Consider the following 115,343-nt stretch of genomic DNA (forward strand, 5'->3'; position numbering starts at 1 on the left):
TCGCACCGTTGATCACCTCAAAGCGCCGGACTTCGCCCTCCGGCTCAAGTCTATGGTCAAGCCTAGACACAAAACGACCCTCCAAATCTGGATCGTCACACTGACCGCTCAGACCCCGTCGAAGAAGGTGAGATCGGGACACCGCTTACAGAGGTAGCGGCCGCCCTCAATGTCCACGACTGCACCAAGCCGCGATCTCCATGCCCCGGCTTCGTCGGCAGCATAAGGAAGCGCATCTATCTCCTCGCGGAACCATCGACGCAGGTCGAAAGCCTCAGGCCGCGGTACCGAGATCGCGATCTGGACGATCTTCTCAATGTAGGCGTGCCCATTTTCCACCTGGGCGGCTGCCTGTATCGAGTGGGCAACAATGCTAGGATCGTAGCAAAGCATATAGACCACATTCGGGAAGTCGGCGACTGAACGGACGAGCCGCAGAATCTCGACAACCTCACTTGGTTCCAACCGATCAACGTCGTCGACGGTGACAACGATGCGGCGCGGTAAGGAGCCGAGGCGTTGGCGCAAGTCCGCCTTCTCGGCGGCAATCGAGCGTTTGCCGTCCAGACCGTTCGCCGCCTTAGCGATCGCCTCGATGGCCTCACCGGCAAGCGCCGCCCCGGGAACGACGGAGCCGGCGACCTTTGCCAATGTGCCTAGGCCGCCGAGTTGTGCGGCGAAGCCAACGACCTTCTTGCCAGCCTCTCCCAGTTCACGGCGTTGCCGTCCGACCGGATCGCCCGAGCCCTCTTCAATTGTATCAACAGCTATGGCGAGCTCGCTGAACAGCGCCAGCAGCAAGCTGTTTCTGTCACCAATGAGCCAAGGCTTGAATTCGATGACCTCCGGCGCGGAGCTGGATGCCCGCAACGCGGCCACGGTCATGTTCACGAGACTGGACTTGCCCGATCCCCAGCGGCCCTCAACTCCGATGACCAAGCCGTCGACGACGGGCTGCCGAAGAACCGCGGCCGCGATCGCTTCCGCAGTCGCTGCGAAGCCCAGGCGATCTTCAGCGGAACTCTGAAGCGCCTTGTCGCCACTCAGATCCAAAGTTGCATTCCTTCGGCGTGGAACGATTACCCAGGTAGGTGTTGGGGGGCCGTTGTGTCGCGGCCTGAACATTTCTCCAGTGATCGCGCGGCAATCTCTGGAAATCGAAAGCCCGGCCGAAGCCGGGCGTTCTCAGGCTTGATGACCCCGTTCCAGAGAGCCCGCCGCAGGGGTGCGGCGGACTTCCGCTCTCATCGAGGCGCACTTTGGGTGGAATCAGACCAAACTTCCGGAGCGCCTACACAGGCTTCACAATTGAGGAGGCAGGCATAATGTTTCCGCAGGCAATGACATAAGATCTTGAAATCATTCAACGGCGACGAGGGACTTCTGCAGGCTAAGTTCCGCAAATTGAGGGATAGTACTTCCGCATAATTGTGCGTACGGACCGCGTCAGAGCAAAAAAAAGAGCCCGGCCAAAGGAGCCAGGCTCTTCTCAGCCGAAAGGGGCGGGAACCTAGAGATCCGGAGGAATTTCAGACCGCCGATAGAACGAAGCCATGACCTGTTTATGCGTCAAAGCCGGTTCGATGCCCCTCGACGCCAATTCTCGTTTCAGGATCGGCATGTGCTTGGAGCGGCCGCGCGCGAGTTCATGGAGTGATGCGAACTGAGCCTTGAACGCTTCGGCGGCTTTTCGAGGGACGGCGACGTAGGGACAGCGGTTTTTGGGACTTATGCGCCTCTCGCTCGATAGCGCCTTACTCTCGACGAGTGCGCTCAGAACCCGATCTGTTGTGCCGAGCATGTCTGCCGCTTGGCCCATCGTAAGATGATCGCTGTCTTCACTGCGTATGAGTCTTTTCACCTCGGTGACATCGACCAACAGAGACGGGAAACCGGTCGTAGCGGTCCATGAACCGACCCAACGGAGCCGGCGGTCCAGGATTAGTCTTACAATCTCCATTGCTGAGCAGCAGGTACGTTTCGCGGCAGCGGCGATCGTCATCTGGGGCCACTCTGGTTCTTTGACCCAAACGACGTTGGTGAATAGCCGCATCTTAAATTCGTCGAGCTCGCGACGGTCGTAGCACTGATCGCCAAGCTCGAGCCGTTCATGGCCTTCCATTGGCTGAATGAAGCCATGATCAACCAGCAGTTTCGTGTGTACGCGACCAGAGTTCAGGTTGGTCTCGACCTGCTTCTGAGTAAGTGCGTTCTGAAGTTTGTCGAGGACCGGCACGGCAGCCTCAGACGAGAACGTTGCCACGTTATCCGTGAGGTGATCGGACCTGGCGGTTAGGATGCCGGATGCGCGAAGCACGCGCCGGAGACGCTTACGGTGAAGCCCGGTTGCGCTGCTTGCCGTGGAGACCGAATGGAGGCGCCGCTCCGTCACGATCTGCTTGCCGAAAAGAAGATCCTCAGGACTTACGGGGGCCGTATCCGCAACGAAGTCAATGATGAGGTTGCGGATGCAGTCGTAATTCGGGTCTTCCCGAAGCGAATACAGCCATTTGAAGAGCCGACCGAACCATGCTTGCGGCCCTGCACTGTGCCCATGCGAACCGACATGCGCCGTCCAGAGATCATGCAGAAGCTCCCTGACGCGCTTGGGCCCGCCAATGGCCAGGTCGAATCCAGCTTCTCCTGCGCTGCGCCAGTCTTCATCGCTCAGTTCTTTCAGCGTGACGTGTCGGCCCCTCTGGATGACCGCGCCGACGACTTCACAGGTCTTAATCGCAACGTAGCAGGGCAGAGAGTCCAGCCAGGGGCTCCCGGCGCGCCCGTCCAGCCTATGCTGCACATAGTGCTCAAAGCGCGTCGGGGTGCGGCTAACGGCTTCGGCGGCCAGTTGCACCATACGGGGGATCGCAGCAGCCGCGCTTCGCGCGAAGTCGTGCACCAGCGAGGGATCGTCGGTATGAGCAACGCACACGAGTTCGACGTGGTGAACCATGCAGATGCGTGAGTGCTGAAAAAGCCAGTCGGCGCGTGCGCTCACGTTCCAGGAGGGGCCGGTCTCGAGATCTTCCGTCAGGCAGCGTGGGCAGGCCATTTGGCGCGCCCGCCGAAGGGATGATCTGGAGAAGGTCTGGCCGCGATACTCGTAGTGCCCCTCATGGCGGATGATCGCCCATCGTGAGATCACGGCAGGAGTTTCATCAACGAGATGGGCTAGGCGCGCCAGTGCTCCTGGGTCGCCGTCGACTATTTCCTGCTGCTGGAAGCCCATATCGAGGGAGAAGACGCGGACGCTCTGCGACCGATGGAGCAGCGCGAGACGCGAAACAAGGCTCGCCGGAGACTCGCCCGTTCGCGGCTTCAACGTCGGATACAGAGATGTCATGACCGGCCGCCCTTCTTGCTGCCGCGTCCGCGGCGGGCTTTGGACAAGGGCTGCCACTCCGGGTCGACCGGAGGCTCATTGGCAAGCACGAGCGTGCAATCGAGTTCTGCCCAACCCGACGCGATGAAAGGGTTCATCGGGGAGGCGCATCCAGTTCGATCGGTGAAGGCGGTCGCGAACTGCTCTGTCCCCAGAGGCTTTTTCTCCGCAAGGGCATGTTCGATCGCCTCGTGGATGAGTTCGATGGCGACGCCTAGGCGGTAAAGCGCGGCATGGATGAGGCGAGGGGCGATCTCTGTCGGCTGTGCGTTGCTAATTTCGACGTTCGCAACTTCTGCCAAGCCAAGGATGAGGCCTTCAATCATGTCCAAATCGCGGGGCAATTGCAGCAGAGGGACCGAGACGAATTGGCCACGCCTGCGGATCTCGTCGACGCGTCGCATCTCAGGGACGAGACCGGGCAAACCCGAGATGATTAGTCCAACCGGCCAGTCAGGTGAGACCATGAGCCCCTTGAGGGCCTTGCGGATATTGTCCAGCTGCAGCGAGTTCGCGCCGTCTGTCAGATTATGCATCTCGTCGAGATGGATGAGCAGGACGCCGGCGGCAGGCAGCAACTCATGGATACGAGCCCAGATGATGTGGTCCGCCAGTTCCCGGGACAGCGGATAGCCAAGTGCTCTCAACAGCTCCCGCCCGAGCGTCTTTAACGTACAGGGAGCCGGCACGGTCACGCGAATGAGGGGGGAGCGTTGCTCTCCCCGGGGTTGGAGAACCGGATGCGTCCGAAAAAGCCGGTCGAGAGACTCCGTCTTGCCAGTTCCCGCCTCGCCGGTCACGACGAGGCATCTTGCTTCAAGCCGTGTTTCGGGAAGAGGCCATCCCGCCACGATTCTGCGCGAGAGAACAGATCTGAGAAGCGTGTCGAACTTGGCACGGAGATCATCGTCCCAATCCGTCTGGATGTACCGGCCTTTCAGGCGCTCCCGCACGTCAAGCAGACGGCGCTGTGGCTCGGAGAGAGACGACCGGAGCAGGTCGATAACGTGGAAATCGGATTCGATAGACATGGCATCAGTCCGTGATGGTGAAGCGGCGCGGAGGGGGCGTCGGCTGATCCGGGGTAGGGCTGTTCGCGACCGCATGGTTCGCAGCCGGAATTGCACCGCTCGTGAGATCCTGATTGATCGGTTTCGTGTCGGGCGGCAGTTGCACAGCACGCTTGAACCCGAAGCCGATCTCTTTCTCGGTGTGTGCCAACTGTTCCGGAGTCGGGCGTGTCGAAAGAATGGAAGCCCTCTCGCCGGCAGCCCTAGCCAAATCCCAGGCGTCCTTGACCGCTTGCGCGACAATCTGGTCGTCGAGCTCGGTTTGAGCCTTGAAGCGACGACGCAAGTCGGCCTCGGCCGCGAGCCAGATGTCGAGCGAGACGCCGTCGAAGCAGGGCCGGCTATTAGGTACCACCAACCACCCGCCATCGTGGAGTCGGACAGAGACATGCGACAGGTCCATATGATCGAGGCGGACCGGAAGCCTGATACCTCCGTGTTTCCGATGGAGCTCCTGCAGCTCGAGCGAGTTGAAATGCAGCCCAAGAACCCTGACGCCACGAGGCGTCAGGCAGCATTGGGATTCAGCGCCAAACACGACGCGGCGGGTATGACGGTCCGGAGGAGGGGTGATCCCGTAGGTCTTGACCAGTCGCTTCCAACAATTGGCTGGCGTCTCACCGCCAAGCCCGGAGTGCGGGCTGTTGTGATAGATATCGAGGACCCAGCGGGTGATGACATCGCAGAGTTCCGGCAGCGTTAGGCTGATGCGAGCGATCGGATCATAGTCACCCTTTGCTGCTATCGATTCGAATGTCCTTCCGGTGAACGGACTCAGGGCCTGCGTCCCAGCCGTCTTGAAGAAGCGTTCGACGCGGCCTCTCAGCGCCGGGATTCCGGCGGGCGGTGCCTCCGCGTCTGCGCCAAGATCGATGACGGCGCGGCGGAAGCGAAGCGACATGAAGGCAGCCCCCTGATCGGTCACGATAGTTTCGGGGCTCCCGTAGAAATCTTCCCGCGATAGGGCTCCCGCTGCTAAGGCGTAAGGGGCCTTTGGTGAGACGACCATTTCGAGCGTATCGATCGCCAAGTCGGTGGTCGGGGTCAGCCCGATCTTGAAGCCGAGGACCACTCGCGTTGCGCAGTCGAGGGCGGCGCAGAGCCACGGTCGTACAGATGCGATCTCTGAACGAAGCCTGTCGGAGAGCTTGTCGAGGATCCCAAGATCGGCGCACAGCGCCTGAAGGTTGATCCGCCATTCATCGAGTTCCACACGCTGCAGCGGCCGCTCGACATCGACGCCATTGAGGACTGCGGGAAAACGCCTTTTCGCGGCGTCCAAGCCGTGTCGACAAGCGTACGTGTCGAACTCGGGAAACGAGCGGATCTCCTGCGCGAGGCGTTGGTAGCTCGGGACACGTAGAGCGAGTTCTCCGGCCGCGAGCCGCTTTACGTTCTCAAGATCGATATGGGCCTTCATCAGGCGATGAACGTCCCGGATCGTCGGCCTGGTCTCGCTCATATACCGATGGGCGAACTCAAGGAGGAGCTTGCGCTCTTCGAGCCTGAGCCGTTCCGTCACCCGATTGCCGCTATTGATCCGGCGATGGCGGAGCGCAATCGCCCGCTGACCTCCTTCGATGTACCACGATCGCCACTTGCGCGCTGTTCGGGGGCTTGGTGGCTTTGGCATGCCCGGAAGTTGATCGCCCGCCTGGAGGCGAATTGCGACGCCCTCGGCGTTTCGTTTTGCGGATCGCTTCAGCTGCGTCTCATGCAGCTTCTGCACGATTTCCGGTGCGATGCGCTTAAGCGCAGAATCGGACAACGTTGTCTTGCGTTCGACCCGCAACTTCTCGAGCTCGCGGCAAAACTCTGCTCGCCACAGGATTTTTTCCTGCTCCCTGTGAGGAAGCGAGCCGATGAATTCATCGAACGATTGGCTCGTAGCAAAGGCCTTGCTTTGGGAGAACGCTCCTCGATCGAAACGAAAGCCCTCCTTCAGAGAGGCTTCAAACAGCTCGCGATCGGTGAACTTCTGGACGACGTCCGGATCTTCGACGCGTTCAAGGACATAGCCGTGTGCAAGCCGAGACCTGCGCTTGTACGCGATGTTGTCGATGACCAGGCGATCCTGGAATGCGAGGTTGAAGCGGGGTGTGAATTCGGTCGACATCACGCAAGCTCCTCGTCATTCGAGGCGGTGACCAGACCGATCCGAGCGGCGTAGCTAATCCGCTCGTCGTTGAGGAGGCGAGCCTTGCCGCTAGCAATCAGGCGGATGACCGCTTGGAAGCCTTCACCCTCGAGTTTGCTGGCTTGGACGATTTGCCCAACGGTGGATTGAGGGGTCTTGGCGAGAAGAGTTGAAACCGCCGCATCATGGACCGGATTGGAGGTTCGACGAGACAGGCGGATCAACTTGGCGTTGTGTACCAGGTCTAGCGAGATGTCCCGGTCGGTGATCAGCTTAACGTAGTCGGCGAACCCGCCTGGAAGCTGCAGGGCCATGGACCTCAGCTTATGATCGAGACCTTCGCGCTGCGCCTTTTCCCACGGCTTCACGGCTACAGCTATCTTGCAGCCGGACAGGAGGGTTAGCAGGAAGTCGAACGTGTATCGCCGCCTCGTTCCTGCGGCGTCGGTCCAGTCTATCGCGGGCGGCTGCTCGACGATGTCCGCAATATCTGGACAGGTCGAGAGGACGAGGGCGACGTCGCGCTCCAAGCCGCTCTCACACATCAGCTCGTAGGGGACGCTGCCTGCAATGATGCTGGGCCGGCAGGCGCCACGGCTTTTCGAGTGAACGTTGCGCGAGGATCGAGATTCGCCTGGCAAATAGACGATCGGCGCCGGCGAGGGGGCAATTTCAACAATTGGGTTCATGAGATCTATTCGTTCGGTAGGCGCGCCACCGCGATCTCAGTATTCGTGCGAAACTGCTTGCACGCGCTCGCGCTCGCAGGTACACACGAATGACCAAGTCGGCAGTCGCCGGGTATGGGAATCGCTCCGAGGTTCTGAAGGCCGCTAGGAGCGAAGGATTTCTACGGGAAAGCACTTCGATTGCCGTCGAAGTGCTTTCTTCGTTCTGGGCGCGGTTTTACATTGCGATGCCCTCCGCTTCAGAACCGGGCACGGCAACGGCCAATCGCTCGGCCTCCGTTCGGGCGGCTCCTTGGAAAATTCGGGCGATGCCCAGAACGCGGCAGATCGCGGCTATTCTGGGATCGGTCGTCACAAGGTCCGGCTTCAGAACGATAAGCCCCGAAAGTGAGCCGGCTGGCGCATTGCCCAACTTAGGAGGAAGCTCGGCAATCAACGCGACGTAGTCTTGGACAGAGGGTGGAGTAGGGGCGGATACCGCAGCGATCGAACGCTCTGATGCTAAATCGATCGCGACGAGCGATCGCAACTCGCAGAACTTGATCTGGACGGCCCAGGGCTCGTCAGCATCTAGCTGACTTGTTCGAAACTCCAAGTTTGACACGCGACCTCCTTTTGGCCGCAAGCGCCGAAACCGCTTGACCTGTTACCTAGGTCGCAAGAGAGTTCGGAGCTCATCGGCGCCAGCCTTTGAGATGGTGAAGTTCGGGGGCTCGATACTTTCCTAGGGTCTCTCGCCAACGAACTTCATTGCAAAAGCGTCGGCTTTCGCCGGCGCTTTTTTGTTGTTTGCGAGCTTGGAAGCTGAATTGCGCGGCTCGCGAAATCAGGATCAGCAAGTAGCGGCCTCCCGTCGAGTCGATTCTTTCGAGCGGTGGACCCTCAAGCTCAGCTTGCCGCGCTACCGCTTTGAGCCGCGGTGCTAGGGGTTCGAAGTCGAGCGGTTGGGTTCGATTCTAGCTGCAACATTCTGAGATTGTTCAAAATTTCCCAGATCAAGGAATCGATCGTAGGTATCTTGACTCTGTTTGAGTGTAATGTTATGCGGTCCCCCGCGGTGCGGCGGAAATTCGCGGGGGTAATTGTGCGCGATTTAAATTCAGCACGCCGGTTTTTTATTTGCGAATATTACAATTCCGATATCAAATTCGCAGTATTATTGCTCGCGCAGGCGATGGCGATACCGGCTATTTCGGGCGTTTAGCCGCTTGCCTCTCGCCGCGCGGTACGCGTTCTGGCGCTCCCCCAACCACGAATTGCTACTGACAGTCTCAGCCAACGCCAGCATCTAACCTGCTGACTGGTCATTGGGGCCGCTTCGCTCCTTCCTGCCTGCATACATCGCCTCAGGGCGGTTGCGCCGCCGAGCGTGACGCGTTCCTCCTGCTACGAAGGTCTTCGGATGCGTCTGCTTGTCATGTCGGACATCCATCTGGAGTTCGGGCCGTTCGCATTCCCCGCCGACCTGCCGGATTCGACGCCGCGGTCTTCGCTGGCGACATCCATCAGCCGGTCACCGCCGCGGTCGAATGGCTCGCGCAAGAGCGCGACACCGGCGCGCTGAAAGGTCGACCGATCGTCTACGTCCCCCGGCAACCACGAATTCTACAATCATGAAATGAAGTCCGAGCTCGCCAAAGGGCAGGCGGCCGCTGACGAAGCAGGGATCCTGCTGCTGAACAGGCGCGCCGTTGTCATCGACGGGGTCCGCTTTGTCGGTGCGATCCTCTGGACCGACTACCGGTTGCTAGGCACTCCGAAGCCATCAATGATCACGGCTGGGGACGAGATGAACGACCACCGCCTGATCCGATATCGAGAGGACAGTGGCCACCATGCCCGGTTCATGCCGTGGCACGCGGCCGCCGAACATCGCAAAGACCGCGATTATCTGAGGCAGGAACTCGAGCGGCAGCACGGCGGGCCCACTGTGGTCGTAACCCACCATGCGCCGCATCCAGGCTCGGTGCAGCCGCGACATCAGGGTGGATCACTGTCTCCGGCATTCGTGTCGAATCTCGGTTGGCTGATCGAGGCCACCAGGCCGGAGTTGTGGATCCATGGGCACGATCACGGCTCTCACGATTACCTAGTCGGGCAAACGCGGGTGTTTGCCAACCAGGCCGGTTACCCGCGCGATGGATTAAGAGAGAACCCGGGTTTCCGGATCGACTGTATCGTCGAGGTCTAGGTTCGGGCAATGATACTGGCCTTGGCCCGGCTAGGCCCGCGCCGCTCGGGGTTGTCTCTCTTACGCTAACGGGCGCCGTCGTCCTTATCCGAGAAAAGGAATTGTCGTGCCAGGTCAACATTTCCCTGTTTCATCTGCTGAATCGGGCGCGGTCGTCACCAAAGCCGCTATTCGGGCAGCGGACCAGCTCAAGATCAGCTCCGAGACGCTTGCCGCGATCATCGGCGTCAGTGAGGTTACAATCTCGCGCATCAGGCGCGGCGGCTCTGCACTTGAGCCTGGCACAAAGCCGTTCGAGCTTGCCGTCCTTTTCGTGCAGTTGTTTCGCTCGCTCGATGCAATTGTCGGCGGTGACGATGAGATCGCCGCAAGCTGGCTTGCCAGCGCGAACATCCCCCTCAATGCCCGGCCGATCGAGAAGCTGCAGACCGTGGCCGGGCTCGTTGATGTCATCGCCTATCTGGACGCACGTCGCGCTCTCAACTGAGCTTGGAGGGATCTTACCGCTGTAAAAAGGGCGGCCGAGGACATTGCCATCAACGGAGCAGTCATCCTCGCCTTCACGTCGGTCAGATCCACGCCCTCACTCAGGCTGAGCGCCGCAAGCGTAACCTGCTTCGCTCGGATCGCCGGTGGCGGCCAGAGCGCGGTGGCCTCACCCAGCTTCAAGCCGGTGATGGAATATCTTTGCGTCCCGAAACAGCGTGTTTTCGTCCTCGGGCTGCATTCGGCTGCCGCCTAACCTCATCCGCATCCGGATCGCGGCCGCAGTGGCCGGTCTTTGAGAGAGGGATGAGTCATGATGCTGGGAAAACGACTTCTGCTGATCGCCTGCCTTGTGGGGAGTGCCGGTCTCGCGCATGCGGAGGGCGACGCGGCAAAGGGAAAGACGTTGTTCTCCCGCTGCTCCGCCTGCCATGCGGCCGGGAGCCAGAACAAGATCGGACCCGGACTCGCCGGCGTCGTCGGTCGCCCGGCGGCGAGCGCTCCCGGTTTTCGTTACTCGAAGGCGATGACGGGCTCCGGCCTGACCTGGACCGAGGAGCAGCTCGACACCTATCTCGGGGGACCTGCGAAGGCGGTTCCCGGGACGACCATGGCGATCGCGGTCCCGAACACACAGGATCGCAGCGATATCATCGCATTCCTGAAGACGCTGCCTGCGCAGTAGGGGCGGGCCGCCCAAAAACACTCGGGCGCGCGCCGGTGAACATCACCGGCGGCCGGGCAGTCCAGGCTCCCCGACGCCGCCCATCGGCGCTCCGCTCTCGACGATCTCGACATGAACCTGAGGCATCGCGGCTCGGGACAGGATCGGATAGTCATCGAAATTGTGAGACTGGCGTAGGCCCCCATCATAGACGAGTTCCTCGAACAGCGTGGCGGAGAGCCCTAGCGCTGCCGCCGACTCGACCTGCGACTTCACGATCGCGGGGTTGACGATGCTGCCGGGATCGAATGCGATCCAGAGGTTGTGAACCTTGACCTCGCCCGCTTCGAGCGAGACCTCGGCGATCGTCGCTGTTTCCGAGCCGAAGGGCGAGGCCATGGCTACGCCGCGCGCCCGCTTGCCGCCCTCCGCATCATAGGGGCCGCGCTTCCAACCGCCCGAGATCGCGGCCACCGTCTCCAGCAGCTTCCGATGGCGTGGCTTGTCCTTCAGCAATTCCATGCGGAGCTGGAAGGGGTCCTGTTTCCCGGCATCGGCCATCTCGTCGAAGAAGCCCTCGTAGAAGTAATCGTTCATCGAGTGACCGACCGAACGCCAGAAGGCGATCGTCACGGGATGGGGGAAGCGGACATACTCCATGCTGCGGGACGCGATGGCATAGGGCTTCTCGACGATGCCCTCGACCGCGGAGCTGTCGACCCCGCCCTTCGCGCCGGCGCCGAAATAGCGTCCCAGCGGTCCTTCTCCAACGGTACGGACCTGGATGGCGGTCGGCTTTCCATCGGGGCCAATCGCGGCCCGGAAGCGGCTGAAGCTCAACGGGCGCAGCGCGTCGCGCTTGAACTCCTCCTCGCGGGACCAGAGCAGCTTGACCGGCTTGCCGGTTTCCTTCGCCAATAGGATCGCCTGCTGGAAGGGATTGCCGGGCCCATAGACGAAATGGCGCCCGAAGAACCCGCCGAGCATCGGCGAATGCAGGATCACCTTCTCCGGCGGCAGTCCGGCCGCCTGAGCCGCGACCGACTGGAACAGCTCGGGCATCTGGTTGGGAAGCCAGAGCTCCAGCGAACCATCCGCGTTGAAGCGCGCGATCGACGAGGGCGGTTCGAGCTGGCCATGAGCGAGGTATGGCGCATCGTACTCGGCCTCTACGGTCTTAACGGCCTTGGCGAAGGCTGCCGCAACATCGCCCTCCTTTTCGGCCGAGACGGCCTGGGCGGTGTTGCCTTTGAGCTTGGATAGCAGGCCCGCCGAAGAGTAGTCCGCCGCGACGGCGTCGAAGCCACTCGCAGGCGGCGCGGACCAGGTCACGTCCGCCGCCTCGACCGCCTTGCGAGCCCGGTACCAGCTGTTTGCGGTGACGGCGACCGCGCCGGGCAAGCGGTGCACGCCATGGACTCCCGGCATGGCCTTGAGCGTGTCTTCATTCGCGATCCCGGTCGGGTTCGTGCCGAGATGCGGCGCATGCTGCACGGCCGCGTAGAGCATGCCGTCGACTTTCTGGTCGATCGCGTAGATCGCTTTTCCGGTCGATTTCTCACGAACGTCGAGCCGGGGTACGGGCTTTCGCAGCCAGCGGAAGGTTGCGGGGTCGCGCAGCTTCACCTCGGCGGCGGGGGTGAGCTTCAAGGCCTCCTCGGCGAGTTCGCCATAGGCTACGCGCCGACGGGATGCCGCGTGAACGACATGGCCGTCTTCGGTCGTGAGACTGTCGGGCTTGACCTTCAGGCGCGCCGCGGCTGTCCGAATGAGCATTTCGCGCGCGCTGGCGCCGAGCCGGCGCATCGGCATGTAGCTTGAGCGCGTCGAGAAGCTGCCGCCCGTCATCCGCAATCCGTCGATGACGGCGTAGTCGGGTCCGGGTGGCGCGCATTCCACCTCGAAGCGGGCCGGGTTGACGTCGAGCTCCTCGCCGATCGTCTGCGCCATGCCGGTGTTGATGCCCTGACCGCCTTCGACGAAGGGGCTGAGGATCTTGAAGCTGTTGTCCTTGCCGATGACCAGGAAGGCGGCAACGCGTGTGCCCGGCTTGACCGCCTGAGCGGTCTGGGCGCGCGCTGGGATGGCGGGCAGCAGAGCGCCCAGCACCAGCGAGGCCGCGCCACCGAGAACGCCCCGGCGAGAGAGATTGGCGACGCCTTCGACGGGGATCAGCGCAGTTGCGTTGGTGGACTTGATCGCTGCGAGCATGTTCATGTCGATCCCTCCTCAACCAGCGGCCTGATGGATCGCCGCTGCGATCCGATTGTAGGTCCCGCAACGGCAGAGATTGGTCATGGCGTCCTGGATGTCCGCATCGCTCGGCTTCGGCGTCTGCTTGAGTAGCGCGGTCGCGGCCATGACCTGTCCCGACTGGCAATAGCCGCATTGCGGCACCTGCTGCGCCACCCATGCCTCGACGACCTTATGGCCGACAGGATCCTGCTCGATCGCCTCGATCGTGCGGATTTCCGCGGTGCCGACGCTGTCGAGCGGCATCTGGCAGGACCGGACGGCCTGACCGTCCATTAGTACAGTGCAGGCGCCGCATTGGGCGATGCCGCAGCCGTATTTCGTCCCGGTCAATCCCAACGTATCGCGCAGAACCCAAAGCAAGGGCGTCTCCGCTTCCGCATCGACCTCATATGCAGCCCCGTTGACCTTGATGCTTGTCATGACCGCTTCCCACTGCGCGAATGAAGCATGAACCTTAAAGGGGGCGGGGCCAGCGCGCAGGACGAAGACGAGGCGATTTCGGACAAATCCCTTCGAGAGCCACGAGCGCGTCTGTGGTGCAAAGACAGGCAATCGGGACGTCCCGCGCAGGGATGTTTCGCGCCCACGTCCCGAATTGCCTCGTCTTCGTCCTGCGGTCCTGCTGGGTTTGCCGCTAAGGTCCGCCATGTCCCGACCGGGCCGATGAGATGCGGAGATATTCCTCGCTCGCGGAGGCGCGCGTCTCATTAAGCCACCTAGCCGAACAACCCAAAGCCCAACCCGGATGGACAGATCCATGAGCAAACCCCTCGCCATCCCCGCCTCCTTCTTCGGCATGGTCCTGGGGCTGATCGGGTGGGGCAATAGCTGGCGGGCGGCGCATGAGGTCTGGGGGCTGCCGGCTGCGATCGGCGAGGCCCTGATGCTGGCAGGCGGTTTCGTCTGGGCCGTTCTCCTTGTCCTCTTCGCCGCCAAATGGCTGGCGGCTCGCAGCGAAGCCATCGGGGAGGCGAACCACCCGGTCCAGTGCTGCTTCATCGGGCTGGTCGGAGTTGCGACGATGCTGGTTGCGATTGCCGCCAACCCCTATTCCAGCCCCGTCGCGGTGGCGCTTTTTGCGGCGGGATTGACCTTCACTCTGGTCTTCGCCCTGTGGCGCACCGGCATCCTCTGGCAGGGCACGCGCGATCTGGCCGCGACGACGCCAGTCCTCTATCTGCCGACGGTCGCAGGTTCCTATGTCACCGCGATCGGCCTGACGACATTCGGGCTCGGAGACTGGGGCCGCCTCGCCTTCGGGGCTGGCCTCCTGAGCTGGTTGGCGATCGAATCCGTTCTGCTCCACAGGCTCTACACAGCGCCGGAGATGCCGCCGCCGCTGCGGCCGGTGCTGGGCATCCAGCTGGCTCCGCCTACGGTCGGCGCCGCGGCCTATCTAAGCGTCACGAGCGGCCCGCCTGATATCGTCGTCTACGGCCTGATCGGCTACGGCTTGCTGCAGCTCCTGCTGCTCGCGCGGCTGGCACGGTGGATCTTCGCTGCCGGTGTCACAGCCTCGGTCTGGGCTTTCACCTTCGGGCTCACCGCGCTGGCAACGGCGATGGTCAAACTCGTCGGCCGCGGCGATGCAGGTCCGGTCTCCGTCCTGGCGCCCGTCGTGTTTGCATTCGTCTCGATCGCGATGGGCGCGATCGTTCTGCGGACACTCTGGCTCCTAGTCAGGGGAAGGCTGCTGCCAGCCCCACCGGCTCCGTCGGCCACGCGCTGACCGCCGCGACGTCCTCCTCCAGATCAAACGCCCCGACGACGATGCAAAACTCAGCAGACCACATGATCTTGAGCCCGGTCGCAGAGGAGACGAACCCGGTCGAGCCGACTGGCCTGCTTGTCATCGCTCACCCGCGGCTCGACCGCAGCGTCGTGAACGCCCGCCTGGCGAAAACGGCGGCCGAGCAGCCCAGGATCGAGATCCACGATCTCTACCAAGCCTATCCAGACTATCAGATCGACGTCGCTGCGGAGCAGGAAAGGCTGCTGCGCCACAAGGTGATCGGGATCCAGTTCCCGCTGTTCTGGTATTCGGTGCCGGCTGTCCTCAAAGAGTGGTTCGACCTCGTCTGGCTTCACGGCTTCGCCTATGGCGGCAGCGCGCCGCGCCTTGCCGGCAAGACCTTGTTCTGTGCGGCCTCCACCGGCGGCGATGAGCGGAGCTACCGCGAGGACGGTCGCAACGGTTACAGGGTGGAGGAATTCCTGCGGCCGCTGGAGCGGACAGCGGCGCTCTGCCAGATGCACTGGGCCGCGCCCCATCTGCTCCATGACGCCCCTCGGTTGCGTGGAGAGCAGCTGGAGCAGGCAGCGCAGGGATATAGGCGCTATCTCGACAATCTGATGCGGGAGACCGTCATATGAGCACCGGCGAAATCCTGGTCCGGACCTTCGTCTATCTGCTTGCCGGCGTCATCGCCGTCCCTCTGGCCAAGCGTTTGGGGCTCGGATCCGTTCTCGGCTACATCATCGCAGGCGCCGTGATCGGCCCGGGCCTGCTCTCCTTGACGGGCGATATTGCCGCCGTCAGCCATGTCGCCGAATTCGGCATCGTCATCCTGTTGTTTCTCATCGGCATGGAGGTTCGCCCTGCGCTGCTGTGGCAGATGAAGGGACTAATCTTCGGGCTCGGCATGGCACAGATGCTCGCCGTGTCGGTGGTGATCACGCCCATAGCCATGATGCTGGGGCTCTCCTTCGCGGTCTCGGTGACGCTTTCTCTCATCCTCGCGATGAGTTCGACCGCGCTCGTCATGGCCACACTGGAAGAGAAGGGGCAGCGGTCGGGGACCATCGGCCGTGCCTGCTTCGGTGTGCTGCTGTTTCAGGATCTCTCCATCATCCCGCTGTTCCTCGTCGTTCCGCTGCTGGCGTCGAACGCATCTGCGGCAGCGGAGGGCAATCCGGCCGCCTGGCTGCGCGGCGCCGAGGCCTTGGTGGCAGTAGTCTTCGTCGTCCTCGCAGCCCGGTTCGCCGTCAGGCCTCTGTTCCGATTTATCGCGGCAACGCATTCGCGCGAGGTCTTCACCGCAGCGGCATTGATGCTCGTCGTCGGCGTGGCGGCTCTGATGACCGTCGTCGGTCTGTCGCCGGCTCTGGGTGCCTTCATCGCCGGGGTTGTCCTCAGCGAAACCGAGTTTCGGCAGGAAATCGAGAGCGACATCGATCCGTTTCGCGGCTTGCTGCTGGGGCTGTTCTTCATCACGGTCGGAGCGGGACTCGATCTCCAACTGCTGCGAAGCCAGCCGCTTTCCGTCATCGCGATCGCGGTGGGCCTGATGCTCGCCAAGACGCTCGCGATGTACGCGGCCTCCCGCGCCTTCCGTTTCCGTCCCATCGAGGCGATTTCGCTGGCTGTCCTGCTCGCGCAAGGCGGGGAGTTCATCTTCGTCTTCATCGGCTTCGCCAAGCAGTTTGCGCTGCTGCCCGAGCAGCTGTCGCGCCTGCTGCCTGCCGCCGTTGCCATCTCGATGCTGCTGTCGCCGCTGCTGATGCTCTTGCTGGACCGCATCATCCGTCGCCGGATCGCTCCGTCGCAGCAGGCCGCGCCAGACGTCCAATTCGAGGATCGCGTCGATGTCATCGTCGCCGGGTTCGGCCGTTTCGGGCAGATCGCGGGCCGGTTGCTGCAGGCCAACGGCCTGCGGATCTCGATCATGGACACGAGCCTGACCCAGATCGAAATCCTGCGCCGCTTCGATCAGCGCGTGAATTTCGGGGATGCAACCCGGCTCGACCTTCTTCGCGCCGCGGGAGCGGAAACGGCAAAGATCCTCATCGTCGCCATCGACGAGCGCGAGCAGATCAGCCATCTGGTCGAAACGGCTCGGACGTCGTTTCCGCACCTCGTGATCCTCTCGCGTGCGTGGGATCGGCGCCATGCCTACGAGCTGCTGCGCCTTGGAGCGGATCACGTCGAGAGCGAGACCTATGAATCCAGTCTTTCGATCGGGAAGGAAGCCTTGATCCGTTTCGGTTTTCGCGCTCACCGGGCGCATCGGTCTGCAGCCTTGTTTCGAATGCACGACCGCTCGCTCTTTGGTCGGAGCCGGCCATCGAGTGCAGACGAGAATGGGTTCCTGCAGGCGTCGAAGGCCGCCGCATCGACCCTGGCCCAGCTCCTTGCCGCAGATCTTGAAAATGAGCGCTCGCACCGGGGCCAGGAAGAGGACTGGGGCACGCGCGGGCTCTACGGGGAACTCACCGCCGACACACGGGAAGCCTCGGGCGGCGGTCAGACCTGACGATAGCCGCCCGTGACCCAGGCCGAAACGGCATCCATATAGCCCGCGGCATCATCCTCCCAGACGAAATGGCCGGCATGGAATACCCGGTGGGCGGCATGGGGAAGGTTTCGCGCCAGAAGCTCGCCGTTGGCCGGCGGCACGATGGGGTCGTCCTTGCCGGAGATCACGAGGACGGGCGTCGTCACCGTCGGCAAGAGGGCCTGGAGCCTCGGCAGATCGCGCGGATAGGCCCTGACATAGTCCGCGGCCTCGATCCAGCGCCGCCCCAGTGAGGACAGGCGGAAATCTTCCATAGCCTCGGCCGGTGGGGTCGCACGCGTCAATCGGGTGATCGTGCCGACGACCTGGGCGCCGCCGTCGGGCTCGCCATACGTCCCCGGCTTCGCCTCGATCACGCTCCGCAAGCCCTTGCCGAGCAGGCCCATGTCGACGCCGCCGCTGCCGACCACGAGGCTTTCGAACAGGTCGGGCCGGGTGGCCGCCGCGAACAGCATCGCCGAGGTGCCCACGTCGGGACCGATGGCATGCCACCGTGCGATGCCGAGCTCTGCGGCCAGGCGGATGACGAATTGCCCCATGGCTGCCGGCGACATCAGTTCGGAGCGATGATCCGAGCGCCCGAAGCCCGGGAGATCGACCGCAATGACGGGGCCGAGCTGCATCAGGTCGTCCCAGATCGCGTGAAATGCGTAGATGCTCTGCGGCCAGGGCGCAGTGATGAGGATCGGTAGGCCGAGCCCCGGGCTTCGCAGAATCCGAAGCTTATACCCCTCCACGGGGATGAACCCAGGCTTGAGAGGATCAAAAATGGCTTTGACCATGATGCCGCCTCGCTGATGCACCTTGCGGGATGTAGACGGATATTCGGCGGCTCGATCCGTCAAAGACACGCCGATTTGGGACAATCCGCGCGATCCGTCAGCCTTGTGTCTTGAAGCCTGCGCGCCGCTGGCTATGTCGCCCAATGGTGGCCGACTGGCGTGACGGCTTTCGAGCCCCGCTCTGCCGTGCATGAAATCATGCTATCAAGCGAAACCGGTGAGGTGGAGGTGCGGATGAGACATGTCGGCTTCATCATGGAAGACGGTTTCCAAGTCATGGGCTTGGCTGCCTTGTCTGCATTCGAGTTCGCCAACCTGCAGCTTGGCCGCCACGCCTACTCGGTCTCCGTCATGTCGGAGAGAGGCGGGGGCATCTTATCTACCTTGGGCATGAAGGTTGAAACCGTCCCGCTAGGGGAATTTCCCGACACCCTCATGGTTCTCGGCGAGTTGCGTCCGCGGCCCCTTACGACGGCGTTGCGCGATTACATCGCCGCTGCCGGCCAGCATTCCCGCCGTGTCGCTGGCGTCTGCACAGGCGCATTCGCGCTGGCGGAAGCAGGTCTGCTCGATGGGAAATCAGCCACGACGCACTGGGCCCATGCCAAGACGCTGCAGGAGCGTTACCCCGCCGTGCGGGTCGACGACGACCGCATCTTCATCAAGGACGGCAATGTCTGGACATCGGCAGGAATGAGCTCCGCGCTCGATCTAGCCCTGGCGCTGATCGAGGATGACTATGGCGCGGAGCTGGCCCGGGGAGTCGCGCGCCGGCTCGTCATCTATCATCGGCGGCCCGGTGGCCAGTCGCAGTTCTCGGCCTTGCTTGAACTTGAGCCGCGCTCCGATCGCGTGAAACGAGCGCTCGTCTATGCCAAAGAGAATCTCCGCAACGCCTTGACCGTCGAGGAACTCGCGGATGCGGCGAGCCTGAGCCCACGGCAGTTCACCCGCGTGTTTCGCGAAGAGACCGGGCAATCCCCGGCGAAGGCTGTCGAGCGGCTGCGCCTGGAGGCGGCGAAGGCGATGCTGGAGGATGGCAGGCATCCGATGGATATCGTCGCTCGCGATACCGGCTTTGCCGATCGCGATCGGATGCGCAGGGCTTTCCTGCGCTTCTTCGGGCACCCGCCGCAGACGCTGCGTCGCAATCTACGCCTGGCGGAAGCGCAGGAACAGGCAGGCGACGTGACATCTGGCATGGCCGAGGCTGGCGAGTAGTTCCCCGGCCAGCGAAGCCATCGCACCCAACTCGGTTCGCATAACGCGTCAGGTGCCGCTCCGGCAGCCAAAAGAAGACGCCATGGCGGCGGCCATGTCCGGAATTGCCGCCTTGTTGACTTAGGAGCGGACGACTGTGGGGCCTAGCTTGTCTCGACCGTCAAGGTCGAACGCCGGAGGCAAGCGTGGCCGTCAAATCCGAGATCAATGCGCTGGAAACATCCTTCGGGCGGTTGGCATGGCGTGAAGACGGACCGATCGGCGGTTTGCCGCTGGTCCTCCTTCAGCGCTTCCGCGGCACGATGGACGATTGGGACCCGGCCTTCATCGCGGCGATCTCACAAGACAGGCGGGTGATCCGCTTCGACAGCGTGGGCATAGGGCGCTCCGATGGGAGCGTGCCGGAGACGGTCGCGGGACTCGCCGCCGTCGCGGCCGAATTCATCCAGCGTCTCGGCTGCTCGCAGGTCGATCTGCTCGGCTGGTCGCTGGGTGGCGTGGTCAGCCAGCAATTCGCCCTCGATTTCCCGGCGCTCGTCCGCCGGCTCATCGTGGCGGGGTCGAGCCCGGGGCCGGTCGCCGACGGTCCGCAGCAGCATCCGCGAGTGCCGCAGATCATGACAAAGCCGGAAAACGACGCCGACGATTTCCTGTTCCTGTTCTATCCGGAGAGCGAAAGCGCGGTCGCTGCCGGCCGCAGCTCGCTCGCCCGCATCGCCACGGCGCCAGGTCGGGGGCCGCCGGTCAGCGCTGTGTCGTTCATGGGGCAGGTTAAGGCGGTGTCGAGCTGGCCTGGCGTACTGCACCGCGCCAAGGAGCTGAGGCTGCCGATGCTCGTCGCGAACGGCGCTCACGACGTGATGCTGCCGGCCTATCGTTCCTATGTGCTCTCGCAGCAGGCGCCAGATGCCAAGCTGGTGCTTTATCCGGACGCGGGACACGCCTTCCTGTTTCAGCACATCGACGACTTCGCGGCCGAGATCGATCGCTTTCTCGAAGGCTGAGCCCAGCCCGCAGACCGCGCGGCCGTCAACGTTCGGCGATAGCGAGATTTCGCGACGCAATGTCTCAAATCGACGCTTATGTGTCATTTGAGACATTGCGATTGTTTGCGATTGTCGGTCCATCGGCGGCGGGGAGTGCCCGGTCTGCCTCAACGAGAGATACCAGGTGACGCCATGCAGATGACCGGCAACACGATCTTCATCACCGGGGGGACCTCGGGCATTGGGCGGGGCCTGGCCGAGGCATTCCACAAGCTCGGCAACAAGGTGATCGTGGCGGGGCGCCGCCGGGCGCTGCTCGACGAGGTGACGACGGCCAATCCGGGCATCGATGGGATCGAACTCGACATCGCCGATGCCGCCGATATCGAACGGGTGGCTGGCCGCCTGACGCAGGCCTATCCGACCCTGAACGTGCTGATCAACAACGCCGGCATCATGCCCTTCGACGATGCGGGCGGCACGATCGACGATGCGACGTCGCGCAAGATCATCGACACCAATCTGCTCGGGCCGATCCGGCTGACATCGGCGCTGATTGGGCATCTGAAGGCCCAGCCACGTGCGACGGTGATCCACAACACCTCCATCCTGGCCTATGTGCCGCTGGCGACAACGGCTGTGTATTCGGCCACAAAGGCAGCCCTGCACTCCTATGCGCTGTCGCAGCGCTTCATGCTGCGCGAAACCGGCGTTTCGGTGCAGGAGATCGCGCCACCCTGGGTCGATACCGACCTCATCAAGAAGAGCGGCGACTCTCGCGCCATGCCGCTCGACATCTTCATCGAAAAAACGATGGCCGGTCTCGCCACCGAGGCGGCAGAGGTGATCGTCGACGAGATTAAGGCGCTGCGGGATAACCCAGGCAGCGGTGAGCACGCGCTGGTGCAGGGCTTCAATCTCGAACTGATCGCCAATCCCATTCCGGTCTGATCCGTAGAGGCGCCCCCATGTCGGTCCGGCAGGGGGAGCCTGCGGCGTTTGGAGCGCTCTCGATGATTCATGACAAGCCGCTATCCTCCGCGGCTAAGGCCCCCGCCGCCGTCGAAGCGATGGCGTCGAAGCCGGTTGAGGAAGGCTCTCTTCTGCCCCCGGCCTTTCTCGCGCTCGGCACCTTCGCCATCGGAACCGAAGGGTTCATGATCGCGCCGCTTCTGCCGACCATCGCCGACGACCTCGGGATGAGCCTCTCGGCGACGGCCACGCTGGTCGTCGTCTTCACGCTCGTCCTTGCCGTAAGCTCGCCGATCTCGACCGTCTTGACCGCGAGCTTGCGGCGGCGCGATACGCTGCTTCTCGCCATGGCGATCTTCACCGCCGGGAACCTCATCGCAGCGCACTCCTCGTCCTTCGCGGCGCTGATGCTCGCCCGCATCATGATGGCGGTCGCGTCGGGGCTCTACATTCCGGGAGCGAACTCGCTGGCGGGAGTCATCGTACCTGCGGGCAAGCGCGGACGTGCGCTCGCCATCGTCAGCGGCGGCATGACGATCGCCATCGCGCTCGGCCTGCCTCTCGGCGCCATCGTCGGCCATGCTTTCGGCTGGCGAACCACCTTTCTCGCCGTGGCTGCGATGGGACTCGTCGCGATCGTCGGAATCGGTCTCGGGATTCGCTCCGACGCCGGGTTCGGGATTGCGGTGGCGAGCCTGAAGCAACGGCTCGGGGTGGTCCGGCGCCCTGCGATCCTTCGCCTCCTCGCCGTAAGCCTGTTCTGGGCGATCGGCGCCTTCACGGCCTACCCCTACATCGCTCCCTATCTGAAGGCGGTGCTCGGTTTCGGTGCCACCGGAATCAGCGCGACGGTCTCGATGTGGGGCCTCGCCGCAGCGATCGGCGTCACGGTCGGCGGCACGCTGAACGACCGCTTCGGATCGAACCGGGTGGTGCGGAGCTCTCTCATCGCTCTTTCAATCTCCTTTGCAGCTCTCGCCGTTGCGACGTTGTTGGCGCCGGCAGGGGCCCTCGTAGTCGCGCTCCCTGCCATCGCGGCCTGGGGCTTCAGCGTGTGGTCGCTGTTTCCTGCCCAGATGGCGCGGCTGATCGCGGCCGGGCCAGTCTCGGAGGCATCCGTTGCGCTCGCGCTCAACACCTCGACCACGTATCTCGGCTTCTCCATCGGATCGGCGATCGGTGCCGGTATCATCGGTATCGGCGCGGTCTGGGCCATCGGCGCGATGGCGGCGCTGGCTGAACTGGTGGCGATGATGCTCGATCGACGCGGGGCAGCCCATGCGACGCGGTGACGACGCCTCTGCGCCGGGGGCGCCCGGCTCACTGCCCGGTTCCTCGGCCGAGCTCGCGAACCGCGCGGGGTCGGCTGTGCCCGTCGATCCGCGCACCAGACGCATGCTCGAAGCGCCCGTGCTGCCGCTGCTGGTCCGGATGGCCTGGCCGAACGTGCTCATCATGCTCGCCCAGGCATCGAGCGGGCTGATCGAGACCTGGTTCGTGGCCAAGCTCGGGACGGAGGCGCTGGCGGGCATGGCGCTCGTGTTCCCGACCGTCATGCTGATGACGATGCTCTCGAACGGCGCGATCGGCGGCGGCATTTCCTCGGCCGTGGCGCGTGCGCTCGGCTCCGGACAGCGCGCACGGGCTGACGCTCTCGTCCTGCACGCGATCGTCTTGAACCTCGCCCTCGGCCTCGGCTTCTCGGCCCTGTTCCTCATCTTCGGCCGGCCGATCTATCGTCTGCTCGGCGGCTCCGGCGGCGATCTCGAGGCGGCCTTGACCTATTCGGGCGTCGTCTTCGCCGGCAATGGCCTGATCTGGCTGATGAACGGGCTCGCCAGCGTGATCCGCGGCACGGGCAACATGGCATTCCCGGCCATCGTCAGCTGTGTCGGAGTCGCCCTGCTGATCCCGATCTCGCCCCTACTGATCTTCGGCTTCGGCCCCATTCCGGCTCTCGGCATCGCGGGAGGAGGGGTGGCGCTGCTCACCTTCTACGCCGGCGGAACGCTCGCCATGGCGTGGTACGTCCTCTCGGGGCGCAACCCGGCGCGGTTCCACTGGGTGCGCCTGCATTGGGAGCCGCTCGCCGGCATCCTGAAAGTCGGCGCGCTCTCGGCGCTGCAGTCGCTCCAGACCAACCTCATCGTCGCTGGCGCGACCGCGATCGTCGCCGCCGCGGCCGGGGTGGATGCGGTCGCGGGCTTCGGGACAGGCGTCCGGCTCGAATATCTGCTGGTCCCAGTGATCTTTGGCATCGGCGCGCCGATGGTCGCGCTCGTCGGCACCAATATCGGCGCGGGCCAGCGCGAGCGGGCACTGGAGATCGGGCTGAGCGGAGCGGGCCTGTCCTTCGCGATCACCGAAGTCATCGGTATCGTGGCCGCGCTGTTTCCCGCCGCCTGGCTCGGGCTGTTCAGCGCCGAGCCCGCGATGATCGCGACCGGCAGCGCCTATCTGCGGATCGTCGGCCCCTTCTACGGCTTTTTCGGGCTCGGACTGTCGCTCTACTTTGCCAGCCAGGGCGCGGGAAAGCTGCTCTGGCCGCTGGGCGCCGGCGCGCTTCGCCTCGTCGTCGCACTGCTCGGCGGCTGGCTTGTCTTGCGGCTCACGGGTTCGCTCGAAGCCTTCTTCGCCTCGCTGGCGCTCGCACTCCTGGCCTATGGGCTGGCGATGTTCGCTGCGGTGAAGGCGGGCGTCTGGTTCAAATAGCCCGGATCCGGAGTCGTGCACCGGAGTGGGCGAACCATTGGCGAGCGGATCATGCGCAGGGCCGCGGCATAGAGGCAGCGGCCCTGCTGCGGAATCAGGCCAGCCGGATGTCCGAAAGGTCGATCGAGACGACCAGCGGCTCGGCAAGCGAGGTTCCATCCGGCTGACGCGGGTAGATGCGCCGCTCGGTCGGGAAGCGGAGACCCTGCACCTCGACATAGCTGCCGATATAGTGTGCGCCCGGCGTGTTCCCGGCGATCTCGACATCGTAGTCGTGACGCTTCAGCAAGCCGGCATCGTCGACGTAGAGCGTCTGCACGGTGCTGTGCGTGGCGATGTCGGAGGGAAACGCCACTTCGAGCTTCTGCCAGGTCTCACCCTTCTCCCGCCACTCCCCGACGGATCGGCTGACGACGCCGGGCGCAGCCAGCAGGAACGGCATGTTGAGATAGGTCCACATCGCAATCCCGGCGAAATAGGCCAGTTGAGGCTCTGTCCATGGTGTTTCGAGCGTATGCCCGGCGAAGGAGGCGCGAGGCTCGTCCAGCTCCTCGACGATCTTCCCGGCGGCGTCCCTGATCTCGACGCGGCCCGGCTCGAAGCGGGTCACCTTGCCCTCCGGCCCGAACGGCGAATGAGAAGCCCACTCCCGCCCGAGCCCGACCGTGACGTTCGTCTCGTCTAGCTTGCCGCCATGCCCCTTGAGCGGCCAGAGCACGCCGCCCTGCCGAAGGTGGGCGGTCAAGGTGGTGAAATTCTTCCATCTGTCGAGCCCGCCATGGGCATCGATGATCTTCCGTGCCAGAGCGTCCATGTCGTCATCCTGTCGTTTGCTGTGTAGTTCAGGCGCCGAGAAAGGTCTCGACATGCGAAACGAATGTTTCCGGATACTGGAGCAGCGCGCCGTGGCCTGAATCCGGATAGATAATCAGCGTGGTGCTGCTCATGTTCTTGAACATCTCGTAGGCATTGATCGACGGGAACATCGTGTCGTCGCTGCCATGGACGATGAGCGTCGGCTGTCGGATCGCCCTGAGCGAGGCGTGATCCGGGTCCGGCTCCGCGCACCAGCGGATGATGGCCTGCGCCTGCGGGTTGCTGACGGCCTCGCCCCGGTCCGGATCACGGTCGCTCGTCCGGGCGCCGGCGCGGTCGATGAAGGCGGCGCCGGCGGCCTGGCTGGCTTCGGACGGCGTGAAGAAGAGGGGAAGCCTGACGTCGCGTGCGTTCCGGGCGAAGGCCTCTTCGACCACTTGCAGCAGATGCTCCTCGCCGCCGCGCGGAGCCGTACCGGCGAGGATCATCCGGCGGACATCGACCGCGCCGCGCGTCGCCATCACCTGGGCCAGAAAGCCGCCGAGCGAGAAGCCAAGGAGATCGACCTGCTTCAGGCCGAGCGCTGCGATGAAGGCTTCGGCATCGGTGACCTGCTGCTCGACGCTGTCAGGTGTTTCGCCGGAGGAGGTGCCGACGCCGGCATTGTTAAAGGCGATCACCGGCCGCCGCGCCGCCAGCGCATTGACCACCGCCGGATCCCACGCGTCCATTGTGCCGGTGAAGTGCTGCAGCAAAACGAGCGGAATACCCGCCTCCGGCCCGAGCCGGCGATAGGCGAAGCGCACACCGCCGCTATCGATATAGCGCGTCGGAGTCCGTTCGAGAGTATCAGGCATGGTCGGTTCCTTTCGCTTCGAATGAAGATGAGCCCTTCCGAAAGCGGTGGCGCCTGCGCAGCCGCTCGAAAGTTGTTCGGGTTTGTGTCGGCGGATGGACGCTCAGGGTGCCGGTGTCGGATCGTCGAGGCTGACCATGCCGCGTCCTTCGGCGTGAAGCGCGGCCTTGACCGAATGCCTCGTTCCGACCAGCCGAAGGAAAGCCGCCAGCCGGGGATAGGCGTCGAGCGCTATGCCGTAGAAGCGCGTCCAGCTGGCGATGACGAAGAGATAGGCGTCGGCAGCGGTGAAGGTTTCACCGGTGAGGAACGGGCCAACCATCCCTTGTTCGGCGAAGGCGAGACGTCCCCGGATGCGGGCGAGGACGAGCTCGCGCATCGGCGCGTCGATCTTCCAGTTGAGCGGGATGAAGCTCTTGTGCAGCTCGGCGGCGACGAAACTTTGCCACTCCATGACCCGGTAGCGCGCCATGGTGCCGGGAGCAGGCATGAGATCGCGTCGCTCCGCCCGATCGCAGATGAATTGCGCGATCACCATGTTCTCGGTCAGCCGCTCGCCACCGGGAAGCTCCAGCAGCGGCACCATGCCTCTGGGAGCCACGTCGCGATAATCCGAGCCGTCCGCCCGCTGCTTTGCCGTCACGTTGACGACCTCGAGATCGAAGGGCTCCCCGATCTCGCGCAATAGGATGTGCACCGAGAGCGAGCTCGCACCCGGATGGACATAAAGCTTCATGCAACAGCCCTCCTGGCAGGTGCCTCGGCACGAGTGCCGAGGCACCGCTTCATCAGGCCTTCACGAAGGCGAGCAGATCCGGATTGATCACGTCGGCATGGGTCGTGAGCATGCCGTGCGGATAGCCCTTGTAGAGCTTCAGCGTGCCGTTCTTCAGCAGCTTCACTGCCTTGAGGGCGGCATCCTCGTAGGGCACGACCTGGTCGTCGTCGCCGTGCATCACCAGCGTCGGCACGTTAATGGCCTTCAGGTCCTCGGTCTGGTCGGTCTCGGAGAACGCCTTGATGCCGTCGTAGTGGGCCTTGGCCGAACCCATCATGCCCTGGCGCCACCAGTTCTGGATCGTGCCCGGGATCGGCGTCACGCCCGGCCGGTTGAAGCCGTAGAACGGCCCGGTCGGCACATCGAGGAAGAACTGCGCGCGGTTGGCCGCGAGCGCGGAACGGAAGCCGTCGAACACCGCCATGGGCAGTCCTTCGGGATTCTTTTCGGTCTTCACCATGATCGGCGGGATAGCCGACACGAGAACCGCCTTGGCCACGCGGCCCTGCGGCTGACCGAACTTGGCGACATAGCGCGCGACCTCGCCGCCACCGGTCGAGTGGCCGATATGCACGGCATTGCGCAGATTCAGGTGCTCGGCCACCGCGGAGGCGTCCGCAGCATAATGGTCGATGTCGTGCCCTTCGCTGACTTGCGATGAGCGACCATGACCACGCCGGTCATGCGCCACCACGCGATAGCCGTTGTGAAGGAAGAATAGCATCTGCGCGTCCCAATCGTCCGATGACAGCGGCCAGCCATGGTGGAAGACGATGGGCTGGGCGTTCTTCGGTCCCCAATCCTTGTAGAAGATCTCCACGCCGTCCTTGGTGGTGACGTAAGCGGCGCTCATGGCATGTGTTCCTTTCGATGCTTGGACAGTGGAGAAGGGAGTAGCGAAGGCGGGGGCCGGAAGAATTGCGGCTGCCGCTATACCGACCGCTGCGGTCAGGACCGTGCGGCGGCTCTCGGTGGAACCTGGATAAGACATGACGGTGGCCTCGAAAAACTTGCTCCAAAGAGCAGTAAAGCCAATCCGGATTCACTGACGGACAAAGAAGCCTGAGATCGGGACATATCGACCTCTGCCGCTCGTAGGAGCCGACGATGCGTCGAGAGAGTGCGGGTGCGCCTGACGGGCTTCGCTCCGGAGGCGCTCACGCTGATGGGGGCCATGAACCTCGCGGCGCTCAATATCGCCAACGCCATCGGCGCCTGGGCGGGCAGCGTGACGATTGCGGCCGGCTACGGCCCGCTGTCCGCTGTATGGGCGAGCTTCGGGCCGACGCTCCTGGCCCTTCTGGTCTTCGCGCCCATCTTGCCGAAGGCGCCGCAGTTCGCGCCGGCGTGATTGCGGTCAAGCTCCTCATCTGGTCGGATGGCGTCGCGCGCGAGAAGTGGCATAGGCCCGATACGGAGGTCACCCCATGGCAATCGGCGATGCTCGGCGAGAGCAGATTTTTCCGACACTGTCCGCCCTTCAGATTGCGACGTCGCGTCGCTTCGCCAGCGGCGCACCGCGCCGCTTCGGTCCGCGTGAGGTCGTCTACGAGATCGGCGCCCGCGACGCCCCCTGCTGGCTGATTCTCGATGGCTCGGCTGACGCGATCCGACGCGGCGCGGCCGGCCGGTCGTCGCTGGTCACGACCTACGGTCCCGGCCAGTTCACCGGCGAGACCAATCAGCTCTCGGGCCGTCCATCCCTCATGTCGGTCGTGGCGGGGGATGCTGGTGCGGTCGCGATCCCTTTTGATGCGCCGCATCTCCGCGCGCTCGTCATCGGATCGGCGGATGTCGGTGAAACGATCATGCGCGCCTTCATCCTCCGGCGCGTCATGCTGATCGAGGAGGGGCAGACCGGCGGCGCAGGATCAATCCTGGTCGGACGCCGGGATGATCCGGGCATCGTCCGGTTGTCGGGTTTTCTCACCCGCAACGGCTACCCCCACACCGTCATTGCCGCGTGCGAGCCGGAGGGGCGCGAACTCGTCGAACGGCTCGGCGTCGCCCCCGAAGACCTGCCGCTGATGATCTGCCCGAACGGCACATTGCTCAGAAGCCCGAGCAATGCCGATGCCGCGACCTGTCTCGGCATCACGCCGGATCTCGATCCGAAGACTGTCCATGACGTGGCGGTCATCGGGGCCGGGCCAGCCGGGCTTGCCACTGCCGTCTATGGCGCATCCGAAGGGTTGTCGGTCCTGGTCCTGGACAGCCGCGCCTTCGGCGGCCAGGCGGGCGCGTCCGCCCGGATCGAAAACTATCTCGGCTTTCCGACCGGCATCTCCGGACAAGCCCTCGCGGGCCGGGCGTTCAATCAGGCGGCGAAGTTCGGCGCCGAGCTTGCCATTCCGCTGACCGTCGAATTGCTCCGCTGTCACGGAGCGGATGCGGAAGCCCCGTTCACCCTCGAGCTCAGCAATGGAGGCACCGCGCGGTCGCGCACCATCGTGATCGCCTCCGGAGCGCGTTACAGGCAGCCCGACATTCCCAACATCGAAGCGCTGGAAGGGGCGGGCGTTTCCTACTGGGCATCGCCCGTCGAGGCGCGGTTGTGTGCCGGCGAGGATGTCGTCCTGGTTGGCGGAGGAAACTCGGCGGGCCAGGCGGTTGCCTATCTCGCGCCGCAGGTCAGGCATCTGCACCTGGTGGTGCGCCGCCCCCTCGAGCAGACCATGTCCCGGTACCTGATCGATCGGATCGCGGCCTTGCCCAACGTCGAACTCCATGTGGACAGCGAAATCGTCGATTTGCACGGCGACCGGGCGACTGGCCTGACCGGGACGAGGTTTCGGGACCGCCGGACAGGTGCGATCCGGGAGTGCACATCACACCACCTCTTCCTGTTCATCGGCGCCGATCCCAATACGCACTGGCTCGACGGCTGTGTGGCGCTCGACGCAAAGGGCTTCGTTCTCACGGGGGAGCGCGCCGGCGACGGCGAGCGGCTGCCGCTCGAAACCAGTTGCCCAGGCATCTTCGCCGTCGGAGACGTGCGGGCCGGTTCGACCAAGCGGGTCGCCGCCGCCGTTGGCGAAGGCGCCGCCGTCATCGCCCAGATTCATTCCGTCCTGACACGGAACGTCGGGCCCGCATTGAATGCGGTGCGGCAAGCTTGATGGAGCGTGGCCTCTGCATCGCGTCACGGCCAGCGGAGTTGAGGTGCATGCCCGGTCCCAAGGAGTTTTGAAAGCCTCCGAGTGGCGGGACCGAAACGCGCCATAAGCGGAACTTGCAACTCTGCCAGAAAGCCGACATTCCGCGGTGCCGGTCGAGACAAAAGCTCGTCGAGCCGGTTCGCGTGTCAGCGCAGGGATCTCTGCCACAATTTTTCAGCAGCTTCATCAGGTCCAATCACGGTCAATCATCCGAATTGGCCGCGTCGAAGACCGCATCGAACCGGACCAGGGGCATAACCTCACGGAAGTAGTGCTCTTCGGCTTCATGCCATTGGCGCTCCCAGGGACCTATAATGCCCTCTCTCACAAGCAGTCTTGCTTTGCGGAAAGCGTCTGAAGCTGTCACGAGAACTTTCATGTCGATGAGGTCCGCGAGTTCCGGCCGAGCCGAATAGACGCCCTCGAGGATAACGACGGATCGCGGTGAAAGCTCAGACACGCTTGACTGCAACCTGCCGTCAAAAGCTTCCCAATCGAACGCGCGCCAACTGGCAGCGCGACCCTGCCGCAAGGCGCCCAGCACAGCGCGCTGGCGGGGCCAGTCGATACAGTCGGCAGCGCGGATGGCGGGGGCATCTGATCGCAACCCAGTGCCGCCGGCAAAGAAGTCGTCACCCTCAATGAGCGCCGCTCCCACCTTATCTGCTAGCAGCGCTGCCAGAGTCGACTTGCCCACGCCGCTGCGTCCGTCGAGCGCAATCACATAGGGCCCATCCGCCTTGGCCGCGTGCAAGTGGATCTGACGAGCGAATGTGCTGGTATCGGAGAAATGCATCAGCGTCTGGCTTCCTGGTAAGTCCGGCGCGATACGCCTCGGATGAAGAAGCTGCTGTCCCGCCATGCCGGTCAGCGTTCCCGTGCAACACTCTGCAAGCAGGTGGCTCTTTCCTCGTTTAGTTATAATCGACCCAGCTATTCTGCGGCGGGATCAATCTCCGCGAGGAACCATTCTCTGAAAGCGCGTATCGCACGGGCTTCCGGTCGCGATTTGAGGCGTGAAAGCCATTATGCATCGGTGGTACCTCCAATTATAGCGGTTGTCGCAGCGTGATCCATGCGCGGGCATCATCGTGGATCACGTTCGACTCGCATCCATCGTGCGCTATCAATGGGCATTCGACTTCCACCGACAACCGTTACCCCGACCTCAGTGGTTGCAGTTTGCCACGGAAAATATCGGCGAATGCTGACGACCGGCTCCCCTAGCGAGATGGAAGCCCGAATGCCTTCATGGCTTGACGCGTCGCATCCGCTACGACGGCATCAATGGCGCCCGGTGTTGCGTCTTGTGCGCCCGTGAAGAACACGCAGATCAGGATCGATGGTCCGCTTGGCGGCCAAATGATGCCGATATTGTTGTGCGTCCCCCGCGCGCCCGTGCCGGTCTTGTGGCCGACGGTGTAGCCGGCGGGGACGCCGGCCTTGATCCGGCCGGCCCCGGTGGGTGTCTCGGTGATCCAACGCGTAAGCAACTGCAGGTGCGCCGCTGAAAGCAAGTTGCCGCGCAAGACGCGGTCGAGGTTGGCCACATATTGCTCGGCCGTCGTGGTATCGCGCATATCGCCGGGCAAGGCGCTATTCAGCTCAATTTCCAGTCGATCCACGCGCGTGACGTGGTCGTCAATGCTGCCATACCACTGCTGGAAGGCAGCCAGTCCGCCCATTTCGCGGATCAGAATATTTGCCGCGGGGTTGTCACTAACCTCGACTGTCGCTTTGCACAGCTCTTCCAGCGTGAGCGTTCTGCCGATGGCCGGCTGCGTGACCGGCCCATGCGGCACCATGTCGGCAGCCGTGATCGGGACGTCTCGGTCTAGCCGATCGCGCCCCTGCTGCACGGTCTGCATCACATAAGCTGCGAGAAACAGTTTGAATGTCGAACAGAAAGCGAAGCGTTCGGTTGAGCGCCAGCCGACCCGCTGGCCGTCCCGCGTCGCGAAAAGCCCGAGACGGCCTCCATGGCGGGCTTCAAGAGACTTGAGATCGAGACTAGTCCCAGGAGCAGCCGCGGCATGCCCGGCGCCGACTAGAGTGGCGCCGGCGCCGATCAAGAATGAGCGCCGGTCCGCAAGGAAATCAATGGTGCGAGTTGTCATGTGCGTTGCGTCTCCAGAGGGAGGCGCAGAGGTAGCGAGGCCGCATGGCCCTAGCCAAATGATCGTTACTCAGATTTGATATGAATAAAATTGGGGCTTCTGGATGGATGTTTCGAGATTGCCGCTCATCGCGCTGCGCGCCTTTGAAGCGTCGGCGCGGCTCGGTAGCCTGACCAAGGCGGGGATGGAGCTGCGCGTGGGCCAGACCGCAATAAGCCATCAGATCAAGCTGCTTGAGAAAGATCTCGGCTTCACGCTGTTCGAGCGCTTGCCGCGTGGCATCGCTCTGACCGAGGAGGCGCAGGCGCTGCTGCCGGTGTTGACGGATGCGCTACGTCGGGTCAGCGACAAGGTGCACCAACTGCGTACCGGCGGCACGGCCGAGATTCTCACGATCGGCGTGGTCAGCAGCTTCGCCCTCGGGTGGCTCCTGCCGCGCCTGCAGGACTTCAACGCGCGGCACCCGCAGATCGAGGTGCGGATCAAGACGAACAACAACCGTGCCGACACGCTCCTCGACGGCCTCGATCTTTTCATTCGTTTCGGTGACGGTGCCTGGCACGGCACAGAGGCGGTCGAGCTGATGCAAGCCCCGCTCGCTCCGGTCTGCAGCCCTGGCCTCGCCATGTCAGTCCGCACTCCGGCTGACCTGCTGGCCCAGCACCTCCTGCGCTCATACCGCCAGGACGAATGGCCGCTCTGGTTCCTTACCGCGGGACTGACCCCGCCGGTCGCGCGGGGCTGGATTTTCGATAACTCGCTGGCCTTGGTCGAAGCGGCAGCGCAAGGTCTCGGTGTTGCGCTGGTCCCCGCCGCGATGTTCTCGCGCGATATCTCTTCCGGTCGGATTGTACAGCCTCTCGACGTCGGTATCGTTACCGGGGCCTACTGGATGACGCGATTGAGGTCACGGACCGAAACCGGCGCCATGGTGGCCTTTAAGAGGTGGATTGTCGCCGAGCTTTAAGCTGAGCATGGAGACGATTGTTTTCAAAGGCGTGCGCCAACAATGGACACTAGTGGTCAGTGTGAAAGCGGGCAGAGATCTGGACAACGCAACCGAAGAGCCGGCACTGACCTGAGAGAGAGGCACGGGCCCGGCCGCAAGCCGAACAGTGCCGAAGGAGTCGCCGCCACTGCTCATTGGGAAGGCTCCGACGCGGGAGATCTGCTGCGGTAAGTTTGCGGCTGACAGCGGCCCCGTGGGACAGCGCAATGTTTCTTTTCGACGGCCCCGACCAGGCCGACGTGACGATCCTCCTGGCGCATGGGGCCGAAGCTCCGATGGGCTCGCGATCAATGACGGCGTCCGCAAATGCCTTAGCCGGAGAGGGCTTTCGCGTTGCCCGCTTTGAGTTCGACTATATGGCGGCGGCGGACCGCAGTTGGGCGCATGCCGTCGGCCCGCGCTGAAAAGCTAAACCCGCGATATATCGCTGCCGTCGACGCGCTCGGCAGGGAGAGCTTGTTATCGGTGGCAAGTCGATGGGCGGGCGCGCCGCGAGCATGGTCGCGGACACGCTGTTAGAGAGTGGACGGATTCGTCGCCTTCTTTGCCTCCGTTATCCTTTCCATCCGCCCGGCAAGCCGGAGCAATTGCGCACCGGCCACCTTGTCGATCTGAAAAATCCCACCCTCATTGAGCGGCCGATCATCTCGTGACCATGTCCGACGCAACTCTTACCTGGGCCGGGCAGCTCAAACCCCCGGCAGGGTCGCGATATGAAGATGGACATCGGGAAACGCCACGAGCAGCGCCGGGAAAGAGCAAGTGATGACGCAGCACCGCATCTACAGAATGAGCTTTGCCAAGATTTATCCTCTTCTGGTCGCCAAGGCGGAGAGGAAGGGGCGCACGAAGGTGGAGGTCGACCAGATCATCCACTGGCTGACCGGCTACGGCCAAGAGGCACTTGCCTCTCAGCTGGCGAAAAACTCGGACTATGAGACCTTTTTCGCCCAGGCGCCGGCACTCAATCCCGCGCGCCTCAGCATAAGGGGAATTGTCTGCGGTGTCCGCGTCGAGGAAATCGCCGAGCCAGTGATGCGGGAAATCCGCTACTTGGACAAGCTCATCGATGAACTCGCCCGAGGGAAGGCGATCGACAAGATCTTATGCCGTCGACCATAGTCAGCGCGCTTGCCGGGGGGACGCCATTCTTAGATTTTGGACAAGGAACCGAACCTGTTCGCGTATAGCGACGCCCTTCAAGGGCGCGCGCTCCGGGTCACCAAATACGCTGCGTTAGACTGCGAAGGAGTGTTCGGAGGTGCGGCCAAGGCGACCGAATTCCACCGCGGCTCAATAGGGTGGGATGGATTGGCTCATCTGCTCACCCTGCCAGCGGAGGCTCGACGTGCCGCCAGAAACATGACGGCAGCGGCACCGGCGTTTGCGAGAGCGCTGACGGCAATGGGTATGACGTAGCTATGGCTGCGATCGTAGATGAAGCCTGCCGCGCCTGGGCCAACGAGCGTGCCTAGGGCAACGCTCGAATAGAGCACCCCGATGATGCGGCCGGCATGACGCGCACCGAACAGATCGGCGACCACTGCTGGCAAAATCGCGACCCACCCTCCGTAGAAGAGACCGAAGATCAACGCAAACAGTATGAGCTGGCTCAAGGAGCCACCAAGGATCCAGGTCGGAAGTGAGGCGGCCATGCCAATGTACATGGCGATCAGGAAGCTCTCGCGGCCCATCCTGTCCGCGATGCCGCCGAGGAAGAAGCGGCCGATCGTGCTGCCGATGCCGATGGCACCAAGCAGCCAGACTGCCGCCGAAGCGGGAACACCATGGTCGACCGCGTAGGGCGCGAGATGCACGAACGGTACGAAGACACCAAGCGCGCTCAGGAACGACGCAAGATAGAGCCCCGCAAATCGTCGCGTCCGGATTGCTTGGCCCACGGGCGTATCATTGCCCGCCTGCAGGGAGCCAACGACGATGGTACGTGTGATGCCGTCGGGCTGCAGGCCGCGGCGGCCAGGCTCGTCCTCCATGACGAACGCCGCTGCCAGGCCGACCACGATCGCGAGGACGCCGAGCGTGGTGTAGGCGTTCCGCCAGCCGATGTCCGCGATCAGCCAAAGCGCGAACGGCGGCATCACGAGCGTCCCGACGCCAATGCCGCTGACCGCCAACCCGGATGCGAGACCACGGCGCTTGACGAACCAGCGTTGCACAGCGCCAAGTGTGGGCACATAGGCACAGCCGACACCGACGCCGATACCGATGCTATAGGCCGCATAGACCTGGAGAATGGTTTGCGCCTGTCCGGCCAGAATGAGGCCGAGGCCGACTAGCGTCATTCCGATTGCGGAAAGCGCCTTCACGCCGATTCGATCCGCGAGCGGCGCGGAAACGATGCCGAGCGAGAAGTACATAAATCCGGCCAGCGAAAAAACCGCCGAGACCGAACCGCGCGATGCCGCGAACTCGTGCTGGAGCGAGTCCAGGAACGAGCTGAATGTGTATGCGCTCCCGAAGCCGACGAAGGTTATGACGAAGGCTGCGGCGACCACAAGCCAACCGTAAAAAATCGCCGATTGCCTTTCCAGGTTCATGATTATCCTCTGTTGGCGGGCCGAGCCGTCTCGGCGTGCGATATGCGGGCCGCTCCCAAGACCTTAGGATCGCTTCGGGCCACTGAGGCCCGGTTGACGACGATGCCAGGACGTTGCGCCCTGAAACGCTGCGCCGAGAGCAAGAAGCGCGCTTTCGTCGAACTCGGCAGCGATCAATTGCAGGCCGATGGGCATGCCTTCCACCGAGGCGCTCCCGGGGAAGGCCAGCGTTGGATGGCCGCTCATGTTGAAGGGGCAGGTGTAGCGTTGCAGCTTGGCGATCAGCTCCGGCTGCTCGCCAAGGGTTGCGATCGTCTTCAGCGTGAGCGGCGCGAAAGGATGGACGGGCGTCAGGATGGCGTCGACCGATGATAGCAGGGCCTCGACCTGGCCACGGAATGCCGCGCGGCGACGAAGGATTTCCTGATAGGCCATCCCCGAAACGGCCATTCCGTTCTCGATGACGGACGATAGGATGGCGCCATACTGTTCCTTATGGAGGGCATAGGGCGCTTGATGGGCAACTGCCGCTTCAACCGCGCAGTTCGGTGTCCAGTCCGCCACGATCTGGCGGACATCGGGAAATGACACCTCGGCGATCTCGGCGCCCAGGTTCGAGAATATCGCGCAGGCTTCCGTCAGTGCGGCCTGTGTCCAATCGTCGACGTCTTCGGAGTTCCAGTGCGGGTCGATCCCGATACGCTTGCCGCGTACATTCCCGCTTGCGTCGGCCAAGTAGTCGGGAACCGGACGAACGCTCGTCGTCGGGTCATTGAGGTCATGCCCGGCAATGACATTGAGGATCGCCGCGACGTCGATCACGTTCCGGGCAATCGGGCCGATATGGTCGAGCGAGGGAGCGAGGTCGAATGTCCCATAACGGCTGACGCGCCCCCAGGTCGGCTTCAGGCCGCTGACGCCGTTGGCGGCCGAGGGCCAACGGATCGACCCGCCCGTGTCGGACGCGATGGCGCCGAAGCACAGGCCGGCGGCGGTCGCGACCGCTGATCCGCTGGAGGAGATGCCCGCCCAATAGTCGCCGTTCCATGGGTTTTGCACTGGCGGAATCGATGGGTGGTAGTCGGAATACGCCCCCTCGGTGAGCTGGGTCTTGCCGATCAGCACTGCCCCTGCGTCGATGAGCTTTCGCACGACGGTCGCATCGCGCGCCGGCACATAGTCCTTATGGACCACGGTGCCGGCCGCCGTTGCGACGCCCCTGATCCAGCAAAGGTCCTTTACGGCTATGGGAACGCCATGGAGGGGGCCCCGGTGGATTCCCGCCTCGATCTCGCGGTCGGCAACCTCCGCCTGGCGGAGGGCGCTCTCGTCCAGGACGCTTGCATAAGCCTGCAATTCACCATCAAGACGCCGAATGCGCGAAAGGAGCGCCTCGGTGACATCCTTTGAGGCGATGGCGCGGCGAGAGATAAGCTCTCCGACCTCTGTGAGACCATAGAACTCCACGTTGAAAGACATCCGATCCAACCTCTCCAGCGGCCACGCACGACAGTCTATGATTTAGAATTCATGCGATTCTTGGCGGCTTGCTTGCAGCATTGACGCTTGATATCGGCGGGAATTATGCTGACGCTCGCTGCTTGGACAAACCAGAAGACTTAACCCTGATGAATCAGATTTTCTAATTCATGCCGAGTCGATTGCCTCCCCTTAACGCGCTGAAGGCATTCGAGGCCGCTGCCCGCCACCTCTCGATCAAACTGGCCGCGGAAGAATTGTGCGTGACGCCGGGGGCCGTCAGCCAGATGATCCGGGTTCTGGAGGAAAATCTCGGCGTGAAGCTCTTTGAGCGGGTGACGCGAGGGATTTTTCTGACTGACGCGGGCCGCGATTATCTGCCATCGATACGCAATGCATTCCGCCAGATCGCCGGTGCATCCGAGCGGATCGCAGCCCAGCTGGATTCTGGGCTGCTCACTGTCAGCACCACGCCCTTTTTTGCATCGGCATGGCTGGTGCCGCGATTGTCATCCTTTCGAACGGCGCAGCCCAGCATCGATCTGCAGATCGTCACCAGCAATGCACTGGTTGATTTTTCTCGCTCGGACACGGATGTTGCGATCCGCCATGGGATGGGCCGATATCCCGGACTTCGCAGCGACCGCGTCGTCACGGTCGAGATGATCGCCGTGGCCACCCCCGATCTGATCGACCGAGCCGGCCGTCCGAACCGGCCATCGGATCTCGTGCGTTGGCCGCAGGTTCACGATGCCGAACGAAAGGGCTGGAGCCTGTGGTTTGACACGCACGGCGTTGCTGAAAGGACGACTGCGCGTGGCCTCTCCTTCGATGACAGCGGCCTCTTGCTAAAAGCGGTGCTCGCCGGTCAAGGCGCGGGACTGCTCCCGGCTGCCCTGCTTGAGGATGAACTGCGCGACGAGCGTTTGATCCAGTTGTTTCCGCCCGCTCGAATGGAGGAGTTTGCCTATTATCTCGTCTGTCCGGACAACCGACAGCAGCAGCCCAAGATCGCAGCGTTCCGGGATTGGATCTTGAACACATGACGGCAAGAGGGGACGGAGTTACATCCTCAGGTACTGACTTCAGCAGAGAGTAGATATCCACGCTTCAACTGACCAAGGCCCCGTTAGGGTGGTGGGAAATTGCCATTGGCGACAGCGGGCTAGCGCCAAATGCTGACATTGGACTGACGCCCAAAAGCAGACCTTCTTTAGACTGGCGTTGGTCTCATGGAGGCAAGCGGCCGATCCGGGCGCGATAGGCTTTGGTTCGTTACCGTGAGTTGAACAGCTTGGGCTTAGCTCCTCCGGTGGCCCGATGCGTTCCTGCCTGAGGAACGCAGAAGTCCTCGTTACGAATCTAGTGTTCCTCGTTGAGAGCGGCGATTTTCTCCTTGTCCCCGGCAGAAGACATGAGGTCGGTGCTTGAGGACAGGGCGAGGCGCCTATGCCTTGCCACTTATCGAGACGGCGGAGAACGACCATGCACAAGAATGTTTACACTCCCGAGAATGCAGCGATGCTGCTGATCGATCATCAGGTCGGCACTATGTCGTGGACCCACTCCCACGACATCAATCTGGTCAAGGCCAATGCTGTGAAGTTGGCGAAGATCGCGGTCGGCGCCGATATCCCGGTGCTTCTGACCGTCAGCATGGAAGATCATGCGCAAGGGCCGCTCATTCCCGAGCTTCAGCAGATCCTGCCGGAGGCTTACGCGAAGCGCATCAAGCGGCCCGGTATCGTCAATGCGATGCATCACGACGGCTTCAACGCTGCGGTCAAGGCGCTTGGCCGCAAGAAGCTGATCGTCGCAGGGATCACGACCGAGATCTGTGTCCTCTTCCCGGTGCTGCAGATGTTGGACGAAGGTTACGAAGTGCAGGTGGCGGCAGATGCTTCGGCCTCCTACACCAAATATGGCGACGACCTCGCCTTGCGCCGGATGGAGCGTGCGGGCGCGGTGATCATAACGCATGACCAGTTGATTTCGGAGCTGGCCGTCGACTGGAGCACGCCACTGGGCCAGCGCCTGTCCGGCATCCTGGCTTATCACTGAGCGCTACTTGCCGCGCTCGTAAGCCCTTCCGGCCGAGAAGCGATGTCGTCGGCCCGCTTTCAGCTATGGCCATCCGGGCGGTATCGTACCTGCTCGTATGGCCATGGCGAAGACGATGGGCCTCTCTGGCGTTCGACCGAACCCTTCGCTCCCCCGTCATTTACCGCGCGGCGCCGCAACTCCTGAACGAAGGAACACCCCATGAAGGCGATGACCGTTGGTTCCCCGGCAACCCTGGAGACCCTGGGTTTCAGCGAAAAGCCGGACCCAGGCCAGCCCGGAGAAGGCGAGATCCGTGTCGCATTGCACGGTAGCTCACTGAACTTTCACGATTTGGGTGTGGTCACGGGACGCATGCCGGCGGAGGCTGGCCGTATCGCGCTAGCGGATGCCGGTGGAACGGTCGAGGCTGTCGGAAACGGTGTCACCGAGTTCGCAGTGGGAGACCGGGTGGTTTCCTGCTTCTTTCCCGACTGGCAAGACGGCGCGCCGACGATCGGCAATTTCGCGCGCACGCCCGGCGATGGGATCGACGGCTTCGCGACCGAGTTCGTTGTCACCCGCGCGACCGCCTTCACCCATGCGCCGCGCGACTATGATCATGTCGAGGCCGCGACGATAACGACGGCCGGTTTGACGGCATGGCGAGCCCTGATAGCCGATGGTGGTTTAAAGGCTGGCGATACCGTGCTGCTGCTCGGCACAGGCGGGGTCTCTATTTGGGCCTTGCAAATCGCAAAGGCGATGGGTGCGACCGCGATCGTCACGTCCTCGTCCGGCGAGAAGCTTGAGCGTGCACGCGACCTCGGCGCCGACCATGTCGTCAACTATCGGGAGGTGAAGGGTTGGGGCCGTGCTGTCGCGGATTGGACCGGTGGCCGGGGCGTCGACCACGTCCTTGAGCTGGGCGGTGCCGGCACTCTCGCCAACTCGATCGCGGCGGTCCGCGTAGGCGGGCACATCGCGCTTATCGGCACTGTAACAGGCGTCGCGGGCGACGTGCCGACCGCCGCACTGATGGCCAAGCAGGCGCGATTGCAAGGCTTGATCGTCGGATCGCGGCGGCAGCAGCAGGAGTTCGTGCGCGCCATCGATGTGACCGGAATCCGTCCGGTGGTGGACCGGCGTTTCCCGCTCGGCAAACTTGCGGAAGCCTTCCGCTTTCAGCAGTCCTCCGGCCATTTCGGCAAGATCGGCATCGAGTGGTAGGTCATTTCGCAGCCGGCCCGATCCTCTCGATGAGGATTTCCGTCAGCACCCTCACTTTGCGCGGGAGGTGCTGACCGGGCGGGCGCACGACGAAGATGCCAACCGATGGCAGCGACCACTCGATCATGATCGGCACCAGCCGGCCCGCCGCGACATAGCGCTCGGCAATCAACTGCGGCAGTGCCGCGATCCCGATGCCGGCCGCGGTCGCCTCGGCGATCGCCACGGCGCTGTCTGCCTTGAAGCGACCATGCGGGTGAATTTGCGTGACCGTGCCGTCGCGTTCGAATTTCCAGCTCTCCGTTCCGATCATCACCGCCGAATGACCGGCTACCTCCGCGGGAACCGATGGTGCCCCATGGGCGACCACATAGTCGGGGCTGGCAAAGAGCCTGACGGGCAGCGTGCCGATGCGTCTCGCCACCAGGTTTGAGTCCGGCAGATAGCCGACCCGGATACCGCAGTCGAAGCCCTCGCTGATGAGATCGACATAGCGGTCGTTGAACAGAGTGTGGACGTGCAGAAGCGGATGGCGCTTCGCCATCTCGGCAAGGACAGGCGCAAAATATTCGGGGCCGAAGGATGACGGTGCCGCCAATCGCAGCAGTCCGCGCAGTTCGCCCGAGGGCATGATCTCTTCGCGCGCGGCATCCAGCTCCGAACATATCCGAGCGGCGTGCTCCCGAAACGTCACTCCGGCCTCGGTCAGCGCCGCACCGCGGGTGGTTCGCGCCAGCAATTGTGCCCCCAGCTCTTCTTCCAGCCGCACCAGACGCCGGCTGACGATCGACTTGGCCAAGCCGAGACGCCTCGCGGCAGGCGATACCCCTCCGGCGTCAGCGACTTGAACGAAGGTCCTCAAATCGTCGACATCCATGGCGTTCCTCTTGCCGAAACTCAGCTGACCGTCAGACGTGGCTACTCGCCCGCATACAGCAACGCTACCTCTTCTGGCGAGAAGTCCATCCCGGACCTGAGGAGTGTCATCATGCAACCGACCAAAATCATGCCGTCGATCACACGGGGCGACTGGAAGCACGGCTTCGGCATCAAGGTGTTCTATCCGGGCTCCCTGTCGAACGAGGTCGACAGCGGCATCGGCGCGATCGGCCGGATTGACCGCGCTCAGATTCAGCCCGGACACATCATCGGAATGCATCCGCACAAGGATGACGAGATCTTCACCTACAAGAGGGCGGGCCGTATGCTTCATCTCGATACCGTCGGCAACCGCGAGGAGGTGACGCCCCGCCGTTTGATGATGATGAACGCCGGGCATAGCTTTCAGCACGAGGAACATGTCCTGGGCGACGAGCCCACGCAGGCGCTCCAGATCTTCCTGCGTCCGCGCGAGGGCGATCTGGAGCCGAAGGTTCAGTTCCACGAGATGGATGCGGAGCGCAGCGACGATGCCTGGCGGCTTCTCGTTGCCCCGCAGGGAGCGGCTTTCGAAGTTCGTTCGCAAGCGTGGGTTCGAGATGCGCATTTGCACGCCGGTCACACTCTGGCTTTGCCCGACGTCATAGCGCCCGGTTTCGTCAGTCTCCTCTTTGTCTTCTCAGGCAAGGTGCGCGTCGGCGACCTCGCGATCGATGCTGGAGAACTCTACCATCTTGGCGACAGCGAGGCTGGCATCGCGGCGGTTACCGACGCAGACATCGTTCTGTTTACCACTGATACCACGGCTCCGGTCTTCAAGGGCGGCATGTTCAGCGGGAACGTCGCGCAGGCATGATCGAGCGGCCGATATCGGGCCAATATTGGGCGTTTCGCCTGGATGGCCAGGCGCATGTGAATCGGCCATTCTTCCACGTCGCGTAACAATGAACTGCCGAGCTTGAGCATTCTGCAAGAGTGAAACCTGCGGCACCTTGGCGATGCGGATCGGGAACAGGCCCGTCCATCATCGCAGGAGTGAGCCGTGAAGCTCTATCATCATCCCCTTTCGGGCCATGCCCACCGCGCCCGTCTCTTCGCTTCTCTTCTGGGGCTGCCGCACGAACTCGTCGAGGTCGACCTCAAGGCCGGCGCGCACAAGAAGCCCGACTTCCTCCGGATAAACCCGTTCGGTCAGGTTCCCGCTCTAGAAGACGGCGAGGTCGCCATCGCCGACTCGAATGCCATTCTCGTCTACCTGGCCAAGAAGGCAGGACGGAACGATTGGCTTCCAGACGATGCAAAGGGCGCCGCCGCGGTCCAGCGCTGGCTGTCGGTCGCTGCAGGCGAGGTCGCCTACGGTCCGGCTGCCGCACGGCTCATCACGGTATTCGGGGCCAAGTACAACCCCGAGGAGGTCATCGCCCGCGCTCATGTGCTGCTGGCGAGGCTTGAGAGCCGGCTCGACGGTCGCGATTGGCTCGTCGGCGACGGCCCCACCATCGCGGACGTGGCGATCTACAGCTATGTTGCCCGCGCGCCGGAAGGCAATGTCGATCTGACCGGCTACCCGAATGTCAACGCGTTTCTGCGGCGCGTCGAGGCCCTGCCCGGGTTCGTACCCTTTGTGCAGACCCCCGTCGGCCTGGCTGCGTGACGATGTGCCGGAGCGCGCCCGCCGGCGCGCCCGGACCTTTCATTCGAAGGAGCGGGGACATGGATACGACACTCGCGAAGCTGCCTGTATGGCATGAGGGAGAACGGTATCTGCAGGAAAAGGCCGGCATGGCCGAACGCATGGCCGTCGCCGGGCAACGGGTGGTCCGTGACTTCATGCCGGACCAGCACCGCGAGTTCTATGCGCAGCTGCCCTTCATCGTGCTCGGCAGCGTCGATCCTGCCGGGGATGCCTGGGCAACGTTCATCGAGGGGCGGCCCGGCTTCATGTCGTCACCGTCGCCGACCGTTCTCGATATCGCAGCACATCCGGCCGCGGGCGATCCGGCGGCCGAGGGCATGGCGGATGGCGCTCCCATCGGGCTGCTCGGCATCGAAATGCATACCCGCCGCCGCAACCGCATGAACGGCTTCGTCTCGACGTCCGCCGCAGGCCTCAGCGTCGCGGTCGACCAGAGCTTCGGCAACTGCCCCCGCTATATACAGTTGCGGGATTTCTCGTTCAGCCGGGAGCCCGACATGCAGCCGGGGTTGATTGCCGAGAGCCTGGCGTCGCTGGACGATGCTGCGCGCGAGACGATACAGCGTGCGGACGCGTTCTTCGTTGCCTCCTATGCCGATCGAGGAGATCGCCGCCAGGTGGACGTCTCGCACCGCGGCGGCAAGGCCGGCTTCGTCCGCGTCGGCGAGGACGGAACGCTGACCATCCCGGATTTCGACGGCAACCTGTTCTTCGCCACCCTCGGCAACATTCATCTGAACGGTAAGGCCGGGCTGCTGTTCGTCGATTTCGAAACCGGCGATGTGCTCCAACTGACGGGAGACGCGGCGCTTGTTCTGGACTCGCCGGAGATCGCCGCCTTCCAGGGGGCCGAACGGCTCTGGACCTTCAAGGCGCGCCGGATCGTCCGACGCCGCGCCGCGCTCGCCCTGCGCTGGAACTTCCGGCAGAACGGCTGGTCTGCGAACTCGCTGATGACCGGCGATTGGGAGCAGGCCGCCGACCGGCTTCGGGCGGCGGAGCTGGCGACGCGCTGGAGGCCAGTGCGCATTGCGAGGATCGTCGACGAGAGCGCTTCGATCCGATCGTTTTATCTGCAGCCCACGGATGGAGCGGGACTGCTCGCTCACCTCGCCGGGCAGCACCTCCCGATCCGTCTGACGCCCAAAGGCGCCGAGCAGCCTGTGGTGAGAACCTACACCATGTCGGCAGCACCCTCAGATGGCGTCTACCGGATCAGCGTGCGACGCGACGGTCTGGTCTCGACCCATCTGCACGACAATCTGCGGGTGGGCGATACCATTGAGGCGCGCGCGCCTGCAGGCTCCTTCACCATCGACGCACGAGCGACACGTCCTGTCGTGATGCTGGCGGGTGGCGTCGGTATCACCCCGCTGCTCGCGATGCTCCGGCACATCGTCTACGAGGGGGTGCGCAAGCAGCGCATCCGGCCGGTCACCATATTCCAGGCCGCTCGTACCAAGAAGGATAGGGCATTCGACCACGAGCTTTCCGAGTTGGTCGCGGCTGCACAGGGTGCGGTCAAGCTGGTGCGCCTTCTCAGTGATACGACCGATGCAGAGCCAGAGCGTGATTACGACGTCTCGGGCCGGCTGGACGTGGCTGCGCTGAGTCGCTTCCTCCCCTTCGGCGATTACGACTTCTTCCTCTGCGGTCCGCCGTCCTTCACCCAGGCCCTGTATGATGGCCTGCGCGGCCTCAACATCGCAGACGACCGTATTCATGCCGAAGCCTTCGGACCGTCGTCACTCAAGCGCACGGCTCCGGCAGCCCCGATCGAGATCGCTGTCAGGCCACAGCCCGCGACGCAGGCGGTTCCTGTCGCCTTTACGGAATCGCTCAAGGAAGCCCGCTGGACGCCGGGCTCCGGCACGCTCCTGGAACTGGCCGAGGCGCGCGGGCTGGAGCCGGCATTCAGCTGCCGCGAGGGCCATTGCGGCACATGCCGGACCAAGCTCGTCAAAGGCCGTGTCGCTTATGTCCGGGAGCCTGCGGCCGCATTGGAAGAGGGCGAGATCCTGCTCTGCTCGACCGTTCCGGCCGAGCCGGAGGGGAGCGGCGACAACAGGATCCAGCTAGCGGTCTAATCTCATCCGCCGTCATTGCTGTCTGGCGCGCAATAATCCCTTCCGCCTTTCGAGCATTCAACACGATGGCCCAACCGATCATTCTTCAACTCAGACGAGAGCGGTTCTCTCGCCTTCAAAACAGGAGAAACATCATGTCCTACATCCCGACTCCCGCGACGATCGAAGAGGCGCCCGAAGGCTCGCAACCGATCCTCGAGACGATCCGCAAGCAGATCGGCACGGTGCCGAACATCTTCCGGCTGGTTTCGACCAGCACCGCCGCTCTGACGGGCCTCACCGGCTTCCAGGCCGCCTTGGGCAAGGGCAAGCTTGCACCGGCGACTCGCGAGCGGATCGCGCTGGCGATGGCCGGCGTCAACGGCTGCGATTACTGCCAGGCGGCGCACACCTATTTCGGCGGCAAGTTCGCCAAGCTCAGCGACGATGAGATTGCGGCCAATCTGGAGGGCACCTCCCAGGATCCCAAGGCGGCTGCGGCGGTCGCCTTCGCGCGGGCCCTGGTGGTCTCGCGGGGATCGGTCGGCCCGGCCGCGCTCGATCAGGTTCGGGCCGCCGGGTACAGCGATGCCGAGATCCTCGAAATCATCGGCCATGTCGCTGTCAACACCTTCACCAACTACGTCAACGAAGCGCTCGGCACCGAGGTCGATTTCCCCCTCGTCGAGCGTCTCGCGGCCTGAAGTCGACGGCCGGCGCGCTCGATGCGCCCGGCCGCCGCTTTCCACCCAATTCCAGGAGATTGAAAATGTCCCGCCCGCCGCTGCCGCCCTTCACTGAAGAGAGCGCCATCGAGAAAGTCCGCCTGGCTGAAGACGGCTGGAATACGCGCGATGCCGCCAAGGTCGCGCTCGCCTACACGCTCGACACGAAATGGCGGAACCGGGCGGAATTCTGCAACGGTCGCGATGAGGCCCAGGCCTTCCTGACCCGCAAGTGGAATCGGGAGCTCGACTACCGCCTTATCAAGGAGCTCTGGGCCTTCCGCGGCAACCGGATCGCCGTGCGCTATGCCTACGAGTATCATGACGACAGCGGCCAGTGGTTCCGGGCTTATGGCAACGAAAACTGGGAGTTCGCCGAGGATGGGCTGATGCGGTCGCGCCATGCAAGCATCAACGAAATGCCGATCAGCGAGGCCGAGCGCAAGTTCCGCTGGCCTCTGGGCCGTCGCCCTGACGATCACCCCGGCCTCAGCCATTTCGGCTTTTGAAATCCTTCGTTCTTGCGGAGACGCGGCCGTGATTCCCGATCCAATCAACGAGCGCGTTCGCGTCTCGATTGAGCTTGCCTTGATTGAAGGCCCCGATGACCCGTCCGCATATTGGCAACAGTATGCGGACGCCAAGCGGCTCGGGATGAGTGAGGCTGAGATCGACATTGCAAGAGAGGGGCGGAGCTTCGATGTCCAGACCGCTACGGTTCAGGCGGTCGCGATCGCGGCACTGTCCGAAGATGAGGCGCTGCGAGCTGCCGCTCGCGCGAGGGCGGAGAGCCTCGGCCTGTGCGAGGACACATGCCGAAAGATCGAGACCTTCGCCAGACGCTTCATCGCGACATTCAAACAAGGCTCGGCCAGCAGGGCGTAAGCCCATGGCGGCCCAGTTTTGCGCAACCTCTTTGCGACCCGCTATAGGCTGCTGACAGCATTGCAGCGGGCAGACCGGCCGTAGGGGGCAATTGATGGATCGCTGGCAGGCCATGCGCATCTTCGTGAAGGTAGCGGAGACCGCGAGCTTTTCGGAAAGCGCGCGCCAATTGCATATGAGCGCGCCTGCCGTGACGCGCTCCGTGGCTGCCCTGGAAGACGCCATCGGCGCGCGCTTGTTCGTGCGCACGACCCGATCCGTAAAGCTCACCGAAGCCGGCGACCGCTACTTCGACGATTGCCGCCGAATCCTCTCGGACATCCTGGAGGCGGAAGCTGCGGCTGCAGGGTCCTATGCGACGCCCTCAGGAACGCTCGCGGTCACCGCGTCGCTCCTGTTCGGCCAGATGTACGTCCTGCCGATCGTCACGGATTATCTTGACGCCTATCCGACCATGGCGGCAAGGACCCTGTTCCTGGACCGCCAGGTCAATATCGTCGAGGAAGGTATCGATGTCGCGGTCCGGATAGGGCATCTCGCAGATTCCGGCTTCACCGCAGTGAAGGTCGGCTCGGTTCGGCGGGTTGTCTGCGGCGCCCCGTCCTATTTCGAGAAGCATGGTGTCCCAACGACCCCCCAGCAGCTCAAGGACCATCGGATCGCGGCCTCGACGAGTGCCTGGGCTTCGCCGGAGTGGCGGTTCGCTCGCGACCAGCGGGTCACCGTCCATCCCTCGCTTCAGTGTAATACCAACGACGCGGTCATTGCGGCCGCCATTGCTGGGTGGGGGTTGACCCGCGTCCTGCATTATCAAATCGGTCCGGCATTGTTGGATGGACGCCTCCAGGTCGTGCTCAGCGACGACGAAGAACCGCCCTTGCCGATCCACGTCGTGTATACGGAAGGTCGCCAAGCCCCGGCCAAGGTACGCACATTTGTGGACGCCGCCGTGACGGCGCTCCGCGCCAACCGTCTCCTGAACTGATCCCCTGCCAGGAAGGCCAGTTCGGCCCGTTCATTGCCGTCCGGGCCCCGTGCGCCAACCCTCACCCCAAAATGGAGCGCGGTTCCAGGAATGCCTCCAGTCCGAATGAGCCGTACTCGCGTCCGATACCCGACTGCTTGAAGCCGCCGAAGGGCGCGTGCGGTTCGTGTTTCGCTCCATTGATGACGACGCGGCCCGAATGCAGCTGCGACGCAATGCGCCGGCAACGCTCTGGGTCGGTACCGATGACATAATTCTGAAGGCCGTAGTCCGTGTCGTTTGCGATGCTAATCGCGTGGTCCTCGTCACGATAGGGCAGAACGCAAAGCACCGGTCCGAATATCTCCTCCCGTGCGATCCGCATGCTGTTATCGACCTCGCCAAAAAGCGTCGGTTTGACGAACCAACCGCTATTCAGGCCGTCGGGCCTGCCTTCGCCACCCGCGAGAACGCGAGCCCCCTCTTGTGGGCCGAGCGCGATGTAAGACTGGACGCGCTCCCACTGCCTGGCGCTGACCATCGGGCCTATGCGCGAAGCCGGATCATTGCCGGGTCCGACCGACCAGTTCGCCAAGCCTGCCACCAAGCGCTCTTGCATCGTCGTCAGCTTGTGTTCCGGGACCAGAATGCGCGTTCCTGCGATACAGGCCTGCCCGCTATTGATGAAGCCGTTGGCGAGCACTTGAGCCGCGGCAGCGTCTGGATCGGCATCGTCGAGAACGATCTGCGCGCCTTTTCCGCCTAGTTCGAGCGTGACCCGCTTCATTGTATCCGATGCTGCGCGAAGGATCGCCCGCCCGGTCTCAGTCGACCCGGTGAATGTAATTTTGGCGATGTCGCGATGACGGGTCAGAGCGTCCCCGGCCAATGCTCCAGTCCCGTTGATGATGTTGTAGACGCCGTTCGGCAGTTCGGCCTCATCGAGCGCCTCCGCGAGCACCTGCGTCTGCCAGGCGCTCATCTCCGAAGGCTTGATCACGATCGAGGTGCCCGCCGCGATGGCTGTGGCGAGCTTCGAGCAGATGAAGCCGAGATTGCTGTTCCAGGGCGTGACAGCGGCGGCCACGCCAACCGGGCGCATCTCGACCAGTGCCGATCCGATTTGGCGCTGCCAAGGATAGGCCTCGACCGTTCGTGCCATGTCGAGGAAGACCTGTCCTGCCCGGCTGGCGCTGGCCTCCACGAATGGCGCGGGTGCGCCGTATTCTTCGCTCATGGCCTCGGCGAGATACGCGCTGCGTCGCGAGACGACATCCGATAGCCGATGCAGCATCGCGACGCGCTTGCTGTTCGACATCGTCGAAATCTCCGCATAAGCGGCCACAGCCGCTCGAACCGCTGCATCAACATCCGCGGCATTCGACAAATGGACCGTGCCGATCTGCTCCTCCGTCGCGGGGTTGAACAGCGGCCCTAGGTCAGTGCCTTGCACCGGCACGAAGCGGCCATCGATATAGTTCTGATTGATTGTTCGCATCGAAAGCTCCTGTGTCTGGCTTTCGATATGCAGGGCGACGTGCGATGAAAGAAGCCACGTCAATCTCATCGGATCAATGAGAAGAATCGAGCAATGAAGCTGAGCTTTGCGGAGGCCGAGGCGGTTATCGCCGTGGCGCGCCATGGAGGATTCCGCGCGGCCGGGCGCTCGCTCGGGCAGACCTCGTCTGCGCTGAGCCATGCCGTCGCTGGTTTGGAGAACCGGCTGGCGGTCAAGCTGTTCAATCGCACGACCCGGAGCGTCTCGCTGACGGCAGCCGGTGAGCAATTCGTCAACGGCATCGGTCCGGCCCTCCAGTCGATCGGTCAAACGATTGACGAACTCGGCGCGGAGGCGAGCGAGCCGTCGGGGACGTTGCGCATCACCACATCCTTGGGCGCAGCGCGCATGATGCTGGAGCCGATCCTGCTCGCCTATTCGACACGCTACCCCAAGGTGACGCTGGAGATCGCGACCGATGCGGCCTTTGTCGATCTTGCGGACGGATCGTTCGATGCCGGTGCACGGCTGGCCGACGCAGTGCCCCCTGATATGGTCGCCGTGCCGATCTTTCCCTGGCTCAGGATGATCGTCGTCGGTGCGCCCAACTATTTTGCAGAGCGCCAAAGGCCTTCATCCCCGCTCGACGTGGCGAAGCATCAGTGCATCCATCATCGGATGGCCAACGGTCGCCTTTATCGGTGGGAGTTCGAGCGCCGTGGCGAAGCAATGACTGTCGATGTACCAGGCGTGCTCATCTTCGACGCCACAGAACTCGCTCTATCCGCTGCTCTGGCAGGCGTCGGTCTCGCCTACGTCGAGGAGACTTCGGCCCGCCCGCATGTCGAAGCTGGCCGGCTCATCGAGGTGCTTAGCGAGTGGACGCCGCCTTTTCCGGGCTTGTCGCTGTATTTCTCTGGGCGCCGGAACATCCCGCTGAAGCTTCGCGCGCTCATTGATCTGATCAGAGAGGGAGGCCGATAGCTTACGGCACATTAACAGAGTGGGATGAACGAGAAGCGCCAGGAGCCGACTCTGGCCACTTGCCTAAAAACGGACTTTCCTGCCCGAGTGCGGCGGGCTGCTCATTCCAGCGTGGAATCACTTCGCACACGGCGGTCCATCGCCCAATCAAGCCTATGGGTCGCATTTTCAAGTCGTTCTCGCAGTGGTCCTACGTCGCTGGTATCCAGCATTTATAGCGGGAGGATCGCATGCCGGGCCGCATAGTCGACTACGTCACACCTACGCAGCTTTATCGCTATCGAAGCTTCCGACGCTTCGACGACGATACCGTTGAGGTTCAGCGCCGCGAACTGGCGGCTATCCAGGAGGGGTATATTTGGGCCGCGGCGTACCATCAGATGAACGATCCGATGGAAGGCACATTCTTCGCTCGCCGCCACGGTCCGGGCGATCTCTACTTCCAGACCATTCTCGAATCGATTCGCGAGGGCAAGCAGCGGACCGGGATCGCCTGCTTCAGCGAGACGCCAACTAATGAGCTCATGTGGGCGCACTATGCCGACGAGTTCCGCGGCATTTGCATCGCATACGATTTCTCAGACCTGCGCGATTCCCTTGAGGGAAACGCTGCGTTCTCGCGGCTCTTCTACACCGAGAGCCCACCGAACCTTGATCTCGGAGAGAACGATCTCGAAACCGATGTCCGTAGAGTGCTGTCTTCGAAGAGCCAGAAGTGGGGTTACGAACGTGAGTGGCGCATGTTCACGCAGCGGCTGGGCCGGATCGGCTATCGCAACCCAGCCACTGTCCGCACGATCTACTTCGGTCATCGGATCGACCCGGACATCCGCCACACCATCGAAAGGCTGGCGCGGCAACAAAACATCGATTGCTCTGAGATGCAGCTCAATGGCTATCGACTAAGCTTCGACAACACTGAAGCTCGCATGCGGCGCCGCTGATCAGAAATGAGGTCCATTAACCTGCCGACGTCGACGCTAGAAATACCCTTGATCACTGGCCTGACGAGATGGTGGCGTGGAAGCGAGCAATTTCTCGAAACATCGTAGGCTAACCAGGATTGACGCGGCTTGGGCATAACGCGGGCTAGGACGTTGCCTGAGAGATGCCTTGGCCCTTTAGTGAGTGTTCCCTCCAACAATCGCGAGCGGTCATGTCCGACTGGATGACCCCACACCAGCGTCTGCAATGGCAGATGTCCCTTGAGCTCAAGCTGCGCCGAATTCACGGAGACGGCTTCCAGGAGTTCTTTTCCGAAGTGATGGAGCGGCTCCATGGCGCCGACTTCGTTCCGGCAAGAGCGATGGGCAGCCTCGGTGACAAGGGCTGCGACGGTTACCTGCGAGGTTCGGGGTTCGTCTTCCAGTGTTACGGCAAGCGCCACGACACGCCGGTGAGCGCCGCCACAGTGACGAAGAAGATGAAGGACGACTACGCCGCCGCGGCGTCGAAGCTGCCATCAATCATGAAGGAATGGCACTTCGTCCATAACCTGTTCGACGGCGTACCCGTCGATGTCATCGAGTTGATCGAGGCTTTCGGCCGCCAGTACTCGAAGCACCGTTTTGGACTGATCGGGCCGCCGGCGTTCAGCGACCGCGTCCTCGGCCTGTCAGAGAACGACATCGTGTACCTTCTCGGCCCGGTCGCCTCGGCCGAGGACAGCATGAACATGCAGGTGGAGGAGGTCGCGACGCTGATGGCCGGCGTCATCAAGGGCATGGACGAGGCGCCCTTCGCCGATGCCAAACCCAACCAGCCGCCCGTGAATAAGCTTGAGATCAACCGGATCCAAGGACACTGGCGGCGGACCTTGATCGGCGCGAGTGGCAATGCGACCGTCGTGGCGACCTATGTCGACCAGCATCCCGATCCGGAACTCGGGAAACAGGTAGCCAAGGTATTCTCGCAACGCTATGCCGACCTCGACGCCCAGAACCTGCCTCCGCACGCGATCCTGACAGCGCTCTACGAAGGCATCACTGGGATCGGCAGCGTCCCGCCGGAGCGGCAAGTCGCCGCGCAGGCGCTTCTCGCCTACCTCTTTGAGGCCTGCGATATCTTTAAGGATGATCCGTCCAAGGCCGCCGCATGATCCTTCCCGGGAAACATCTATCACCGCATCGCGCCATCGTCGGCGTTGGCGCGGAGATCCTTGCCCAGCTCGACCGTCCCCGGGACGTTTCCGAGCTCTGGGAACGCGTGCGCGCGTCACGAGCGGCGCTTCAGGAGGCCAGCCCGATCTCGTTCGACTGGTTCGTCCTCGCTCTGACCTTCCTTTATGCGATCAAGGCCATCGATGAGACAGGCGGGCTGATGCGGCCGGCGGAGCCGGCATGATCATCTCGATCAACAGCGACCTGAAGACGTTCAAGCCCGTGCGCTTCCATGGCGGGCTCAACGTCCTGCTGTCTGATAAGTCGTCGAAGGAGGACGACGCCAAGACGCGCAACAGCGCTGGGAAGTCGAGCCTCATCGAGATCATTCACTTCCTGCTTGGGGCCAAGGCAGATCCGGATAGCCTCCTACGCCACAAGGCCCTGATCGAGAACACCTTCCGCGGGACCTTCCGCGTGGCGGGCCGCGACGTCGAGGTCGAGAGGAGCGGATCGAAGCCGAGCCGCATCTACATCGACGCGGCGAGCGTCGAGCACTTCAAGCTGACGGCGAAGAAGGACAAGGCGGGCGTCGGCTCGGCCTCGAATATCGGCGGGCTGTCGATATCCAACGAGGAATGGAAGGACTTCCTCGCCCATCACATGTTCGAATTCCCGTCCGTGATGAAGGGCTCGGCGTTCGAGGAGAGCTTCTCTCCAAGCTTCCGGTCGCTGATCGGCTACTTCGCCCGCCGTCAGGGCTCGCGCGGCTACTCCTACGTTGAGCGCCAGGCCGAGGCCCAGCAGCGCCCGGATTGGCAGGTGAGCCTCTCCTACCTGCTCGGCCTGGACTGGCGAATTCCCAGGGCGCTTCAGTCCATTCGGAAGCGCGAGAAGCAGCTCGAAGAGCTGAAGAAGGCGGTTGAAGACGGCGCGTTCGGACAGGTGATCGGGAGCGTCGGCGAGCTACGATCGGCGCTCGCCGAGGCTGAGGCGAGGGCTATCAAGCTCAAGGAGGAACTGGGCCGGTTCCAGGTCCACGAAGCCTATCGCGAGATGATGGACCAGGCCACCAGGGCCAAGGTGGAGATGCAGGCGATTTCGCGACGTGCGGTGCCGCTTCGCGAGACCGTCGCGCACCTACGCAACGCCATCGAGGTGGAACGCGTTCCCGAGCGAAGCGACGTCGGCCGGCTGTACGCTGCCGTGGGCATCGAATTGCCGGACGTGGCCATTCGGCGATTCGACGATGTTGCCCGCTTCCACAAGAGCGTGATCGATAACAGGCGCACCCACCTCAGTGAGGAGGTCGATGAGACCGAGCGGCAGATCAAGAAGGGCGAGGACCGGTTCGCGATCCTGGACGCCGAGCGGAGCGAGATCCTGCAACTGCTGGAAGGGCGTGGGGCTCTTGAGGATTTCGTCGGCTTGCAGAAGCGGCTGGCCGATGCCGAGGCCGAGGCCGCCTCGCTGCGCGATCGCTTCCAGTCGGCAACGGTCCTTGCCAGCGAGGGCACGGAGCTCACCATCGAGCGAGCGAGCATCAAGCAACGGCTCCAGCTCGATCACCAGAACCGACACGAGCGGCTGAACGAGGCCATCCTCCTCGTCGGAGCGGCGATCAAAAAGCTCTACGAGGACAGGAAGGGCAAGTTCGAGGTCGAGGCCACGGAGAACGGTCCAGAGTTCCGGATCACGATCCAGGGCGACCGTGGCGGGGGCATCTCAAGCATGGAGATCTTCTGCCTAGACTACGCCTTGTTCTGCATCTGGTCGAAGCGAGGGAACGGACCAGGCTTTCTTATCCACGACAGCCACCTCTTCGACGGTGTCGATCCCCGGCAGGTTGCGCGTGCCATAGGTCTGGGTGCCGCTGCCGCCAGAGATTACGGGCGGCAGTACATCGTCACGATGAACAGCGACATCTACGATTCACTGAAGCTCGAAGACGGCATCGACCGTGAGGCCGCGATCATAGAACCGAGGCTATCGGATCGGGACGAGACGACCGGGCTCTTCGGCTTCCGATTCGACTGATCGCGCCGGCAGCATCCCGCGAACGATCTCTATCTAGAGGTCCGCCTCGTCGGACAGGTGTTCCAGATAGCCGGGACCGGGACGCAAGCAGCGCTTATCGACGAAGATCGCCCGGCGCTTGGGCGCGCCGGGATCGGAGAGCTTGGGCGTGAGCGAGATGATCGCCACTTTCCAATCGGCGGATCCCGGGATTGGCGCGTCGGCGATGCCGACGAGAACCGTGACGCCGCGGCGGCGCAGATCGGCAACCGCGGCCAGGATGCCGTCGCAGAGTGCCCGCCGACGGATCGGCCTGCCCCCGTCGACGGGGGCAGGCCCCAGTGCGAAGGACGCCAAGTCTAGCCACTCCCGCAGGCCCGCTACCTGCTCGTCGTAGGCGGCCCCTACCTCGGGGCGGTGGATGTAACAGGCCTGGGTGGCTGCGATCATTCTAATCTGGCGGTGGGTTTCGAACGGGCGCACCTCGACCTGCTGGAGATTTCCGAGCTGATCGACCATCTGCGTGGCCGCCTCTTCCTTGGGGATTGGCAGGCGGGGCGCTGAGAAGGCGCCGGGTTCGTAACCGAGTGCCTGAGCGATTCGGTCGAGGCTTTCGATACTGACCGGCTCAGCGCGCTCGACGCGCTCGACCGTGGACATGCTGACGCGCGCGAAGTCGGCGAGCGTGTCTTGCTTCCACTGTCTTAGCCCGCGGGCCATGCGGACGACCATCGCGACGACCTCTGCGGGTGGCGTGGCGGCGACGCCCTGAGCCGGCGGCGGCATTGAGACGATACGGTCGATGAGTTCTTTCGGGTTCATGGCCACTCCCTGCGTTGGACGACTATGAGAGTGACGCCATTCGCTCGATTAAAAGAGGCCGGAAAACCCTTCAGCTCTCAACAGGCGAGCCCCATCATTTACGCTAGGGTGTAAACAATCGGCATGCCCGAAAGCGGACATTGCCAGCGTCAGCAATGGGCCGGTTCCGGCTGAGCGACTGTCGGCCACCTTGGAGAGGCCGAAGTAGGCATTTCGGCCAACGGAGCCCGTATATCGACGTGAAGTCACGAACTATCGCCCTCGCGTTCGTACTGGGCTAGCTCGGCGTTAGGCTCTTCGAAGAGTTCATCCGACATGCTCTCGAGCGTCCCAACGTTCAGTGCATTGTCATGAAGCTGTAGTCGTTCGTCGTCTCGAAGCCCGCCATTCTTGTCGACGCTGAGGAGCGCGCCAGATGGTTGCTTGGTAACATTCCAATGAGGAGCAGCCTCAATGCCCGCGGCCAGCCTCCACGCATGCTTCAGCCTCTCGGCAACTCTGCCTTGACGTTTGCGGCGCTTACGCATGGCGGTCATCGATGCGGTGACCATTTCCCGCGTCGGCGCTGCTGGAACGAGCCGCCACTGGGCGGCATCAAGGTCCTCGAGTAGGAAGCGTGCCAACCGAGCGGTGTCTTCATCGGAAATCTTATGATTGAGCTGCTGAAGGTTGTCGCGGAGGCGGTTTTTCACCATTGCGAGGATGGTGTTGTTCGTCATCGCCCGGCCCTTCATGTCCCTTTGCCGCTCTTGTTTCAGAGTGGCTGACATGCACGAGTCAGTGATGAAGCTTCTCGTCTGGCTTGAGGAACGTCATCAGCGCCGTGAGCACGGTGACGCCAGACGACATCAATCCTGCGGAGACAGCGTAATCCTGGAAGAAGGCGCCCCCCGCTAGCGCGCTCAGCCCTACGGAGGGAATGCCGAAGATATAGTTCCACCTCGTCCAGCGGGTCGCGGCGTTGAAATGAGCCTTGCCGGAGTGGGTGCAATCCTCCTCCATCCGCAGCAGCTCGGCCACGACCTTATCAGATATTGCAACAGACACGGGCACGCTCGCGAGCTTCCTTTAGATATTCGTCGCGAGGCTAGGATGAAACCGGAAGGAGCAATACTCGGCGAGAGCGACATCTGGTAGTTGTCCACCTCAAACTGGGCCGAGGAACTCGGATCCCTAAAGAACACTTGGGATTAATCGCGGAGTTGCCGCTGGTGGAGGAGCTCGCGACGCGATCTAATGGTGTTGCCTGGGAGATTCGCGAATGGCCGGCCATCATCCTGGCGCTGCGTGGCGGCGCGTCGACCTGCAATGCCGTACGCCACGGGACGTGGCTCGGGATTTCCCTGCCAAGTCGGTTGGTGAGCGATCCCAATGACCACGGTCACCAGACATGCTCTGAGAGTATACGCCGCCCTTTCGGGGTTGAAGGTGAACCAGGACGGCGACGTGCTCGACGCCCTCATCCCGTTCCTCGAACCGGTCCTGGCCGCGATGAACGGCACCATCTTCGACGGCGGCCTTCTCTCGCTAGGCGTCCAGAAGATCTATGGGTGGAGGTTCAACAAGGATGTCGCCGAGAGCTTTACAGGCCGCCTGCTTGCGAAAGGTTATCTGAAGCGACAGGCTGGCGCCGTCTTCACGGTCTCGTTCCAGCCTGCGGCTGACGATGACGAGAACCAGATCGAGATTGTTCAGGTCCTGGATCGGATTGTGGACGATTTCGAAAAGTTCCCACCGAAGGTCACTGACCTGTTCCAGTTCTCCCTGGATCGCGAGAGCTTGAAGGACATTCTGATACGCTTCCTGGTTTCCTTCGACGCGTTCACGGAGGAGGCGTTCGCCCTGCATGTCGAGCGCATCCGATTGGGGATGGCGAACCAGGCTGTCCTCGATCGGCTTGAGGAGGGCGGACGGACGCTGAGCCGCGAGGAGCAGTACCTGTGCGCCCGCTTTGTTCACGACTTGGTCAAGAACAAGAGCGAATTCGTTCCTCACCTCGCCAGGTTGGCCTCGATCGGATTGCTCACCGAGGTCGTCGAGGATTTCGTCAAGCCGACCGGGGAGACCAAGAAGTCCGACCTCACGCTGATCCTCGATACCCCGGTTGCGCTCGATCTTTTGGGATTGTCGGGGAAGGAGGCCTGCGAGGACATCGCCAACGTCGTGACCTCGCTGCGCGGCATCGGTTGCAACGTCATCGTCCTTCCGGTCAGCGTGGAGGAGATGTCGAGAAACCTGCAGAGCATGCTCTCCCAGCCGCTCTCCGCCCGCCATGGGCCGACGCACTCGGCCCTGATGAAAAACGAGATCAACGAGGATTTCGTTAGGTCGGTGATCCGGGATCCCGAGCGCGCTCTCCAGCAGGTCGGTGTTACGGTGCGTCCGATCGACCTGACCACGACGCCCTCCCAGACGAAGTTCTTCGACAAGGCGACCTATGACGACTTTTTCGCCGGTATCCGCTGGAAGGTCGATTCCGTCGACGCCCGGGAGCACGATGCAACCTGCGCAGCGCTCACCATGCGGCTGAGGGCGGGGCACAAGAGCGCCGACCCGTTGACCTCCAGGTTCGTCTTCGTCACCACGAACCCGATCTTCGTGGACTACGCCCGCGACTTCTGCCGCAAGAACCGGATGATCAACGATCGGCAAACACCGCCCGTCATCATCAAGCGCGAGCTCGCGATGACGGCCTGGCTTCGGACCGGCCTCGTCAGGGACGATGCTAAGGCCAAGCAGGTCGACATTCCGCGCGGGCATCTCATCGCCTCCTGCGAACGCGTCCTCAGGCCGCGTAAGGAAGTGCTGAAGGCCGTCCACGACAAGCTGAAGGAGTTTGACCCCGAACGCGCCCAGCAGTTCGAGCTGCTGCTCTCCGACCAGCGCAGTGTCGAACGGCTGATGGACGAGACGCTCGGCCTCGAACGCCTAGCGACCACCGCCAATCCCCAGATGCTCCTGGAAGAGATGCGCAACGCGACCGCCAACGAGGTCCGCAGCGAATATGAGAGGAAGGCCCGGGTGGCCGCGCAGCGTCACGGGCAGGAAAAGCGGGAGCTCAAAGAGGCCCATGAGGCAGATGTCGCCGAGGCGAAACGAGCTTTGGGGCAACGAGACGCTGAGCTGGAAGCGTTGCGCGCGGAGCGCAAGCGACTCCACGGGATCGCCTTGGCGGCCAGACAGGGCGAGATCGACAGAGTTGACACATTGATCTCGGGATCGAACAGGTTCATCGGTCGCCTCGAAACAGGACTGACTTGGTCGACGGTTGTCATCCTTTCGGCCGGAGCTGCTGGATCGGTGGTCGGACTGCCTCAGTCCGCTGCAGTCGCGACCGCCGGCATCTTGGGTCTCACCGGCCTTTACCATACGGTCCGCGAGTTGCAGCAGAAGCCGAAGATCGGGTTCCAAAACCTGCTGGACGGTGTGGCCCGTTTCCGGCTGCGACGGGGTCTGAAGACGCTCGGCCTCGATCGCGCCAAGTTCGAAGACGCGGTCGAGCTCCGGTACGGCAGGATTTCCTGGGTTACGGAAAAACGGGCCGGCCTGCTGCCGACGAATGATCGCAAGTTGGTCGCGGCGGCCCCACCGCGCGATCTGGAAGAGGCGTAGGGGCTCAAACGGGCATTCGCCATTCCGGCGCATCGTGCGCTGGGGGAGTGGAGGGTATCGACCGTGCCGACGCGTGAGCAGGTGTTTTTCGTCGCGGACAGAATAACCCATAGCTCTACGTACAGCGCTACGCGGAATCGTAGCCATCGGGGGCTGGGTCGTGCAGGTCCATGTCCATCGACGGCAGAACGTCGAGGAAGTGGACGTGCATCGCCTGTAGGCGCGCCATGACGGCGCCGAGCAGCGATTTGTTGAGAATCTTGGCCTGCTGGACGCGCTGGTAGTCCAGCATGATCCCCTCGTTGAACCTTGGCGGGAACAGGGTTGTGAAAGGCTCGCCAGCGCCGTCGCGGCCCTTCATCACCACGGGGGCTCTGTACGCGACCTGGCTGGCGTCGCTGTGAGCGAAGATGGTGTTCCGCTTGCTGATGAGGTCGTCGTGCAAGGCGCGGGTGAATGGCGAGAGCTTGATCCCTAGGGCGCCGTAGGAGAGGGAGGGAATGTCTCCCCTCGATTCCGAGAAGGGTCGGCAATAGGAGACGATCAAGGTCGTTTCGTAGCAGAGGAACTTCCTCACGGCCGCGAGGGGATATCGTCCATCGTGGTCCACCTCCTCCTCGATGAAGGCGATCGCGCTTCCGGCGTGCGACAGGTCCCTGACGCTCAGCACCAGGCGCTTGAATAGGCCCCGGTCCTTCAGCAGATTTTCGGGCATCCGATCCAATCGAGGTTGGTCGAATGCACGGACACCCCCGCTTCCTGAGCGGTCGTCGATGCGTTCGTAGTAGAACCACTCGTCGGGAAAGCCGTACTGCTGCTTGAGGAGTGCCTCATAGGCTTGCGTCGCCTCATTCCCATCCGACATTTGCATCACACCTCGGGAAAATGGTCGATCCGATCGTAGCGGAGCGCTCGGCAAGAGCGAAGCGAGCTCCCATCCTCGGGACCATCGTCATCGGATTGCGGTGCTCAGCGACGGGTGGATCGGCCGACGCCGAGAGGCGCCGCTGCCTCTTGTCACCATTGCTAGGATGGTGTTGTTCGTCATCACTCAGTCCTTCATGTCCCTTTGCCACTCCTGTTGATCAGAGGGGCTGACATGCACGAGTCAGTGATGAAGCTCGTCGTCTTCGACCTCACGTTTAGTTCAGGCCTGACGGATGCTGGCCGACGCGCCGTGTTCCAGGCCGTTGGAAGCTAGCGGCCCCGAATGCCCGATCTGATTGGCTGAAAAGCAAAGCGCCGCCCGGCTTGATGGCCGCGCGGCGCAAATCTGTTTGCGGAACTTTTCCTAAAATCGAGGCAACATTATGCCTCTCTTTTCAACAATTAAGTCGGCATATCATGAGCAGCCGGTTGTGCTACCGCAGGTGTTGCACTTCAGGCAGGTGCCGTTGCGGACCAGCGTGAAGTTGCCGCATTCGCCGCAGCTGTCGCCGACATAGCCCTTCATGATCGCCTCGGCGCGGCGCTCCGACTGGGTCGGCTGGGCGGCGGGCGCCGCGAAGCCGAGCTTGGCCATCTCCGCTTCGCCATAGGCTTCCGGCTCCTCCTTCAGCGCGGTCGCGCCAGCCGTGGCGAGAGCCGTCACAGTGGAGGCTGAGCGGGCGACCGCGTCGTTCGCCGCGCCGCCGCCCTGGATGGCGAGCAGGTTGATCGGCTTGCCGCGGCGGAAGCCGGTCGAGGCGAGGGGGGTCGAGACCACCGGGGTCGCATCCGGAGCCTTGTCCTGGCCGACGCCGCTACCCATCACGTCATGACCGATCTCGCTGGGGTCGACATGCGCGAGGTCGTTGCGGCCGAGATAGGAGATCGCCAGCTCGCGGAAGACGTAGTCGAGGATCGAGGTCGCGTTCTTGATCGACTGGTTGCCGGCGACGAAGCCCGACGGCTCGAAGCGGGTGAAGGTGAAGGCCTCGACATACTCCTCCAGCGGCACGCCGTATTGCAGGCCGAGCGAGACCGCGATGGCGAAGTTGTTCATCATCGCCCGGAAGGCGGCGCCTTCCTTGTGCATGTCGATGAAGATCTCGCCCAGGCGCCCGTCCGAATACTCGCCGGTGTGGACATAGACCTTGTGGCCGCCGACCGTCGCCTTCTGGATGTAGCCCGTGCGGCGGTCCGGCATCTTCTCGCGCTCGCGCTTGCGCTCGATGCGCTCGACGATGCGCTCGACGATCTTCTCGGAGATCTGGGTGGCGCGCGCCGCCATCGGCGCGGCGACCAGCGCCTCGACAGCGTCGTCGGCTTCGTCGTCATCATCCGAGATCAGCGCCGAGTTCAGCGGCTGCGAGAGCTTGGAGCCGTCGCGGTAGAGGGCATTCGCCTTCAGCGCCAGCTTCCAGGAGAGCATGTAGGCGCTCTTGCAGTCCTCGACCGTCGCGTCGTTCGGCATGTTGATGGTCTTGGAGATCGCGCCCGAGATGAAGGGCTGCGCCGCCGCCATCATGCGGATATGGCTCTCGACCGAGAGGTAGCGCTTGCCGATGCGGCCGCAGGGGTTGGCGCAGTCGAAGACGTTGTAGTGCTCGGTCTTCAGATGCGGGGCGCCTTCCAGCGTCATCGCGCCGCAGACATGGACGTTCGCGGCCTCGATTTCGGCCTTGCTGAAGCCGAGGAAGGGCAGGAGCTCGAACGACATGTCGTTCAGCTTCTCGGCCGGGACCTTGAGCGTGCCGGTGAGGAAATCCTCGCCCAGCGTCCACTTGTTGAAGACGAACTTGATGTCGAAGGCGCTCTTCAGCCCCTTCTCGACCGCCTCGATCTTCTCGTCGGTGAAGCCCTTGGACCGCAGCGTCGACGGGTTGACGCCCGGCGCCTGCTTCAGCGAGCCGTGGCCGACGGCATAGGCCTCGATCTCTGCGATATCGGCCTCGCGGTAGCCGAGCGCACGCAGCGCGTCCGGCACGGCGCGGTTGATGATCTTGAAGTAGCCGCCGCCGGCGAGCTTCTTGAACTTCACCAGGGCGAAGTCGGGCTCGATGCCGGTGGTGTCGCAATCCATGACCAGGCCGATCGTGCCGGTCGGCGCGATCACGGTCGACTGGGCGTTGCGATAGCCGTAGCGCTTGCCCTGCTCGAGAGCCTCGTCCCAGACGGCGCGCGAGCGCTCCGCCATGGTGATGGCCGAGCCGCCGAGGCGGGCCAGCGTCGCGTGGTCGAGCGGGACGGGCGTAACGCTCAGGCCCTCATAGCCGTCGGCGAGGCCGTGGGCGGCGGTGCGGTGGTTGCGGATGACGCGCAGCATGTGGCTGGCGTTCTTCTTGTAGCCGGGGAAGGGGCCGAGCTCGCCCGCCATCTCGGCCGAGGTCGCATAGGCGACGCCGGTCATGATCGCGGTCAGCGCGCCGGCGAGCGCGCGGCCCTCGTCGCTGTCGTAGCCGAGGCCCATGGTCATCAGCAGACCGCCGATATTGGCGTAGCCGAGGCCGAGCGTGCGGTACTCGTAGGAGAGCTCGGCGATCTCGCGGGACGGGAACTGCGCCATCGTCACCGAGATCTCGAGCACGACCGTCCAGAGCCGGCAGAGATGCTCATAGGCCGCGACGTCGAAGCTCTTGGTTTCGGTATCGTAGAACTGCAGCAGGTTGGCCGAGGCCAGGTTGCAGGCGGTGTCGTCGAGGAACATGTACTCGGAGCACGGGTTGGACGCCCGGATCCGGCCCGAGGCCGGGCAGGTGTGCCAGTCGTTCATCGTCGAGTTGAAGTGCAGGCCGGGATCGGCCGAGGCCCAGGCGGCGTAGCCGATCTTCTCCCAGAGGTCGCGGGCCTTCAGCGTCTTGAGGACCTTGCCGGAGGTGCGGGCGGTCAGGTTCCAGTCATTGTCGTTCTCGACGGCGCGCAGGAAGTCGTCGGTCAGCGAGACCGAGTTGTTCGAGTTCTGGCCGGAGACGGTGAGATAGGCGTCGGAATCCCAGTCGGTGTCATAGGTGTCGAAGGAGATGTCCTTGTAGCCCTGCTTGGCGAACTGGATGACCCGCTTGATGTAGTTGTCCGGCACCAGCGCCTTGCGGGCGAGCTTGATCTCGCGCTTCAGGGCGGGGTTCTTCTCCGGGTCGAAGCAGGAATCGGCATCGCCTTCGCAGTTCACGCATGCCTTGAGCACAGCCTTCATGTGCTTCTTGACGGTCTTGGAGCCGGTGACGAGGGCAGCGACCTTCTGCTCCTCCTTCACCTTCCAGTCGATATAGGCCTCGATATCCGGATGGTCGGCATCGACCACGACCATCTTGGCGGCGCGGCGGGTGGTGCCGCCCGACTTGATCGCGCCGGCGGCGCGATCGCCGATCTTGAGGAAGGACATCAGACCGGAGGACTTGCCGCCGCCGGCGAGCTTCTCGCCTTCGCCGCGCAGCATCGAGAAGTTCGAGCCGGTGCCGGAGCCGTATTTGAACAGGCGGGCTTCGCGGACCCAGAGGTCCATGATGCCGCCCTCGTTGACGAGGTCGTCCTGCACGCCCTGGATGAAGCAGGCATGCGGCTGCGGATGCTCGTAGCTCGACTTCGACTTCACCAGCTTGCCGGTCTTGAAGTCGACGTAGAAATGGCCCTGGCTGGGACCGTCAATGCCATAGGCCCAGTGCAGGCCGGTGTTGAACCATTGCGGCGAGTTCGGCGCGACGCGCTGGGTCGCGAGCATGAAGCGCAATTCGTCATGGAAGGCCGCGGCATCCTCCTCGGAGGAGAAATAGCCGCCCTTCCAGCCCCAATAGGTCCAGCAGCCCGCAAGGCGGTCGAAGACCTGCTTGGAGGAAATCTCGGAGCCGTAGCGCTCGCCTTCCGGCAGCTCGGCAAGAGCAGCCTCGTCGGCGACGGAGCGCCAGAGGAAGGAGGGGAGGTCGTTCTCCTCGACCTTCTTCAGGCGCGCCGGCACCCCGGCCTTGCGGAAGTACTTCTGGGCGAGCACGTCGCTCGCGACCTGCGACCAGGCCTCGGGGACTTCGATGCCTTCGAGCCGGAAGACGACGGAGCCGTCCGGGTTCTTGATCTCGCTGACGGCCGATCGGAACGGGATCGCGGCGTAGGGCGACTGACCGGCGGAGGTATAGCGGCGCTCGATGCGCATGATCTTCGTCCTTGCATGCCGCGGGTGGATACCCCCGCGCGGCCGGTTGATCGCCGGCTCCTGATGTCAGTTCAAACTCGGTTCGATGCCTCGTGGGTCCTTAGCGGTGTCGCCCCGCTTGCAGGCCCGGACGCGCCCAAAATGCCCGCGCAAATCCGTTCGCTTCCGCTGATGTCAGCGGATGCGGCGGCAGGCCCGTAAGCACTCTGGAAAACTAGGGTTCGCAGTCATCCAGAGGGGGTGCCGCCGGCCGTCATGCGATGGTCAAAATCTACAGCCGTTCGCTTCCGTGCGTCAAGGAATAGTGGAGCGAGACCCCTGTGGACACGACATCTGGTAGGGATGTGTGGGTTATGGGGATAAGTTTCAAGGCCCCGGCTAAGCCTTGGAAATGGCGGGAAGAATCGCCGCTGCGCGGCAAGATTGCCACAGCGCCGTCCGAAGCGCAGTTCCTAAAATCCCCACTATTCACGGTAAATGAGATGTGAACCTGGGGTACCGGCCGCGGGCTTGCAGACAGCGCTTGCGGGGACCGCTCCAAGTGCTTGAAGTCGGTGCGCTTCGGCGCTGAATCATGGCGGTGGGCGAGCCGAATCGCGGCGAAATTCCGGCGGAGCGCAGGCGGGAATCAGCGGCGGATAGCAGGAGGAATCAGGCCGTATGCCGCGCGGCCGAGGCGGCGCCCCGCCGGACCATCGCTTCGTACCCTCCTGTGGATATCGCCAGGGTGCATTCGGCGGCGCCGACGCGGCGAAGCGCCCCAACGACGGCGTTCCGGACTGGACAGAGCAGGGTCCTGCCGCCATAAGTCGGGCCAAGACGCGCCGGCCTCTCCGCACGGCGCTGCAAGCGCATGGACTGAAGGCAATGAAGGACTGGCTGCTGCAGATCTTCACCTGGTGGAATGGCCAGACCATCGGCACGCGCTTCCACACCTGGCGCTTCGGCGAGAAGGTGGGCGAGGACGAGTTCGGCAATGTCTATTACCGCACCAAGGGTGGGGTGAAGGACAAGGCGCTCGGCTTCCAGCGCCGCTGGGTGATCTACAGGGGCGAGGCGGAGGCCTCCAAGGTGCCGCCCGGCTGGAATGGCTGGCTGCATCACACCGTCGACGTCGCCCCCTCCGAGGAAAGCTACCAGCCGCGCGAGTGGCAGCAGCCGCACGAGCAGAACTGGACCGGGACGGCGCTGGCCTACCGCCCGCAGGGCTCGACGCTGGCCGAGGGCGAGCGCCCGGCCGCGACCGGCGACTACCAGGCCTGGACGCCGGGCCGCTGAGGCAAGGCATCGGACCGAAAAGGGAAGACCACTTCCCGGAAAAATCCGATGCGATGGCAGTCTAGATGGACCACCGTTATCGCGTCCGATCGGACGCGCGGTGATCCAGGTCGCAGGGCAGGTTGCGAGATATCAGGGCCGCTCCTTTCGGGCGGCCTTTTTGCTGGGCGGCAGGGCGGCCGCAGCGGCAGCTGAAATGGCCGTTTCGGCCGCGATGCCCTTTTTCCGCTGCCTTTGCCGTGTTACTGCGCCCCGTCGCGGTCTTTCCGCGCTGTGGAAGAGATTCGCGCCAGCATGCCGTCCTTGTTCCGCCTTTCGACCCTGGCAGGCCTCGCCACGAGCGCGGCCGCGCTGCTCGCTGCGATGGGACCGGCGCAGGCCGACCGCGTCCGCAACCCGACTGCGGTCTTCGCAGGGCTCGACAAGATCACCGGCCGCATCATCTCCTTCGAGGTGGCCGTGGACGAGACGGTGCAGTTCGGCGCGCTGCAACTGACTCCGCGCGTCTGCTGGAGCCGGCCGCCGACCGAGGCGCCGCAGACCGACGCCTTCGTCGAGGTCGACGAGGTGACCTTCAAGAACGAGTACCGGCGCATCTTCACCGGCTGGATGTATGCGGCGAGCCCCGGCCTGCACGGTGTCGAGCACGCGATCTATGATGTGTGGCTGACCGAGTGCAAGGGGGGCACCGAACTCGTGGTCGACCCGAAGGAGCCCGAGCCGCCGCCGGCGCCAGAGGATCCGCGCCGCCCGCGCACGCCGCCACGCGATCCCAACCAGCCGCCGCCCTTGCAACAGCCTGTGCCGCCCCCCGGCGGGCGCATCGATGTCGAGCCGCCGCGTGGCGTGCCGGTGCAGCCGCAGCGGCCGAGCCAGCGCTTCTTCCCGACCAATCCCGGCCAGGGCCGCGACCCGACCGGCGGCGGCTGATCCGTGCCGCCCGACGGCGCCACCAAGGGAGCCGGGCGCGAAACGACGCGCATCAGGCGCCTGCGCCGTCACCTCGCCGATCTGCGCAAGCGGCTTCCCGCTGGCCAGCGCTTCCGCGATGGTCTCGAACACGCGCTGATGTCGAGTGCAGCGGCGCTCGCCGCCTATTGGCCGACGCAGGCGCTGGGGCTGCGTGAAGGCTTCTGGGCCGCCATCACCGCGATTGCCGTGGTTCAGACCGAGTTCGGCGCGACGCGGACGACGGCGCGCGACCAGTTCGTCGGGGCTGCCATCGGCGGCGCGATCGGCGTTGCGGTCGTGCTCGTCACCGGCCAGCACATCCTGAGCTATCTGCTGGCGGCGGCGCTTTCGGTTCTGGCCGCCTGGCTATTGAACGTCGCCAGCGCCGCGCGCCTCGCCGGCATCACCGCGACGATCATCCTGCTCGTCCCGCATCCCGGAACCAGTGCGCAGCAGATGATGCTCTCGCGCGTCGTCGAGGTCGGCTGGGGCGTCAGCGTCGCAATCGCCGTCGTCTGGCTGGCGGAGCGCCTCGATCCGCGCGGGCCGGCTTCGGGCTAAAGTTCGGCCAGCGCCTGCTGGCCACTGACGACAGTGTCCATCGGCCAGGCCGGCCAGTTGCCCTGGTGGCGCAGCGCATCGTCGAGCCTGAGCCGATAGGCCTCGCGCGGGATCTCGACGGTGCCGAACTGTGCGAGATGGCCGGTCTGGAACTGGGTGTCGAGCAGGCGATAGCCGCCGCGCCGCAGCCGCGCGACGAGATGGGCGAGCGCGACCTTGGAGGCGTCGGTCTCGCGGTGGAACATGCTTTCCCCGAAGAAGGCGGCACCGAGCGACAATCCATAGAGCCCGCCGACGAGGCGGCCCTCGCGCCAGCACTCGACCGTATGGACGTGGCCGAGCGCGAAAAGCTCGCCGAAGATGGCGCGGATGCGGGTATTGATCCAGGTTTCCGGCCGGTCGGGCCGGGCCTCTCCGCAGGCTGCGATCACCGCCTCGAAATCGCTGTCGACCCGGATCTCGAAGCGGTCCGAGCGGACGGTGCGCGCGAGGCGCGAAGAGAGGTGGAAGCCTTCGAGCGGGATGACGCCGCGCAGCTCCGGTTCCACCCAGAACAGGCCGGGATCATCGGCGCTTTCCGCCATCGGAAAGATGCCGGCGGCGTAGGCGCGCAGCATGATCTCCGGCGTGATCGCAGGCGAGCGGACGGGCACGGAACGAGCCTTCATGACCGGATGGGAGCGCGAGGAGCGTTACGAGTCAAACGAAGTCGCGAGGACTATCCGTCAGGCTCGGGCTTGACCCGAGAATCTCCTGAACGAGATTCCTGAGTCTACGCTTCGGTTCGCCCGGGAATGACAGACGTCATTCCCGTCATCTTTGAGCAGACAGCGAGGCGAAAGCTGAGTGATCAGCTGAACACCTCACCGCAAAGCACTGACAGATCAGCCTTCCGTCTGATCATCGCTCGGAGCCTCGTCGCCGGCCTCCTCGCCATTCTCACCGTCGTCGTTGATGCACTCGACCGAGACGACCTTCTCGTCCTTGTCGGTGTTGAAGACGGTCACGCCCTGGGTCGAGCGCCCGGCGATGCGGATGCGGTTGTTCGGGCCGGCATCGACCGGCACGCGGATGAGCTGGCCGCCATCGGTGACGAGCATGAGTTGGTCGGTATCCACAGCCGGGAACGACGCGACGAGCTTGCCATTGCGGTCGTTGACCACCATGGCGACGATGCCCTTGCCGCCGCGTCCGGTGACCCGATACTCGAAGGAGGAGGTGCGCTTGCCGTAGCCCCGCTCCGAGATGGTCAGGATGAACTGCTCGGCCGCGCCCATGGCGGTGTATTTCTCAAGTCCGAGCTCGATGTCGCCGCCGCTCTCCTCGGCATCAGCCTCGATCACTGCCGTGACCTCGGCACCATCCTCGGCCTCGCCGGTAAGCGCCCTGCGGGCCGCCGCCGCGCGCTTGAGATAGGCGGCGCGTTCGTCGGGCGTGGCGTCGAGATGGCGCAGGATCGCCAGCGAGATCACCTTATCGTCCTTGGCCAGGTTGATGCCGCGCACGCCGGTCGAGTCGCGGCCCTTGAAGACGCGCACTTCCGGCACCGCGAAGCGGATGCACTGGCCGTCGGCCGTGGTCAGCAGCACATCGTCGTTCTCGGTGCAGATCTGCACGTCGACGATATGGTCGCCCTCGTCGAGCTTCATCGCGATCTTGCCGGCGCGATTGACGTTGACGAAGTCGGAGAGCTTGTTGCGGCGCACCCCGCCTGAGGCGGTCGCGAACATCACGTCGAGCGTCTCCCAGCTCGCCTCGTCCTCCGGCAGCGGCATGATCGTGGTGATGCGCTCGCCCTGTTCGATCGGCAGCATGTTGACCAGCGCCTTGCCGCGGGCGTTCGGCGCCGAGAGCGGCAGCCGCCAGACCTTCTCCTTGTAGACCTGGCCCTCGGACGAGAAGAACAGCACCGGCGTATGGGTATTGGCCACGAAGAGCCTTGCGACGAAATCCTCGTCCTTGGTCGCCATGCCGGAGCGGCCCTTGCCGCCGCGCCGCTGCGCCCGATAGGTCGAGAGCGGCACGCGCTTGATGTAGCCGCCATGGCTGACGGTGACGACCATGTCCTCGCGGGCGATCAGATCCTCGTCGTCGAGGTCGGAGCCCCAGTCCTGGATCTCGGTCCGGCGCGGCGTGGCGAAGGCAGCCTTCACTTCCGCCAGCTCGGTCTTGACGATCGACTGGATGCGGGCGCGCGAGCGCAGGATGTCGAGATAATCCGCGATTTCGGTGGCGAGCTTCTGCAGTTCGTCGCCGATCTCGTCGCGGCCGAGAGCCGTGAGGCGGGCGAGGCGCAGCTCGAGGATCGCCTTCGCCTGCGCGTCGGAGAGCCGATAGGTGCCGTCCGCGTTCATCGGGTGGCGCGGATCGTCAACCAGCGCGATCAGCGGGGCGATGTCTTCGGCCGGCCAGTCGCGTGCCATCAGCGATTCATGCGCCGCGGCCGGGGTCGGCGCGGTGCGGATCAGGCGAATGACCTCGTCGATATTCGCGACCGCCGTGGCCAGGCCACAGAGCACATGGGCACGCTCGCGGGCCTTGTTGAGCAGGTAGCGCGTGCGCCGCGAGACGACTTCCTCGCGAAACTCGACGAAGGCCGAAATGAAGTCCTTGAGGTTGAGCACCTCGGGGCGGCCGCCATTCAGCGCCACCATGTTGGCGCCGAAGGAGGTCTGCAGCGGGGTGAAGCGATAGAGCTGGTTCAGCACCACGTCGGCGACGGCATCGCGCTTGACCTCGATGACGACGCGCACGCCCTCGCGGCTCGACTCGTCGCGCAGGTCCGAGATGCCCTCGATGCGCTTCTCGCGCACGAGATCAGCAATCTTCTCGACCATCGTCGCCTTGTTCACCTGATAGGGAATCTCGGTGACGATGATCGCCTCGCGCTCCTTGCGCAGCTCCTCGATATGCGTCTTCGAGCGCATCACGATCGAGCCGCGGCCGGTGTGATAGGCGGCGTGGATGCCGCTGCGGCCCATGATCGAGGCGCCGGTCGGGAAGTCGGGGCCGGGGACGATCTCGATCAGGCTGTCGATCGAGATCTCGGGATCGTCGATGAAGGCGATGCAGGCGTCGATGACCTCGCCGAGATTATGCGGCGGGATGTTGGTCGCCATGCCGACGGCGATGCCGCCGGCGCCGTTGACGAGCAGGTTCGGATAGCGCGCCGGCAGAACCGTCGGCTCATGCTCCTTGCCGTCGTAGTTCGGCTGGAAATCGACCGTATCGAGATCGAGATCCTCGAGCAGCGGCATCGCCGCCTTGTCGAGACGCGCCTCGGTGTAACGGTCGGCGGCGGGGCTGTCGCCGTCCATCGAGCCGAAATTGCCCTGACCGTCGATCAGCGGCAGGCGCAGCGAGAAGTCCTGCGCCATGCGCACCAGCGCGTCATAGACCGCGAGATTGCCGTGCGGATGGTATTTACCCATCGTGTCGCCGACGATGCGGGCGCATTTGGTGTAGGGCCGCTCGGGCAGGTTCTTGTTCTCATGCATCGAGAACAGGATGCGGCGGTGGACGGGCTTCAGGCCGTCGCGGACATCGGGCAGAGCGCGGCTCACGATCACGCTCATGGCGTAATCGAGATAGCTCTTCTTCATCTCGTCGGTGATCGCGATCGGCTTGATGTCGCCGCCGAAATCCGGGGCGTCGTCGCGCTTGTCGTCGGTATCGTCGCTCAAAGGGAAATGTCCCGATTCCTAGTATTTTTCAGGCTTCTGGCTACCCGATTCCGGCCTTTCGCGCCAGCAAAAGCAGGCTCTGTCCAAGTAAAAAATATCCAAGCGATATCAATGTTTTGGCGACGGTTTTTGTCAGCATCCACAGCTCCTGCCACAATCCCGCCTTTCTTCGCGGGTGACGGCGGGCAAAAGCCGTGGTGAAGTCACCTCCGCATGTTCATCGAATTCGTCACATCCGCCCTCGTCACGATGCTGGTGACGCTCGACCCGCCGGGTCTGGCGCCGATCTTCCTGTCTCTGACGCGCGGCATGTCGGCAGGCGAGCGGCGGCAGGTGGCGGTGCGCGCCTCGATCATCGCCTTCTGCATCATGGGCTTCTTCGCCGTCGCCGGCGATGTCGTGCTGAAGGCGCTCGGCGTCTCCCTGCCGGCCTTCCGCATCGCCGGCGGGCTGCTGCTGTTCTGGATCGCCTTCGAGATGGTGTTCGAGCGCCGCAACGAGCGCAAGCAGCAGACCGCCGACACCGCGATCACACAGGATCATATCCGCAATGTCGCGGCCTTTCCGCTGGCGATCCCGCTGATGGCGGGGCCCGGCGCGCTCACGGCCATGATCCTGCTCGCCGGCCGGGCAGGAGGCGATCCGCTGCTGCTGATCGCGCTGGCTGTGATCTGCGGGCTGGTGATCCTGAGCTGCCTTGCCGTGTTCCTGGCTGCGACGCCGATCGCCAGGCTCCTCGGCGTCACCGGCAATGTCGTGCTGACGCGGCTGCTCGGCGTGATCCTGGCCGCGCTCGCCGTACAGTTCGTGATCGACGGGGTGAAGGCGACGCTGGCGGGGTAGGCGGCTTCAACAGAGCTGCTTCAGGCCGCGGGCGGTCTCGATCTGCGCCCGGTAGCACAGGGCCGGTCCGCGCAGGATCTCGGGCGCGCCGACGATACCGATCTCGCGATAGAGGTCGGAGAGGGCCTCGGCGCCGGGATGTTCGAGCGAGAACGATCGGAGCCTGGCTCCCAGATCGGCGATGCTCTCCATTGGACGTGGCTTTCCGCGCCTGTCGATGATCGAGGGAGCAGCGCCGCCGAGCGGAAGCGAGCCGTCTATCGGGATTGCAAAATCGAACGACGGTTCGGCCCAGGGCAGCGCGATCTTCTCTCCGAAGATGTGTCCGCGCGCCGCGAGGACGGCGTCGATCGCGTCGGTGCGGGCAACCCATCCCCTCAAGCGGCGGCCCGAATCCCAGTCGGCTCGCACCTTCCGCTGATCGTCGAGGCCGAACCAGCGCGCGCGGCCGGGCGGCGCGGCGTCCGGGTCGCGGGCCACGATCTCCAGATAGACCTGGCCGCCGAGCTGGAGCAGATGGTTGAACGTGCCCATATAGCCGTGGCGCTGCCCGAAGGGCACGTCGATATCGAGGCAAGCCCGGACATGGGCCACCCCTTCGGCGAGGGTCGGTGCGATGACGGTGAGGTGATCGAGCTCGAGCATGGTCCATCCGGGGCCGCATTCTCGGGCATCGTCGGCCGGTCAGCGGCGTTACATCCTCCGCTTCGTTCGAGCTTATCATCCAATTGCCGCGCGCGACCAAGGGGGCAAGATCGCGCGACCATGCGGGAGTGCCGGGGCGGCAGCCAGGCACGGGCCTCCGGGAGGCCGATACGAGCTCGTTGATCGTCGGTATCGTAGCCGGCGGGTGTGGCGCAGCTCGCAGCCGGAGCTCACTTCCGCAGGAGGATCGCCTCCCGCTCGGCGCGCGACGCGGCCATGCGGCGGCGGGCTTCGGCCACGATGGCGGGCGTCGCTTCCTCCGGCGTGCCGGACCGGAACGGCGGCGAGGGGGCATATTCCAGCGAGAGCTGGATCGTCTCGGCCTCAGCCCGGCTGGTCAATGCCGCCACGACCGTCAGGCCGAAATCGATGCCGGAGGTGACGCCGCCGGCCGTGATGAGGTTGCCGTCCTGCACGACACGCTCCTTTACGGGGATCGCGCCGAGATGGCTGAGGAAGTCATGCGCATTCCAATGGGTGGTGGCGCGCTTGCCATTGAGGAGGCCAGCGGCGCCGAGGACCAGGGACCCTGTGCAGACGGAGGTGAGGTAACGCACCAGCGGCGCCTGCCTGCGCAGGAAGTCGAGCACCGTCTCATCGGTGAGGAGCGCGTTGATGCCGCCTCCGCCGGGAATGCAGAGCACATCGAGGGGCGGGCACTCCGCCAGCGTCGTCGTCGGCGTCAGAGGAAGGCCGGTCGCCGACCGCACCGGTGCCAGCGTTTTCCAGATGAGGTCGACACGGGCTCCGGGGAGCGAGGCGAAGACCTCGTACGGCCCGGTGAGATCGAGTTGCTGAACGCCCGGGAAAACGAGAAGGCCGAAATGAAACGACATGGAGCAGCTCCTGATTGACAGGGGCACGATAGCGGACCAGCCTTTGGCCGTTCTGTCAAACACCCCTCGTTTCATGCCAACGACACCGCGTCGTATCGAGATCCTGACCTTTCCGAAGGGGCAGATCCTGGACGTAACCGGACCGCTGCAGGTCTTCGCCACGGCCAACGATCTCGCCGCCATGGCGAGAACTGACGTGCCCTATGAGACGCGGGTGGTGGCGGCCGAACCCAACGTGATGACCTCGGCGGGACTTGCGCTGCTGACGGAGCCGCTTTCCGGGCCGGACCAACCCGTCGACACGCTGGTCGTCGCCGGCGGCTACGGCATCCAGGCCGCATGCGACAGCCCGCCCCTTGTTGCATGGCTGCGCGAGCGGGCCGGTGCGGCACGGCGCGTGGCCTCCGTCTGCAGTGGCGCGTTCCTGCTGGCGACCGCCAGATTTCTGGACGGCAGGCGCGCCGTCACCCATTGGGGGCGCTGTGCCGAGTTCGCGACGCGCTTTCCCGACGTCCGCCTCGATCCCGATCCGATCTTCATCCGCGACGGCAATGTCTGGACCTCGGCCGGGGTGACGGCGGGGATCGACCTCGCTCTCGCGCTCGTCGAAGCGGATCTCGGTCGCGAAACGGCGCTGGCGGTGGCGCGCCAGCTCGTTGTCTTCCTGAAGCGCCCGGGTGGGCAGTCCCAGTTCAGCACGGCGCTCGCCCTGCAGGGGCGGGACGAGCGCTTCGACGGCCTGCATGCCTGGATCGTCGAAAACCTCCGCAGCGACCTGTCGCTCGAGCGGCTGGCCGCGCGGGCGAATATGAGCCTGCGCAGTTTCGCCCGCCACTACCGCACGGCAACGGGCCGGACCCCGGCCCGGGCCGTGGAGGAGATCAGAATCGATGAAGCGCGCTACATGCTGGATCAGGGGCACTCCGTCGCCCGCGTCGCCGGCCGCTGCGGCTTCGGCTCGGAGGAAACGCTGCGGCGCGCATTCCTCAGGCGGCTCGGCACGACGCCGCAAGCCTACCGCGAGCGGTTTGCGGGATAAGCCGGAACCGCGCGCGGGTCTGGAGGAGACCGGTGCCTACTTCGCCAGGAACGCCCGGATGGCGCCTTCCGCCTGCTTCATCGACATTACGCCGTCGAGATGACCGCGGACGCCGTCGATGGTCACATGGGTGATGTCGCGCCCGGCGTCCTTCGCCGCTTTCACCGTGCGCTCCACCGCGTCCGGGGTGAAGACCAGATCCTTCGGCTGCGTCACCAGCAACATCGGCGCCTTGGTCTTCGCCATGCCGTCGGCGAGCGAAGTGCTGCCGGCCGCGAAGAGCTGGTTGGCCTTGACCAGATAGAGGAAGTGATTGGCGTCGGAGACCTTGGCTCGGGCTGCGCCGGCATTGTCGAGCACGCTCTGGACCTGGAACTTGTTAGAGAGCGCCTTGCCCGGGTCTTCCCCTTCCTTCGCGGGGCGGCGCCCGAAGGTGGCGTTCGCCCATTCCTGGTGGTTCGCCTGCAGCGTCACCGCGGTCAGCGCCTTGGCGAGGCCGGCAAGCGGCGGGGTCCTGCCGTAATAGTCGCCGTTGTTCCAGTTGGGGTCGACCAGGATCGGCGCCGCCCAGACGTCGAGCCAGCCGATCAGCATCGCATCGGCCTCGGCCGCGCCGATCACCGGCATCGCCTTGGCGACCATCTCCGGATGGCTCGCGGCCCATTCGAAGGTCTGGAGCGAACCCATCGAGGGGCCGGCGACCAGCGCAAGCTTTTTGATTCCAAGGCTTTCGACGAGAGCCTTCTGAACTTCGACGAAGTCGCGCACGGTGACGATGGGAAAGTCGAGCGCGTAGGGCTTGCCGGTGTCGGGATTGACCGAGGCGGGGCCGGTGGTGGTCGTCTTCGGGTCGCCGGTGTTGAGGTTCACCAGCGTGTCGGAGGCGATGACGAAATACTTGTCGGTGTCGATCGCCTTGCCGGGGCCGATGATCGCGTCCCAGTAGCCGGGCTGTGCGTCCTTGGCGTCGTATTTGCCGGCAGCGTGCGAGTTGCCCGAGAAGAAGTGGCAGATCAGCACGGCATTGGTCTTGTCGGCATTGAGTGTGCCGTAGCTCTCCCAGCCGACTCGGACCTGCTTCAGCGTGCGCCCCGATTGGGTCGTGAAGCTCGGCAGCTCGAAGACCTTCTTCTCGGTCATCAGATCCTGTGCGTCGGCCATTCCCGCTGCGACCCATCCTGCAAGGGCGAGAACGCCCGTGATCCATTGCCTCATCACGCTCCCCCGTTCCGGCCATCAGGCGGCCTTTGCCGCATCAGAGCGGATTTCCGCGCGCGGCGGAAGACGCTTCGATCAGCGCGTGAGGAGAGACGGGAAGGACGTGCCGCTGGCAGGACTCAGGAAGGCCTCGGTCTCGAGCTCGAAGAGCGGGGCGGTCACCGGACCCTTGAGGCTGAAAGGTAGTGTCAGCGTACTGGTCGTGGACGCCAGCGACGCGGCCATGTCGAGGATGCGGGTGCGTAGCGACGCGTTGCCGCTCAGGTTGAGGCGATAGGACTGCCCGCTCATCTGGGCATCGGTCAGGACCAGCAGCCCGCCGGCGATGCCGGCATTGGCGGTCAGGCTCTCGAACGGCGTCTTGCCCTGGCGCCAGTCGCGCAGGGTCTGGGCGGGCGCGCGCTCGGCGCGGCGCAGCAGGTCGACGAACGCAATCCCGGCAAACTCGCCTTGCTTGACCGACAGATTGGCACGTCCGGCCAAAGAGCCCAGCAATTCATCGAAGGTCCGGCCGGCGCCGTCGAGCGCAAGCTGGAAGGTGGCGTTGCCGCTCAGCCGCGACAGCTGCGGCAGGTCAGTCGACGCCTGCCCGAAGTTCACGCGCTCGAGCCCGGCCTGGAGCTTCACATCGACCCCGGCGGGGGCGCTGACCGCCAGGAGGCGCGTCTTGACGCTGCCGCCATAGGCGCCGGCCCGGAGCAGCCCGGTCTCGAAGCGTCCTTTCTTGATCAGGAGATAGCTGGCGACGTCGTTGAGGCGGGCGCCATTCAGCTTGGCGGCATCGACCGAGATTCTCAGGTCGATCTCCCGCTCGGTCCAGCCGTCGAGATCGAGCGGGCCGATATCGCTGGCGTCGACGGACGGGATCGGCAGGCGATTGACGAGGCGGCCGATGTCGAGCGTCGCCCCTGCCAGCGTTCCTGACAGCGCGAAGCGTCCGGCCCCGGTCTCGGAGAGTTTGAGCACGCCGTCGAGACGCTCGCCGTCGAGGCTGGCGATGGCGTTGTTGAAGGAGGCTTCATGCGGCTTGAGCTGCAGATCGGCCGACAGCGTCAGGGCACCGAGCGCCGCGGACAGGCGCGAATCTTCGCCGAACCAGCGCAGCAACTGGGGAATGGAAGGGGTGGACAGGGCGAGAAGGCCATTGATGACCGGTTCGTCAGGCGCGGACCGCGTGCCGTCGAACCTGAGCTTCAAAAGCGACGAATTGGCCGAGAGCGCAGCCTTGCCGTTGCGGCCGACCATTGGCCAACGCAGGCTCACCTCGGTCGGGACGCCGCGCCAGGTCAGCGATCCCGACAATTCCAGCGGCTCGTTCAAGGTCCGTTCGTCGATGACGAGATGGACGTCGCGGACCACGCTCTGGATCGCGCCGTTCGCGCGCAGGAAGAGCGAGCCGCCCTGGACGACGATCTTGCTCTGGCTGCGCAGCCGCTCGATCTCGGCCAGCGGCGCGGCAAGCCACTCCGTCACGCCGTCGCTGCCGGGCGCGACCGCCACGTCGATCTGCGGCGCGACGAGGTCGATCCTGTCGAAGCTGAGCGTGCCGGTCAGCAAGGGCAGCAGGCGCAGATGCGCCCGCACGCGAACCGCTTCGCCGGAAAGCGCGCCGTCGCGCTGGCTGAAGCTCACCTGGGACAGGCTGATGCGCGGGAACGGCAGGAGCGCGATCTCGGCGCGCTCGACGGTCTCGACGACGAAGCCGGTCTTCTTGGCAATTGCGGCGACGACGTTGCGCTGCACCCGCTCGAGCGCAAGGTCCCACGGCTGCAATCCGAGCAGGCCGATCAGGACAACAAGGCTGAAGGCGAGGATCGCTGCGCGTCTGGTCATGGACTTCCGAATCGGCACCGGCCGAAATCAGCCAGCCCCCTGGCGGCGGATGGTGTAGGCTGATGTCGATGGCTTGTCGAGGCCGGGAAACCCGCTATCCCGCACGATTTGTGCCGGTTTTGGCCAGAAGCATGGCAGGATAGAGGCCGGCGAGGATGATCAGCAGGGCAGCGAGCGCCCCGTCCTCGAAGACGCCGCGCGAGGCGTGGCCATAGACCACCGTCGCCAGCGTTTCGAGGTTGAGCGGGCGCAGCAGCAGCGTCGCGGGCAGCTCCTTCAGGCAATCGACGAAGACGAGCAGCGCTGCGCCTGCGACGGCCGGGCGCATCAGCGGCCAGTGGATGCGGCGCAGGATCTCGGGTTGGCCGGCGCCGAGAGCGCGCGCGGCATCGTCGATCCGCGGCGAAACGCGGCTGAGCCCGCTCTCCACGCCGGAGATGCCGATGGTCAGGAAGCGCACGACATAGGCGATCACCAGCGCCGCGCCGGAACCGATCAATAGCAGGCCGGGCTTGATACCGAACAGGGCCGTGATCGCGTTGGCCAGCCCGTTGTCGAGCGCGGCGATCGGGATCAGCAGCCCGAGCGCGAGCACGGTGCCGGGCACGGCGTAACCCAGCGAAGCGAGGCGGGCGAGGGGTTTCAGCCAGGTTTCGCGGCCGGCGCGGCTGGCCGTGGCGATGCCGAGCCCCAGCAGCAGCACGATCGCGGAGGCGATGCCGGCGAGGAGGAGGGCATTGCCCAGCAACCTCAGCAGAGCGGCGTCGAACTGCGCCAGTAATCCGCGTCGCAGGATTTCGGCGGCGAGGTAGCCGATCGGTAGCATGGCGCCGAACAGAACGGGCAGGGCGCAGGCAACCGCCGCCAGGAACGCTGCGCGAGGCCGCAGCGGCCGGCGCCCGAGCGGGCGCGGCTGCCGCACGGGCAGGGCGAAGCGACGCTGTCCGCGCAGGCGGGCCTCCGTCCAGATCAGCAGGAAGATGACAAGCAGCATCACGCAGGCGATCTGTGCCGCCCCGGGCAGCGAGCCCCGGTTGATCCAGGTGGTGTAGATCGAGAGGGTCAGCGAGCGGACGCCGAGATATTCAGTCGCGCCGATGTCGTTGAGCGTCTCGAGCAGGACGAGCGTCAGCCCGGCCGCGAGCGCCGGCCGGGCGAGCGGCAAGCCGATGCGCCAGAACAGCCGGCCCGGCGTCGCGCCGAGATTGCGCGCCGCTTCGACGATGGTCGCGCCCTGGATGCTGAAGAGGGCACGGGTGCTGAGATAGACGTAAGGGTAGAGGACAACAGCCATGATCGCGATCGCGCCGGGCAGGTTGCGCGGATCGGGAAACCAATAGTCCCGCAGGGTGCGCCAGCCGGCGAGCGCCCTCAGCGCGCTCTGCAGCGGTCCCTGGAAGCCGAGGAATTCGACGTAGATATAGGCCGTCAGATAGGTGGGCAGCGCCAGCGGCAGCACGAGCAGCCATTCGAAATGCCGCCGGCCCGGAAACTCGAACTGCGTGACCAGCCAGGCGGTGCCGACACCGAGGATGGCGCTGACGACGCCTACACCTGCCAGCAGCAAACCGGTCTGGACCAGTGCCGACGGCAGCACGTTGGCGACGAGATGCGGCCAGATCTCCGCGGCCTGCGAGGCTGACAGGGCGGTCGCCACGAGCGCCAGCAGCGGCGCCAGGACGAGCCCGGCGCCCGCGAGCGATGCCAGCGCAAAACGCGTCGACGGCCGCCATGTGAATGGCGGCCGTCGCGAAGGGGTGAGCGGAGCGCTCAGGCTCAATTGTCGAAACCGACCTTGTCGACGAGATCGGCGGCGGGCTTGCGCTGCTTGGCGACCTCGGAGAGCGGCAGCTTGTCCGGCGTGACCGCGCCGAGCAGCTTCACGGCGGCCGAGTCGATGACGGCGCTGTTGACCGGGAACTCGAAATTGCCGTTGGCGTAGAGGGCCTGCGCCTTTTCGCCGAGCATGTACTCGATCAGCTTGACGGCGTTGTCCTTGTTCGGGGCGTTCTTGGCCAGCGCGGCAGCCGAGACGTTCACATGGGTACCGCCATCGGCGAAGGTCGTCTTGAGCGGCTTGATCGCGTCGTACCAGCCCTTCTGCTCGTTCTTCGCCTGGCTCATCAGGCCGATATAATAGGTGTTGATCACGGCGACGTCGCAGAGGCCGGACTGGATGTCGCGCGCCACATCGCGGTCGCCGCCACCGGGCTTGCGGGCGGCGTTCGCGCGCAGGGCCTTGAGGTAGGATTCGGTCTTCTCCGGGCCGTTATGGGCGATATAGGCGGCGAAGAAGGCGTTGTTGTAGGGGTGCTGGCCGGCGCGGATGCAGAACTTGCCCTTCCACTTCGGATCCGCTAGCTCTTCATAGGTGATCGCGTCCTGCGCGACACGCTCCTTCGAGGCGACGACGATGCGGGCGCGCTTGGTCAGCGTGACCCAGTTGTTGTCCGGACGCAGCTGCGCCGGGACGATCTTGTCCACGGTCTGCGAATTGATCGGCTGGGTTACGCCGGCATCGACCGCAGCATTGATCTCGCCGACATCGACCACGAGCATGACGTCGGCCGGGCTGTTGGCACCTTCGGCGCGGATGCGCTCCTGCAGGCCGTCCTTCAGGAAGACCGCGTTGACCTTGATGCCGGTGTCCTTGCTGAAGGCTTCCAGCGCCGGGTTGAGCAGGGCGGGCTCGCGCGTCGTGTAGAGATTGACCTCCTGGGCGAGCGCCGGTGCGGCGAGCAGGCAGGACGACAGCGTCAGGGCGTGGAGGTGCTTCTTCTTGATCATTCTTCGCTCCGTCGGTTCAGGGCGCCAGGGCGCGACGGGCGAGGGTTAAAGGGGCGCCGACACCGCTGTCAACGGAATCATCCTTTAAAATCAGCGTCTTGTATGAGTTCCAGACTGTTTCTTATTTTGATGAATTCTAATCTTCTGGCCATGGCATTGGAATGGCGAAACGATTCCGCGCCATGCGAGTCGTACGTCTTCCGTCTAAGCTGTCTCTCGGCGTCAGCGTGACGCAGCCGTGATCGGGATCAGGCGCACGGCGACCCGCGTCCCGGGATCGATCGAGCCACGCAGCACGGCATCGCTGGCGACGGTCTCATCCTGCAGATAGGCCTCCCGCACCAGCATCTGCCGCCTGAGGCTGCGCGCCTCCGCCTCCATGCGTGAAACGCCGACTCGTTCGTCGATCTGCTGGCGCTGGGCCGTGCTCAGCTCCGGCGCCGTGCGAAAGTCGGGGAAGTCGCGCCGGCTGTAGGGCCAGCTCGATCCGCCGGTGAAGGTCGAAACCTTGCCGTCGAGGACGACGCTGTCGCCGGGGCGGAGCGTGATGTCCCGCAGGAGCGAGATGCGTCGCTCGCCGGCCTGGACGATGGCGGGGCGACAGGCAGGGTCGGCAGCCTTCTCGTGGCTATAGGCCATCGGCAGCGCCGCATAGCGCTGGCCATCTGCTGCGACGGCGGAGTCGATGCTGGTCGAGCCCGCGGCTGCTCGAAAGACCTTGACCGGAATGCCGGGGTTCATCGCCTTGCAAAGCGCTTCGTGGGCGTTCAGGTCGCTAGCCGACCGCAGATGGCCGATAGGGGCATGGAAGCCATCGCAGAGCCGCACGCAGAAGGTCTGGGCATTGTTCGCGGAAACCAGGGCGGCACCGGCTTCGGCCGGTCTGTGCGGGCGGGCTGCAACCTTCTTCGGGCTTTGCCTGAAGGGGTTGAGCGCGATCGGCGGGTGGGCGATGCGCCCATCCGGCCGCATCTGCATCAGGGGCAGGCGCCAGCCATTCGTGGCCGGCGCATAAGCGGTCGGGCGGGTCGATGCATAGGAGGCGCTCTGCGCCGGAGCGCGTGCAGCCCTGCGCGCGGCTTCCTCGAGGAAGAACGAACGGATGCCGGCATCGTCGTCCGCCTGGACCAGCGAAGCCGTCAGCACCATGCCGCCGCAGCCGACGGCCATGCCGAGCACGGTCGCCGCAGCCCAGCGGCCGGCACGCGAGCGGGCCGGGGCCTTGTTGACAGAGCCGGCGTAACCGGTCTCGCCGCTGCGGGACAATGCCCGCACGGGGATTTCACGGACACGCAACATCGCGTCACTCCAACCTGCGCTTGTTCACCGTCCGCCGCTGGTTGGGTGTAGTTTACGTTTCGTTAAGATTCAACGCTTTCGCTGCGCCTCGCTCCGCAAACGCCTGAAATGCTTAACGACAGGCGGCAGGGCGGCGGGCGAGGGCGCTCAGACGACGGCGAGCAGGACGCCGATCCACATGCCGACCAGGGCGAGGGCGCCGATGCCGTAGACCGCTCCGCGCACGGGCAGCTTGTTGGGGCCGATATGGATGAGCGTGTGGATGACGCGGGTCGCGACATAAACCCAGGCCAGCAGTGCCATCACATAGCTGGTGGCGCCGACCTCCATCGCGAGCATGATGAGCGCGAAATAGATAACCGGCGTCTCGAACTGGTTCGAGAAGTTCGCGGAGGCGAGGCGGGCGGGCACAGGATAGCGCTCGGTCGAAACCGTCACGTCTTCCGGCCGCACGGCGCCGGAGGAGAAGGCGTCCTTCCTGCGCAGCATCAGGATGACGCCGACGATGAAGATCCAGAGGATCAGGGCCAGCGTGGGATAGACGAGCTTCAGGGTCATGGTCGCGGTCGCCTCGTGTCGGCACTGGCCAGGATAGTCCCGGCCAGTGCTGCACGAAGCTTGCGCGGACTCAAGACCGGGTCGGGTAATTCGGGCTCTCGCGCACGATCGTCACGTCGTGGACATGGCTCTCGCGCAGGCCGGCGCTGGTGATGCGGATGAAGCGGGCCTTGTTGCGATAATCCTCGAGGTTGCGGCCGCCGACATAGCCCATGGCGGCGCGCAGGCCGCCAGCGAGCTGGTGGAGCACGGTGGAAACCGGCCCCTTATAGGCGACCTGGCCCTCGATGCCCTCGGGCACGAGCTTCAGCGTGTCCTTGATGTCCTGCTGGAAGTAGCGGTCGGCCGAGCCGCGGGCCATCGCGCCGACCGAGCCCATGCCGCGATAGGCCTTGTAGGAGCGGCCCTGGTACAGGAAGGTTTCGCCCGGCGTCTCGTCGGTGCCGGCGAGCAGCGAGCCGACCATGGCGCAGGAGGCGCCAGCGGCAAGTGCCTTGGCGAGGTCGCCAGAATACTTGATGCCGCCGTCGGCGATGACCGGAACCCCCGCCTTCGCCGCCGCCGAGGCCGCGTCCATGATCGCGGTGAGCTGCGGCACGCCGACGCCCGCGACGATGCGGGTGGTGCAGATCGAGCCCGGGCCGATGCCGACCTTGACCGCGTCCGCGCCGGCATCGATCAGGGCCTGCGCCCCGCCGGCAGTGGCGACGTTGCCGGCGATGACCTGGACCGAATTGGAGAGCTTCTTCACCCGGCTGACCGCGTCGAGCACCTTCGACGAGTGGCCATGGGCGGTATCTACGACGATGAGGTCGACGCCGGCGTCGATCAGCATCTCCGAACGCTCGAATCCCTGGTCGCCGGTGGTGGTTGCGGCAGCGACGAGCAGGCGCCCTTGCGCATCCTTGGCCGCGTTCGGATGGGCGACCTGCTTCTCCATGTCCTTGACGGTGATCAGGCCGATGCAGCGGTAGTGATCGTCGACGACCAGCAGTTTCTCGATGCGGAACTGGTGCAGCAGGCGCCGGGCCTCCTCCTGGCTCACGCCCTCGCGCACCGTGATCAGCCGTTCCTTGGTCATCAGCTCCGAGACGGGCTGGGCCGGGTTGGCGGCGAAGCGCACATCGCGGTTGGTGACTATACCGACGAGCTTGCCCTTGTGCCCCTGCGGGCCGCGCTCGACGACCGGGATGCCGGAGATGCCGTTCTGCTTCATCAGCGCGAGCGCGTCGGCCAGCGTCTCGTCGGGGTAGATCGTGATCGGGTTGGCGATCATTCCCGACTCGAACTTCTTGACGAGGCGCACCTGCGCCGCCTGCTGGTCGGCCTCGAGGTTGCGGTGGATAACGCCGAGGCCGCCAGCCTGCGCCATGGCGATCGCCATGCGCGCTTCCGTCACAGTGTCCATCGCCGAGGCGATGATCGGCAGGTTGAGCGATATCGACTTGGTGAGCCTGGTGCGGATGTCGACATCCGCCGGCATGACCTCGGACGGGCCGGGCTCAAGCAGCACGTCGTCGAAGGTGAAACCGTCGCGAATCAGACCGTCGAGGGAAAGCGCCATCGTCAACTCCGACGCCGGGCAAGCCGGCTTTCTAAGGGCCGGGCGGATGCGCCCATGGCCAAGTTGACGAGGCCCGTTAGCATGTGCGCCCGCGCTCCGCTAGTGCGGGGCGCGGAGAATTTTGCAGTGCGGCAAAATTCCCGGCGCATCGTGCCCCGGGATCGGTCGCGAGAAGCCTGCCCGTTTCAGTTGCGCGATCGCGACGGCACGGCCGGGGCGTCCGGCATCACGCCGAAGCAGCCCATTGCCATGGCCATATGCCCCATCTGGTTCGCCAGGCGTTCGCAGTCGCGCTGCCTCACGCAGTTGTTGTAGCGAATGCTCTCGCCATAGCCCTGCGGCGCGGCCTTGTCCTGACAGGCCATCTGCCAGTCGGTCATCGCAGCGGAAGCAGGGGCGGCTGCCGCGCCGTAGCTCAGCTCGGCAAGCAAGGCCAGGCCCGCCAGCCGCACGCCGCCGGGAATACGTCGCGAAACCGTGGAAATGATCGAATTAGGGATCATGTCAGCTCTCCGGAGGTTACGACGCGCGCCCCTCGCGCCGATCCGGACCCAGGCCGGATGCCATAAAGATGGTGGCTTCCGGGCACAGGAAGGAGTGCGGCACACGCATGGCGGATTTGTGTTGGAGGATGGGCCATAAGATCAGCGCATGGCGGGAGCGCGTAGCAATCGCGTGAAATGGCCGGAAATCGCAACTTCGCCTCTCGTCACGCCGCTGCCCTGGCATTAATAACCTAGCTTATGATTTCAACGCCGCTCACATCAGTGTGAGTGCGGAAGGTTATCGCCTTGCAACGCGCCAAACTGCTTCCTCTCATCGTCGCCTGCGCGCTGTTCATGGAGAACACCGACTCGACCGTGATCGCGACCTCGTTGCCGGTGATCGCCAAGTCGCTGGGCGAGGACCCGATCGCGCTGAAGCTCGCTCTGACCTCCTATCTGGTGAGTCTCGCCGTCTTCATCCCGATCTCGGGCTGGATGGCCGACCGCTTCGGCGCCCGCACGATCTTCCGCTCGGCGCTCTGCGTCTTCATGCTCGGCTCGATTCTCTGCGCCGTATCGAACTCGCTCGGCACCTTCGTCGGCGCGCGCTTCGTTCAGGGCATGGGCGGAGCGATGATGGTCCCGGTCGGGCGCCTCGTCATCCTGCGCAGCGTCAGCAAGTCCGAGATCGTCGGCGCGCTGGCCTATCTGACGGTCCCGGCGCTGGTCGGACCTGTCGTGGGGCCGCCGCTCGGCGGCTTCATCACCACCTATTTCGACTGGCGCTGGATCTTCTTCATCAACATTCCCATCGGCGTTATCGGCATCGTGCTGTCGAGCCTGTTCTTCGAGGATATCCGCGAGGAGGACGTCGCGCCGCTGGATGTGAAGGGCTTTCTGCTGTCCTCCTTCGGCTTTGCCAGCCTGATGCTGGGCCTGGCGACGGGCGGCCGGCATCTGGTTCCTCAAGTCGTTTCCTATGGTTGCGTGCTGGCCGGGGCGGCGGCGCTGGCGGCCTACTGGTTCCATGCCCGGCGGGTGCCCTATCCGGTGCTCAATCTGTCGCTGTTCCGGATTCCGACCTTCCGGATCGGTGTCATCGGCGGCTCGATCTTCCGCACCGGCATCGGCGCGATCCCCTTCCTGCTGCCGCTGATGCTGCAGCTCGGCTTCGGGCTCGACGCCTTGCAGTCGGGCCTGATCACCTTCGTTTCGGCAGCAGGCGCGCTGATCATGAAGACGCTGGCGAGGACGATTCTGGCGCGCTACGGCTTTCGCAGCGTGCTGGCCATCAATGCCGTGATCGGCGCCGCCTTTCTTGCCGCCTCCGGCCTGTTCACCCCGACCACGCCGCATGCGATCATGCTCTCCGTGCTGCTGATCGGCGGCTGCTTCCGCTCGCTGCAGTTCACCGGCATCAACGCGCTCAGCTATGCCGACGTCTCCAACCGCGACATGTCGAGCGCGACGAGCCTGTCGAGCGTCGCCCAGCAGCTCTCGCTGAGCATGGGCGTGACCATCGGCGCCTTCGCGCTGGAGGCCGCCAACACCTTCAATGGCGGCAAGGCGCTCGCAGCCGGCGATTTCTGGCCGGCCTTCGCGATCGTCGGGCTGGTGTCGGCTTCCTCGGTGCTCTGGATGGTGCAGCTTGCCCCCGACGCCGGAACCGAGGTTTCGGGTCACGTCCCGGTGAGCGCGCGCAAGGTCACGGCCGAGGCGCTCGCTGACCAGAAGCCGCTGGAGTAGAGGCTCCGGCGCCCTGAACAGCTGGCTTGGGTCGCCTTCAGGCGCCTGCGGTTTCGTCGGCCTGCTTTCGGCGATAGCCGGTCGCCAGCACATACAGTTCGGAGGAATCGGCGCGGCTCGCGGCCGGCTTGACGTTCCGCACGATGGTGAAGTCGCGCTTCAGGCCGGCAAGAAGTTCGGCGCTATCTCCGCCCTGGAACAGCTTGGCGAGGAAGAAGCCGCCCGGCGCCAGCACGCTGTGTGAGAATTCCAGCGCTGCTTCGGCGAGCGCGATGATCTTGAGATGGTCGGTCTTCTTGTGGCCGGTGGTATTGGCAGCCATGTCGGACATGACGCCGTCGGCTTGTCCGCCGAGGCGTTCGGTCAGCAGGGCCGGGGCCTCCTCGGCCATGAAATCGAGTTCGATCAGGTCGACGCCGGGGATCGGATCGACGGGCAGCAGATCGATGCCGACGATGCGGCCCTTGCCTCGTTCGAGCCCGATGCGCTTGGCCGCGACCTGGCACCAGCCGCCCGGCGCGCAGCCGAGATCGAGCAGGCGTTGGCCGGGCTTCAGGAACTTGTAGCGGTCGTCCATCTCCTCGAGCTTGAAGGCCGCGCGGGAGCGGTAGCCCAGTTCCTTGGCCCGCTTCACATAGGGGTCGTTGAGCTGGCGCTCGAGCCAGAGCTGCGAGGAATGCTTGAGCTTGCCGGCCTTCTTCACCTTGACGCGCATGTCGCGCGCACCTGCGGAGGCTTTGCCGTCGCCGGTCTTGCCACCCGATTTTCCGATACTCATGGGCCCTTAACCTATTTCCGCCGCCACCAGGCACGGTCTTCGTGCATCATGCGTAGCAGGATGCCTTCGCGCAGTCCGCGATCGGCGATGCGGACGCGCTCGCTCGGGAAGGCGCGGTGAATCGCCTCGAAAATCGCACAGCCGGCGAGCACCAGATCCGCGCGTTCGCGGCCGATGCAGGCATTGGCCGCCCGGGCGGCATAATCCATATCGATCAGACGGTCGATGACGGCGGCGACGTCGTGCTGGTGCATCCACAGCCCGTCGACCTCGCGGCGGTCATAGCGGGGCAGGTCGAGATGGATGCCGGCGACGGTCGTCACCGTGCCGGAGGTTCCAAGCAGGTGGAAGCCCTTTGAGCCGCAGGCGGCAGAAGCCTTTTTTGCAAATGGCTCAAGCGCTTGCGTGCAATCCTGAACCATCTGTTCGAAGAGCTCGCGGCTGACCTCGATACCGCCGTAGCGTTCAGCCACGATAACGACGCCGATCGGCAGCGAGGCCCATTCGCGGATACGGGCGGCAGGGTCGCGCGCCTCGCTGCGCCCGCCGAGCCAGACGATCTCGGTCGATCCGCCGCCGATGTCGAAGACGATGACGCTCTCGGCCGCCGGGTCGGTCAGCGCCGCGCAGCCGGAGACGGCGAGCGCCGCCTCGGTGCGCTGGTCGATGATTTCGAGCGAGAGCTCGGCCTCGGCTGCGACGCGGCGGATGAAGTCCAGTCCGTTGGTCGCCGCACGGCACGCTTCGGTGGTGACGAGGCGGGCACGGGTGACCCCGCGATTCGCCATCTTGCCGCGGCAGATCTTCAGCGCCTCGACCGCACGGTCCATCGCCGCATCGGCCAGGCGGCTGCTGGCAGCGAGCCCTTCGCCAAGGCGGACGATGCGGGAAAACGCATCGACGACCCGAAAGCCATGCTGCGCCGGGCGCGCGATCAGGAGCCGGCAATTGTTGGTGCCGAGATCCAGCGCTGCATAGGTCGCGGCGGGCTGCTGATCGATCGATGCCGGGTTGTAGCTCTTGAAGGCGGCGGAAACAGATGCGCCACCGGCCCGTTGCGGATCGGTGGTATGCCTATGCGGCGACGCCACATGCGTGACGTCCCGTTGCTGCCGGTCCTCGACCGCCACCGTTTCCAATCCCTCGACCTGTCAGCACGGGGCTGGACAGGGGCCGCAGCGTCGTGCGGCCGGTTGCTTCGTCGTCAAGGTAACTACAGGGCAAGCCCCATGCCAAGCGGAACCTTGCAGAGGCACCGCCCGGCCTTGCGTGAGCGGCGGCTGATCGGCCAGTGTCCGCCGGCCGGCCCGCCTGCCGGCCAAGACGCATGAAGGGCAAGAGATTCGCCATGGCTGCCAGACACATCCTCGCCATCGACCAGGGAACGACATCCTCGCGGGCGATCCTGTTCGATGCCTCGCTCGCGGTCGCCTCGGCCGCCCAGCAGGAGTTTCCGCAGCATTTCCCGGCATCCGGCTGGGTCGAGCATGAGCCTGAGGATATCTGGGAGAGCGTGCTGGCGACGGCCCGCGAAGCGATCGCCAGGGCCGGGCTGCATGCGGGCGACATCGCGGGAATCGGAATCACCAACCAGCGCGAGACGACGCTGATCTGGGACCGCCGGACGGGCAAGGCGATTCACCGCGCCATCGTGTGGCAGGACCGGCGCACGGCGCAGGCCTGCGCCGGTCTCGTCGCGGCTGGCCACGAGAACCTCGTGGCCGAGCGTACCGGCCTGCGCATCGACCCCTATTTCTCGGCGACCAAGATCGCCTGGCTGCTGCACAACGTGCCGGGCGCACGGCGGCGGGCCGAAGCAGGCGAACTCGCCTTCGGCACCATCGATTCCTTCCTGCTGTGGCGGCTGACGGGCGGAGCGGTACACGCCACCGACTCCACCAATGCGGCGCGCACCATGCTGTTCGATATCGGCCGTGGCATCTGGGACCCGGAGCTCCTGGACCTCTTCGACATCCCGGCGGCGATTCTGCCGGAGGTGCGCGACTGCGCCACCCATTTCGGCGATACGGCGCCGGAGCTGTTCGGAAAGCCGATCCCGGTGCGCGGTATCGCGGGAGACCAGCAGGCGGCGACGATCGGGCAGGCCTGCTTCACGCCGGGGATGGTGAAGTCGACCTACGGCACCGGTTGCTTCGCGCTGCTCAATACCGGCGACACGCCGGTCCGCTCGAAGCATCGCCTGCTCAGCACGGTCGCCTACCAGCTCGGCGGCAAGCGGACCTATGCGCTCGAAGGCTCGATCTTCATTGCGGGTGCTGCGGTGCAATGGCTGCGCGACGGACTGGGCATCATCGAGAAAGCCAGCGACACCGGCCCGCTGGCGGAGGCGGCCGATCCCGAGCAGGACGTCTATCTGGTGCCGGCCTTCGTCGGCCTCGGCGCACCGCACTGGGACGCCCACGCACGTGGCGCGATGTTCGGCCTGACCCGCAATTCGGGGCCGCGCGAGTTTGCGCGCGCCGCCCTTGAAAGCGTCTGCTACCAGACGCTCGACCTGATCGAGGCGATGCATGCCGACTGGCCGGAAGCCGGGCAGGGCGGTCGCTCGGTGCTGAGGGTCGATGGCGGCATGGTCGCGTCGGACTGGACGATGCAGCGCCTCGCTGACATCCTCGACCTGCCGGTCGACCGGCCGACGGTGCTCGAGACGACGGCACTGGGCGCAGCCTATCTTGCCGGGCTCGACGCCGGGCTTCTGCCGGAGCCGGGGCGCTTTGCCGACCAATGGCGGCTGGAGCGTCGCTTCTCGCCCGCCATGGCGGCGAGCCAGCGCGAGCGCAAAGTCAGGGGCTGGCGGGACGCGGTGCGGCGAACGCTGAGCGCGGGATAGGCGCGTCTTGCGGCGCCTGTCGCCGAATCTCTTCGGCGTGCACGCCCGGCTTCATGCTCCAGCGTCAGGATGCTCCAAAATTTGATGGATACCCCAATTTCAAGAGCTGCCCGACGCGCTTGCTTGTAAGAAATCATAATTAAATCAATGCATTGTGCGATGGCATGACGCTTGCCATTGGCAGCTCCGCGAAACGGGAGCTTCCGCGCAGATGCAATGGCAGGCCATCGTCGATTTCGACGGCACGATTTCAGAGAAGGACACGACGGACTGCGTCCTGGCCCGATTCGCCGAACCCGGTTGGGAAGCGATCGAGGATGACTGGGTCGCGGGACGCATCGGATCGCGGGAGTGCATGGAGCGGCAGATCGCGCTGCTGCGCGCCTCGCCCGATGTCTTCGACCGCTTCGTCGAGAGCTTCGCGATCGACTGGGGATTTGCCTTCTTCGTCCGGGTCTGCCAGCGCCACGGCGTGCCGGTGACCGTGGTTTCGGACGGGCTCGATCGCACGATTCATACCGTGCTTCGCCGGGCCGGACTCGCCGGACTGCCGGTCATCGCCAATCACCTCGAACCGGTTGGTGCGGATCGCTGGCGCCTGACCTCGCCACACGCGTCCCGTGACGGCAGCTGCAGCAGCGGAACCTGCAAATGCAGCGTGGCCAGCAGCTTGGGGCGGCCTGCCACCATCCTGGTCGGCGACGGCCGGTCCGATTTCTGCCTGGCCGAGCGCGCCGACCTCATCTTCGCCAAGAACGGCCTGATCGCCCATTGCGACCAGGCCGGGGTGGAACACCGCCCATTCTCCCGGCTCGCCGAAGCGGCGCGCATCCTGGACGACATGCTGACCGGCGTCGTTCCGGCCGCAGCGAGCCATCACATCAAGGACTTGATCAATGGATGACGGATTTCCCCAGCACGGCCGCACCGCAGCCGCTCCCGCTGCGGTGAACTTGGCCTCGGTTACCGCCGAGGAGGCCCGCCTGCTCGCGCTCGAGGCGGAGTTCTGCTCGCATGGCGATACCGTGCACTACACGCAGTTCCCGAAGATCTTCTCGGGCTGCGAGGGCTCCTTCATGCTCGATGCTGCCGGCAACCGCTTCCTCGACCTGCAGATGTGGTACTCGGCCGTCAATTTCGGCTACGCCAATCCGCGCCTCAACAATGCGCTCAAGCGCCAGATCGACACGCTGCCGCAGGTCGCGAGCCAGTATCTCCATCGCGAGAAGATCGAACTCGCGGCGATGATCGCCAAGGATGCGCAGCGCAAGTTCGGCGCCAAGGGGCGCGTCCACTTCAATGTCGGCGGCGCGCAGGCGGTCGAGGATTCGCTCAAGCTCGTGCGCAACGCCTCGAACGGCAAGAGCCTGATGTTCGCCTTCGAGGGTGGCTATCACGGCCGCACGCTCGGCGCCTCCGCCATCACCTCGTCCTACCGCTATCGCCGCCGCTTCGGCCATTTCGGCGAACGCGCACACTTCATCCCGTTCCCCTACCATTTCCGCGGGCCGAAGGGCATGAGCAAGGAAGAGTATGGCGAGCATTGCGTGCAGCAGTTCGCCCGGCTCTTCGAGAGCGAATATAACGGCGTCTGGGATCCCAAGGTCGGCCAGGCCGAATATGCAGCCTTCTACGTCGAGCCGCTGCAGGGCACGGGCGGCTACGTCATTCCGCCGCCCAACTTCTTCACCGGCTTGAAGAAGGTGCTCGACGACCACGGCATCCTGCTCGTCGTCGACGAGATCCAGATGGGCTTCTACCGGACCGGAAAGCTCTGGTCGATCGAGCATTTCGGCGTCCAGCCGGACGTGATCGTCTTCGGCAAGGCCGTCACCAACGGGCTCAACCCGCTCTCCGGCATCTGGGCCAAGGAGGCGTTGATCAACCCGACCGTCTTCCCGCCGGGCTCCACGCATTCGACCTTCAACGCCAACCCGCTCGGCACCGCCGTGGCGCTCGAGGCGATGAAGATGATGCACGAGGAAGACTACGAGACCATGGTCATGGCCAAGGGCGCGTATTTCCTCGACGGGCTCCAGGAGTTGAAGCGCCGGCACAAGATCGTCGGCGAGGTCGACGGCCTCGGCATGGCCCTGCGCATCGAGATCTGCGAGCCGCATGACAGCTATACGCCGTCGAAGCGGTTGGTCGACCTGATGTGCGACGAGGGCATGAAGGCCGATCTGGAGATCGATGGCCGGCGCTACGGCCTCGTGCTCGATATCGGCGGCTACTACAAGAACGTCATCACTCTCGCGCCGGCTCTGACCATGAGCTACGAGGAGATCGATCTGGCGATCGCCCTCCTGGACCAGCTCTTCGCCCGCGTGGCTGGCGCCTGATCCGACCGGAGACGGCTGTTGCGCCTGCAGGTGATCGATCTCGACGGCAGCGTCGCGCGGCAAGAGCCGCTGCGCCGTCGCATCGATGCGGGGGAAGCTTCCCGCATCGATGCGACGCGTCTCGCCGCGCGTCTGCGCATCGTGGCGAGCCGCGGCGCGCGCGCGCGCCTGCTGGAGCAACTGGCGGCCGAGGACAGGGGCGGGAGCGGACCACCGGTCTACTTCTACGGTTCCGGGGATTTCCATCACCTCGCGGCGCTGCTGATCGCAGGCGTCGCCGAGCCGGTGACGGTCGTCCATTTCGACAACCATCCCGACTGGGTGCAGTTTCCCGCGACGGTCAATTGCGGCGCCTGGGTCAACCGGGCGCTGGAGCTGCCCCAGGTCCGCAAGGTCATCACCATCGGTCCCTGCAGTGGCGATCTCGTGCGCCCGGAATGGCAGTTCGCCAATCTCAGGGCAGTCGCCGAGGAGCGGATCGCGCTCTATCCGTGGCGGCACGAACCTTCCCGCGTCTGGGGCCGGTACGGAACGGCTGCGAGCTTCCGGCAGGAGGGAAACCATCTGCATTGGCGCAATCTGGCCGATGAGGACTGGGCTCATTTCCTCGACGACCTCGTCGCCACGATCCCGACCGGGGACATCTGGCTCAGCATCGACAAGGACGTCCTGGGGCGGGACGAGGCGCTGACCAACTGGGACCAGGGCGATCTGCCGTTCGCTCATCTGCTCGCCGCGATCGAGCGCCTGGCGGGCGCACGTCGCGTCGTCGGGGTGGATGTCTGCGGCGACTGGTCCGAGCCGCGCTTCTCCGATCCATTCCGCGCGACGCTCGCCTACTTCGATCACCCGCGGCCGCTGCGGCCTTCTCCGGAAGAGCTCGCCGTCAATGCCCGGGTGAATGCCGAACTCATCGACTGCTTTGCGCGGGTGCTGCCGTGACCGTGAACATCGTCCTCTGGTTCGTCCTGTCGATCGTCTGCGACGTCGTCGGCCAGCTCTGCCTCAAGCTCGGTGCCGACAGGTTGCCGCAGGGCGCGGGACTGCGCGAGCTCACCGTCGCGCTCGGCCGCTCCGGCTGGGCGATGGCTGGCGTGCTGACCTATGTGGCGGAGTTCTTCATCTGGCTGCGAATCCTCGCCGAGGTGCCGCTCTCGATCGCCTTTCCCATCGCCAGCCTCAATTTCCTCGCCATCACCTTCGCCAGCGCGGTTCTGCTCGGCGAGCGTGTCGGTTCCCGGCAATGGGCCGGAGCTTTCCTCATCACCTGCGGCGTGGTCATCGTCGCTCGAACAGTCTGACGGAACGAGACGTGACGACGCGCGATTTCAGCCTTCGCTATGCCGGCGGCCGGACCGGCTTCCTCCTGATCCACGGTTTGGGCGGAACCCCGACCGAGATGCGCCTCGTGGCGCGTGCGCTCAATCAGGCCGGCCACACGGTGCACTGCCCGCAGCTCGCGGGCCATTGCGCTGGAGAAAGCGAGCTGCTGGCGACGGGCTGGCGCGATTGGGCCCAGAGCGTCATCGACGAGCTCGACCGGATGCGCCTGATCTGCGACCGCGTCATCGTCGGGGGCCTTTCGATGGGCGCGGTCCTGGCGATGCATGTCGCTGCCGCGCGGCCCGAAGCCGTCGATGGCCTGGCTCTCTACGCGCCCACGCTCTGGTACGATGGCTGGTCGATCCCGCGTTACGCCTTCCTGCTGAAGTGGCTGATCAACACGCCCATCGGCCGCCGCTACAGCTTCGTCGAGCGCGAGCCTTATGGCGTCAAGGATCTGCGCACGCGCGCGCTGATCACCGCCGCGATCACCCGCGGCGACAGTTCTGAGGCGGGTCTGCTCGGCACGCCGTCCGGCGCGCTCCAGCAGATGTGGGCGCTGATCGCCCAGACGCGACGCGAGATGCCGGCCATCACTTGCCCGGCCTTGCTCGTCCACGCCCGCGAGGACGATGTCGCCAGCCTGTCGAATGCGTTCTACATCCAACGCCGGCTCGGCGGCCTCGTCGATGCCGTCATCCTCGACGACAGCTATCACCTCGTCACGATCGACCAGCAGCGCGGCATTGTCGTCGAGCGCTCGCTGGCGCTCGCGGCACGGCTTGCGAAGCGGGAGGTCCGGGAGAAGGCGGCGGGACTGCGCGTCGTCGCGGCCGAATGAACCCGCTTGCCGCCCGAATCGTCGAAAGCGTGGCCGCAATCGATCCCGCGGCTTGGGATGCGTGCTTGCCCGGCGAGGCGGAGTGCCACGCCTACTACAGCGCCTGCGAGGCGGCGGCAGCTTCCTCCGGGATTGGGCTGCGCATGCCGGCGGTCGTCGTCGAGACGCAAGGCGAGGTGGTCGCGGTCGCGCCCTTTTTCCGACTGAACTACCGACTCGATACGCCGCTTCAAGGCAGGCTGCGCGGGCTTGGCGATGCGCTGTTTCGCCATGTGCCGGGCCTTGTCACCCTCAAGGCGCTCTGCGTCGGCTCTCCCTATGGCGAGCGCTGCCATCTCGGCTTTTCGCCGCGGCTGGATACAGCCGGCCGCGCCGCGGCCTTTCGGCAGCTGGCTGAAACCCTCCAGCGGCAGGCCGCGGCCGAAGGCGCGCATCTCGTCGTCTGGAAGGATCTGGCGCCGGAGCAGGAGCGGGAGGCTGGCGCCTTCCTTTCCCGGGCAGGCTTTGCGCGCCTGGCCAGCCTGCCGGTCGCCGTACTCGATCTGCCTTTCCCGGGCGAATCTGCCTATCTGGCGTCGCTGTCAGCAGCAACGCGCAAGGACATCAGGCGCAAGCTCTCCAAGGCTGGCGAAGTCCGGATCGAGTTCCGTACCGACATCGCCGGGCTCGAGCGGGAGATCGACGCCCTCTACGAATCCACGCGCGCCCAAAGCGGCTTGGACTATGGCGAGCTTGAGCTCCTGCCGCCCGGCTATTTTGCCGGGATCTCGCGGGCTCTGGGCGAGCAGGCCGTTTTTGCGCTCTACTGGATCGGAGGCGAGCTTGCGGCGTTCAACCTGCTGCTGGTCGAGGCCGATCGCGTCATCGATAAGTTCCTGGGCATGCGTTACCCGCTCGCGCGTGAGCACAATCTCTACGTCGTGAGCTGGATGGCGAATGTGCGCTTCTGTCTCGAGCGCGGCATCCGCCTGTTCCAGAGTGGCCAGACCGCCTACGCATCCAAGCTCCGTTTCGGCAGCCGGCTCGTTCCCTCCACCATCCATGTCCGCCATCGCCGCGCGCCCCTGCAATGGGCGCTGCGCTCGCTTAGCCCCTGGCTCGGCTTCGACCGCTTCGATCCCGATCTTGCCGAACACGCCGGAAAGAAAGCCGCATGAGTGCCGTCACACCTGCCGAAGCGCCCTCGCGCTGGCGCCAGCTAGCAATCTGGCTGGCGTTCATCGGACTCGACACCGGAACGCAGCTCGCCTTCAAATGGGGCGCCGATGGGCTCGGCGACATGGATTTCGGCCTCGCGATGCTGACGCGATCGCTGGAGCTCCCCGGCGTCTGGTTTGCAGTCGTTGGCTATCTCGGAACCTTCGTGGTGTGGATGGCGATCCTGCGCGACATGCCGCTCAGCCGTGCCTTCCCGATGACCGGATTGGTCTATATCACCGTGCCGTTGTTCGCCTGGGCGGCCTTCGGCGAGCGGATCGATCTGATGCGCGCCATGGGCATTGCCTTGATTATCGCCGGAGTGATCCTGCTCGGTGGGGAGAGTGACGATGAGCAGCCGTAGCCTGCAAATCGCGTTCGTTGCGGCGGCGCTGATGGGCCCTCTGCCGGCCCGCGCCGATCCGATGTCGGATGTCGTCGGTCGCTGGCGCGATTCCGACGGGGAGTCGGAGATTGCGATCGCCCGCTGCGGCGCAGCGCTGTGCGGCCGGATCGTCTGGCTGAAGGAGCCGCGTTTCGACCGCTTCAATCCCGACGCGAAGCTGCGTGCTCGCTCGCTCCTGGGCATCGAGGTTCTGAGCAGGTTTTCTCCCGGCGGGGACGGGAAACTGGCCGGGGAGGGCTACAATCCCGCCGACGGCAAGACTTACCGCACGACGATGGAGCTTGCGGCGCAGAGCACATTGGTGGTCCGCGGCTGCGTCCTCGGCGGCCTGATCTGCGACGACGATACCTGGACGAGGCAGCCGTGAACGCCGCGAGATCACGAAGCGCCGAACGGGGAGGTGGCCGAGCGTCGTTCCGGGGCCTGTCGTGTCTACCCGGATGACGACGCTCAGGCTCAGGCTGGTGATCGGCTTCCTGCTGGTCATCGTGCCGGCGATGCTGGCGTCGGCCTTTGTCGCCGCGAAGCTGATTTCCAACGCGTTCGAGGACAATGTCGCGCATTGGCTGGGCGAGACTTCGCGCTTCTTCGGGCTGGAGGTCGCCGAAGCCGCGCAGGAGGCGCAGCGCGTTGCCGGCGTCATCGGGAGCCGGCTGGAACGGAGCCCGAGCGACGTCAAGATGCAGCATACCGTCGAGCGCGAATTCGGTGTGCTGAGCTCGGTCGGCTACGATCTCATTGCGGTCTATCGACCCGGCGGGGAAGTCATCTTCTCCTCGCGCCGTTTCTCTTCGGTCGGGTCTCTGCCCGAGAAGACGGGGCAGGGATTGTTCAGGATCATTGCCGACGGCCGGCGCTGGATCATGGCGGGAGCCGTCCAGTCCATTCAGATCAACGGGCAATCGGCCAACCTTCTCGTGGGCTCGTGGCTCGACGACAATTACCTGGGCGGGATCAAAGTGGTCACCTCGCTCGAGGTGCACCTGTTCTCCGACTTCGGCGGCGAGCTCGAACCGATCGTGCAGACGCATAACGATCGGCAGATCACCGTGCCCAAGGCGATCCTGACGCGGCTCGATGCCGGCGAGGATGAAATCTTCGATGCGGACGCCGATGGCGGGGGCTACAGAGCCGTCTATACCGGCTTTCGCGGCATAGACGGCAAGCTGGCGGCGATCAGCTTCATCGGCCTGCGCAGCGAGGCAGGCTTCTTCGAGCAGCTCGGCCGCGAGCGGCTGTTCCTCGGCATATTCCTGTTCGGAAGCTGCATCGCGATTGTCGTCGGCATATTGATGTCGGAAGTGCTCGTGCGGCCGTTGCGTGCCCTGACCCGGGGCGTCAGGGCGATTGCAGCGGGTGATTTCGGTCAGCGCGTCACGGCCAGCGGCGGCCGCGAGATCGCGCAGCTCGCCGCTGGCTTCAATGGAATGGCCGAGCAGCTGGGCAAGCTGCATGATCTCGAAATGGAATTGCGCCGCCGCGACAGGCTTTCGGCGCTCGGGCAGGCGGCGATGGTGATCGCGCACGAGGTTCGCAATCCGCTCGGCATCATCAAGACGTCTACGGAAGTGGTGCGCAATCGCTCCAAGCTCGGTGCTACCGAAGGGAAGATGCTCGGCTATGTCATCGACGAGGTTCGCCGGATCGAGACCTTGATGCGCGACTTTCTCGACTTCGCTCAGCCGAGGCCGCTCGTGCGCAGCCACTTCCCGTTGCGCAATGTCATCGAACGGGTCGCGGCCATCGCCACGCCCGAGCTTTCCCGGCGCGGCATCACCCTCCACATCGACGACGAGAGCGGCGGCGCCCAGATCAGCGGCGACCCCGACCAGCTTCACCAAGCCTGCCTCAATCTGGTCCTCAATGCCATGGATGTCATGCCCTCGGGTGGCACCATCTACGCGAGCTTGGCGGCGAATTCGGATACGGTGTCGCTGACGATCCGCGACGAAGGACCTGGCGTTCCCKACGCGATCCGGGGCGAGGTCTTCAATCCGTTCTTTACCACCAAGGCGAAAGGTACGGGTCTGGGGCTCGCGAAGGTGCAGAGCGTGGCGGCGGCGCATGGCGGAACGGTTGCTTGCGAATGTGCACCGGGCGAGGGTGCGGCCTTTACCCTCGCATTGCCGCGGGCCGAAACGGGAGGGCGCTCTTGAGCCACACCATCCTGGTCGTCGATGACGAGGAGCGTCTGGCCGACGTGCTGGCGGCCGCACTGGAGGATCTCGGCTATCGCACGACCGCTGTGACGAGCGTGCAGGCAGCCCTTGCGGCACTGGACCAGTCGCGCTTCGACCTCGTGCTCACCGATCTTCGGCTGCCGGTCATGGATGGGCGCGACCTGCTGCGTGAAGTGCGCAGCCGCTGGCCGGATATTCCGGTCATCATCCTGACGGCCTTCGCCGCTGTGCGCGATGCGGTCGAGCTCATCAAGGAAGGCGCGTTCGACTACATCGCCAAGCCCTTCGAGATGGAGGACGTCGCGGCGACGATCAGGCGCGCGCTGCGCCTGGCCGATGTGGTGCGGGACAATGAGCGCCTGCGCAGTGAGCTGGAAGGGCGCCACAGCTTCGATACGCTCATCGGAAACAGCGCGTCGTTCCGCCGCGTAATCGAGCAGGTCACCGAGGTTTGCGAGACCCGGGCGACCGTCATGCTGAACGGAGAGAGCGGCACGGGCAAGGAACTGGTCGCCCGGGCGATCCATTTCAACAGCCCGCGCCGGGGGCGGCCCTTCATCGCCGTGAATTGCGCCGCCATCCCTGAAACCCTGCTGGAGAGCGAGCTCTTCGGCCACGTCAAGGGCGCCTTCACCGGCGCGCTGGCCAATCGGGTCGGCCGTTTCGCGGCGGCTGAGGGCGGCACGCTCTTCCTCGACGAGATCGGTGACATGCCGCTTGCGATCCAGGCGAAGCTGTTGCGTGTCGTCCAGGAACGCAGCTTCGAGCCCGTGGGCGCCAACCGCAGCCAGAGCGTCGATGTCCGCCTGATCGCGGCGACGCATAAGGACATGCGCGAAGAGGTGGCTACGGGCCGCTTTCGGGAAGACCTGTTCTATCGGCTCAACGTCTTTCCGATCCAGCTGCCCGCATTGCGCGAGCGCCCTGAAGACATTCCGCTTCTGGCGACACATTTCCTGGCGACGCTGTCGGAATCGATCGGCAAGCGGGTCGCCGGCTTCTCACCGGCCGCACTCGCGGCCATGGCGGGGCATGACTGGCCGGGCAATATCCGCGAGCTGCACAATTGCATCGAGCGGGCGCTCATCGTCGCCAAGACCGCCCAGATCGATGTCCAGGATCTCCCGCGCGACCTGTTTGAGGGGCAGCGTCGGGCTGGCCGCGACGCACTGCCGCGCGATCTCGACGCTGAACTCGAACGGATCGAACGGGATTTCATCATCGAGGCGCTGCGCCGGAGCGAGGGCGTGCAGGTGAAAGCGGCACGGATGCTCGGCATCGCCGAACGCAGCCTCTGGCATAGAATCAAGAAGCTCGATATTCGAGTGGGCCGGACGGTGGTCGAATGATTGGCGGGCTTGTAGCGGCACTGTCGCGAAAGCGCGCCAGAACGAAATTTGGCGCGTTTGCCGCCCATGGAGGAACCGTGTCGCGTATCGGTTTTGGAAAGATTGGTTGCCTCGTTCTGCTTGCGGCGACGTCCGCGACGGCTGCCGAGCCGACCCCGGCCCTGACGGATGCAACGCCGGCCAAGGGCTGGATCGTGACGCTCGGCGGTTCGTTCCAGATGGGTCCCAAATACGAAGGGGCGAATGCCGTGGGCCCCTCCTTCATGCCCTCGCTCAGCTGGCGCCGCGTCGGCGAGCCGGCGGGCTTCAGCGCGCCCGACGACAGTCTCGATTTCGCGATCTATGAAACCGACCGCTTCAGCTTCGGCGTGGCGGGAGGTTGGAAAAGCGGGCGCTACTCCTCATCCAGCGTCAAGCTTTTCGGCATGCGAGACGTCCCCTGGGCGATCGAGGCCGGCATTTTCGCCGAGTACTGGCCGATCCTCGATCGGCTGCGCACGCGCATCGAGATTCGGCAGGGCTTCAACGGACATCAGGGCATCGTTGCCGATCTCTCGGCCGACTGGGTCGAGCGCATGGGACGCTTCACGCTGTCGGCGGGCCCGCGGCTCTCGCTCGGAAGCGCTTCCTACATGCGCACCAATTTCGGTGTGACCGTGCCGGAATCGCTGATCAATGGCTTTATCGCCCCGTACCGGCCGTCCGGCGGCGCCAAGAGCCTCGGTGTGGCGGCGGCGCTCGAATATACCTGGTCCGAGCAGTGGTCGACGACGCTTTTCGCGCGCTACGACCGCATGATCGACCAGGCCGCGCGCTCGCCGCTTGTCAGCACGATCGGCCAGCGTGACCAGTTCACGGTCGGGCTTGGCGCGAGTTACTCGTTCAGAATGGACCTCTGATCCGGCGACTCGAATCCGAGGCCGCCTGACCGCAGCCTCGGATTCGGGCGCCATCAGGCACCGGAAGTCGCTGGATTAAATCTGCGCGCAGCGGCAAGCACCGCTCGGCTCCGCACGTCACTGGATTTTGGTGATTTTCTGCAAACGCCACGCCGAAAAGGCTGGCTGGGGGACTAGGATTCGAACCTAGACAACCAGAGTCAGAGTCTGGGGTCCTACCGTTAGACGATCCCCCAACGAAGTGGCGCTTCGTGGCGCCGCGTTGGTGAGCCGGGGTCTAATCAATGCGGTCCGGCTTGGCAAGAGCTGAATTCACCCCGCACCCCAAACATTTCACAGGAACATGTCGTTCGCTGCGACATCGCGGGGATCGCCTGTGGCGGCGGTAGGGCCGCCTTGCCTGCGCATAGCTATGCTGTTGGTCCGCAGCATGCCAAACATGCGCGGCTTCCTCCGAAGGGCGGCCTGCCTGCTCCTCGATATCCTCCGCCTCCACCCGGTCCGACAACATCATGGCTCGCACTCTTTCCGCCCTTGCCGACGATCTCGCCTCCGGCCGGACCACTGCGCTTGCCCTCGTGCGCGAGGCACTCGCTCGGATCGACGCGCCGAAGGGGGAGGGCAAGCTCGCCTTCGTCAAGGTCCATCGCGAGGCGGCGCTCGCCGCGGCCGAGGCGATGGACAAGCTACGGTCTGCGGGGCTTGCGCCGTCGCCCTTCGCTGGCATCCCGATCTCGGTGAAGGATCTGTTCGACCTCGCCGGCGAAACGACCACGGCCGGCTCGGTGGTACTGGCCGATGCGGCTCCGGCCGAGCGCGACGCGCCGGCGATCGCACGGCTGCGGCGCGCCGGCTTCATCGTGATGGGTCGGACCAACATGACAGAGTTCGCCTTCTCGGGGCTCGGCCTCAATCCGCATTACGGTACGCCGGCTTCGCCCTATGACCGCACGACACGCCGCATTCCCGGCGGTTCTTCTTCGGGGGCAGCCGTGTCGGTCGCGGACGGCATGGCCTATGCCGGTATCGGCTCGGACACCGGCGGCTCCTGCCGCATCCCCGCGGCGTTCTGCGGCATCGTCGGCTACAAGCCGACCGCAGCCAGCGTGCCGCACGAGGGTGCCTTTCCGCTGTCGCAGACGCTCGATTCGATCGGGCCGCTCGCCAACAGCGTCGAATGCTGCCGCGTGCTGCACGAGATCATGAGCGGAGCCGAGCTGCCGAAGGAGGTCCCGACCAGCCTGGGCGGGCTGCGCATCGCCGTGCCGCAGACGGTCGCGCTCGACGGGCTCGACGCCCATGTCGCGGCGAGCTTCGACCGGGCGCTGGAGTCGCTGGCGAAGGCCGGCGCCGTCGTGATGGATACGCCCCTGGAACGCTTCGCCGAAGTCGCCCGGATCAACGCCAAGGGCGGCTTCGCTGCCTCGGAGGCCTACGCCCATCACCGCGCCCTGATCGAGGCGAAGGGCGATGGCTACGATCCACGCGTGCGGACGCGGGTTCTGCGCGGCCGCAACCAGGATTGCGCCGACTATATCGAGCTCACTCATGCGCGGGCCGCTTTCGTCGCGGCGATGCGCGAGGAGGTTTCTGCCTTCGACGTGCTGGCCATGCCGACCGTGCCGACCGTCGCGCCGACCATCGCCGAGCTCGCGGAGGACGACGAGGCCTTCACCCGCATCAACCTGCTGATGCTGCGCAACTCGACGCTGATCAACATGATGGATGGTTGTGCGATCTCGCTGCCGATGCATCGTGCGGGCGAGGCGCCGGCCGGGCTGATGCTGGCACGGGCCGGCGGCGGCGATGCTGCGCTGTTTGCGATCGCAGAGGCGGCGGAAGCGGCTCTGGCCGGCCGCTGAGCCGCGCCCGGAGCCTGCGAGCCGTGCATGGAAATGGCCTTCCGGGCCTCCGCATCTTTGGAGAACATGACCCCATGAATCAGAACGATGCCGCCGCCGCGCTCTCCGTCTGGGTTGCGCTCGAGAGTCCCACGAACCATGCCGCCGGGCTGAACGGCATGATGGATCTGGTCCAGAAGGATGTGGAAGGGCTGCCGATCGCGCTCGAGCGCATTCCCGGCCGCGACGGGCTCGGCGACATGGTCATGCTGCGCGCCGGCCTCGACAACGGCCAGCCGGCGGTCGCGGTGATGTCGCATCTCGATACGGTGCATCCGGTCGGCACGAGCTCCAAGGAGCTGCCGGTCAGGATCGAGGGAGACCGCCTCTACGGCCCCGGCGTCTACGACATGAAGGGTGGCGCCTGGCTCGCGCTGCAGGCCTTCAAGCAGGTCGCGATCGCCGGCAGCGCCAAGCGGCCGCTGGTCTTCCTGTTCACGCCGGACGAAGAGATCGGTTCGCCGACCAGCCGCGGGTTGATCGAGGAGATCGGCCGGAATTCGGCAGCGGTGCTGGTCACCGAGCCGGCGCGGCAAGGCGGCAGGATCGTCACGGCGCGCAAGGGCGTCGGCCGCTTCGATGTCAGGCTGGAAGGCCGGCCGGCCCATTCCGGGTCGCGCCATGCCGATGGGCGCAGCGCCATCCGTGAGGCGGCGCACCAGATCCTCGCCGTCGAGGCCATGACCGACTATGCCCGCGGCATCACGACGAGCGTTGCCCTGGTCGGCGGCGGAACGGCGGCGAACGTCATCCCGCAGCATGCCTGGTTCAGCGTCGATTGCCGCGTCACCACGCTCGCCGATGGCGTGATGATGGAGAACCGCATCCTCAGCCTCAAGCCGCACGACCCCGATGTGAAGCTGCGCATCACCGGCGGCATGAACCGGCCGCCCTATGAGAAATCGGCGATGGTGGCGGAGCTGTTCGGCAAGGCGCAGAACGTCGCGGCCGGCATCGGGCTCGACCTGCAGGACTGCCCGATGACGGGCGGCGGTTCGGACGGCAATTTCACCGCCGCGCTGGGTGTGCCGACCCTCGATGGGTTGGGCATCGACGGCGACGGGGCACATACGCTGCAGGAATACGCGCTGATCTCCTCGATCGCCCCGCGTCAGGCGCTGATGAAGGGCCTGCTGGAGACGATTTGAAGCGCTGCCGTCCTTGGGCACGGGCTTCTTTGCTCGGGCACGGGCTTCTTTAGGGAAACCCGGGGTGAGTCCCGGGTTTCAATTCCATGGCGAACAAAAAAGCCCCCCGCGCGATGCGGGGGGCTTTGTCATTTCGGGCCGGACGGGCTCTCAGGTCTGAGATTCGCCCATGCCGCCGGCGGCGAGGAATTTCTCGAGCCAGTGGATGTTGTATTCGCCGTTGAGGATGTCCGGGTTGCGCACCAGGGTCCGGAACAGCGGCAGGGTCGTGTCGACACCGTCAACGACGAACTCGTCGAGCGAGCGGCGCAGGCGCATCAGGCACTCGTCGCGGTTGCGGCCGTGGACGATCAGCTTGCCGACCAGCGAGTCGTAATGCGGCGGGATGGTATAGCCCTGGTAGGCAGCGGAATCGACGCGCACGCCGAGGCCGCCCGGCGTGTGGAACGAGGCGATCTTGCCGGGCGAGGGGCGGAACGTCGCCGGATGCTCGGCATTGACCCGGCACTCGATGGCGTGGCCCTCGATGACGATGTCCGACTGCTTGAGCGAGAGCGGCGCGCCGGCGGCGATGCGGATCTGCTCGTTGACGAGGTCGATGCCGGTGATCATCTCGGTGACGGGATGCTCGACCTGGATGCGAGTGTTCATCTCGATGAAGTAGAACTCGCCGTCCTCGTAGAGGAACTCGATCGTGCCTGCGCCGCGATACTGCAATTCGCACATCGCCTTGGCGCAGACTTCGCCGATCCGGTCGCGCTCGCTGGCGTTGAGGGCGGGCGAGGGGCCTTCCTCCCAGACCTTCTGGTGGCGGCGCTGCAGCGAGCAGTCGCGCTCGCCCAGATGGATCGCATGGCCGCGGCCGTCGCCGAGCACCTGGATCTCGATATGGCGCGGCTTCTCGAGATATTTCTCGATGTAGACCGCATCGTCGCCGAAATTGGCCTTGGCTTCGCTGCGGGCCGTGGCGAGCAGAACGGAGAGTTCCGCCTCGTTCCGCACGACCTTCATGCCTTTGCCGCCACCGCCCGACGCGGCCTTGATGATGACCGGGAAGCCGATCTCGCGAATGATCTTCAGCGCCTCCTCGTCATCCGCGATGCCGCCTTCCGAGCCTGGCACGCAGGGGATGCCGAGGCGCTTGGCGGTGCGCTTGGCCTCGATCTTGTCGCCCATGCTGCGGATATGCTCGGCCTTGGGGCCGATGAAGGTGATGTTGTGCTGCTCGAGGATCTCGGCGAAGCGGGCGTTCTCGGAGAGGAAGCCATAGCCGGGATGCACGGCATCGGCGCCCGTGATCTCGCAGGCGGCGATCAGCGCGGGGATGTTGAGATAGCTCTCGCGCGCCGACGGCGGGCCGATGCAGACGCTCTCGTCGGCGAGGCGCACATGCATCGCGTTGGCATCGGCGGTGGAGTGGACCGCGACCGTCGCGATGCCCAGTTCCTTGGCCGCGCGCAGGACACGCAGCGCGATCTCTCCACGGTTTGCGATCAGGATCTTGTCGAACATCTTGAAACCCAAATCCGACCCGGCGGCGAGCGGCGCCGCGCTCACTCGATCACCAGCAGCGGCTCGCCGTATTCGACCGGCTGGCCGTCTTCGACGAGGACGGCCGTGACCGTGCCGGCGCGGGGCGCGACGATGTCGTTGAAGGTCTTCATCGCCTCGACGAGCAGGATGCGCTCACCCTGCTTCACGACGCTGCCGACCTCGACGAAGGGCTTGGCCTCGGGCGAGGGGCGGCGATAGGCGGTGCCGACCATCGGCGAGGTGACCGCACCCGGATGGGCGGCGGTCGGCTTGCTTTCGACCGGAGCGGCAACGGCCGCGACCGGCGCGGCTGCCACGGCCAAGGGCGCCGCGGCCGGGACCTGAACGGTCGTGGTGATGCTGCGGGCGACGCGGACGCGCAGATCGCCCTTCTCGACCTCGATCTCGGTGAGATCGGTCTGGTTCAGGAGCTCGGCGAGCTCGCGGACAAGTTCGGGATCGATCGGGCTCTTGGTCGCCATGGCGGGTGTCACCGTCTTCTTTAGATTCTCGGATGGGCCGGCCGCAGAGCTGCCGTCCCGTTCATTCGGTTTTCAGGCGGCCTTCGCCGCCCGCTTTTCCAGCAGCGGCACGATGGCATCGAAGGCCAGCTCGTAGCTCGCGACGCCGAAGCCGCAGATCACGCCCACGCAGACCGGCGCCATATAGGAATGGTGCCGGAACTCCTCGCGTGCATGCACATTCGAGATATGAACCTCGATCGCCAGAGCATCGACGCCCTTGATCGCATCGCGCAGCGCCACCGAGGTGTGGGTATAGGCACCGGCATTGATGACGATGCCGGCCCCGGCAAGGCCCGCCTCCTGGATGAAGGTGACGAGCTCACCCTCGAAATTGGTCTGGCGGAAGCTGAGGTCGACACCCCCAGCCTCGGCCCGGCGCCGCAGCCTTTCCTCGACGCCGGCCAGTGTGACCGCGCCATAGGTTCCCGGTTCGCGGGTGCCGAGCAGGTTGAGGTTGGGTCCGTTCAGGACGTGGACGGCGACCATGGAAGGCGTTGATTCCGGCGCCGCGCGCGGGCGGCAGAAGCCGCCCTCATAAACGTTGCGGGGCGGCAGGGGAAGCCTGAAGGGCGCCCGCCGGCCCGATGACGCCGCCGCGTGAGCGCCGTTGCGGGTCAGCCGGCGCAGTCGGTCTTGCCGCAGCGGCGCACGGAGTCGATCTTCTGCTTCAGCGCGGCCTGGCCGACGGCGCCGAAGACGATCTCGTCGCCGACGATGAAGGCGGGCGTGCCGGTGAGGCCGAGGCGGTCGCCGAGCGCGACCGTGTCCTCGATGGCCGCCTTGGTGGCCGGGGCCTCCATGTCCTTCTTCAGCCGCTCGACATCGGCGCCGGCCTCCTTGGCGACTTCAAGCGCCTTGGCAGCGTTGACCTTGCCCTTCACGGCCATCAGCTTGTTGTGGAAATCGAAGTACTTCTGGCCCTGGAGCTGGCTCTTGACGGCAACCGCGACGCGGCTCGCCTCGACCGAATCGGGCCCGAGGATCGGGAAGTCCTTCAGCACGACGCGGAGCTTCGGATCGCTCTTGGCGAGTGCCGTCACGTCCTCCATCGCCCTTTTGCAGAAGCCGCAGTTGTAGTCCATGAACTCGACGAGGGTGATGTCGCCTTCGGGGTTGCCGATGATGACGGAGGTCGCCGGGTCGCTGATCCGCGCCTTCTCGGCGGCGACCGCGCCGCGCTGCGCCTCGGCCTRGGCGACGGTGTTGCGGCGCTCGAGCTCGATCAGCGCATCCTGGATGATCTCGGGATTCTTCAGCAGCGTCTCGCGGATGAGGTCGGTCACCGCCTTGCGCTGCTCGGGCGACAGGGGCTGGCCCTGTGCCATGGCGGGCACCGCGGAGGCCGCGAGCCAGAGGCCGAGCGCGAGGCCGGCAGGGCGCAGGCAGGCGCGCGCCAGGCTGGTGAGGGTCCGGAAAGCCATCTCGTTGTCCTTTCAAAGCCGCCGGGCGGAGAATGACCCACCGGAACAAAGCACTCGTAAGCGCGAGCTTGTGTGTCTTCGCCGCCCGAAGGTCAAATCACAGCTCTGCCAGCAGGGCGGCGGTTGCGGGCAGGCTCCGGCTCGGCTACGCGGGCTCGGCCCCTCGATGAACCGGACAAGTCGATGCAGAAGCCCCCGTTTTCGCCCGCTGCGCTGCCTGCCCTCGCCGAGCGCGCCGAGCGTGTCGCCCCCTTCATCGTCATGGACGTGATGAACCAGGCGGCCACGATCGAACGTCGCGGCGGCTCGGTGGTGCATATGGAGGTCGGCCAGCCCTCGGCGCCGACCCCGGCCTCGATCCGCGCTTCGGTGGCGCGGGCGCTGGAAGACGGTCGGATCGGGTACACGCAGGCTCTCGGCACGGATTCGCTGAGGGATCGCATCGCGCGCCATTATCGCGAAGCTTATGGCGTCGACGTGGCGGCCGAGCGCGTGGTGGTGACGACGGGCTCGTCGGGCGGCTTTATCCTGGCCTTCCTCGCCTGCTTCCAGCCGGGGTCGCGGATCGCGATCACGGCGCCGGGCTATCCGGCCTATCGCAACATCCTCATCGCGCTGGGCTTGGAGCCGGTCGCGATCGAGGTCGGGCCCGAGACGCGCTTTGCGCTGACGCCCGAGCTGATCGAGCGCGCCCATCGGGAAAAGCCGCTGGCCGGCGTGCTGACGATGAGTCCGGCCAACCCGACCGGCGTGGTGATGGCGCCGGACGCGATCGCCGAGGTCGCGGCCTGCTGTCGCAGGCTCGGACTCTGGTACATCTCGGACGAGATCTACCACGGGCTGACCTATGACGCGCCCGCGACGACAGCCCTTGCGGCCGACCAGAACGCAATCATCGTCAACTCGTTCTCGAAATACTATTGCATGACCGGCTGGCGCGTCGGCTGGCTCATCGTGCCCGAGCGGCTGGTGCGCACCATCGAGCGGCTCCAGCAGAATTTCTCGATCTCGGTGCCCTATCTCAGCCAGGTGGCGGGAGAGGCGGCCTTCGACGCGACGCAGGAGTGCGAGGCGATCAAGGCCGGCTATGCGCAAAACCGCGCCTTCCTGCTCAAGGCCTTGCCCGAGATAGGTCTCGGCGATTTCCTGCCGGTCGACGGCGCCTTCTACATCTATCTCGATATCGGCCGGTATTCGAACGATTCCATGGCCTTCTGCCGCAGCGTCCTCGAAGAGGCCGGCGTCGCGATCACGCCGGGGCTCGACTTCGACGAAGGCCGCGGCGCCCGCACCGTGCGACTGTCCTTCGCGGGCTCGCTGGCGGAATGCGAAGAGGCGGTCTCCCGCATCGGTGGCTGGCTTGGGAAACGTTGAGGCATAGTGCCTCGTCCCCCTTGCAAGAATCCGCAGAACCTCCGCATTCTCCGCTTGGGATAAGGGGAGATCGACCATGGACGTCGCTGCAGCCGGCAGGGCTTCTGCGAGGCGCTTTTCGGCGCTGTCCTCAGCGATCCTGATCTCTGCGCTCGTTTCGGTCGCCCTCCTGCTCGCCTTCGGCTTGATCGGGACGGCGCGCGCCGAAACCGAGGCCCCGGTCGTCCTCAACCTTCGCGGCGACGAGACGCCCGAAACCATCCGCAGGATGGTCGATGCGCTGTCGGGCCGGCCAGTGGAGATCCGGGTCGGCGGCGTGCCGACCGCGCCGCCCGCGGCGCCCCCGAAGGAGACCGCGGGCAAGGCAAAGCCGTCTGCGGCAACTCCCGCGCCTGCGCTGTCGATGACGGATGAGGAGGGCTTCCAGGCCGAAGTCAACGCGCTCGTCGACCGTTTCGTCGACGGCGTCGAATATGGCAGCACCTCGATTCCCGCGATCGGCGAACTGCCGGCCGACTGGGACCAGTCCTGGCAGCGTAATCTCAATGGCCGGGAGGGTCCGACGGCCGGCTGGCGCGTCTTCGGGATCATCTGCCTCGCGCTCGCCGTCGCCCTCGCGTTCCGGATCGCGACGGCCCGATGGTTCTGGCGCAAGCGCCAGCCTGCGGGGCCGGAGTTCACCCCCCGCCTCATCGCCTCGTCCTGGGGGCTGCTCCAGGATACCGCAGCGATCCTGCTGGCTCTTGCCGTGGTGCGGATCGCCCGCAACGCCTGGCTCCCCGACAGCGACCTTGCGAACATCGCGCTGTCGATTGGCGCCAACGGAGCCGCGATCGGCGCCCTCTATATCGCGGTCGGCCGGTTCCTGCTCTCGCCGGGCGCCCCCGAACGCCGCATCATGCCGCTGCCGCGCGCCGAGCGGCATTTCCGGCTGCTCGCCGTCTACTCCGTCGTGACGCCATTGATCGTGACGGGCATCCTGCTGGCCAATCAGGTCAGTTCGGGCCCGCGGCCAGTCACCGGGCTCATCGCGCTCACCGGTCTTTTCGTCACGCTGTTCAAGCTCTGGTGGTTCCACGATGCGCGGCACGATCTCGCGGCGCTGGTCCTGTCCGGCTCGTCCGAGCCCGGGCCGATCCGTCGTTTGATGGCGGCAGGAGCGGCATGGTTCTACATGGCGACGACGGTCGTGCTCTGGATGGTCAGCAGCGGCGCGGCGATGATGTCGAACGGCGGGCGTTGGGCCGAAGCGTCGGCCCTGTCGCAGGCTGCGCTCATCATCGTCCCCATCGTTGCCGTCGGTGTCGCCAGTCTGCTCCGTTGCCGCGCGGCGCGGCGCGAGGCGGAGCATGGCGTAACACCCGTGCTGCGCGCCACCGGTGCCGCTTTGCGGGCCGCCGCCGTCGGGTTAATCTGGGCGGCCGGCTTCTTCATCCTTGCGCGCCTCTGGGCGGGGCTTCTGCTTGGTGTCAGTTCGGCGCAGTTCGCTGCCGTCATGCGCCAGACTGGCGGCGTCGCGGTGTTCGCCTTCGTCGGCTGGGTGGCCCTGGTCTTCCTGCACGCGTTCTTCGACGCCTATGCGCCGCGACACCGCGTGGTCGGCCCCGCCGATGAGGACGTGGCGCATGAGGAGGACGTGCCGAGCCGTCTGGCCACCGTGCTGCCGGTGCTGCGCGGCGTCGTGCTCGGCGCGGTACTCGGCCTCACCGTCCTGGTGGTGCTCTCGCGCCTGGGCGTCGATATCGGTCCGCTGCTGGCAGGTTTCGGTATTCTCGGCCTCGCGATTTCCTTCGGCTCGCAGGCCCTGGTGCGCGACATCGTCTCGGGCGTGTTCTTCATGCTCGAAGATGCCTTCCGCGTCGGCGAATATGTCGATACCGGCCGGCTCAAGGGCACGGTCGAGAAGATCTCGCTGCGCTCGATGCAGCTGCGCCATCAGAGCGGGCAGATCCACACCGTGCCCTTCGGCCAGGTCCAGTCGCTGACCAATGCCAGCCGCGACTGGGCGACGGTGAAGTTCAATGTCCGCCTCGACCATTCCGCCGATCTCGAGCAGGCCCGTAAGGCCATCAAGAAGGTTGGCCTCGCCTTGCTGGAGGACCCCGAATACGGGCCTCACTTCATCGCGCCGCTCAAGATGCAGGGTGTGGCGGATATTACCGACCAGGCGATCGTGGTCCGGCTGAAATTCACCGGCAAGCCCAATCAGGCGTCGATGCTGCAGCGCGAGGCGCTCAAGCGCGTCTATCGCGCGTTGAACGAGGCGCACATTCCCTTCGCTTCCAACGCCGTCACCGTGCGCGGCGGCGAGGGAGGAGCGCAGAGCCAAGCTGCCGCCGCGATATCGACCGTGCCGCCGCCGACCCCGCTGGCACCGGCAGCGAGCTGATAGGCGAGAGACGGATTGGCCGATCGGCTCGCGGTGAAAGCTGATCGGAACGGGCTCTACAGCAAGAAGAACAGGCCGAAGCCCACGACAGTCAGCCCGCCCCCGAACAGACTGGCGAGGCGGGCCGTGCTGGCGACGGCTCCACGTTCAGCGCTGCGATTTGCGCGCTCGGCGTGGTCGAAGCCCGCCTCGGCGCGATACTGGGCGGCGTGGAGATCGGGCGTCATTTGCGGGCCGATCGGCCGATTGCCTTCGAGTTCGATCCTGACTGCGAGGAAGACGACGAGGAGGCCGAGGAGCCCGACGCCGAACCAGCCTATGGCGCGCCAGGCGAGATAGGCCAGACCGAGCAGCCCGACCGCGCACAGGAGGAGGAGAACGTCACGTTCCCTGTTTCGAGGCGGCTGCATCGGCTTCTTCCCGGCTCGGCGATCATCCATCGACCACAATGCCGAGCCGGCGCCAGGCTGCCAAGCACCGCGAAAAACAAAGCCCGCCGCGGGTGGCGGCGGGCTTCGTATCTACCGTTCGGATACCGGGCGCTCAGGAGCGGCCGGCGAGCCTGTTCCACCAGCCGCCGCGCTTCGGCCGGTTCGGGTCCGGCTCCGTCAGCACGACCGCGACGGGTTCCTCGGCCGGGGCGGGCGCGGGGGCCGGCTCGGGCGCTGCAGCGGGCTCGGCCGGGGCCGCGGCTTCCTCGGCAGCTTCCGTTACGGCTTCAGGCTGCGCCTCAGCGGGGGCCGGAGCGGTCTCCGCGGCTGCTTCCCCGCCTTCGGTGATCGGCACGACCTTCTTGCGCGAGCGGCTGCGCTTGGGCTTCTCCGCAGGCGCGGCTTCCGCCGTGACCGTCTCAGCCTTGTCTTCGGCCTCCTTGGCGGCCTCAGCCTTCGGCTTGCGGGCGCGGCTGCGCTTCGGCTTCGCCGGCTCGGCAGATGCCGCCTCTTCGGCAGCAGGTTCCGGCGCGGCTTCGGCGACAGGCGCCTCGATCACGGCCTCGGCAATGACCTCGACATCCGCGCCCTCGGCCGCGTCGTCTCCCTCCTCGCCCTCATCACCCTCGGCGTCCTGGCCCGCGTCGAGTTGCTGGCCCTGGTCGTCGCGCTCTCCGCCACGCCGACGACGGCGGCGACGGCGGCGGCGGCGATTCTCGCGGTCGCCTTCGCCGCGTTCGCCCTGGGCTTCGCCGGCGGTCGTCTCGTTGTCGCCGGTCTCGGCGTCGAGAGCGGCAGCCTCAGCAGCAGCGTCCAGCGCCTCGTCATCGACATCGGAGGCGATGGCTTCGGCCTTGAAGCCGGTCGGGATCACGCGACCTTCATTGCCGACGAACTCGCCGCGCTCGACCTCGAAGTAGCGAGTGCCGAGCAGGTTCGGATCGGTCGAGATCGTGATCGCGATGGCGAACCGGTTCTCGAGATCGGTGAGATGGGCGCGCTTCTGGTTGAGGACGTAGAGCGCGACCTCCGGCCGGGTGCGGACGGTCAGGTTGTGCGAGGCGCTCTTGATCAGCGTCTCCTCCAGCGCGCGCAGGATCTGCAGCGCGACGGACGGCGTCGAGCGGATCATGCCGGCGCCGGCGCAGTGCGGGCAGGGCACCGAGGAGCTCTCGAGCACGCCGGTGCGGATGCGCTGGCGCGACATCTCCAGCAGACCGAAGGCGGAGATGCGGCCGACCTGGATGCGGGCGCGGTCGTCCTTGAGGCACTCCTTCAGCTTCTTCTCGACGGCGCGGTTGTTCCGGTTCTCCTCCATGTCGATGAAATCGATCACGATGAGACCGGCGAGGTCGCGCAGCCTGAGCTGCCTTGCGATCTCTTCCGCCGCTTCGAGATTGGTCTTGAGCGCGGTGTCCTCGATGTTGTGCTCGCGGGTCGAGCGGCCGGAGTTGATGTCGATCGCGACCAGCGCTTCCGTCTGGTTGATGACCAGATAGCCGCCGGACTTCAGCGTCACGGTGTTCGAGAACATCGCGTCGAGCTGGCTCTCGACGCCGAAGGCGGCGAAGAGCGGGGTCTGGTCGCGATAGGGCTTCACGCTCTTGGCATGGCTCGGCATGAGCATGCGCATGAAGTCCTTGGCCTCGCGATAGGCCGTCTCGCCGGCGACGTGAACCTCGTCGATGTCCTTGTTGTAGAGGTCGCGAATCGAGCGCTTGACGAGGTTGCCCTCCTCATAGACCAGCGCGGGCGCGACCGAGGCCAGCGTCAGCTCGCGCACGCTCTCCCACATCCGCATCAGGTATTCGTAGTCGCGCCGGATCTCGACCTTGGTGCGCGAGGCGCCGGCCGTGCGCAGGATGAGGCCCATCCCCTCCGGAACCTCGAGCTCCTGGGCGATTTCCTTCAGGCGCTTGCGATCCTCGGCATTGGTGATCTTGCGCGAGATGCCGCCGCCCTTGCCGGTGTTCGGCATCAGCACCGAATAGCGGCCGGCGAGCGAGAGATAGGTGGTGAGCGCCGCGCCCTTGTTGCCGCGCTCTTCCTTGACGACCTGGACCAGGATGATCTGGCGGCGCTTGATCACCTCCTGGATCTTGTACTGGCGGCGCGACTGGCGGTGCGGGCGCTCCGGCATGTCGTCGAGGGCGTCGCCGCCGCCGAGCTGCTCCGGCTGCTCGTCGGCCTCGTCGCCGTTTTCCTCGTCGTCGCCGTCCTCGGAGCCTTCGTCCTCGGAAGGCTTGCGGGCCTCGACTTCCGAAGCCTCGGCGTCTTCGGCGGAAGCCTCATGAGCCGAGTCGGTCGTCTCGACCGTCTCGAAGGTCAGCGGCGCGGCATTCTCGGCGGCGTCCTCGGTCGTCGATTCGGCAACCGCCGGGGCGAAGTACTCGCCGAAGGCCGGCGCGCCCTCGTTGACCATGGCGGCTTCCTTGCCGTCGGTCTCGACACGCTCCTCGGCGTCCTCGCCATTCGCCTCGACCTCGGCCGAGACGGTCTCGTCGGCGACAGCCTTCTTCGCGCGGTTGTCGCGGTCTCCGCCACGGCGGCGATCGCGCCGGCCGCGCTTCTCGCGGCGCTCCTCGTCGCGCTCCTCGTCACGCTCGGCGCGCGCCTCGTCGTCGATGAGCGCCTGCCTGTCGGCAACCGGGATCTGGTAGTAATCGGGGTGGATTTCGGAGAATGCGAGGAATCCGTGCCGGTTGCCGCCATATTCGACGAAGGCAGCCTGGAGCGACGGCTCCACGCGCGTCACCTTGGCAAGATAGATATTGCCGCGGAGCGGCTTCCGGCTGGCGGATTCGAAATCAAACTCTTCGACGCGGGATCCGCGGACCACCACGACCCGGGTCTCCTCCGGGTGGGTGGCATCGATAAGCATCTTGTTGGCCATATGAAACTTCCATTGGCGCGGTCGCCGGTGCAGGCGCGGCTACGGATGACAATCCGCCGTCGCGTGCAGGGGCGCCGCGTGAAGGCCGGAACGAGCCGGCATGTTGCAGGAGGTGGGAAAGACTGGCCTGAACAGGAATACGGTTCGGGACACCCGCTCGGGCTTGAAGCCCGGCGCGGTCCCGCAGGTTCGGACGGTTCACCTGAGGTGCTAGCGTCGTCTTATGCCCCGTCATCTGTCCTGACCTGCGATGTGCCTGCCTGGCGGCCGGCCCATCGCGTTTGCACGCTCGCAAGACAAGGTGGGGCGCAGAACACTCGCAATCCCCATACCAACCGTCTGCGGACGATCCGTTGCGGCTATCCCGCCGCCGCTCCCGAGGGAGAAGGTGGCACAGCCTGACCGGACGCCGACGGATCGCTCGATCCGGGTGTGTCCCATGGGCAGGCTGACGGGCAGCCAATTCCATTACAGACAGGTGATGGTGATTTGCAAGTCACATGACGGCCGCATTTCGCCGACCCCGTCCCCAAGCGGTTCACGCCCTCCACAAGAGGTGGTAACCGCCTCTTAAGATTTCACCCCCGTTATGGTTAAGCCTTGGTGACATCGAACGGGATTTTCCAGCTGTTTTTGCGCATGCGCCACGCTGTTCAGGGCCCTGAAGGTCGGTCGTCCCGCGGTTTCCTGCGGGGCGCTGCCCTGATCGCCTTTGCGTGCGGGCTCGCGCTCGCCTCTGCGCCAGCCCGCACTGAGAGCAAGCCGCAGACCGAGTATCCGGTCGCGACCGACGCTCGCCTCGAGCAGAACGGCGAAAGCGTGCGCCTGACCATGACGCTGTCCTCGATTGTCGAAGTGGAGGCCTGGGTGCAGGCCTCGCCCGACCGCGTCATCGTCGAGATGCCGTCGACCAATTTCCAGATCCAGGGGAATGCCAGGAAGACGGCCGGCTTCGTCAGTGCCTATCGCTACGGCCTCTTCACTGCCGACAAGGCCCGAATCATCATCGATCTCTCGCAGCCGGCCACGATCACCAGGACCGAGGTGAAGGCCGTGCGCGGCGGCTTCGGCGAACTCACGATCGAATTGAAGAAGACCGCGCGTGCCGATTTCCTTGCCGAAGCGKCCAAGACAAAGAAGGCGCAGGAGACGCCGGCACCGGCGATCCCTGCCGTCAAGCCGCCCGGCGAGACACGCCGAATCGTCGTCATCGACCCCGGCCATGGCGGCATCGACCCCGGCACCATGGTCGCTTCCATCTCCGAGAAATCTGTCGTGCTGGCCTTCGGCAAGGCGCTCAGGGAGCTGCTTGAAGCATCCGGCCGCTATCGCGTCGTGATGACCCGCGACGACGACCGCTTCGTCTCGCTCTCGGACCGGGTGCAGACGGGGCGCAGTGAGCAGGCGGACCTGTTCATCTCGATCCATGCCGATTCGCTGATGCAGGCGCAGGATGTGCGCGGGGCCACAGTCTATACCCGCTCCGAACGGGCGACCGACGCCGAGGCCGCCAAGCTCGCCGCCAAGGAAAACGAGGCGGATGCCGCCGCAGGCCTGGAGACGCGCGAGGAAGTGCAGGATGTCGCCGGCATTCTGATGGATCTCGCGCGGCGCGAGACGCGGACCTTCACCGGCGTCTTCGCCCGCAACCTCGTCGACAAGCTCGGCGGCTCGATCAAGATGCACAAGATCCCGCTGCGCTCGGCGCGCTTCTGGGTGCTGAGCGCGCCGGACGTGCCCTCGGTGCTGATCGAGCTCGGCTATATGTCGAGCCCGAAGGATGCCGAACTGCTCAATTCCCCGGAATGGCGCGACAAGGCCGTGACGGCGGTTTCCGCTGCTGTCGACGAGTATTTCGCGAGAGCGCGCGCCTCCGTCGGCAAGGCCGCGGAGAATCGCAACTAGCGCGTTTTCGGACGAGATGGATGCCGGTTCGCGTGAAGAAAACGCGCTCAAACGACGAAACGGAGCAGCTCTGCGATTCGCAGACGCGCGAGAATGCTCTGGAGCCGGATCCGGTCAGGTTGAAACAACCCGATCGGCCAATCCGTCTTCACATATCTATCGAGAGCGGATGATTCGATCGGATTGCGGTGCAATCTGATCGGCGGGTGCTCCAGTATTGCGGTGGAGCCGCTTCGTTCCGACCCATTGTCGGATCATGCGAAATGTGGTCTCAAGGCCACGGTTCCGCCATCTACGTCATGTTATAGCTCTGATTTGCGACGCGCCCCGATTTGGCGCCCGCCGGGTGGCAAAGATGGGGTCCAAGGCCTGAGATGCGGTTCATTCTGCGAATCTTCGGATGGTTGTTCGCCGCCGGTGCGATCGCCTTCGTGATCGTTGCTGCCTTGGCCGGCGGCCTGATCTGGCATTATTCGCAAGACCTGCCCGACTACGCCCAGCTCCGGAACTACGAGCCGCCGGTGATGACCCGCGTGCATGCGGGCGACGGCAGCCTGATCGCCGAATATGCCCGCGAGCGCCGTCTCTACCTGCCGATTCAGGCCGTGCCGAAGCTCGTCGTCGACGCCTATATCTCGGCCGAGGACAAGAACTTCTACAAGCATATGGGTGTCGATCCGGAAGGCCTGGTCCGCGCCGCGATCTCCAACTACCGCAACCGCAGCGCCAATCGCCGGCCGCAGGGCGCCTCGACCATCACCCAGCAGGTGGCGAAGAACTTCTTCCTGAGCCCCGAGCAGTCGATCGAGCGCAAGATCCGCGAGGCGCTCGTCGCGCTGAAGCTCGAATCGACCTACTCCAAGGACAAGATTCTCGAGCTCTACCTGAACGAGATCTATCTCGGCGCGCCGGCGCCGGGGCAGGGCAGCTATGGCATCGCCGCTGCCGCGCTGAACTATTTCGGCAAGTCGGTCCATGAGCTCAACCTGCAGGAGGCGGCTTACCTCGCCGCCCTGCCGAAGGCGCCCTCCGATCTGCATCCCTTCCGCAACCGCGACCGCGCGATCGAGCGCCGCA

General features: G+C 64.8%; 98 protein-coding genes, 1 tRNA gene and 1 pseudogene (1 of these 100 running past the window's edge). 56 read left to right on the plus strand and 44 right to left on the minus strand.

The annotated features are described in order from the left end of the window. Window positions 1-108: 108 nt before the first annotated feature. The 5 genes from AC1DIN_RS14265 to AC1DIN_RS14285 form a co-directional block, all read right to left on the minus strand. Window positions 109-1,053 (minus strand): KAP family P-loop NTPase fold protein, encoded by a 945-nt coding sequence (locus AC1DIN_RS14265; protein ID WP_476810278.1) that lies wholly within the window; start codon window positions 1,051-1,053, stop codon window positions 109-111. 457 nt (window positions 1,054-1,510) lie between these two features. After that, window positions 1,511-3,343: a TniQ family protein gene (locus tag AC1DIN_RS14270; RefSeq protein WP_441523646.1), complete on the minus strand. Its 1,833-nt coding sequence runs from the start codon at window positions 3,341-3,343 to the stop codon at window positions 1,511-1,513. Further along, entirely contained in the window at window positions 3,340-4,413 is a 1,074-nt protein-coding gene (locus tag AC1DIN_RS14275; RefSeq protein ID WP_441523645.1) for an ATP-binding protein, read from the minus strand. Before AC1DIN_RS14275 ends, AC1DIN_RS14270 begins: the two co-directional genes overlap by 4 nt. A 4-nt stretch (window positions 4,414-4,417) precedes the next feature. Further along, window positions 4,418-6,568, minus strand: coding sequence for a hypothetical protein (locus AC1DIN_RS14280; RefSeq protein WP_441523644.1), 2,151 nt, complete (start codon window positions 6,566-6,568; stop codon window positions 4,418-4,420). Continuing rightward, window positions 6,568-7,278, minus strand: coding sequence for a TnsA endonuclease N-terminal domain-containing protein (locus AC1DIN_RS14285; protein WP_441470811.1), 711 nt, complete (start codon window positions 7,276-7,278; stop codon window positions 6,568-6,570). Before AC1DIN_RS14285 ends, AC1DIN_RS14280 begins: the two co-directional genes overlap by 1 nt. A gap of 1,618 nt (window positions 7,279-8,896) precedes the next feature. On the opposite strand from AC1DIN_RS14285, the gene AC1DIN_RS14290 reads away from it, so the two are divergent. The 3 genes from AC1DIN_RS14290 (at window position 8,897) to AC1DIN_RS14300 (ending at window position 10,640) form a co-directional block, all read left to right on the plus strand. Further along, the gene (locus AC1DIN_RS14290; RefSeq protein WP_441470812.1) at window positions 8,897-9,469 is read left to right on the plus strand and encodes a metallophosphoesterase family protein; all 573 of its coding nucleotides are present in this window, start codon (window positions 8,897-8,899) and stop codon (window positions 9,467-9,469) included. Between the two features lie 106 nt (window positions 9,470-9,575). Then, on the plus strand, window positions 9,576-9,956 hold the full coding sequence (locus tag AC1DIN_RS14295) for an MbcA/ParS/Xre antitoxin family protein (protein ID WP_441470813.1): 381 nt from the start codon (window positions 9,576-9,578) through the stop codon (window positions 9,954-9,956). Between the two features lie 312 nt (window positions 9,957-10,268). Continuing rightward, entirely contained in the window at window positions 10,269-10,640 is a 372-nt protein-coding gene (locus AC1DIN_RS14300) for a c-type cytochrome (RefSeq protein WP_441470814.1), read from the plus strand. A 42-nt stretch (window positions 10,641-10,682) separates the two neighbouring features. Here the strand turns inward: AC1DIN_RS14300 and AC1DIN_RS14305 are convergent, their stop codons facing one another. Further along, a complete protein-coding gene (locus AC1DIN_RS14305) occupies window positions 10,683-12,836 on the minus strand; it encodes a xanthine dehydrogenase family protein molybdopterin-binding subunit (protein ID WP_476810279.1) in 2,154 nt (717 codons plus the stop codon). 12 nt (window positions 12,837-12,848) lie between these two features. Next, window positions 12,849-13,295, minus strand: a complete 447-nt coding sequence (locus AC1DIN_RS14310; protein ID WP_441470816.1) for a (2Fe-2S)-binding protein — start codon at window positions 13,293-13,295, stop codon at window positions 12,849-12,851. A 337-nt stretch (window positions 13,296-13,632) separates the two neighbouring features. Between AC1DIN_RS14310 and tehA the strand changes: the two genes are divergently transcribed. The 3 genes from tehA (at window position 13,633) to AC1DIN_RS14325 (ending at window position 17,128) form a co-directional block, all read left to right on the plus strand. Further along, complete coding sequence (gene tehA, locus AC1DIN_RS14315; RefSeq protein WP_441470817.1) at window positions 13,633-14,604, plus strand: dicarboxylate transporter/tellurite-resistance protein TehA; 972 nt, start codon at window positions 13,633-13,635, stop codon at window positions 14,602-14,604. Window positions 14,605-14,666: 62 nt separating this feature from the next. Next, window positions 14,667-15,248, plus strand: coding sequence for an NAD(P)H-dependent oxidoreductase (locus AC1DIN_RS14320; protein WP_441470818.1), 582 nt, complete (start codon window positions 14,667-14,669; stop codon window positions 15,246-15,248). Then, window positions 15,245-17,128, plus strand: a complete 1,884-nt coding sequence (locus AC1DIN_RS14325; protein WP_441470819.1) for a cation:proton antiporter domain-containing protein — start codon at window positions 15,245-15,247, stop codon at window positions 17,126-17,128. Before AC1DIN_RS14320 ends, AC1DIN_RS14325 begins: the two co-directional genes overlap by 4 nt. Here the strand turns inward: AC1DIN_RS14325 and AC1DIN_RS14330 are convergent. After that, entirely contained in the window at window positions 17,119-17,952 is an 834-nt protein-coding gene (locus AC1DIN_RS14330; RefSeq protein WP_476810280.1) for an alpha/beta fold hydrolase, read from the minus strand. The two genes, AC1DIN_RS14325 and AC1DIN_RS14330, sit on opposite strands and share 10 nt — an antisense overlap. Window positions 17,953-18,186: 234 nt before the next feature. On the opposite strand from AC1DIN_RS14330, the gene AC1DIN_RS14335 reads away from it, so the two are divergent. From AC1DIN_RS14335 to AC1DIN_RS14355, 5 genes are all read left to right on the plus strand, one after another. After that, complete coding sequence (locus tag AC1DIN_RS14335) at window positions 18,187-19,173, plus strand: GlxA family transcriptional regulator (protein ID WP_441471081.1); 987 nt, start codon at window positions 18,187-18,189, stop codon at window positions 19,171-19,173. A gap of 185 nt (window positions 19,174-19,358) precedes the next feature. Continuing rightward, window positions 19,359-20,177, plus strand: coding sequence for an alpha/beta fold hydrolase (locus AC1DIN_RS14340; protein WP_441470821.1), 819 nt, complete (start codon window positions 19,359-19,361; stop codon window positions 20,175-20,177). 174 nt (window positions 20,178-20,351) lie between these two features. Then, window positions 20,352-21,110, plus strand: a complete 759-nt coding sequence (locus AC1DIN_RS14345; RefSeq protein WP_441470822.1) for an SDR family oxidoreductase — start codon at window positions 20,352-20,354, stop codon at window positions 21,108-21,110. 62 nt (window positions 21,111-21,172) lie between these two features. Next, on the plus strand, window positions 21,173-22,423 hold the full coding sequence (locus AC1DIN_RS14350; RefSeq protein WP_441470823.1) for an MFS transporter: 1,251 nt from the start codon (window positions 21,173-21,175) through the stop codon (window positions 22,421-22,423). Then, window positions 22,410-23,843: an MATE family efflux transporter gene (locus tag AC1DIN_RS14355; RefSeq protein ID WP_441470824.1), complete on the plus strand. Its 1,434-nt coding sequence runs from the start codon at window positions 22,410-22,412 to the stop codon at window positions 23,841-23,843. Before AC1DIN_RS14350 ends, AC1DIN_RS14355 begins: the two co-directional genes overlap by 14 nt. A 94-nt stretch (window positions 23,844-23,937) precedes the next feature. On the opposite strand, the gene AC1DIN_RS14360 is transcribed toward AC1DIN_RS14355, so the two are convergent. The 4 genes from AC1DIN_RS14360 to AC1DIN_RS14375 form a co-directional block, all read right to left on the minus strand. Then, complete coding sequence (locus AC1DIN_RS14360) at window positions 23,938-24,657, minus strand: hypothetical protein (RefSeq protein WP_441470825.1); 720 nt, start codon at window positions 24,655-24,657, stop codon at window positions 23,938-23,940. A gap of 28 nt (window positions 24,658-24,685) precedes the next feature. Further along, the gene (locus AC1DIN_RS14365) at window positions 24,686-25,516 is read right to left on the minus strand and encodes an alpha/beta fold hydrolase (protein ID WP_441470826.1); all 831 of its coding nucleotides are present in this window, start codon (window positions 25,514-25,516) and stop codon (window positions 24,686-24,688) included. Between the two features lie 102 nt (window positions 25,517-25,618). Further along, complete coding sequence (locus tag AC1DIN_RS14370; RefSeq protein WP_441470827.1) at window positions 25,619-26,251, minus strand: glutathione S-transferase C-terminal domain-containing protein; 633 nt, start codon at window positions 26,249-26,251, stop codon at window positions 25,619-25,621. Between the two features lie 52 nt (window positions 26,252-26,303). After that, on the minus strand, window positions 26,304-27,146 hold the full coding sequence (locus AC1DIN_RS14375) for an alpha/beta fold hydrolase (RefSeq protein ID WP_441470828.1): 843 nt from the start codon (window positions 27,144-27,146) through the stop codon (window positions 26,304-26,306). A 273-nt stretch (window positions 27,147-27,419) separates the two neighbouring features. Between AC1DIN_RS14375 and AC1DIN_RS14380 the strand changes: the two genes are divergently transcribed. Continuing rightward, entirely contained in the window at window positions 27,420-27,644 is a 225-nt protein-coding gene (locus AC1DIN_RS14380) for a hypothetical protein (protein ID WP_441470829.1), read from the plus strand. A gap of 76 nt (window positions 27,645-27,720) precedes the next feature. Beyond that, window positions 27,721-29,412 (plus strand): FAD-dependent oxidoreductase, encoded by a 1,692-nt coding sequence (locus tag AC1DIN_RS14385; RefSeq protein ID WP_476810281.1) that lies wholly within the window; start codon window positions 27,721-27,723, stop codon window positions 29,410-29,412. A gap of 241 nt (window positions 29,413-29,653) precedes the next feature. Here AC1DIN_RS14385 and AC1DIN_RS14390 read toward each other — a convergent pair whose 3' ends face one another. Next, window positions 29,654-30,313, minus strand: coding sequence for a uridine kinase family protein (locus tag AC1DIN_RS14390; protein WP_142022882.1), 660 nt, complete (start codon window positions 30,311-30,313; stop codon window positions 29,654-29,656). A 361-nt stretch (window positions 30,314-30,674) separates the two neighbouring features. Next, complete coding sequence (gene bla, locus AC1DIN_RS14395; RefSeq protein ID WP_082617698.1) at window positions 30,675-31,568, minus strand: class A beta-lactamase; 894 nt, start codon at window positions 31,566-31,568, stop codon at window positions 30,675-30,677. 103 nt (window positions 31,569-31,671) lie between these two features. Between bla and AC1DIN_RS14400 the strand changes: the two genes are divergently transcribed. From AC1DIN_RS14400 to AC1DIN_RS14410, 3 genes and pseudogenes are all read left to right on the plus strand, one after another. Beyond that, complete coding sequence (locus tag AC1DIN_RS14400; protein WP_061971247.1) at window positions 31,672-32,535, plus strand: LysR family transcriptional regulator; 864 nt, start codon at window positions 31,672-31,674, stop codon at window positions 32,533-32,535. Window positions 32,536-32,783: 248 nt separating this feature from the next. After that, a pseudogene (locus AC1DIN_RS14405) lies at window positions 32,784-33,230 on the plus strand (alpha/beta hydrolase family protein). Window positions 33,231-33,342: 112 nt separating this feature from the next. Then, the gene (locus tag AC1DIN_RS14410) at window positions 33,343-33,699 is read left to right on the plus strand and encodes a DUF2200 domain-containing protein (protein WP_061971248.1); all 357 of its coding nucleotides are present in this window, start codon (window positions 33,343-33,345) and stop codon (window positions 33,697-33,699) included. Between the two features lie 194 nt (window positions 33,700-33,893). Here AC1DIN_RS14410 and AC1DIN_RS14415 read toward each other — a convergent pair whose 3' ends face one another. Beyond that, window positions 33,894-35,135 carry an MFS transporter gene (locus AC1DIN_RS14415; RefSeq protein WP_061971250.1) on the minus strand — a complete coding sequence of 414 codons (1,242 nt, stop codon included), beginning with the start codon at window positions 35,133-35,135 and terminating at the stop codon, window positions 33,894-33,896. Window positions 35,136-35,198: 63 nt separating this feature from the next. Further along, window positions 35,199-36,614, minus strand: coding sequence for an amidase (locus AC1DIN_RS14420; protein WP_142022881.1), 1,416 nt, complete (start codon window positions 36,612-36,614; stop codon window positions 35,199-35,201). Window positions 36,615-36,784: 170 nt separating this feature from the next. On the opposite strand from AC1DIN_RS14420, the gene gcvA reads away from it, so the two are divergent. The 3 genes from gcvA (at window position 36,785) to AC1DIN_RS14435 (ending at window position 39,884) form a co-directional block, all read left to right on the plus strand. Then, complete coding sequence (gcvA, locus tag AC1DIN_RS14425) at window positions 36,785-37,660, plus strand: transcriptional regulator GcvA (RefSeq protein WP_061971254.1); 876 nt, start codon at window positions 36,785-36,787, stop codon at window positions 37,658-37,660. A 439-nt stretch (window positions 37,661-38,099) separates the two neighbouring features. Beyond that, entirely contained in the window at window positions 38,100-38,675 is a 576-nt protein-coding gene (locus tag AC1DIN_RS14430) for an isochorismatase family protein (RefSeq protein WP_142022880.1), read from the plus strand. Window positions 38,676-38,876: 201 nt separating this feature from the next. Next, a complete protein-coding gene (locus tag AC1DIN_RS14435; protein ID WP_142022879.1) occupies window positions 38,877-39,884 on the plus strand; it encodes a zinc-dependent alcohol dehydrogenase family protein in 1,008 nt (335 codons plus the stop codon). Between the two features lies 1 nt (window position 39,885). Here the strand turns inward: AC1DIN_RS14435 and AC1DIN_RS14440 are convergent, their stop codons facing one another. Next, window positions 39,886-40,761 carry a LysR family transcriptional regulator gene (locus AC1DIN_RS14440; protein ID WP_142022878.1) on the minus strand — a complete coding sequence of 292 codons (876 nt, stop codon included), beginning with the start codon at window positions 40,759-40,761 and terminating at the stop codon, window positions 39,886-39,888. Window positions 40,762-40,872: 111 nt separating this feature from the next. Between AC1DIN_RS14440 and AC1DIN_RS14445 the strand changes: the two genes are divergently transcribed. The 7 genes from AC1DIN_RS14445 (at window position 40,873) to AC1DIN_RS14475 (ending at window position 47,120) form a co-directional block, all read left to right on the plus strand. Next, window positions 40,873-41,619 (plus strand): pirin family protein, encoded by a 747-nt coding sequence (locus AC1DIN_RS14445; protein WP_142022877.1) that lies wholly within the window; start codon window positions 40,873-40,875, stop codon window positions 41,617-41,619. A 186-nt stretch (window positions 41,620-41,805) separates the two neighbouring features. Continuing rightward, on the plus strand, window positions 41,806-42,417 hold the full coding sequence (locus AC1DIN_RS14450) for a glutathione S-transferase family protein (RefSeq protein ID WP_142022876.1): 612 nt from the start codon (window positions 41,806-41,808) through the stop codon (window positions 42,415-42,417). A gap of 59 nt (window positions 42,418-42,476) precedes the next feature. Further along, the gene (locus AC1DIN_RS14455) at window positions 42,477-44,546 is read left to right on the plus strand and encodes a 2Fe-2S iron-sulfur cluster-binding protein (protein WP_142022875.1); all 2,070 of its coding nucleotides are present in this window, start codon (window positions 42,477-42,479) and stop codon (window positions 44,544-44,546) included. A gap of 134 nt (window positions 44,547-44,680) precedes the next feature. Beyond that, window positions 44,681-45,229, plus strand: a complete 549-nt coding sequence (locus tag AC1DIN_RS14460) for a carboxymuconolactone decarboxylase family protein (protein ID WP_142022874.1) — start codon at window positions 44,681-44,683, stop codon at window positions 45,227-45,229. Between the two features lie 65 nt (window positions 45,230-45,294). After that, on the plus strand, window positions 45,295-45,759 hold the full coding sequence (locus tag AC1DIN_RS14465; RefSeq protein WP_142022873.1) for a nuclear transport factor 2 family protein: 465 nt from the start codon (window positions 45,295-45,297) through the stop codon (window positions 45,757-45,759). Window positions 45,760-45,787: 28 nt separating this feature from the next. After that, window positions 45,788-46,135, plus strand: coding sequence for a hypothetical protein (locus AC1DIN_RS14470; protein ID WP_142022872.1), 348 nt, complete (start codon window positions 45,788-45,790; stop codon window positions 46,133-46,135). 94 nt (window positions 46,136-46,229) lie between these two features. Next, window positions 46,230-47,120 (plus strand): LysR family transcriptional regulator, encoded by an 891-nt coding sequence (locus AC1DIN_RS14475; RefSeq protein WP_142022871.1) that lies wholly within the window; start codon window positions 46,230-46,232, stop codon window positions 47,118-47,120. Between the two features lie 61 nt (window positions 47,121-47,181). Here the strand turns inward: AC1DIN_RS14475 and AC1DIN_RS14480 are convergent, their stop codons facing one another. Beyond that, window positions 47,182-48,597 (minus strand): aldehyde dehydrogenase family protein, encoded by a 1,416-nt coding sequence (locus tag AC1DIN_RS14480; RefSeq protein ID WP_142022995.1) that lies wholly within the window; start codon window positions 48,595-48,597, stop codon window positions 47,182-47,184. A gap of 93 nt (window positions 48,598-48,690) precedes the next feature. Between AC1DIN_RS14480 and AC1DIN_RS14485 the strand changes: the two genes are divergently transcribed. From AC1DIN_RS14485 to AC1DIN_RS14505, 5 genes are all read left to right on the plus strand, one after another. After that, entirely contained in the window at window positions 48,691-49,581 is an 891-nt protein-coding gene (locus AC1DIN_RS14485) for a LysR family transcriptional regulator (RefSeq protein WP_142022870.1), read from the plus strand. A 230-nt stretch (window positions 49,582-49,811) separates the two neighbouring features. Continuing rightward, window positions 49,812-50,525 carry a DUF2971 domain-containing protein gene (locus tag AC1DIN_RS14490; RefSeq protein WP_441513499.1) on the plus strand — a complete coding sequence of 238 codons (714 nt, stop codon included), beginning with the start codon at window positions 49,812-49,814 and terminating at the stop codon, window positions 50,523-50,525. A 212-nt stretch (window positions 50,526-50,737) separates the two neighbouring features. After that, window positions 50,738-51,679 carry a hypothetical protein gene (locus tag AC1DIN_RS14495; RefSeq protein ID WP_441513498.1) on the plus strand — a complete coding sequence of 314 codons (942 nt, stop codon included), beginning with the start codon at window positions 50,738-50,740 and terminating at the stop codon, window positions 51,677-51,679. Beyond that, window positions 51,676-51,924, plus strand: coding sequence for an ABC-three component system middle component 6 (locus AC1DIN_RS14500; protein WP_441513497.1), 249 nt, complete (start codon window positions 51,676-51,678; stop codon window positions 51,922-51,924). Before AC1DIN_RS14495 ends, AC1DIN_RS14500 begins: the two co-directional genes overlap by 4 nt. Further along, on the plus strand, window positions 51,921-53,717 hold the full coding sequence (locus tag AC1DIN_RS14505) for an ABC-three component system protein (RefSeq protein ID WP_441513496.1): 1,797 nt from the start codon (window positions 51,921-51,923) through the stop codon (window positions 53,715-53,717). Before AC1DIN_RS14500 ends, AC1DIN_RS14505 begins: the two co-directional genes overlap by 4 nt. Before the next feature lie 33 nt (window positions 53,718-53,750). On the opposite strand, the gene AC1DIN_RS14510 is transcribed toward AC1DIN_RS14505, so the two are convergent. The 3 genes from AC1DIN_RS14510 to AC1DIN_RS14520 all read right to left on the minus strand — a co-directional run bounded on the left by AC1DIN_RS14510 (window position 53,751) and on the right by AC1DIN_RS14520 (window position 55,538). After that, a complete protein-coding gene (locus tag AC1DIN_RS14510; RefSeq protein WP_441513495.1) occupies window positions 53,751-54,518 on the minus strand; it encodes a helix-turn-helix domain-containing protein in 768 nt (255 codons plus the stop codon). Between the two features lie 245 nt (window positions 54,519-54,763). Then, window positions 54,764-55,237: a hypothetical protein gene (locus AC1DIN_RS14515; RefSeq protein ID WP_441470836.1), complete on the minus strand. Its 474-nt coding sequence runs from the start codon at window positions 55,235-55,237 to the stop codon at window positions 54,764-54,766. Window positions 55,238-55,295: 58 nt separating this feature from the next. Continuing rightward, a complete protein-coding gene (locus tag AC1DIN_RS14520; RefSeq protein WP_441470837.1) occupies window positions 55,296-55,538 on the minus strand; it encodes an SLATT domain-containing protein in 243 nt (80 codons plus the stop codon). Between the two features lie 351 nt (window positions 55,539-55,889). Between AC1DIN_RS14520 and AC1DIN_RS14525 the strand changes: the two genes are divergently transcribed. After that, window positions 55,890-58,130: an AAA family ATPase gene (locus AC1DIN_RS14525; protein WP_476803855.1), complete on the plus strand. Its 2,241-nt coding sequence runs from the start codon at window positions 55,890-55,892 to the stop codon at window positions 58,128-58,130. Window positions 58,131-58,257: 127 nt separating this feature from the next. Here AC1DIN_RS14525 and AC1DIN_RS14530 read toward each other — a convergent pair whose 3' ends face one another. Beyond that, entirely contained in the window at window positions 58,258-59,001 is a 744-nt protein-coding gene (locus tag AC1DIN_RS14530; protein WP_441470840.1) for a hypothetical protein, read from the minus strand. A gap of 471 nt (window positions 59,002-59,472) precedes the next feature. Then, window positions 59,473-63,195 (minus strand): vitamin B12-dependent ribonucleotide reductase, encoded by a 3,723-nt coding sequence (locus tag AC1DIN_RS14535; protein ID WP_476810282.1) that lies wholly within the window; start codon window positions 63,193-63,195, stop codon window positions 59,473-59,475. Between the two features lie 867 nt (window positions 63,196-64,062). On the opposite strand from AC1DIN_RS14535, the gene AC1DIN_RS14540 reads away from it, so the two are divergent. From AC1DIN_RS14540 to AC1DIN_RS14550, 3 genes are all read left to right on the plus strand, one after another. Next, on the plus strand, window positions 64,063-64,473 hold the full coding sequence (locus tag AC1DIN_RS14540; RefSeq protein ID WP_441471085.1) for an NADH:ubiquinone oxidoreductase subunit NDUFA12: 411 nt from the start codon (window positions 64,063-64,065) through the stop codon (window positions 64,471-64,473). 294 nt (window positions 64,474-64,767) lie between these two features. After that, entirely contained in the window at window positions 64,768-65,403 is a 636-nt protein-coding gene (locus AC1DIN_RS14545; protein WP_441470888.1) for a DUF2155 domain-containing protein, read from the plus strand. A 3-nt stretch (window positions 65,404-65,406) separates the two neighbouring features. Beyond that, on the plus strand, window positions 65,407-65,985 hold the full coding sequence (locus AC1DIN_RS14550; protein ID WP_476810283.1) for an FUSC family protein: 579 nt from the start codon (window positions 65,407-65,409) through the stop codon (window positions 65,983-65,985). On the opposite strand, the gene aat is transcribed toward AC1DIN_RS14550, so the two are convergent. Next, window positions 65,982-66,653 carry a leucyl/phenylalanyl-tRNA--protein transferase gene (gene aat / locus AC1DIN_RS14555; RefSeq protein ID WP_476810284.1) on the minus strand — a complete coding sequence of 224 codons (672 nt, stop codon included), beginning with the start codon at window positions 66,651-66,653 and terminating at the stop codon, window positions 65,982-65,984. The genes AC1DIN_RS14550 and aat overlap by 4 nt on opposite strands. 216 nt (window positions 66,654-66,869) lie before the next feature. Further along, window positions 66,870-69,668 (minus strand): DNA gyrase subunit A, encoded by a 2,799-nt coding sequence (gyrA, locus tag AC1DIN_RS14560; protein ID WP_476810285.1) that lies wholly within the window; start codon window positions 69,666-69,668, stop codon window positions 66,870-66,872. Window positions 69,669-69,881: 213 nt separating this feature from the next. On the opposite strand from gyrA, the gene AC1DIN_RS14565 reads away from it, so the two are divergent. Continuing rightward, complete coding sequence (locus AC1DIN_RS14565) at window positions 69,882-70,511, plus strand: MarC family protein (RefSeq protein ID WP_441470892.1); 630 nt, start codon at window positions 69,882-69,884, stop codon at window positions 70,509-70,511. Window positions 70,512-70,517: 6 nt separating this feature from the next. On the opposite strand, the gene AC1DIN_RS14570 is transcribed toward AC1DIN_RS14565, so the two are convergent. Both AC1DIN_RS14570 and AC1DIN_RS14575 read right to left on the minus strand, forming a co-directional pair. Further along, on the minus strand, window positions 70,518-71,156 hold the full coding sequence (locus tag AC1DIN_RS14570) for a VOC family protein (RefSeq protein ID WP_476810286.1): 639 nt from the start codon (window positions 71,154-71,156) through the stop codon (window positions 70,518-70,520). Between the two features lie 230 nt (window positions 71,157-71,386). Then, window positions 71,387-72,052: a DJ-1/PfpI family protein gene (locus AC1DIN_RS14575; RefSeq protein WP_476810287.1), complete on the minus strand. Its 666-nt coding sequence runs from the start codon at window positions 72,050-72,052 to the stop codon at window positions 71,387-71,389. A 73-nt stretch (window positions 72,053-72,125) separates the two neighbouring features. On the opposite strand from AC1DIN_RS14575, the gene AC1DIN_RS14580 reads away from it, so the two are divergent. Further along, the gene (locus tag AC1DIN_RS14580) at window positions 72,126-73,091 is read left to right on the plus strand and encodes a GlxA family transcriptional regulator (RefSeq protein WP_476810288.1); all 966 of its coding nucleotides are present in this window, start codon (window positions 72,126-72,128) and stop codon (window positions 73,089-73,091) included. A 36-nt stretch (window positions 73,092-73,127) separates the two neighbouring features. Here the strand turns inward: AC1DIN_RS14580 and AC1DIN_RS14585 are convergent, their stop codons facing one another. From AC1DIN_RS14585 to AC1DIN_RS14620, 8 genes are all read right to left on the minus strand, one after another. Then, entirely contained in the window at window positions 73,128-74,306 is a 1,179-nt protein-coding gene (locus AC1DIN_RS14585) for an E22 family MetX-like putative esterase (protein WP_476810289.1), read from the minus strand. A 78-nt stretch (window positions 74,307-74,384) separates the two neighbouring features. Beyond that, window positions 74,385-76,142 (minus strand): AsmA family protein, encoded by a 1,758-nt coding sequence (locus AC1DIN_RS14590; RefSeq protein WP_476810290.1) that lies wholly within the window; start codon window positions 76,140-76,142, stop codon window positions 74,385-74,387. A 94-nt stretch (window positions 76,143-76,236) separates the two neighbouring features. Continuing rightward, window positions 76,237-77,922, minus strand: coding sequence for an ABC transporter permease (locus tag AC1DIN_RS14595; protein WP_476765310.1), 1,686 nt, complete (start codon window positions 77,920-77,922; stop codon window positions 76,237-76,239). After that, window positions 77,919-78,929 carry an extracellular solute-binding protein gene (locus AC1DIN_RS14600; RefSeq protein ID WP_476810291.1) on the minus strand — a complete coding sequence of 337 codons (1,011 nt, stop codon included), beginning with the start codon at window positions 78,927-78,929 and terminating at the stop codon, window positions 77,919-77,921. The genes AC1DIN_RS14595 and AC1DIN_RS14600 overlap by 4 nt, the downstream gene beginning before the upstream one ends. 222 nt (window positions 78,930-79,151) lie before the next feature. Next, complete coding sequence (locus AC1DIN_RS14605; protein ID WP_476810292.1) at window positions 79,152-80,228, minus strand: DUF2865 domain-containing protein; 1,077 nt, start codon at window positions 80,226-80,228, stop codon at window positions 79,152-79,154. A gap of 147 nt (window positions 80,229-80,375) precedes the next feature. Beyond that, window positions 80,376-80,786, minus strand: coding sequence for an MAPEG family protein (locus AC1DIN_RS14610; protein ID WP_441470901.1), 411 nt, complete (start codon window positions 80,784-80,786; stop codon window positions 80,376-80,378). Window positions 80,787-80,856: 70 nt separating this feature from the next. Continuing rightward, complete coding sequence (guaB, locus tag AC1DIN_RS14615) at window positions 80,857-82,350, minus strand: IMP dehydrogenase (protein ID WP_441470902.1); 1,494 nt, start codon at window positions 82,348-82,350, stop codon at window positions 80,857-80,859. 185 nt (window positions 82,351-82,535) lie between these two features. Continuing rightward, complete coding sequence (locus AC1DIN_RS14620; RefSeq protein ID WP_476810293.1) at window positions 82,536-82,853, minus strand: hypothetical protein; 318 nt, start codon at window positions 82,851-82,853, stop codon at window positions 82,536-82,538. Between the two features lie 288 nt (window positions 82,854-83,141). Between AC1DIN_RS14620 and AC1DIN_RS14625 the strand changes: the two genes are divergently transcribed. Further along, window positions 83,142-84,581, plus strand: a complete 1,440-nt coding sequence (locus AC1DIN_RS14625) for a DHA2 family efflux MFS transporter permease subunit (protein ID WP_476810294.1) — start codon at window positions 83,142-83,144, stop codon at window positions 84,579-84,581. Between the two features lie 37 nt (window positions 84,582-84,618). On the opposite strand, the gene AC1DIN_RS14630 is transcribed toward AC1DIN_RS14625, so the two are convergent. After that, a complete protein-coding gene (locus tag AC1DIN_RS14630) occupies window positions 84,619-85,359 on the minus strand; it encodes an RlmE family RNA methyltransferase (protein WP_476810295.1) in 741 nt (246 codons plus the stop codon). A gap of 11 nt (window positions 85,360-85,370) precedes the next feature. Further along, complete coding sequence (locus AC1DIN_RS14635) at window positions 85,371-86,489, minus strand: Ppx/GppA phosphatase family protein (protein ID WP_476810296.1); 1,119 nt, start codon at window positions 86,487-86,489, stop codon at window positions 85,371-85,373. Between the two features lie 218 nt (window positions 86,490-86,707). On the opposite strand from AC1DIN_RS14635, the gene glpK reads away from it, so the two are divergent. From glpK to AC1DIN_RS14695, 12 genes are all read left to right on the plus strand, one after another. Then, window positions 86,708-88,210 carry a glycerol kinase GlpK gene (glpK, locus tag AC1DIN_RS14640; RefSeq protein WP_476810297.1) on the plus strand — a complete coding sequence of 501 codons (1,503 nt, stop codon included), beginning with the start codon at window positions 86,708-86,710 and terminating at the stop codon, window positions 88,208-88,210. Window positions 88,211-88,421: 211 nt separating this feature from the next. Next, window positions 88,422-89,114 (plus strand): MtnX-like HAD-IB family phosphatase, encoded by a 693-nt coding sequence (locus tag AC1DIN_RS14645; RefSeq protein WP_476810298.1) that lies wholly within the window; start codon window positions 88,422-88,424, stop codon window positions 89,112-89,114. Then, window positions 89,107-90,552 (plus strand): aspartate aminotransferase family protein, encoded by a 1,446-nt coding sequence (locus AC1DIN_RS14650; RefSeq protein WP_476810299.1) that lies wholly within the window; start codon window positions 89,107-89,109, stop codon window positions 90,550-90,552. The genes AC1DIN_RS14645 and AC1DIN_RS14650 overlap by 8 nt, the downstream gene beginning before the upstream one ends. A gap of 18 nt (window positions 90,553-90,570) precedes the next feature. Continuing rightward, on the plus strand, window positions 90,571-91,494 hold the full coding sequence (locus AC1DIN_RS14655; RefSeq protein ID WP_476810300.1) for an arginase family protein: 924 nt from the start codon (window positions 90,571-90,573) through the stop codon (window positions 91,492-91,494). After that, window positions 91,491-91,853, plus strand: coding sequence for an EamA family transporter (locus AC1DIN_RS14660; protein ID WP_476810301.1), 363 nt, complete (start codon window positions 91,491-91,493; stop codon window positions 91,851-91,853). The genes AC1DIN_RS14655 and AC1DIN_RS14660 overlap by 4 nt, the downstream gene beginning before the upstream one ends. Before the next feature lie 11 nt (window positions 91,854-91,864). Continuing rightward, window positions 91,865-92,716 carry an alpha/beta hydrolase gene (locus tag AC1DIN_RS14665; protein WP_441470912.1) on the plus strand — a complete coding sequence of 284 codons (852 nt, stop codon included), beginning with the start codon at window positions 91,865-91,867 and terminating at the stop codon, window positions 92,714-92,716. 65 nt (window positions 92,717-92,781) lie between these two features. Then, window positions 92,782-93,873, plus strand: a complete 1,092-nt coding sequence (locus tag AC1DIN_RS14670) for a GNAT family N-acetyltransferase (protein WP_476810302.1) — start codon at window positions 92,782-92,784, stop codon at window positions 93,871-93,873. Continuing rightward, on the plus strand, window positions 93,870-94,277 hold the full coding sequence (locus tag AC1DIN_RS14675; RefSeq protein WP_476810303.1) for a DMT family transporter: 408 nt from the start codon (window positions 93,870-93,872) through the stop codon (window positions 94,275-94,277). The genes AC1DIN_RS14670 and AC1DIN_RS14675 overlap by 4 nt, the downstream gene beginning before the upstream one ends. After that, on the plus strand, window positions 94,264-94,686 hold the full coding sequence (locus AC1DIN_RS14680) for a DUF2147 domain-containing protein (protein WP_441470915.1): 423 nt from the start codon (window positions 94,264-94,266) through the stop codon (window positions 94,684-94,686). The genes AC1DIN_RS14675 and AC1DIN_RS14680 overlap by 14 nt, the downstream gene beginning before the upstream one ends. Before the next feature lie 61 nt (window positions 94,687-94,747). After that, window positions 94,748-96,475, plus strand: a complete 1,728-nt coding sequence (locus AC1DIN_RS14685; protein WP_476810304.1) for a sensor histidine kinase — start codon at window positions 94,748-94,750, stop codon at window positions 96,473-96,475. Then, complete coding sequence (locus tag AC1DIN_RS14690) at window positions 96,472-97,848, plus strand: sigma-54-dependent transcriptional regulator (protein WP_441470917.1); 1,377 nt, start codon at window positions 96,472-96,474, stop codon at window positions 97,846-97,848. The genes AC1DIN_RS14685 and AC1DIN_RS14690 overlap by 4 nt, the downstream gene beginning before the upstream one ends. Before the next feature lie 77 nt (window positions 97,849-97,925). Continuing rightward, a complete protein-coding gene (locus AC1DIN_RS14695) occupies window positions 97,926-98,747 on the plus strand; it encodes a MipA/OmpV family protein (RefSeq protein ID WP_476810305.1) in 822 nt (273 codons plus the stop codon). Window positions 98,748-98,909: 162 nt separating this feature from the next. Here the strand turns inward: AC1DIN_RS14695 and AC1DIN_RS14700 are convergent. Next, a tRNA-Gln gene (locus AC1DIN_RS14700) sits at window positions 98,910-98,983 on the minus strand. 276 nt (window positions 98,984-99,259) lie between these two features. On the opposite strand from AC1DIN_RS14700, the gene AC1DIN_RS14705 reads away from it, so the two are divergent. Both AC1DIN_RS14705 and AC1DIN_RS14710 read left to right on the plus strand, forming a co-directional pair. Next, window positions 99,260-100,609 (plus strand): amidase, encoded by a 1,350-nt coding sequence (locus AC1DIN_RS14705; protein ID WP_476810306.1) that lies wholly within the window; start codon window positions 99,260-99,262, stop codon window positions 100,607-100,609. A gap of 74 nt (window positions 100,610-100,683) precedes the next feature. Beyond that, a complete protein-coding gene (locus AC1DIN_RS14710) occupies window positions 100,684-101,796 on the plus strand; it encodes a M20 family metallopeptidase (protein ID WP_476810307.1) in 1,113 nt (370 codons plus the stop codon). 150 nt (window positions 101,797-101,946) lie between these two features. Here the strand turns inward: AC1DIN_RS14710 and accC are convergent, their stop codons facing one another. The 4 genes from accC to AC1DIN_RS14730 form a co-directional block, all read right to left on the minus strand. Continuing rightward, a complete protein-coding gene (accC, locus tag AC1DIN_RS14715; protein ID WP_441470923.1) occupies window positions 101,947-103,308 on the minus strand; it encodes an acetyl-CoA carboxylase biotin carboxylase subunit in 1,362 nt (453 codons plus the stop codon). Window positions 103,309-103,349: 41 nt separating this feature from the next. Continuing rightward, window positions 103,350-103,811 carry an acetyl-CoA carboxylase biotin carboxyl carrier protein gene (gene accB, locus AC1DIN_RS14720; protein WP_476810308.1) on the minus strand — a complete coding sequence of 154 codons (462 nt, stop codon included), beginning with the start codon at window positions 103,809-103,811 and terminating at the stop codon, window positions 103,350-103,352. A 72-nt stretch (window positions 103,812-103,883) separates the two neighbouring features. Beyond that, complete coding sequence (gene aroQ, locus AC1DIN_RS14725) at window positions 103,884-104,339, minus strand: type II 3-dehydroquinate dehydratase (protein ID WP_441470925.1); 456 nt, start codon at window positions 104,337-104,339, stop codon at window positions 103,884-103,886. 128 nt (window positions 104,340-104,467) lie between these two features. Next, window positions 104,468-105,274, minus strand: coding sequence for a DsbA family protein (locus AC1DIN_RS14730; RefSeq protein WP_476810309.1), 807 nt, complete (start codon window positions 105,272-105,274; stop codon window positions 104,468-104,470). Between the two features lie 183 nt (window positions 105,275-105,457). Between AC1DIN_RS14730 and AC1DIN_RS14735 the strand changes: the two genes are divergently transcribed. Both AC1DIN_RS14735 and AC1DIN_RS14740 read left to right on the plus strand, forming a co-directional pair. Further along, the gene (locus tag AC1DIN_RS14735; RefSeq protein ID WP_476810310.1) at window positions 105,458-106,648 is read left to right on the plus strand and encodes a pyridoxal phosphate-dependent aminotransferase; all 1,191 of its coding nucleotides are present in this window, start codon (window positions 105,458-105,460) and stop codon (window positions 106,646-106,648) included. A 76-nt stretch (window positions 106,649-106,724) separates the two neighbouring features. Further along, window positions 106,725-109,037: a mechanosensitive ion channel family protein gene (locus AC1DIN_RS14740; RefSeq protein WP_476810311.1), complete on the plus strand. Its 2,313-nt coding sequence runs from the start codon at window positions 106,725-106,727 to the stop codon at window positions 109,035-109,037. Window positions 109,038-109,093: 56 nt separating this feature from the next. Here AC1DIN_RS14740 and AC1DIN_RS14745 read toward each other — a convergent pair whose 3' ends face one another. Together AC1DIN_RS14745 and AC1DIN_RS14750 are read right to left on the minus strand one after the other, a co-directional pair. Continuing rightward, complete coding sequence (locus AC1DIN_RS14745) at window positions 109,094-109,447, minus strand: hypothetical protein (RefSeq protein ID WP_476810312.1); 354 nt, start codon at window positions 109,445-109,447, stop codon at window positions 109,094-109,096. Between the two features lie 133 nt (window positions 109,448-109,580). Beyond that, on the minus strand, window positions 109,581-112,361 hold the full coding sequence (locus tag AC1DIN_RS14750) for an Rne/Rng family ribonuclease (RefSeq protein WP_476810313.1): 2,781 nt from the start codon (window positions 112,359-112,361) through the stop codon (window positions 109,581-109,583). Window positions 112,362-113,000: 639 nt separating this feature from the next. On the opposite strand from AC1DIN_RS14750, the gene AC1DIN_RS14755 reads away from it, so the two are divergent. Continuing rightward, window positions 113,001-114,266: an N-acetylmuramoyl-L-alanine amidase gene (locus tag AC1DIN_RS14755; RefSeq protein WP_476810314.1), complete on the plus strand. Its 1,266-nt coding sequence runs from the start codon at window positions 113,001-113,003 to the stop codon at window positions 114,264-114,266. Window positions 114,267-114,640: 374 nt separating this feature from the next. Then, window positions 114,641-115,343, plus strand: the beginning of a protein-coding gene (locus tag AC1DIN_RS14760; protein WP_476810315.1) for a penicillin-binding protein 1A. It continues 1,745 nt past the right edge of the window; 703 of the gene's 2,448 nt are visible here — the first part of the coding sequence; its start codon is at window positions 114,641-114,643; its stop codon lies beyond the right edge, outside the window.

It is taken from the genome of Allobosea sp. 05T438 (assembly GCF_056396025.1).

Bases quoted from the DNA above. Each gene is read 5' to 3' on its own strand.
- AC1DIN_RS14270 (WP_441523646.1), bottom strand. From the start codon at position 3,343: ATGACATCTCTGTATCCGACGTTGAAGCCGCGAACGGGCGAGTCTCCG.
- AC1DIN_RS14275 (WP_441523645.1), bottom strand. From the start codon at position 4,413: ATGTCTATCGAATCCGATTTCCACGTTATCGACCTGCTCCGGTCGTCT.
- AC1DIN_RS14280 (WP_441523644.1), bottom strand. From the start codon at position 6,568: ATGTCGACCGAATTCACACCCCGCTTCAACCTCGCATTCCAGGATCGC.
- AC1DIN_RS14285 (WP_441470811.1), bottom strand. From the start codon at position 7,278: ATGAACCCAATTGTTGAAATTGCCCCCTCGCCGGCGCCGATCGTCTAT.
- AC1DIN_RS14290 (WP_441470812.1), top strand. From the start codon at position 8,897: ATGAAGTCCGAGCTCGCCAAAGGGCAGGCGGCCGCTGACGAAGCAGGG.
- AC1DIN_RS14300 (WP_441470814.1), top strand. From the start codon at position 10,269: ATGATGCTGGGAAAACGACTTCTGCTGATCGCCTGCCTTGTGGGGAGT.
- AC1DIN_RS14305 (WP_476810279.1), bottom strand. From the start codon at position 12,836: ATGAACATGCTCGCAGCGATCAAGTCCACCAACGCAACTGCGCTGATC.
- AC1DIN_RS14310 (WP_441470816.1), bottom strand. From the start codon at position 13,295: ATGACAAGCATCAAGGTCAACGGGGCTGCATATGAGGTCGATGCGGAA.
- tehA (WP_441470817.1), top strand. From the start codon at position 13,633: ATGAGCAAACCCCTCGCCATCCCCGCCTCCTTCTTCGGCATGGTCCTG.
- AC1DIN_RS14320 (WP_441470818.1), top strand. From the start codon at position 14,667: ATGATCTTGAGCCCGGTCGCAGAGGAGACGAACCCGGTCGAGCCGACT.
- AC1DIN_RS14325 (WP_441470819.1), top strand. From the start codon at position 15,245: ATGAGCACCGGCGAAATCCTGGTCCGGACCTTCGTCTATCTGCTTGCC.
- AC1DIN_RS14330 (WP_476810280.1), bottom strand. From the start codon at position 17,952: ATGGTCAAAGCCATTTTTGATCCTCTCAAGCCTGGGTTCATCCCCGTG.
- AC1DIN_RS14335 (WP_441471081.1), top strand. From the start codon at position 18,187: ATGAGACATGTCGGCTTCATCATGGAAGACGGTTTCCAAGTCATGGGC.
- AC1DIN_RS14345 (WP_441470822.1), top strand. From the start codon at position 20,352: ATGCAGATGACCGGCAACACGATCTTCATCACCGGGGGGACCTCGGGC.
- AC1DIN_RS14350 (WP_441470823.1), top strand. From the start codon at position 21,173: ATGATTCATGACAAGCCGCTATCCTCCGCGGCTAAGGCCCCCGCCGCC.
- AC1DIN_RS14355 (WP_441470824.1), top strand. From the start codon at position 22,410: ATGCGACGCGGTGACGACGCCTCTGCGCCGGGGGCGCCCGGCTCACTG.
- AC1DIN_RS14360 (WP_441470825.1), bottom strand. From the start codon at position 24,657: ATGGACGCTCTGGCACGGAAGATCATCGATGCCCATGGCGGGCTCGAC.
- AC1DIN_RS14365 (WP_441470826.1), bottom strand. From the start codon at position 25,516: ATGCCTGATACTCTCGAACGGACTCCGACGCGCTATATCGATAGCGGC.
- AC1DIN_RS14370 (WP_441470827.1), bottom strand. From the start codon at position 26,251: ATGAAGCTTTATGTCCATCCGGGTGCGAGCTCGCTCTCGGTGCACATC.
- AC1DIN_RS14375 (WP_441470828.1), bottom strand. From the start codon at position 27,146: ATGAGCGCCGCTTACGTCACCACCAAGGACGGCGTGGAGATCTTCTAC.
- AC1DIN_RS14385 (WP_476810281.1), top strand. From the start codon at position 27,721: ATGGCAATCGGCGATGCTCGGCGAGAGCAGATTTTTCCGACACTGTCC.
- AC1DIN_RS14390 (WP_142022882.1), bottom strand. From the start codon at position 30,313: ATGGCGGGACAGCAGCTTCTTCATCCGAGGCGTATCGCGCCGGACTTA.
- bla (WP_082617698.1), bottom strand. From the start codon at position 31,568: ATGACAACTCGCACCATTGATTTCCTTGCGGACCGGCGCTCATTCTTG.
- AC1DIN_RS14400 (WP_061971247.1), top strand. From the start codon at position 31,672: ATGGATGTTTCGAGATTGCCGCTCATCGCGCTGCGCGCCTTTGAAGCG.
- AC1DIN_RS14410 (WP_061971248.1), top strand. From the start codon at position 33,343: ATGACGCAGCACCGCATCTACAGAATGAGCTTTGCCAAGATTTATCCT.
- AC1DIN_RS14415 (WP_061971250.1), bottom strand. From the start codon at position 35,135: ATGAACCTGGAAAGGCAATCGGCGATTTTTTACGGTTGGCTTGTGGTC.
- AC1DIN_RS14420 (WP_142022881.1), bottom strand. From the start codon at position 36,614: ATGTCTTTCAACGTGGAGTTCTATGGTCTCACAGAGGTCGGAGAGCTT.
- gcvA (WP_061971254.1), top strand. From the start codon at position 36,785: ATGCCGAGTCGATTGCCTCCCCTTAACGCGCTGAAGGCATTCGAGGCC.
- AC1DIN_RS14430 (WP_142022880.1), top strand. From the start codon at position 38,100: ATGCACAAGAATGTTTACACTCCCGAGAATGCAGCGATGCTGCTGATC.
- AC1DIN_RS14435 (WP_142022879.1), top strand. From the start codon at position 38,877: ATGAAGGCGATGACCGTTGGTTCCCCGGCAACCCTGGAGACCCTGGGT.
- AC1DIN_RS14440 (WP_142022878.1), bottom strand. From the start codon at position 40,761: ATGGATGTCGACGATTTGAGGACCTTCGTTCAAGTCGCTGACGCCGGA.
- AC1DIN_RS14445 (WP_142022877.1), top strand. From the start codon at position 40,873: ATGCAACCGACCAAAATCATGCCGTCGATCACACGGGGCGACTGGAAG.
- AC1DIN_RS14455 (WP_142022875.1), top strand. From the start codon at position 42,477: ATGGATACGACACTCGCGAAGCTGCCTGTATGGCATGAGGGAGAACGG.
- AC1DIN_RS14460 (WP_142022874.1), top strand. From the start codon at position 44,681: ATGTCCTACATCCCGACTCCCGCGACGATCGAAGAGGCGCCCGAAGGC.
- AC1DIN_RS14465 (WP_142022873.1), top strand. From the start codon at position 45,295: ATGTCCCGCCCGCCGCTGCCGCCCTTCACTGAAGAGAGCGCCATCGAG.
- AC1DIN_RS14475 (WP_142022871.1), top strand. From the start codon at position 46,230: ATGGATCGCTGGCAGGCCATGCGCATCTTCGTGAAGGTAGCGGAGACC.
- AC1DIN_RS14480 (WP_142022995.1), bottom strand. From the start codon at position 48,597: ATGCGAACAATCAATCAGAACTATATCGATGGCCGCTTCGTGCCGGTG.
- AC1DIN_RS14485 (WP_142022870.1), top strand. From the start codon at position 48,691: ATGAAGCTGAGCTTTGCGGAGGCCGAGGCGGTTATCGCCGTGGCGCGC.
- AC1DIN_RS14490 (WP_441513499.1), top strand. From the start codon at position 49,812: ATGCCGGGCCGCATAGTCGACTACGTCACACCTACGCAGCTTTATCGC.
- AC1DIN_RS14495 (WP_441513498.1), top strand. From the start codon at position 50,738: ATGTCCGACTGGATGACCCCACACCAGCGTCTGCAATGGCAGATGTCC.
- AC1DIN_RS14500 (WP_441513497.1), top strand. From the start codon at position 51,676: ATGATCCTTCCCGGGAAACATCTATCACCGCATCGCGCCATCGTCGGC.
- AC1DIN_RS14505 (WP_441513496.1), top strand. From the start codon at position 51,921: ATGATCATCTCGATCAACAGCGACCTGAAGACGTTCAAGCCCGTGCGC.
- AC1DIN_RS14510 (WP_441513495.1), bottom strand. From the start codon at position 54,518: ATGAACCCGAAAGAACTCATCGACCGTATCGTCTCAATGCCGCCGCCG.
- AC1DIN_RS14515 (WP_441470836.1), bottom strand. From the start codon at position 55,237: ATGACGAACAACACCATCCTCGCAATGGTGAAAAACCGCCTCCGCGAC.
- AC1DIN_RS14525 (WP_476803855.1), top strand. From the start codon at position 55,890: ATGACCACGGTCACCAGACATGCTCTGAGAGTATACGCCGCCCTTTCG.
- AC1DIN_RS14530 (WP_441470840.1), bottom strand. From the start codon at position 59,001: ATGCAAATGTCGGATGGGAATGAGGCGACGCAAGCCTATGAGGCACTC.
- AC1DIN_RS14535 (WP_476810282.1), bottom strand. From the start codon at position 63,195: ATGCGCATCGAGCGCCGCTATACCTCCGCCGGTCAGTCGCCCTACGCC.
- AC1DIN_RS14540 (WP_441471085.1), top strand. From the start codon at position 64,063: ATGAAGGACTGGCTGCTGCAGATCTTCACCTGGTGGAATGGCCAGACC.
- AC1DIN_RS14545 (WP_441470888.1), top strand. From the start codon at position 64,768: ATGCCGTCCTTGTTCCGCCTTTCGACCCTGGCAGGCCTCGCCACGAGC.
- aat (WP_476810284.1), bottom strand. From the start codon at position 66,653: ATGAAGGCTCGTTCCGTGCCCGTCCGCTCGCCTGCGATCACGCCGGAG.
- AC1DIN_RS14565 (WP_441470892.1), top strand. From the start codon at position 69,882: ATGTTCATCGAATTCGTCACATCCGCCCTCGTCACGATGCTGGTGACG.
- AC1DIN_RS14570 (WP_476810286.1), bottom strand. From the start codon at position 71,156: ATGCTCGAGCTCGATCACCTCACCGTCATCGCACCGACCCTCGCCGAA.
- AC1DIN_RS14575 (WP_476810287.1), bottom strand. From the start codon at position 72,052: ATGTCGTTTCATTTCGGCCTTCTCGTTTTCCCGGGCGTTCAGCAACTC.
- AC1DIN_RS14580 (WP_476810288.1), top strand. From the start codon at position 72,126: ATGCCAACGACACCGCGTCGTATCGAGATCCTGACCTTTCCGAAGGGG.
- AC1DIN_RS14585 (WP_476810289.1), bottom strand. From the start codon at position 74,306: ATGAGGCAATGGATCACGGGCGTTCTCGCCCTTGCAGGATGGGTCGCA.
- AC1DIN_RS14590 (WP_476810290.1), bottom strand. From the start codon at position 76,142: ATGACCAGACGCGCAGCGATCCTCGCCTTCAGCCTTGTTGTCCTGATC.
- AC1DIN_RS14600 (WP_476810291.1), bottom strand. From the start codon at position 78,929: ATGATCAAGAAGAAGCACCTCCACGCCCTGACGCTGTCGTCCTGCCTG.
- AC1DIN_RS14605 (WP_476810292.1), bottom strand. From the start codon at position 80,228: ATGTTGCGTGTCCGTGAAATCCCCGTGCGGGCATTGTCCCGCAGCGGC.
- AC1DIN_RS14610 (WP_441470901.1), bottom strand. From the start codon at position 80,786: ATGACCCTGAAGCTCGTCTATCCCACGCTGGCCCTGATCCTCTGGATC.
- guaB (WP_441470902.1), bottom strand. From the start codon at position 82,350: ATGGCGCTTTCCCTCGACGGTCTGATTCGCGACGGTTTCACCTTCGAC.
- AC1DIN_RS14620 (WP_476810293.1), bottom strand. From the start codon at position 82,853: ATGATCCCTAATTCGATCATTTCCACGGTTTCGCGACGTATTCCCGGC.
- AC1DIN_RS14630 (WP_476810295.1), bottom strand. From the start codon at position 85,359: ATGAGTATCGGAAAATCGGGTGGCAAGACCGGCGACGGCAAAGCCTCC.
- glpK (WP_476810297.1), top strand. From the start codon at position 86,708: ATGGCTGCCAGACACATCCTCGCCATCGACCAGGGAACGACATCCTCG.
- AC1DIN_RS14645 (WP_476810298.1), top strand. From the start codon at position 88,422: ATGCAATGGCAGGCCATCGTCGATTTCGACGGCACGATTTCAGAGAAG.
- AC1DIN_RS14650 (WP_476810299.1), top strand. From the start codon at position 89,107: ATGGATGACGGATTTCCCCAGCACGGCCGCACCGCAGCCGCTCCCGCT.
- AC1DIN_RS14675 (WP_476810303.1), top strand. From the start codon at position 93,870: ATGAGTGCCGTCACACCTGCCGAAGCGCCCTCGCGCTGGCGCCAGCTA.
- AC1DIN_RS14680 (WP_441470915.1), top strand. From the start codon at position 94,264: ATGAGCAGCCGTAGCCTGCAAATCGCGTTCGTTGCGGCGGCGCTGATG.
- AC1DIN_RS14705 (WP_476810306.1), top strand. From the start codon at position 99,260: ATGGCTCGCACTCTTTCCGCCCTTGCCGACGATCTCGCCTCCGGCCGG.
- AC1DIN_RS14710 (WP_476810307.1), top strand. From the start codon at position 100,684: ATGAATCAGAACGATGCCGCCGCCGCGCTCTCCGTCTGGGTTGCGCTC.
- accC (WP_441470923.1), bottom strand. From the start codon at position 103,308: ATGTTCGACAAGATCCTGATCGCAAACCGTGGAGAGATCGCGCTGCGT.
- accB (WP_476810308.1), bottom strand. From the start codon at position 103,811: ATGGCGACCAAGAGCCCGATCGATCCCGAACTTGTCCGCGAGCTCGCC.
- aroQ (WP_441470925.1), bottom strand. From the start codon at position 104,339: ATGGTCGCCGTCCACGTCCTGAACGGACCCAACCTCAACCTGCTCGGC.
- AC1DIN_RS14735 (WP_476810310.1), top strand. From the start codon at position 105,458: ATGCAGAAGCCCCCGTTTTCGCCCGCTGCGCTGCCTGCCCTCGCCGAG.
- AC1DIN_RS14740 (WP_476810311.1), top strand. From the start codon at position 106,725: ATGGACGTCGCTGCAGCCGGCAGGGCTTCTGCGAGGCGCTTTTCGGCG.
- AC1DIN_RS14745 (WP_476810312.1), bottom strand. From the start codon at position 109,447: ATGCAGCCGCCTCGAAACAGGGAACGTGACGTTCTCCTCCTCCTGTGC.
- AC1DIN_RS14750 (WP_476810313.1), bottom strand. From the start codon at position 112,361: ATGGCCAACAAGATGCTTATCGATGCCACCCACCCGGAGGAGACCCGG.